The sequence below is a fragment of the Streptomyces sp. NBC_00659 genome (assembly GCF_036226925.1).
GTDB lineage: Bacteria > Actinomycetota > Actinomycetes > Streptomycetales > Streptomycetaceae > Streptomyces.
In genome coordinates, this window is sequence record NZ_CP109031.1 from 2640725 (window position 1) to 2756067 (window position 115343).

A 115343-nucleotide genomic window follows, 5' to 3' on the forward strand; every position below is an offset into this window, starting at 1 on the left:
ACCTTGATCGTGTGACCGTCGACGGTGATCGTGTCGGCGGTGTGCGACACCTCGGCCTTGAGGCGGCCCAGGATGGTGTCGTACTTGAGCAGGTGGGCGGTGGTCGCGGTGTCACCCAGGTCGTTGACAGCCACGATCTCGATGTCAGCACCCTGCTCCAGCAGCGCGCGGAAGTAGTTACGACCGATGCGGCCAAAGCCGTTGATGCCTACGCGGATCGTCACGAACCGATCTCCTCGTTAGGTACGCCGACTCAAGTGTCGGCGAGTTGTATGGGATGTCCCCGACCGCCTCCGACCCTACCTCTCTGAAGGCCCCGGAGTGACATCGAGTAGGGCCATACACGGCAGGGTGATCCGTACCCGTCAGTAGGGTACGGATCACCCGTGTCGATCATGCGATTGTCACGGGCGGTCAGTTCTCCAGTGCCGAGAGCGCCTTGCCGATGAGGGCAGCGCGGTCGGCCGCGGCGGCGACGTGCTCCAGGCCGAAGCCCAGCAGCACCGTGTCGTCCGTGGTGACCGCTCCGTACGTCCTGAAGAGTTCACCGGTACGCGCCCAGTCCCGCAGGACGGCCGGGCTGCCCGTGGGCGGACCTGCGACGCTCCAGGGACCGAGGGACACCTCGAAGCCCTCCGTGTCCACCGCGTTGCCGCCGACCACGAGAGAGGTGTTGTCGACGAGGAGGCCGTGGCCGCCCGTGCTCGGGTCGGTGATGTAGCTGACCGACACCTCGATCGACCTGCCCGCGTACGCGCTCAGGTCGAAGGCGACCGGCTGCCAGCCGCTGGACGCGCCGGTGAGGCTGTTCCACTGTCCGCTGGACCCCGTGGCGGTGCAGCCCGCCGCGCTCACGGTCAGGTAGTGCTTGATCCAGGGGTGTTCCCGGGCGAAGAAGCCGGCCTCGCACTCGGTCGGGACGGCGGCCGAGGTGGCACCGCCCGCCTCGGGGAGCGTGGTCCAGTCGTCGGCCCCGGTCGTGTGGACCTCGACGACCGCGTGGTCGTAGCCCGGCTCGGTGTCCCAGAGCATCTGGGAGCGCAGCGTCGGCTTGTCGGCGGCGGCGACCCCGGTGAGGTCGACGGTGCGGGTCAGACGCTTGTAGGCGTCGTCGGTGTGCACCGCAGCGGCCATGTAGGAGCCCTCGTACGGCCCGTACGGGTTGACGGTCCCGCTGAAGAGGCCCGCTCCCGCGGCGGAGGCGAACTGCGGGTACTGCGCCGCGGAGAGCGAGTCCGAGGTGACGCCGTAGGTGCCCGCCGCGTTCAGCGGGTTGCCGGGCGCGTCGCCGAGCGTTCCGGTGGTGCCGTCGAGCTCGCCGGAGCCGCTGAAGCCCTTGGCGCCGGGCGTGGACGTACGCGAGTAGGCGCCCAGGTAGTACTGGCTGAAGTCGTTCGAGAGGGTGCCGCCGCCGAGGTCGACGCTGCCGCCGGCAAGCTCGCCCGCCTCGACCAGCTTGCCGCCCTCGTTGACGTAGGCCCGCAGTTGGAGCTGGGTGGCGTTGCCGGGCCGCAGGGCGCCGGTGTAGTGGACGACGGTCCCGAAGTGGTCGAGGACGCCGAGCGCGTCCGGGGCGCCCTGGGTGGAGACGTCCCAGACCAGGGCCTTCTTTCCGGCGGCCTTCAGCGCGTCGATGTAGGTCTGCGCCTGCGTGGCGGCCGCGCCCTCCTCGGCGACCACGAGCACGTCGGCCCGCGGCCGCTCGGCCACGGTGTAGGTGAAGCGGGTGCTGGAGGTGGGCTTCCCGCTCCGGGTCTCGCCGGTGAACCAGACCTCGACCTTGTCGCCGGGGGCGCCGTCCTCGATCCTGGCGCGGTACTCGTCGAAGTAGAGGTTGTCCCGGCCGCCGTAGGTCTCGCCGCCCCGCCAGGGCCTGAGCGCGGCCTCGTGCGTACGGCCGCCGTCGACGCGGTACTTGAGCTCCTTGTCGCGTACGGACTTGCGGACGACGACGGAGACTTCCTGGTCGGCGCCGCGGGAGTACGACGTCGTGAAGGCGGCCGGGGTGAAGTCGGGCGCGTCGAGGCCCACCGAGGAGGACGGCCGGTCGGGGTGGGCCGCGGTCTCGGCGACGGAGAGCGCGAACGGGACGTTCTTCTCGAACTCCTGCTCGATCAGCTTCTCGTCGTCCGGGAAGGTGAAGACCGAGGCGCAGTCCGCCGCGTTCCAGGCGTCGTCCGGGTCGAGGTCCGAGGCGCTCTGACAGGTCGACATCTCGGGGGTGAACATCGCCGTGCCGTTGACGTTGCCCGCGTGGCCGTCGGCCTCGCCGTTGGTGGTGTAGAGCTCCGAGGAGACCTGCGGGTGATAGCCCGGGATCGCGGAGTTCTCGGGGGTTCCGGCGAGCGACTTGTAGAGCACGTCGTCCGGCGTCGGCGTCGCCACCTGCCAGCCCACTCCGTAGAGCAGCAGTTCGGCTGCGGAGTGGTAGTTGATCCCGTACGTGAAGCCGACGCGCTTCTCGAAGGTGTCGAGCGCCTTGGTCTCGGGCTCGGACGCGGGACTCGCGCCGCGGTAGGTCTCGCTGGTGGGGTTGGGTGACGAACCCTCGTCGTCGTAGCCCCACTTGTAGGCGAAGTTGCGGTTGAGGTCGACGCCGTCACCCGTGGCGATGACGCCGTCGCCGTTCACGTCCCGCAGGTTCTTGCGCCACTGACGGGTGTCGGCGTCCTTGAAGGTGTAGTCGTAGCCGTCGGGGTTGGCCGACAGGACGAACCACAGCTCGGTGGAGTCGACGATCTTCTTGACGCGCTGGTCCGTGGAGTAGTTGTCCAGGTAGTAGTGCATCAGCCGCCGCGTCATCTCGGGCGTGATCCACTCGCGCGCGTGCTGGTTGGACATGTAGAGCACCGACGGCTTGGAGCCGTCCTTGGTCTTCCGCGCGCCCTTGGTCAGTTTGACCGCGAGGATGTCCTGGCCGTTCAGGGTCTTGCCGATGGAGACGACCTTGGTCAGGCCGGGGTTGGCCTGACCCGTCCGGATGATCTCCTCCTGGAGGTTGCCCTTCCCGCTGTACGGGCGGAACACCCCCTGAGCGGCGTCCGCGACCCGGTTCTCCGCCTTGGCGGAGAGCGTGTGCTCGGTGAGGTCGACGCCCTGCTTCTCCAGCTTCCCGGCCTGCTCGTCGGTGACGTAGACCTCGACCGTGCTCCTGCCGTTCTTCCAGGTCGTGTCGCCGAGCTCGTGACTGTCCTGGCCGGCCGCGAGCAGCAGGGGTACCTGCTGCTTCGTGACCTCCGCGCGGAACACCTTCACGGCGTTCGCGTCGGGCTCGGGTGAGCTGCCGTCCTGCGCCCGGGCGACCGGCGCCACGGCCGCACCGCCCAGCAGGAGCGCGCCGGTGGCGAGGATCGCGCTCGCTCTTCGTCTCATGAGTCCCCCTTGCACGGGTCCGCCACAGCAGCGAACGGATGCCAGGCTCATGACACTTCATGGTCAAGTCAAGGGTGCCTCGCGGGACGACAGGGCCGGTGCCGATCTCCCAAGTGGGCGTCGGCACCGGCGCAGTGAGCTTCTGTCAGACGATCCGGCCGTTCTTTCACAGAGCCCCCGCGGGTCCGGGAATCGCGTGCACCTTTCACGCGGACCCCACGGGTCCAGGAACCGCGTGCTTCTCGCGCAGCCCCCGCCGGTCCGGGAATCGCATGCCACTTTCGCGCCACCCCCGCTGCTCCGGGGGCCCCGCACGCCCGTCACGTCCCCGGATCCGGGAATCGCGCGGTTTCGCGCCGCCCGCGCGTGTCGGGGCTCGCTCACGTCTCTCACGCCGCCCCGCGGATCCGGGTCAGCCCGCGAGGTTGTCCGCCATCTCCTCGGACAGACTCGACTCCGTCCCGGGGATCCCGAGGTCCTGCGCCCGCTTGTCGGCCATCGCCAGCAGCCGGCGGATACGGCCCGCGACGGCGTCCTTGGTCAGCGGCGGGTCGGCGAGCGCGCCCAGCTCCTCCAGGGAAGCCTGCTTGTGCTCCATGCGCAGCCGTCCGGCGGCGGCGAGATGCTCCGGCACCTCGTCCGCGAGGATCTCCAGGGCGCGCTGGACGCGGGCACCGGCGGCCACGGCGGCACGCGCCGAGCGGCGCAGGTTGGCGTCGTCGAAGTTGGCGAGCCGGTTCGCCGTGGCGCGGACCTCACGGCGCATCCGCCGCTCCTCCCACGCCAGCACCGACTCGTGCGCGCCGAGGCGGGTCAGCAGCGCGCCGATCGCGTCGCCGTCGCGGACGACCACCCGGTCCACACCGCGCACCTCGCGGGCCTTCGCCGCGATCGACAGCCTGCGGGCGGCGCCGACCAGCGCGAGCGCGGCCTCCGGCCCCGGGCAGGTCACCTCGAGGGACGAGGAACGGCCGGGCTCGGTGAGCGAGCCGTGGGCCAGGAAGGCCCCGCGCCAGGCCGCCTCGGCATCGCAGGTGGCCCCCGAGACCACCTGCGGCGGCAGTCCGCGGATCGGGCGTCCACGCCCGTCCACGAGCCCTGTCTGACGGGCCAGCTGGTCACCGCCCGCGACGACACGCACCACATAGCGCGAACCGCGGCGCAGTCCGCCGGGCGCCATCACGATCAGTTCGGAACTGTGGCCGAAGATCTCCAGAATGTCCCGCTTCAGCCGGCGCGCCGCCATCGCGGTGTCCAGCTCCGCCTCGATCACGATCCGGCCGCTCACCAGGTGAAGGCCGCCGGCGAACCGCAGGACGGCGGAGACCTCCGCCTTCCTGCAGCAGGTCCGGGTGACGGGAAGCCGGGAGATCTCATCCTTCACCGCTGCCGTCATCGCCATGGGCCGATCCTTCCATGCATCCGAAAAATACGGTCGTACGCGGCGGCCAACAGCTCCGGATCGTGCCGCGGAGATCCGTCGGTCCTGGCCACCGGCGCCAGCTCGACCGCGGCACCGAACCGCTGGGCGGCGTCGGCGAGAGATTCGCGGTCGGGCACGGCGGCCTCGTCGGCCAGCACCACGTCCAGGGCGAGTTTAGGGGCGTGTCGCCCCAAAACCTCCAAATGACGCTGCGGGGAGAAGCCTTCGGTTTCTCCGGGCTGCGGTGCGAGGTTCAGGGAGAGTACCCGGCGCGCCCGGGTCTGGCTCAGCGCGTCCAGAAGCTCGGGCACCAGAAGATGCGGTATGACCGACGAGAACCAGGAGCCGGGGCCGAGAACCACCCAGTCCGCGTCGAGGACCGCGGCCACGGCCTCGGGTACGGCCGGCGGATCGTGCGGTACGACGTGCACGGACTGGACCTCGCCGGGGGTGAGCGCCACGTTCGCCTGGCCCCGGATGGTGCCGATCTCGTCGGGCCGGTCGGGGTCGTGTCCCTTGACCAGGGCCTGGAGCTCCAGGGGCACGGCGGACATGGGCAGCACCCGGCCGTGCGCGCCGAGCAGCTTGCCGACCAGGTCGAGTGCCTGGACATGGTCGCCGAGCTGCTCCCACAGCGCGACGATCAGCAGATTGCCGACCGCGTGTTCGTGCAGTTCGCCCTTGGACTGGAAGCGGTGCTGGATGACGCGGGCCCAGGTCTGGCCCCAGTCGTCGTCGCCGCAGAGCGCTGCCAGCGCCTTGCGCAGGTCGCCGGGCGGCAGGACGCCCAGCTCGTCGCGCAGCCGTCCGCTGGAGCCGCCGTCGTCGGCCACGGTGACGACGGCGGTGAGGTCGCCGGTGATCCGGCGCAGCGCGGCGAGCGAGGCGGACAGCCCCATGCCGCCGCCGAGGGCGACGACCTTGGGCTGCGTACCGCGGCGGCGCGGCTTGGCACCGCGCGCCGTGGCCGGCTGGCCGGCTCGGTTCCCGGGAGTCTCCCGGCGCAGTCGGCTCAGCCGCAGGGAAGTACGTCCGGTCACTCGCGCCCCATGTCCCGGTGCACGAGCACGGTCTCCACGCCCTGGGAGGCGAGGCGGGCGACGAGCTTCTCCGCGGTCGCCACCGAGCGGTGCTTGCCGCCGGTGCAGCCGACCGCGATGGTCACATAGCGCTTGCCCTCGCGCCGGTAACCGGCGGCGATGAGCTGGAGCAGCTCGGAGTAGCGGTCGAGGAACTCCTTGGCGCCGGGCTGGTTGAAGACGTACGCCGAGACCTCTTCGTTCAGGCCGGTGAAGGGGCGCAGCTCGGGGACCCAGTGCGGGTTCGGCAGGAAGCGCATGTCCACGACCAGGTCGGCGTCGACCGGCAGGCCGTACTTGAAGCCGAAGGACATGACGGTGGCCCGCAGCTCGGGCTCCTCGTCGCCCGCGAACTGGGCGTCCATCTTGGCGCGCAGCTCGTGCACGTTCAGGCTGGAGGTGTCGATGACCAGGTCGGCGTCACCGCGCAGCTCGCGCAGCAGCTCGCGCTCGGCGTCGATCCCGTCCACGATCCGGCCGTCGCCCTGGAGGGGGTGCGGCCGGCGCACCGACTCGAAGCGGCGCACCAGGGCCTCGTCGGAGGACTCCAGGAAGACGATCCGCCGGGTGACGTTGCGGGACTCCAGGTCGGCGAGGGATTCGCGGAGGTTGTCGAAGAACCGCCGGCCGCGTACGTCGACGACGACGGCGATCCGTGCCACGTTGCCCTGGGAGCGGGCGCCGAGCTCCACCATGGTGGGGATCAGCGCGGGCGGCAGGTTGTCGACGACGAACCAGCCGAGGTCCTCCAGACACTTGGCGGCCGTGGACCGGCCTGCTCCGGACATGCCGGAGATGATCACCAGCTCGGGAATGACGGCGTCCGGGACTCCCGCCCCGGCTGTCTCGATGCCCGTACCCACCTGTGCTCCGTCTTCCTGTGGCGCATCACGCTCCGCGTGATCCTCGCCTGTTTCGCTGTGTGTTTCCCGGTCCTGCGCCGGACGTTCCTCTTCGCGCGCGTCGTTCTCGGTCATGTTTCCTGCCCCCGTCGCTCGTCCGAGGCGCCCGCGGTCACGGGCTCCTCCGCGGGGCCCGCCGTCGTCCCGGGCGCCGCGTCTTCGTCGTCTTCCATGATCTCTCCGGTGGCCGTGTTCACGGCCGGTGCCGCGGGAGTGGCCTGGGCGAGGGCCACGGCGATGGTCTCCGCCGTCTTGCGCCCCACGCCGGGAACCTCGCAGATCTGGTCGATCGTCGCGGACCGGAGCCTCTTCACGGAGCCGAAGTGCTTGATCAGTGCCTGCTTGCGGGACTCGCCCAGGCCCGGCACATCGTCCAGAGGGCCCGACCTGAAGCGTTTGGCCCGCTTGGCGCGCTGGTAGGTGATCGCGAAGCGGTGGGCCTCGTCCCGGATCCGCTGGAGCAGATACAGGCTCTCGCTGCTGCGCGGCAGGACCACGGGGTCGTCCTCGCCGGGCAGCCACACCTCCTCCAGTCGCTTGGCGAGCCCGCAGACGGCGATGTCGTCGATGCCGAGTTCGTCGAGGGCCCGCTGGGCGGCGGCGACCTGCGGCCGGCCACCGTCGACGACGACGAGCTGCGGGGGGTAGGCGAAGCGCTTGGGCCGGCCGTCGTCCTCCGGGAAGGTGCCTCCGGAGAGGGGCGCGTCGGCCGGCGGCTCCGAGGCTCCCGACGCGGCGTCCTCGCCGTCCGTCCACTCCCCCGTCTTCTCCTTCTCGACGAGGTAGCGCCTGAAGCGGCGGGTGATCACCTCGTGCATGGAGCGGACGTCGTCCTGGCCGGCGAAGCCCTTGATCTGGAAGCGCCGGTACTCGCTCTTGCGCTGGAGCCCGTCCTCGAAGACGACCATCGAGGCCACCACGTCGTCGCCCTGGAGGTGCGAGATGTCGTAGCACTCGACCCGCAGCGGCGCGCTGTCCAGGCCGAGCGCCCCGGCGATCTCCTCCAGGGCACGCGAGCGCGTGGTCAGGTCGGAGGCACGCCGGGTCTTGTGCAGGGCGAGCGCCTGGAGCGCGTTGCGCTGCACGGTCTCCATGAGCGCCTTCTTGTCTCCGCGCTGCGGTATGCGGAGCGACACGTTCGATCCACGGCGGGCGGTGAGCCATTCCTGAACGGGTTCCACCGGTTCGGGCAGCGCCGGGACGAGCACTTCCCTGGGAACGGAGTCGCCCGTCTCCTCGCCGTAGAGCTGCTGGAGCGCGTGCTCGACGAGGTCACCCGTGGTGACGGCCTCCACCTTGTCCGTGACCCAGCCGCGCTGTCCGCGCACGCGTCCGCCGCGCACATGGAAGATCTGGACCGCGGCTTCCAGCTCGTCCTCGGCGACGGCCATGAGGTCGGCGTCGGTGGCGTCCGCGAGGACGACCGCGCTCTTCTCCATGGCCTTCCTCAGGGCGTCGATGTCGTCGCGCAGCCGGGCCGCCCGCTCGTACTCCATCTCCTCGGCGGCCTGCAGCATCTGCTGTTCCTGTCGGCGGATGTACGTCCCCGTACGGCCCGCCATGAAGTCGCAGAACTCTTCGGCCAGCCCGCGGTGCTCCTCGGGCGAGACCCGGCCGACACAGGGGGCGGAGCACTTGCCGATGTACCCGAGGAGACAGGGCCGGCCGGTGCGGGAGGCGTTCTTGAAGACACCGGCGGAGCAGGTGCGGACCGGGAAGACGCGCAGCAGCAGGTCGACGGTGTCGCGGATGGCCCACGCGTGCCCGTAGGGACCGAAGTAGCGCACGCCCTTCTTCTTGTGGCCGCGCATCACCTGCACGCGCGGGAACTCCTCGTTCATCGTCACGGCGAGGTAGGGGTAGCTCTTGTCGTCTCGGTACTTGACGTTGAACCGGGGGTCGTACTCCTTGATCCAGGAGTACTCCAGCTGAAGGGCCTCGACCTCCGTGGACACGACCGTCCACTCCACCGACGTGGCCGTGGTGACCATCGTGCGGGTGCGCGGGTGGAGATTCGCCAGGTCCTGGAAATAGCTCGCCAGGCGCTGACGCAGGCTCTTCGCCTTTCCGACGTAGATCACCCGGCGGTGCTCGTCGCGGAATTTGTACACCCCGGGAGAGTCCGGGATCTGTCCCGGCTTGGGGCGGTAGCTGGAGGGGTCGGCCATGTCACACACCCTACTGGCGCGGGCCGACAGCGCGGCCGGCTCCCGGTACGCCTGTGGAAAACCTCGCGGAGCCGGCCGCGGCGTCGGCGCGGGCCCCGCGGGACGCTCAGGACGAGCGCGGCGAGGGCTCCCGCGACGATCGTCCCCGCGCTCTCCGCGCGGCACCCGGGATGCGTCGTTTCCGGCCATCGGGGTCGCGTCGTGCCGGGCTCCCAGGTGAGGGCCGGAAAGGGACGGAGCGCGTCCGGGGGGCTGCGGTGAGCCATGTTGAGCATCAGGTGTTGTCGGGACTTGGTCAACACGCTTCAATGCGGGGGAACTCGGGGCGTGAACGGCGAAACCTGCGCGTGTACGGCCCCCGCGCGCCCACCGGGCGGCGCCGATGAACCGCTCCCACGGTCTGACCAGCCGTGGTGAACATCCACAGAAAGGCCCCTGCATGCGGACCCGCACACAGCACGCGGACGTCGCCACGACGGAACTGGAAACGGCCCTGCGGGGAGGCCCCTTCCACGTCGCACTGCGCGCGGCGATCACCGCCCGCGGGCTGCCGCTGCAGCGCGTGCAGCACCATCTGTCGCGCTACGGCGTCAGAGTCGGGGTGACGAGCCTGAGTTACTGGCAGCAGGGCGCCCGCCGCCCCCAGCGCCCCGAGTCGCTGCGGGCGGTCCGCGCCCTGGAGGAGATACTCCAGCTTCCCGACGAGTCCCTGATCAGGCTGCTGGCCGAGGCCGAGGAGCGCTCGGATCCGGAACGTCCCACGGGGCGTTCCTACCGTTCCCTCGTGGAGGCCTCCGGTGTCCTGGAACGGCTGCTGGCCGAACTGGAGTCCCCGCTCGACGGCGGTCTGCACACGCTCGGCCATCACGAGCGGGTACGCATAGGCGCCCGTCGCGAACTGCTGGGTCGCGAGTCGCACCACATAGTGCGCGCACACAAGGACGGCGTGGACCGCTATGTGGCCATCCATCACGGCGACCCCGGATGCGCACCGGAGCGGACGACGGTCCGGGCCCTGGAGAACTGCCGCACGGGACGGGTGCGCTGGCATCGCGACACCGGCGTGCTCGTCGCCGAACTGCTCTTCGACACGCGGCTGCGGGCAGGCGAGACGTTCCTCTTCCGCTACGCCTTCGAGGACGGCACGGCCGGGACGTCCAGCGAGTACGTCCGGGGCTTCGGCTTCGCGGGCGGACAGTACGCGCTCCAGGTGCACTTCACCGAGAACGCGCTGCCGGTGCGCTGTCACCGCTTCACCCAGCACTCGGCCGCCGCGCCCCGCAGCGGCCGGCAGGAACTGCCGCTGAGCGGTCACCGCTCGGTGCACCTGGTCGAGCCGCGCGTGCGGTCCGGGATCGTCGGGATCGGCTGGGACTGGGAGTGACCGCCCACCCGGGTGCGGACCCGGCCGGGCCGGTGACCGCACCCGGGCTCAGGCGCCCGGCCCCGCGACGATGTTCCCGTTCTTCTCCTCGACGGACAGCTCGTGGAGCGGCACGGTGGCCGGTGCCCGCAGCACCTTGCCGGTCCCGGCGTCGAACTCGCTGCCGTGACACGGGCACACGAGGGTCCTGCCCTGCAGCTTGTTGATGGCGCACCCCGCGTGGGTGCAGATCGAGCTGAACGCCTTGAGCGAACCGTCCTCGGCGCGGCTGACCACGACGTTGTGGTCCTCGTAGAGCTGAGCACCCCCCTTGGAGACCTCGCTCCCCAAGCCGAGGACGACGGGAGCGGTCGGCGTGGCGGGGGCTCCACCGCCGCCGCCGGAGCACGCGGCGAGGCCGAGCCCGGCGACCGGGGTGAGCGCCGCTCCCCGCAGGACGGTACGACGGCTCGCGGACGGACGGCCGGACATGGCATCTCCACTGGTCAGGGCGCCGGCGGACACTCCGCCGACGGCGACGGGGCTGAACACGGCAAGGGGGCCGCGCACCGACCGTACCGGCACAGATCGTTCCGTTCGTCGCGGGGTCGGCCCTCGACACCTTGGACGTAAACGCTTGCGCAAACGTATGCGTAAGCGTTTACGCGAGGAAGCCGGATGATACGTTCACCCGCGAGCGACCGGGTCCGTCCGGGGAGCGGCATCGAGGTGTCCGGTTCGCGGACCGGCGTCCAGGTTCCGTCCGCCGGCCGGCACGGGTCTTCGCGGTCGGCGACCGAAACCCGAGAAGGAGCGGCATGGCGACGATGGCCGATGTGGCCCGGCGGGCGGGTGTGTCCGTCGCGACCGTCTCGCACGTCCTCAACCGCACCCGCCCGGTGCTGCCCGTGACACGCCAGGCCGTTCTCGACGCGATCGACGAGCTGGGCTACACGCCCAACACCCTCGCCCGTTCACTCGTCACCTCCCGTACGCAGTCCATCGGCCTCGCGGTGTCGGCGATCAGCAACCCCTACTTCACGGAGATCCTCCAGGGTGTCGAGGCCGGGGCCCTGGAGCACGGCTACGGCCTGCTGATCGCCGATCCGCACGACGACCCCGGGCACGAGCGCAAAGTCGTCCGGCTGCTGCACGAACGGCGCGTGGACGGAATGATCATCGCGCCGTCGGCGACTCCCGACGCGCTCCTGCGCTACCTCGAGCAGCACGACGTACCCACCGTGTTCCTGGACCGGCTCGTGGATACCCCCGCCGGAAGCGGCTTCCCCTACGACCAGGTCTGCTCCGAGAACACCGCGCCCATGGCGAGCCTGGTGACCCACCTCGCCGAGCGGGGGCACCGGCGTATCGGGCTGGTCGCGGGCCTGCCCGGACTCAGTACCACGGCGGAACGGATCACCGGCTACCGGCACGGCCTCGCGCGGGCCGGGCTCCCCTACGACGAACGGCTCGTGGCGCACGGCGACTCCGGGACGGAGGCGGCCGAGGAGGCCACCCACCGGCTGTTGTCGCTCGGGGCGCCGCCGGGCGCGCTCGTCACCGCCGACAACGCCATGACCGTCGGTGCGCTCCGGGCCCTGCGCGACCGGGGTCTGTCCGTGCCCGGGGACCTGGCACTGTGCTGCTTCGACGACTTCTCCTGGGCGGATCTGTTCACACCGCGGCTCACCGTGATCGCCCAGCCGAGCAAGGAGATCGGTGCCACGGCCGTCCGGCTGCTCCTGGAACGGCTGGCGTCCCCGCACCTGGAGTGCCGCACCGTCCGGCTTCCCTCCGCCTTCGTCCATCGCACCTCGTGCGGCTGCCCCGAAGGCGTCGCACACACCGAGAGTCCCGGGACCGGGATTCCGAGGAAAGGATCCGAGTCGTGATCGTCGTCGCCGGTGAGGCTCTGATCGATCTGGTGCCGCAGGACTCCGGCGCCCTGGCGGAACTGCTGCCCCGCCGGGGCGGCGGCCCTTACAACACGGCGGTGGCGCTCGGCCGCCTCGGCTCCCCCACGGCCTTCTGCTCCCGCGTCTCCCGCGACGCGTTCGGCGAGGCACTCCTCGACGGACTCGTGGACGCCGGCGTCGACGTGTCGTCCGTACAGCGCGGGGGTGAGCCCACGACGCTGGCCGTCGCCACGATCGGGGCGGACGGCTCGGCCGCCTACTCCTTCTACGTCGAGGGCACGGCGGACCGTCTGTTCACCGCCCCGGACCGACTCCCTGCCGGGGTAAGGGCGGTGTCCTTCGGAACCTGTTCACTCGCCCTGGAACCGGGTGCGAGCGCGTACGAGGAGCTGATGCGGACCGCCGCCGCGCAGGGCGTCTTCACTGCCCTCGACCCGAACATCCGCGCCGGTCTGATCCCCGACCCGGACGCCTACCGTGCCCGGTTCAAGAGCTGGCTGCCGTCGGTGTCACTGCTCAAGCTGTCCGAGGAGGACGCCCGGTGGCTCGGCGGCACCCCGCGCGAGTGGCTGGCCGCCGGTCCCTCGGCGGTGGTGATCACCCAGGGCGGCGACGGTCTGACCGCGTTCACCCGGGACGGCGCGGTGCATTCCGTGCCCGGCGAACCGGTGGACGTGGTGGACACCATCGGCGCCGGTGACACCGTGAACGCGGCACTGCTGCACGGCCTTTCCGTCCGGGACGCCCTGTCCCCGACCGCGCTGGCGGAGCTGGGCCCCCGGGGCTGGACCGGGCTTCTGCGCTTCGCGGCCCGCGCGGCGGCCGTCACCTGCTCCCGCGCCGGAGCCGAACCGCCGTACGCCCGCGAACTCGACGAGCTGTAGGGACACCGGACCGCCGTCCCTCGATCCTCGAACCCGCGTGCGGTCGTGTTCTCGACGGACGGCGCCCCGCGGGGAGTTCCCGCGGGGCGCCGTCCGTCGCGACACGGCCGACCGGTCCGGCGGAGCGGACAGGTCGGGTCAGGCCTTCCGGGCCCGCGTGGTCTTCTTCGCGGGGGTCACCGTCTTGGCGACCGCCTTCGTGGCGGTCTTCTTCGCAGTGGCCGTCTTCTTGACGGCCGTGCTGTTGACGGCCTTGGTGGCCGTCTTCCTCGCCGTGGTCCCGGCGGCGACCGTCTTCTTGGCGGCCGTCTTGCGCGGGGCCTTCACGGGAGCGGCGTCGCTGATCCTGTCGGCGCCGAGGATCTCGCGCAGGAACTTGCCGGTGTGGCTGGCCGGAACGCCGGCGACCTCCTCGGGGGTGCCCTCGGCGATCACGAGACCGCCGCCGTTGCCGCCCTCGGGTCCCATGTCGATGACCCAGTCCGCGGTCTTGATGACGTCGAGGTTGTGCTCGATGACGATGACCGTGTTGCCCTTGTCGACCAGACCGGACAGCACCGTGATGAGCTTGCTGATGTCCTCGAAGTGGAGTCCGGTGGTCGGCTCGTCGAGGACGTACACGGTGCGGCCGGTGGAGCGCTTCTGGAGCTCGCTGGCAAGCTTGACGCGCTGCGCCTCACCGCCGGACAGCGTCGGCGCGGACTGGCCGAGCCTGACGTAGCCGAGGCCGACGTCGTTGAGCGTCCTGAGGTGGCGGGCGATCGCCGGCACGGCCTCGAAGAAGCCGAGCGCCTCCTCGATCGGCATGTCCAGGACCTCGGAGATGGACTTGCCCTTGTAGTGGACCTCCAGCGTCTCCCGGTTGTAGCGCGCCCCGTGGCAGACCTCGCAGGGGACGTACACGTCCGGCAGGAAGTTCATCTCGATCTTGATGGTGCCGTCGCCGGAGCAGTTCTCGCAGCGGCCGCCCTTGACGTTGAAGGAGAAGCGGCCGGGCAGATAGCCCCGCACCTTCGCCTCGGTGGTCTCGGCGAACAGCTTGCGGACATGGTCGAAGACACCGGTGTACGTCGCCGGGTTGGAGCGGGGCGTGCGGCCGATGGGCGACTGGTCCACGTGCACGACCTTGTCGACGAGGTCGTCGCCGTCCACGCGCGTGTGGCGCCCCGGCACGTTCCTCGCGCCGTTCAGCTCACGGGCCAGGTGCGTGTACAGGATGTCGTTGACCAGTGTCGACTTGCCCGAACCCGAAACGCCGGTGACGGCGGTGAGGACGCCCAGCGGGAAGGACACGTCGATGTCCTGGAGGTTGTTCTCGCGGGCGCCGTGCACCGTGAGCCTGCGGCCCGGGTCGGCCGGGCGGCGGACGTCCGGGGTCGGGATCTCCTTCTTGCGCGACAGGTACTGGCCGGTCACCGACTCGGGGTTGGCGAGCAGCTCCTTCAAGGGGCCGCTGTGCACGACCTTGCCGCCGTGCTCGCCCGCGCCGGGGCCGATGTCGACGACCCAGTCGGCGACCTTGATGGTGTCCTCGTCGTGCTCGACGACGATGAGCGTGTTGCCCATGTCGCGGAGGCGGACGAGGGTCTCGATCAGCCGGTGGTTGTCACGCTGGTGCAGACCGATGGAGGGCTCGTCGAGGACGTACAGGACGCCGACGAGTCCGGAACCGATCTGGGTGGCCAGACGGATGCGCTGGGCCTCGCCGCCGGAGAGGGTGCCGGCCGCCCGGTTCAGCGACAGATAGTCGAGGCCCACGTCGACCAGGAAGCGCAGCCGTTCGTTGACCTCCTTCAGGACGCGTTCGGCGATCTTCTTGTCGCGCGCGTTGAGCTTCAGCTTTCCCAGGAAGTCCGCGCAGTCGCTGATGGACATGGCGGCGACCTCGGCGATGGACTTCTCCATGACCGTGACCGCGAGGACCAGCGGCTTCAGCCGCGTGCCCTGACAGGTGGGGCAGGGCACCTCGCGCATGTAGCCCTCGAAGCGCTCGCGGCTGGCGTCGCTCTCGGACTCGCTGTGGCGCCGCTTGACGAAGGGGACGGCCCCTTCGAAGGGCGTGGTGTACACGCGCTCGCGTCCGTACCGGTTGCGGTAGCGGACCTCGATCTGTGTCTTGTGGCCGTAGAGCAGGGCCTTCTTGGCGCGCTGCGGCAGCCCGGCGAAGGGGATGTCGGTCCGGAAGCCCAGCGCGTCCGCGAGGGCGCCGATCAGCCGGCCGAAGTAGTCCTTGGTGTGTCCGTGCGACCAGGCGTGGATGGCGCCCTCGTCGAGGGACTTGTCCTCGTCCGGGACGATCAGCTCGGGGTCGACCTCCATCCGCGTACCGATGCCGGTGCACTCGGGACAGGCGCCGAACGGCGAGTTGAAGGAGAAGGAGCGGGGCTCCAGCTCTTCGAAGGACAGATCGTCGTACGGGCAGTACAGGTGCTCCGAGTACATACGCTCGCGCTCGGGGTCGTCCTCGGGGAGGTCGACGAAGTCGAGCACGACCATGCCGCCGGCCAGGCCGAGGGCGGTCTCCACCGAGTCGGTGAGGCGGCGCTTGGCGGAGTCCTTCACCGTGAGACGGTCGATGACCACCTCGATGGTGTGCTTCTCCTGCTTCTTCAGGGTCGGCGGTTCGCTGAGCTGGATCGTCTCGCCGTCGACCCGGGCACGGCTGTATCCCTTGGTCTGGAGGTCGGCGAAGAGGTCGACGAACTCTCCCTTGCGCTCGCGCACCAGCGGCGACAGGACCTGGAAGCGGCTCCCCTCCGGGAGCTCCAGCACCTTGTCGACGATGGCCTGCGGCGACTGGCGTGTGATGGGACGGCGGCACTCGGGGCAGTGCGGCTTGCCGATGCGCGCGAACAGCAGCCGCAGGTAGTCGTAGACCTCGGTGATGGTGCCGACCGTCGAGCGCGGGTTGCGCGAGGTCGACTTCTGGTCGATGGAGACAGCCGGGGAGAGACCCTCGATGAAGTCCACGTCCGGCTTGTCCATCTGGCCGAGGAACTGCCGGGCGTACGAGGACAGGGACTCCACGTAGCGCCGCTGGCCCTCGGCGAAGATCGTGTCGAAGGCGAGGGAGGACTTGCCCGACCCCGACAAGCCCGTGAAGACGATGAGCGAGTCGCGCGGGAGGTCGAGCGAGACATTCTTCAGGTTGTGCTCGCGCGCTCCACGGACGATGAGACGGTCGGCCACGCCGGTCCGTACCTTTCTTGAGAGAAGTGACAGGGGCCGCAGGCCCCCGTCTTCTCAGACTAGGGCGAGCCACTGACAGCGCCGGTTGCTTTCGCTGGTTCACAACAATCCCGGGCCATCCAGCATGCCCGACGCCACCGACGAGCGTATAGCACGCGCATTCGATTTACGGGGGCGGTCGACCAGCTTCACCCGATCGTGTGGCGGGGCTAGGGTCGACCTCATGATGGATCATGTGCGCGACCTGGCGTCTGTACGTGACGCGACGGAACGACTGCTCACCGCGGTCACCAAACTGGACAACGCCGCCGTGGCCGAGCCGTCACGGCTTCCCGGCTGGAGCCGCGGGCATGTGCTCGCCCACCTGTCCCGCAACGCGGACGCCCTGGTGAACGTCCTGGAGGGACGTCCCATGTACGCCTCCGCGAGCACGCGGGACGCCGACATCGAACGGGACGCGCCGCGCCCCCTGGAGACACAGCTCGCCGACCTGCGGGAGAGCGCGGCCCGCTTCGACGGGACGGGAGCCGCCCCCGCGGACTGGTCCCGCACGGTGGCGCTGCGCAACGGGGTCACCGACTCCGCGGCCCGGGTGCCGTTCCGGCGCTGGGTCGAGGTCGACCTGCACCACGTGGATCTGGGCATCGGGTACGAGCTGGAGGATCTGCCGGAGGAGTTCGTGACCCGGGAGATCGACTTCCTCGCGGAGCGGTTCGCCGGCCACAAGGACGTGCCCTCCACGGCGCTGGCCTCCGCGGACGGCCGGGAGTGGACCACGGGCGGCGGCGCCGAGGGCGGACCGGTCGAGGTCCACGGACCGGCGGCCGATCTGCTCGGCTGGCTCTGCGGCCGCCGCGACGGCTCCGGGCTGACGGCACGCGGCGGCCCGCTTCCGGCGCTGCCTCCGCTATAGGCTGCCGTCATGACGTACAGCGGAGCGGTGACGGTCGGCGGCCCGGCCGACGTGCACGAGCTGCAGGACCTGATGATCTCCAAGGTCGCGGTCGGACCCATGGACAACAACGCGTATCTGCTGCGCTGCCGGGCCACCGACGAGCAGCTCCTGATCGACGCGGCGAACGACGCCTCGACACTGCTCACCCTGATCGGCGACGACGGCATCGCGTCCGTGGTGACCACCCATCAGCACGGCGACCACTGGCAGGCGCTGGCCGAGGTCGTGGCCGCCACGGGCGCGCGCACCTACGCGGGCAGGGACGACGCGGACGGTATCCCGGTGCCGACGGACGTCCCCCTCCAGGACGGCGACACGGTCAAGGTGGGCAACGTGGAACTCACCGCGCGCCACCTGGTCGGGCACACGCCGGGCTCGATCGCCCTCGTCTACGACGACCCGCACGGTCACCCTCACGTGTTCACGGGCGACTGTCTCTTCCCGGGGGGTCCTGGACGGACAACACGCCCCGAAGACTTCAAGTCGTTGATGTCGGGCCTGGAGGCGAAGGTCTTCGTGCTCCCGGACGAAACCTGGATCTACCCGGGCCACGGCAACGACACCACCCTCGGCACGGAGCGGCCCCACCTCGCGGAGTGGCACGCACGAGGCTGGTAACCGTCCGACGTCGACCGGTTCTGTACGGCCGGGCCGCACCCGTGCGTCAGCGATGACGAAGGCTGGTAGCGCCTCGCGGCGGAAGGAGCGGGGCTTACGGTCCGAAGGTGATCGTGACTGTTCGTGTCGCGGACGTCAGCGTGACGGAGGACGCCCCCAGCGAGATGCGCATGCACATGGCCCGCCGGTAAAAGGGCCCCGCAGGCCGGGCTTACCGCTGGTCAGCCGACGCCGTCCGGCAGCAGGCCCGGCCGGATGTCGAACCACGCGCGCTCCTGACGCCAGGCCTGGGCGGCGCCGACCAGCAGCCGGGCTCAGCCCGTCAATGGTGAGCGATCTCCACCGGTGGCCGTTCGGGATGTCCACCAGCGCCTCGACGCGCTCCTCCTGCGGCACGTGTCGGCGTCCCTCGTCCGGCCCGGTGCGACCACCGCTCGTTGAGCCGACCGGGCCGAGCTGAACGGGTTCGGAGCGGGGTTCCCCTGGGCCCGGCCGACAGCGCCATAGGGTCAGACTCCGCATCCCTGCGCGAGGCAGGACGGCATCCCTGGGAGACCCGGCACGCTGCCGCCCGCCCCCTGGCGCGGTCGCCCCGGCGACGACAGGTGCCTGGTGTGAGGAGTACGGATGAACGGCTGGGCCGTCATGGTCGCCGGGGCTGTGGTCGTCGGATACGGGGCGCTCTCCCGGCGCTTGTCAACCACGGTGCTCTCGGGACCGCTGGTGTTCATGCTGTGCGGGCTGGCGATCGGCCCGCTGGGCCTGGACCTGCTGGACCGGGCGAAGGATCCCGAGGTCACGCGGACACTGCTCGAAAGCGCACTGGTACTCCTGTTGTTCGCGGACGCGGCGGGGATCAGGTCCCGGGACCTGCGCCGGGAGGAGTTCCTGCCGCTGCGGCTGCTCGCGGTCGGCCTGCCGGCCACGATCGCTCTGGGATGGCTGGCGGCCTGGCCCCTGCTGCCCGGCCTGGGCGTGTGGGAGCTGGCCCTGGCCGCCGTCATCCTCGCGCCGACGGACGCCGCGCTCGGGCAGCAGGCCTTCTCCAACAAGCGGGTGCCCCCACTGATCCGCGGCGGCCTGACCATCGAATCCGGTCTGAACGACGGCCTGGCCCTGCCGTTCTTCGTCCTGGCACTCGCCGCGGCGGGCGAGGGCCACGGCCATCCGGGCGTCGCCGAGACGTTCCTGCGCGCGTTGCTGTTGAGCAGCGTGATCGGAGTCGCGGCCGGCTGGGGCGGGGCGAGCCTGTTGCGCTGGTCGCTCATGAGGGGATGGAGCAGCTCCGACTGGCGACAGTTCCTGGTACTCGTCGTCCCGGTCATCGCGTACGTCCTGTGCGCCGTGAGCGAGGGCAGTGGCTTCATCGGTGCCTGGGTCGCCGGTCTGGCCTTCGGCATCCACCTGCGCCGCACCCCCGCCGGTCTGGGCGTCCGTCCCGAGGACGCGGATCCCGCGCAGAGCACCAGCTTCACCGAACGCCTCGGCCTCCTGCTCGCCTCGCTCAGTTTCCTCGTCTTCGGCGCGGTCATCCTGGGACCGACCCTCGAGCACCTGACGTGGCGCGTGGTCGTCTACGCGCTGCTCAGCCTGACTGTCATCCGAATGGTGCCCGTCGCACTCGCCCTGGCCGGCACCGGCCTGCGCCCCGCCTCCGTCGCGTACATCGGCTGGTTCGGCCCGCGGGGGCTGGCTTCCCTGGTGTTCGGCCTGCTCGCCCTGGAAGAACGCCTGCCTGGGGAGACCTTGCTGAGCGAGGTCATCGCCGTGACCGTGGGCCTGAGCATCATGCTCCACGGAGCCTCGGCTCCCTTCCTGGGCGACCGCTACGGCGCATGGTTCACCAGGACCCTCCGCGTCACGCCGAACCTGCGGGAGAACGCACTCGCGGACCACGGGGCCCCACGCCGGGAAGGTGGAGCATGAGCACTTCCGACATCGACTTCGAGTCGGTCTTTCACGCCCTGCCGGGCGCCGTCGCCCTGCTCAGCCCGGACCTGGTGTTCGCCGACGCCGACAAGGCCTACCTGTCGCTGTCCGGCCGCACTCGTGAGGAGGTGATGGGCCACTACCGGCTCTGACCGGAGCTCCGTGATGGTCGATCTGCAAGGTTGACACGGCCTTCGACGATGCCTGAGCTCCAGTGGAGGGTGAGGCCTGCGGTGACGGAGTCGAGGTCCTGTCGGAGGAAGCCGGCGAAGCCGCTGATGCTCTGACCGCATAGGTTCCCCGGCGGCGTGGGCAACACGCGCAAGGACCCGGAAGCCTTCGCCCGTCTCATCCACGACGTCGAGACGAGGATCTTCGACGTACTGGCGGACGAGACGTGGGTGTACCCCGGCCACGGCAACGACACGACGCTGGGCGCCGAGCGCCCGCATCTGCCGGAGTGGCACGCGCGAGGTGGGTGACCGTGAGAACGACCGGCACTCGGGGCGCGGCGCCTCCGTCACGCCCCGAGTGAACCGGGCGGCTCACACGCGGGGCACCCCACCGCGCCCCGCGTGAACGGAGCACCACACCGCGCGTGACCAGAGTGCCGCGTACGCCCGCGCGAAACGGACGACCGCGTCGGGTGCGTCGGGTGCGTCGGGTGCGTCGGGTGCGTCGGGTGCGTCGGACGGTTGTGACGCATGTGTTCACGGGACTGCAACACACGTTCCCACCATGCGGACAATTACCGCTGTGACCTGGACAAACGACCTGGTTCGCTGCCACTCTCCCGCCATGCATCGACCCCAACGCGCCCTGCGCCGTGCCGCGTCCGCCGGAACCGTCGCCCTGCTCGCCCTCGCCGTGGGCTGTGCCCCGCAGCCCGAGGACAAGGCATCCGGCAAGGCTTCCGGGAGCACCGCCGAGACCTGCGCCAAGGGCTCGTTGAGCACCCAGGCAGCGGGCAAGCTCACCATCGCGACCGACGAGCCCGCGTACGAGCCGTGGTTCAAGGACGACAAGCCCGCCAACGGCAAGGGCTTCGAGTCGGCCGTGGCGTACGCCGTGGCCAAGCAGCTCGGCTACGCCGACGGCGATGTCGTCTGGCAGAGCGTGCCGTTCAACAAGGCCTTCGCGCCCGGTGCGAAGAGCTTCGACTTCGACATCAACCAGGTGTCGATCAGCGCCGAGCGCAAGAAGGCCGTGGACTTCTCGTCCGGCTACTACGACGTGCGCCAGGCCGTGATCGCGCTGAAGAGCTCCAAGGCGGCCAAGGCGACGAGCCTCGCGGACCTCAAGGATCTGAAGCTGGGCGCGCAGGTCGGCACCACCAGCCTGAACTACATCGACGACGTGGTGAAGCCGGACCAGAAGGCGGCCGCCTACGCGAAGAACGACCAGGCCAAGTCAGCGCTGAAGAACGGCCAGGTCGACGCCATCGTCACCGACCTGCCGACCGCCTTCTACATCACGGCCGCCGAGGTGACCGACGCCAGGATCGTCGGACAGTTCGAGAACCAGGGCGGTACGCCCGAGCAGTTCGGACTCGTCCTCGACAAGGGCAGTGCCCTGACCTCCTGCGTGACGAAGGCCGTGGACGCCCTGCGCGCGGACGGCACGCTCGCGAGGATCGAGAAGCAGTGGCTGTCCGAGGCCGTCGACGCCCCGGTGCTCAAGTGACCGCGACGAAGGAGGAGTCGGGAGGGGACGCAGCCGACGGAGAGATGCCCGGCGGCGACACCACCGACGGGCACGAGGCGTACGTCCCCTCGCCGCGCAGGATCGAGCGCGAGCGCCACCGTCGCCGCCGGGCCCGCCGGTCGGCGGCGGTGGCCGCGCTGTCCACGCTCGTCACGGCCGTGGTGCTGTACCTCGTCGTCGTCGACGCGCCGGGCTGGCCGCGCACGAAGGAGACGTTCTTCGACGCGTCGTTCGCGCGTGAGGCGTTCCCGAAGGTCCTCGAAGGCCTGTGGCTGAACCTCCGGCTCTTCGTGGTGTGCGGCGTCGTGGTGCTGGTGCTCGGCACGCTGATAGCCGTGGCGCGGACGCTGCGGGGACCGATGTACTGGCCGGTGCGCGCCCTCGCCACCGCGTACACCGACTTCTTCCGCGGTCTGCCGCTGATCATCTGTCTGTCGATCGTCGTGTTCGGCGTCCCGGCACTCCGGTTGCAGGGCGTCACCAACGACCCCGTCCTGCTCGGCGGTGCGGGACTGGTGCTGACGTACTCGGCGTACGTCGCCGAGGTCGTCCGCGCCGGCATCGAGTCCGTGCACCCCTCGCAACGGGCCGCGGCACGTTCACTGGGCCTCACCACACGGCAGACCCTGCGCCATGTGGTGCTGCCACAGGCTGTCCGCCGCCAGGTCCCGCCGCTCCTCAACGACATGGTGTCCCTGCAGAAGGACACCAGCCTCGTCTCGATCGGCGGCGCGGTGGAGGCGATGCGCTCCGCGGACATCATCGTGGGCCGCAGCCTCAACTACACGGCGTACATCGTCGCGGCGCTGCTGTTCGTGGCCCTGACCATCCCCATGACGCGCTTCACCGACTGGGTCACCGCCCGTATGGACCGGCGCCGCAGCCAGGGAGGCATCGTATGAGCAAGACCCCCGTCCCCGACGGCCCGATGCTGCGGATGGAGTCCGTCCGCAAGACCTTCGGCGAGTCGGTCGTCCTGCGGGACGTCGACCTGGAGGTCGCCCCGCACACCGTGACCACGCTGATCGGCGCCTCAGGCTCCGGCAAGTCCACGCTGCTGCGCTGCGCCAACCTCCTGGAGGAGATCGACGACGGCGCGATCTGGCTGGACGGCGAGGAGATCACCGACCCGCGGGCCGACCAGGACGCGGTGCGCCGGCGGATCGGCGTCGTCTTCCAGGCGTACAACCTCTTCCCGCACATGACCGTCCTGGAGAACATCACGCTCGCCCCGCGCCGGGTGCACGGCGTGAGCCGCGCGGACGCCGAGGCACACGCGCGGGAACTGCTCGAACGGCTCGGACTCGGCGCCAAGGCGGCCGAATACCCGGACAGGCTGAGCGGTGGCCAGCAGCAACGGGCCGCGATCGTCCGCGCCTTGGCGGTGCGCCCCAAACTGCTCCTTCTGGACGAGATCACCGCCGCCCTGGACCCCGAACTCGTGGGCGAGGTGCTGAACGTCGTCCGTGACATGAAGGAGGACGGCATGACCATGGTCCTGGCCACCCACGAGATGGGCTTCGCCCGTGAGGTCTCGGACCAGGTCTGCTTCCTGGAGGGGGGCGTGATCCTGGAGCGCGGCACGCCCGAACAGGTCTTCGGGGACCCGCGGCAGGAGCGCACCCGGCGCTTCCTCAGGCGGATCGTGGAGGCGGGACGCCTGTGATCCCCTGGGCGCCCGTGCCCCCCGGGCGCCCGCGGCCGGGCGGACTCGAAGCCGGGGACGGTTTCCGGCGGGCGCGAAGTCGGACGTCCGCGACCTCGGCTGTCCGCCCGGCGAGCCGCGGTCAGGTGTCCGCGCGCCCCGTTCCCGCGAGCGTCGCCACCCGCTCCACCCCGAACGCGTACCCCTGCACGCCGCAGCCCGCGATGACCCCGTCGGCACGCAGCGAGACGTACGAGTGGTGCCGGAACTCCTCACGCTGATGGATGTTGGAGATGTGGACCTCCACCACCGGAAGTCCGTCACAGGTGTTGAGCGCGTCGAGGATGGCGACGGAGGTGTGCGAGTAGGCGGCCGGGTTGATGACGATCCCCGCGTGATTCCGGCGGGCCTCGTGGATCCAGTCCACCAGCTCGCCCTCGTGGTTGGACTGCCGGAAGTCCACCGTGCCACCGTGTGCGGCCGCCGCCTTGGCGCACAGCGCCTCGACGTCCGCCAGCGTGTCGGAACCGTAGATCTCCGGCTGCCGCTGCCCGAGGAGGTTCAGGTTGGGGCCGTTGAGAACCATGATCGGGGCGTTGGCGAGGGTGCGGGGCACGTTTCCTCCGGTCCTTCGGGTCTGCCGGCCCGTCAAGGACCGCTGCTCGGAACCGGTTTATCACGATGCACCGAAAGGGTGACGGCTCGTACGCTCTCGCCATGACGACGCCCGCGTACCCTCCCAAGCCCGTACCCGGCGACCGGATAGCCGTGATCTCGCCGTCCAGCGGCCTGCCCGGCCTCCTGCCGCTCCCTTACGAACTGGGCCTGGAGCGGCTGCGCAAGGAGTTCGGCCTGGAACCGGTCGAATACCCGTCGACTCGGAGGATGGGGTCGACTCCGCGGGAACGGGCCGACGACATCCACGCCGCGTTCGCCGATCCGACGGTCAAGGCGGTCATCGCGTCCATCGGCGGCGACGACCAGATCACCGTACTGCCGCTGCTGGACCGCGCGTTGATCCGGGCGCATCCGAAGCCGTTCTTCGGATCCAGCGACAACACGAACCTCCTCGTCCACCTGTGGAACGCCGGGATCGTCGGCTATCACGGCGCGACGGTCATGTGCGAGCTCGGCCGGCCGGGTGCCATGGACCCGCTGACCGCGGAGTCGCTGCGGGCCGCCCTGTTCACGTCCGGGCCCTACGAGCTGCGTCCCGCCGACCGTTTCCGCGAGGTGGACGTGCCGTGGGAGGCGCCGGAGAGCTTCCTCGCCGAGCCGCGGACCGAGCCGGGCACGGGCTGGACCTGGATCCGCCCGGACAGGGTGGTCGAGGGCCGCTCCTGGGGCGGCAACATCGAGATCCTCTCGTGGCTGCTGATGGCCGACCGCGAGATCGCCCGTGATCCTTCCGTGTACGAGGGTCACGTGCTCTTCCTGGAGACCTCGGAGGACATGCCCGGGGCCGACGACGTCTTCTGGATCCTGCGCGCGATGGGCGAGCGCGGCCTGCTGCGGCACTTTCCGGCCCTCCTGATGGGCCGCCCGAAGGCGTGGTCGTTCAAGCGGCCCCTCGACCCGGAGGACAGGGCCCGTTACGCCCGCGACCAGCGCGAAGCGGTCCTCCGGGCCGTCGGCGTATACGCCCCGGACATGATGGTCGTCCTCGATGTGGATCTCGGTCACACCGATCCGCAGGTCGTCATCCCCTACGGAGGGACCGTCCGGGTCGACGGCCCGGCCCGGCGCATCACCGTCACCTACTGACGCACGCCGCGCTCCCGCACGCCCCCCGTAACCATCGGTCACTGTGGGTAGTTGATCCGGCATGCACGACGTACGCACCGTAAGGGCGCCTTCCATGCTGCGGCTCGCCGCCGCGTCACTGACCGGCACGGCCATCGAGTTCTACGACTTCTTCGTCTACGGGACGGCGGCGGCGCTGGTTCTCGGACCGCTGTTCTTCCCGACGTTCTCGCCGCTCGCGGGCACCCTGGCGGCCTTCGGGACGTTCGGCGTCGGGTTCGTCGCCCGTCCGCTGGGCTCGGTGCTGTTCGGGCACATCGGGGACCGGCGCGGGCGGCGGCCCGTGCTGCTGGCCTCACTGCTGCTGACCGGCGCGGCGACCGTCGCCGTCGGCTGTGTTCCGACGTACGACAGTATCGGTGCCGCGGCTCCCGTACTGCTGCTGGTGCTGCGTTTTCTCCAGGGGCTCGGACTCGGCGGCGAGTGGGGCGGGGCGGTGCTGCTGACGGCCGAGCACGCGCCCGCCGGGCGGCGCGGGCTGTGGTCGAGCTTCCCGCAGATCGGTCCGTCCCTCGGGTTCGTGCTGGCCAACGGCGTGATGCTGGCGCTGTCGTCGACGCTGTCCGACGCGCAGTTCGCGCAGTGGGGCTGGCGGGTGCCGTTCTGGGCTGCGGGGGTGCTCGCGGCTGCGGGACTGTGGCTGCGCCGTTCGCTCGAGGAGAGCCCGCGGTTCCTCGAAATGGGTGACCACGCGCGCGTGCCGCTCGCCGAGGTGGCGCGCGACCACTGGCGGCTCGTCCTGCTGACGGCCGGTGGACTCGCGGTCGGATACGCCGTCTTCTACGCGGTGACGACCTGGGCGCTCGCCTACGGTGTCGACCGGCTCGGCGTGAGCCGCACGGTCATGCTGGTCTGCATCATGGCCGCGGTGGTGGTGAAGGGGGCTCTGACGCCCCTCGTGGCCCTGCTGGGAGATCGCTACGGCCGACGGCCGCTGTGCATGGCGGGCTGCGCGGGCGCCGCGCTGTGGATGTTCCCGATGATCGGACTGCTGTCGACCGGCGAACCCCTGCTGATGTTCCTCGGCTTCCTGGTGGCGCTGATCGCCTTCGTCACCATGTTCGCGGTGATCGCCGCCTATCTGCCGGAGTTGTACGAGCCGCGGGTGCGCTGCACGGGCGCGGCTCTCGGGTACAACCTGGGCGGGGTCCTCGGAGGCGCGCTCACCCCGGTCGTGGCGACGGCGGTGGCGAGCGGGGAGCGCGTGCCGTGGGGCGTGGCCGCCTATCTGACGGGGATCGCGCTGCTGAGCCTCGGGTGCTTCGCGCTGCTGCCGGAGACCCGGCCCGTGCCCAGGCTGACGGCCGTACCGGTCACGGAGTGACTGCCGGTCACGGGTTGACGGCCAGTTCCAGATAGGCGGCGAACACGACCAGGTGGACGCCCCCCTGAAGCGGGGTGGCCCGCCCGGGAACGACCGTCAGGGAGCTCACCACCACGGTCAGCGCGAGCAGCACCATCTCGGTGGCGCCGAGTCCGAGAACGAGTGGTCCGGAGAGCCAGAGCGAGGCCAGGGCGACGGCGGGGATGGTCAGTCCGATGCTGGCCATCGCCGAGCCGAGGGCGAGGTTCAGGCTGGTCTGCACCCGGTCCCTGCGGGCGGAGCGCAGCGCGGCGATGGTCTCGGGGAGCAGCACGAGCAGCGCGATGATCACACCGACCACGGCGGCCGGCATGCCCGCCGCCTCGACCCCGGACTCGATGGTGGGCGACACACCCTTGGCGAGGCCGACCACGCCGACCAGGGCCAGGCCGAGGAGTCCCAGGCTGAACCGCGCCTGGCGGGCGGACGGCGCGTCGGCGTGCTCGTCCACGTCGATGACCTCGCCCTGCTGGGTGATCGGTAGGAAGTAGTCACGGTGCCGGACGGTCTGGGTCGCCACGAACAGGCCGTACAGCACCAGGGAGGCGACCGCGGCGAAGGTGAGTTGCGCGGCGGAGAACTCCGGGCCCGGCTTGCTCGTGGTGAAGGTCGGGAAGACGAGGCTGAGTGTGGCGAGTGTCGCGACGGTCGCCAGGGCGGCTCCGGTTCCTTCGGCGTTGAAGACGGCGAGCCCGTGGCGCAGTGACGCGACGAGCAGACACACGCCGACGATCCCGTTGCAGGTGATCATCACGGCCGCGAACACCGTGTCGCGGGCCAGTGTCGAACTCTTGGCGCCGCCGTCCGCCATCAGGGTGACGATGAGGGCGACTTCGATGACCGTGACCGCGACGGCGAGGACGAGGGATCCGAAGGGTTCCCCCACCCGGTGGGCGACCACCTCGGCGTGGTGCACCGCGGCGAGCACGGAACCCGCGAGGACCAGTGTCACCAGTGCGACGACCGCGCCCGGCAGGTCCCGCCCCCAGGTGAGAGCCAGCAGCACCACCGCGATCACGGGGACCACGGCGGTCCACCGTGTCACGAGTGACCTGAGCCGAACGATCATGCCGCGATCGTCGCAGTCGGCGGCGTGCCCCGCACTCCGGCGGTGCGGGGCACGGTCCGCAATCGCGGTGGTCGAGTCCGGAGGGCACCGGGAGCGGTGGCGGGCAATGCCCCGCGCGCCGTTCCCGGAGGTGGCCGTCGCCGCGTTCGACGCGGTCAGGCGTCGATGCTCTCCTTCGGAGCGCTCTTCGACTGCTCGCGTGCCGCCTGCTTCCTGGTGGCGGTCAGGCTGGTGATCGTGGTGACCACGAGGACCGCGCAGATCACGCCGAGCGAGACCGGAATGGATATCTCGGGAACGTGGACGCCGGACTCGTGCAGTGCGTGCAGGACGAGCTTGACGCCGATGAATCCGAGGATGACCGACAGTCCGTAGCTGAGGTGGACCAGCTTCTTGAGCAGGCCGCCGATGAGGAAGTACAGCTGTCGCAGACCCATCAGCGCGAAGGCGTTGGCCGTGAAGACGATGTAGGGGTCCTGGGTGAGGCCGAAGATCGCGGGGATCGAGTCGAGGGCGAAGAGCACGTCGGTGGTGCCGATCGCCAGCATCACGACCAGCATCGGCGTCATGACGCGCTTGCCGTTCCGGCGGATCCACAGCTTGGTGCCGTGATAGCGGTCGGCCACGCCGAACCGCCTCTCGGCGGCCTTGAGCAGCCTGTTCTCCTCGAACTCCTCCTCGTCCTCGTCGGCCCTTGCCTCCTGGATCAGCTTCCAGGCGGTGTAGATGAGGAACGCGCCGAAGATGTAGAAGACCCAGGCGAAGTTCGCGATGATCGCGGCGCCGGCGGCGATGAATATCGTGCGCAGGACAAGGGCGATCAGGACGCCCACGAGGAGTACGCGCTGCTGGTACTTCGAGGGCACCGCGAACTTAGCCATGATCAGGACGAAGACGAAGAGGTTGTCGACACTCAGCGACTTCTCGGTGATGAAGCCGGCGAAGAACTCCCCGGCCGGCTGTCCGCCGGCGAAGAGGAGCAGTCCGAGTCCGAACAGCCCGGCGAGGGCGATCCAGACGACGGTCCAGATTCCGGCTTCCTTGATCGATACGTCGTGCGGCTTGCGGCCGATGAAGAAGTCGACCGCGATCAGTGCGGCCAGCCCCACGATGGTCAGGACCCACAGGGTCAGGGAAACATCCACTGCGCCTCCGGCAGTTCGTAACGGCAGATTTCAGCGTCGTTGCGCTACCGGAGGTCTCTTCCGCCCGCGACTGCCGGGGCGCTGGGTGCGCCCGGGAGCCTGCGGGCCGACGCCCCGGGATCCGACTCGATCCGTATTGACGGGTACGTCGCAGCAGGTAGGGAGTACTCCCCTCCGTATGGAAAAAGAGTACCCGAATCACCAAGGAAAGGTAAAGGGATTGGTAAAAGAAAGACCAAGTCCCGTGCTCAGAGCACTTTACGATTGCTTGGTGAAGCCGTTCGGCCTTGCGGTCCGAAGGTTCACCGGGGTCCGGAGGCGCCCGGATCAGGTCAGCGGTTCCAGGACCGGCGGGCGGCCGCCACCGCCGCCAGGACCCGCTGGAGCACCTGGCTGTTCGCGGGGACGAGCGAGGGCTCGTACGTCCACGCGTGCCCGACCCACGGATCGGCGAGATGATCGTCGGGCACCGGTGTGACCCGCAGCAGCGACCGCCACAGAGGGTCGAGCAGGGGCCCGTACGCCGCCGCGTCCTCCCGGTCGGCCACCATCATCAGATGGACGCCGACGGCCGGCCCCTCGTCCGCGAGATAACGGAGCTGGGTGACGGCACGGTCGTCGAAACCGTGCGGAAAATCGTTGACGATCAGTAGTTGCTCGGCGGTGTCGAGATCCGGCGGCAACGAGTCGGCCGCTCCCCCGCGCAACGCCATCTGCACCAGGTCGACGCGCTGGGTGAGACGTCGCAGTACGTCGGCCACGCCCGTGGCACCCGCGGCCGGAGGGCTTCCGAGCACCCCGGACTGCGTCAGGGGCGCGAGGGACGAGGCACCGGCGCCGGCCGGGTCGATGACGTGCACGGTGAACTCGCCCGGGGGATACACGGCGAGCAGCCGGGCCGCGTGCGCCACGGCGGTGTCCACGGCGAGGCGGCGCACCTGGTCGGAGTCGGCGAGCGCGCCCTCCAGGGAGGTGCGACCGCTGTCGATCCACAGGCCCCTCTCCAGCGGCAGACGCACCAGCATGGGGATGCTCAGGTTCTCGGTCTCGGGCAGGCGGAGATCTCCGAGCCGCAGGGCCATGGGTACTTCCATGGGGGCACGGTAGGCGTGCCAGACCGGATTGTCCCAGCTCGCGTACGCCGTCGGCAGCGCGGGCTCCACGACCTCGGCCTCGGCGGTGAGCTGGGCGAGGTCCCGGTCGAGGGCGACTCGGGCCTGGTCGACCAGCAGGGCGTGTTTGGCGCGGGCGGCTTCGCGAGCGGCGTCGCCCTGCCCTCCGATCCGGCTGCGCGGGTCGGAGAGGACCTGGTCGAGCTCCTTCTCCATGCGGGAGTCGGCGAAGTCGACGGCGCTGCGGTACGCGGCGACGGTCCGGGCCAGGTCCTCGAACATCCCCCATACCTGGTTGTACAGCCGCTCCTCCATGGACCAGCCGGTCGCGTCTCCCGCGACGGGCTGCGCGGGCTGTCCGGGCTGGGCCGGCGGCGCGGTCGGCGGGGGCGGCGGCGGAGCGGCGGTCTGCCGTCCGGGGTGGCTGTAGTCGACCGGGCCACCGGCGCTGGGCGACGGCGGCTGGGCGACCGAGGAAGGGTCGGACTGCGCGGGGCTCCCCGGACGACCGGTCTGCGGAGCCGCGGCTCCCTGCGGGCCGGTCGTGTACGGGGTCTGCTGCGGTGGCACGGTTCCTGAGGTGCCCTGGGGTCCGGGTCCGGCGTAGGGCTGGTCCGGTCCCGAGGCGGCGGCCTGCCGTGACCGGTCCGCGTCCGGGGTGCGGGGCGGGGGTGCCGCCACCGACCGCGCCAGGCCCTGGGCCACGGCTTCGTTGATGCCGACCGCGAGCTGCCGGGCCTCCGGAAGCCCCTGGTCGGCGAGGAGTTCGGCGAGACCGCCCGCGTAGCCCTGGCCGACCGCGCGCACCTTCCAGGCGCCCTGCCGGCGGTAGAGCTCCAGGGCCACGACGGCGGACTCGGCGTCCAGTCCGGTGAGGGTGTAGCTGGCGACCTCGAGACCGTCGAGGCCGGTGACCGCGACGAAGGGGGCGGCGACGGCGCCGAACCGGACAGGTCCGCCGACACCGGTGGGCAGCGCGAGCAGCACGCTGACCCGGTGCACGGCCTGCGGCAGGGCGTCAAGGTCGAAGGCCAGCCGGTGATCGGCCGCCGCCTGCTTGGAGACCTCGAGCCCGGGAAGCGTGGGCGCGCCCGGATGGGCCACCCACTCGACGCCCCGGACCCTGCCCTGCTCGTCGCTGAGCGTGGCCCCGGCCACGATCGGCTTCCCGGCCGAGATACGGACCTCGAGACGGACCTGGGAGAGCGGGTGGTTCTGCCCCCTGACCAGCTCGGCCGTCATCGTCTTGTCCCCCTATGTCGCTGTGTACGTGTTCGCCGGCCGCTCAGAGGTGCGGCAGGATGGCGGGCATCAGGTCCTGGAACGTGCGGCCGTTGGCCGGCGTGCCGAGGGCCGTCATCTGCCAGCCGGTTCCGGACCGGTGCACCTTGGCCATGATCTGGGCGGTGTACTGGCCGCCGCCGGCCAGCGTGTAGCGGGCGAGTTCCTGGCCGTTGGTCTCGTCGACCAGACGGCAGAACGCGTTCTGCACTTCCTGGAAGGTCTGGCCCGTGAAGGAGTTCACGGTGAAGATGATCTGGTCGATGTGGACCGGGACGCGCTGCAGGTCGACGAGGACGGCCTCGTCGTCGCCGCCCTGGCCCACGCCACCGACGAGGTTGTCACCGGTGTGCCGCACCGAGCCGTCGTCGCTGACGAGGTGGCGGAAGAACACCACGTCGACGGGCTGCTTGTCCGCGAAGAGCACGGCGGACGCGTCGAGGTCGATCTCCCGGGTGCGCGAGCCGAACAGGCCGCGCCGGGGGGCCGCCTGCCAGCCGAGTCCCATTCGGACTGCGGTCAGCGTGCCCCCGTCGTTCTTCTGCAGATTGATGGCCTGACCCTTGGTCATGTTGACCGTCACGCGCTGTTCCCCTCTCGAACTGTCCCCTGTTGCCGCGGAGTCCGCGGATGAACAGAACCCTACGCAGCGGCACTGACAGCGCCGAACCCTGGGGCGGACTTTGTGTCGGTCTTGCAACACACCGCGCGTCTTTCGGGGTCCGACGCAGGCTGCGGGGCCGTCAGGCGATTCCCGCCTCCTTCATCTGCCGCAACTCCTTTTTCATCTCGGACACCTCGTCACGCAGACGGGCCGCGATCTCGAACTGGAGGTCCGCCGCCGCGGCGCGCATCCGTTCCGTCAGGTCCTCGATCTGCTGGGCGAGCTCGGCCGCAGGGCGGTCGGTCGGCACGGCGTCCTTGGCTTTGGCGGACTTGGCGGCGCGGGTCGCCTTGGCGCCCAGTGCGGGCACCGGGGCCTTGGCACCCTTGCCGTCCTTCGTCTTGCGGTAGCCGGAGCCGAGCAGTTGCTCGGTGTCGACGTCCTCGCGGGCGATCTGCGCGACGATGTCGTTGATCTTCTTTCGGAGAGGCTGCGGATCGATGCCCCGCTCCGTGTTGTAGGCGATCTGCTTCTCCCGGCGGCGATTGGTCTCCTCGATGGCCTTCTCCATCGCCGGGGTGATCCTGTCCGCGTACATGTGGACCTGGCCGGAGACATTGCGCGCCGCGCGGCCGATGGTCTGGATCAGGGAGGTCCCCGAGCGCAGGAAGCCCTCCTTGTCGGCGTCGAGGATCGCCACCAGGGAGACCTCGGGAAGGTCGAGGCCCTCGCGCAGCAGGTTGATGCCGACCAGGACGTCGAACTCGCCGGCACGCAGTTCGCGCAGCAGCTCGACGCGACGCAGGGTGTCGACGTCGCTGTGCAGATAGCGCACCTGGATGCCCAGTTCCAGGAAGTAGTCCGTGAGATCCTCGGCCATCTTCTTGGTGAGCGTGGTGACCAGGACGCGCTCGTCCTTCTCGGTGCGCTGCCGGATCTCGTGCACCAGGTCGTCGATCTGGCCCTCGGTGGACTTGACGACCACCTGGGGGTCGATCAGGCCGGTGGGACGGATGATCTGCTCGACGTGGCCGTCCGAGCGGGAGAGCTCGTAGTTGCCCGGGGTCGCGGAGAGGTAGACGGTCTGGCCGATGCGCTGCTGGAACTCCTCCCACTTCAGGGGGCGGTTGTCCAGGGCGGAGGGCAGCCGGAAGCCGTGGTCGACGAGGGTGCGCTTGCGGGAGGCGTCGCCCTCGTACATCGCGCCGATCTGCGGCACGGTGACGTGCGACTCGTCGATGACGAGCAGGAAGTCGTCCGGGAAGTAGTCGATCAGTGTGTTCGGCGGGGAGCCGGGTTCACGGCCGTCGAAATGCATCGAGTAGTTCTCGACCCCGGAGCAGGAGCCGATCTGGCGGAGCATCTCGATGTCGTACGTCGTCCGCATGCGCAGGCGCTGGGCCTCCAGGAGCTTGCTCTGCTTCTCCAGTTCGGCGAGGCGCTCCCCCAGCTCCTTCTCGATGTCGTTGACGGCGCGTTCCATGCGCTCGGGACCGGCGACGTAGTGGGACGCGGGGAAGACGTAGATCTGGTTGTCGTCGCTGATGACCTCGCCGGTGAGCGGGTGCAGCGTGGACAGGGCCTCGATCTCGTCGCCGAACATCTCGATGCGGACCGCGAGCTCCTCGTAGACCGGGAAGATCTCGATGGTGTCGCCGCGGACCCGGAAGGTGCCGCGGGCGAAGGCGACGTCGTTGCGGGTGTACTGGATGTCGACGAAGCGGCGCAGCAGGGCGTCTCGGTCGATCTCGTCGCCGACCTTGAGGTTGACCATCCGGTCCACGTACTCCTGCGGAGTACCGAGACCGTAGATGCAGGACACCGACGCGACCACGACGACATCGCGGCGGGTCAGCAGCGAGTTGGTCGCGGAGTGGCGCAGGCGCTCCACCTCCTCGTTGATCGAGGAGTCCTTCTCGATGTAGGTGTCCGACTGCGGGACGTAGGCCTCGGGCTGGTAGTAGTCGTAGTACGACACGAAGTATTCGACCGCGTTGTTCGGCAGCAGCTCACGGAACTCGTTGGCCAGCTGGGCGGCCAGCGTCTTGTTCGGCGCCATGACGAGCGTGGGGCGCTGGAGCTTCTCGATCATCCACGCGGTGGTGGCAGACTTGCCGGTGCCGGTCGCGCCCAGCAGGACGACATCCTTCTCACCTGCGCGGATGCGCTTCTCCAGGTCGGCGATGGCCGTGGGCTGGTCACCGCTCGGCTGAAAGTGGCTGATGACCTCGAAGGGCGCCACCGAACGTTCGATCTTGGATACTGGCCGCATGGATCCACCGTACGACCCCGCACTGACAACCGGGCCGGATCACCTGCTCTGCGGGGTCCTCGAGCGGCGGTAGGCGCGTTCCCGCACGGGGCGGACGGCCGGACGGCGGCCGGTGTGCACGGGGCCGGGGTGGGCCGGGACGCCCGGACGCCGGATCTCCGCCGGGCGCCGGTCGGGCTTGCCCACGATCATCTGCGGATCGAACATCACGACGACGCCCGCCAGACAGAGAAGGGCCAGAGGGCCGATCATCATGGGCGCGAGCAGCGAGGCCGCCGAGTCCCCGGCGGGGGTGCCGTCGGCGGGGCCGTGCAGATGCACGCTGAGCGCCGCCATACCCGTGTAGTGCATGCCGCTGACGGCCAGCCCCATGACGAGGCTCGCACCCACGCTCCAGAGGAATCCACGCACTTGCCCGGCGGCCCAGAGGGCGGCGATGGCGGCCACGACGGCGATGACGACCGAGGCGGAGACGGTGAGGGTGTTGTAGGCGAGCTTCCCGTTGAGCCGCATCCCGGCCATGCCCAGGTAGTGCATCGAGGCGATGCCCAGGCCGGTGACGGTCCCTCCGGTGAAGAGCGCGGTCCCGGTCGAACCCTGGTAGCCGACGATGAAGATCCCGGCGCCGACCATCAGGACCGCGACGCCCAGGCTCGCGAACGTCGTCGGCCGGTCGTAGTGGACGGGGCTCTCCTCGACCGTGAAACCCATCATCGCGATGAAGTGCATCGTCCAGATGCCGGAGGCGATCGCGACCGAGCCGAGCGCGAGCCAGCCGGCCCGCCAGGAGCCGCCGACGAGCACGGATCTGGCGGTGCAGCGCAGGCCCAGCGCCCCGCCCAGGCAGGCCATGAAATACGCCACCAGCGGTGTGACGAGTCCGTAGGTGAAGCCGTCGACCGTGCCTTGCATGCGCGGCTGCCTTTCCCGCCCTGTTACTCCTGGAACCGTCCGAAACACCCCCGCGGCCCCGACCGCCGGAGCGGACCGGGTTGAGGCAGAGAGTACGACCCCACCGGAATGGTCGAACGATAATCCTGCAAACAATCACGACCTCTCCCCAGTTGTGCGGTGACAGCGAGCGGACTTGGACAACTCCATTCAATCCGCGGCCATCTCCCTTCCCCCCTGTGTCGACTCTCTGCTGTCAATCTTGTGCTGTCCGTGATCGTCCGACGCGAGGAGAACGCATGCACGCGCGCGTTGCCGCCGCCACGACCGCCGCGCTTCTTGGGGGAGCCGTTCTGATACTGCCCAGCCCGCACGCCAAGGCCGGCGGCCGGACCACGGCACCGCTGGTCGTCGCCCACCGCGGCGCCTCGGCCTACGCTCCGGAGAACACGCTGGCAGCCGTCGACCGGGCGGCCGAGCTGGGGTTCGAATGGGTCGAGAACGACGTCCAGCGCACCCGCGACGGTCAGTTGGTCGTCCTCCACGACGCCTCGCTGGCGCGCACGACCGACGTCGAGGCGGTCCATCCCGGCCGGAGCCCTTGGAAGGTCAAGGACTTCACCGCGGCCGAGGTCGCCCGTCTGGATGCCGGGAGCTGGTTCGGCCCTCGGTTCGCGGGCGCGAAGGTTCCGACGCTGCGGGAGTACATGGATCGCGTCTCGCGCAACCATCAGAAACTCGTCCTGGAGATCAAGAACCCTGAGCTGTATCCGGGCATCGAGCGGCAGACGCTCAGGCTCCTGAGCAACCAGGGCTGGCTCGATCCCGTGCATCTGCGCGACAGGCTGATCGTCCAGAGCTTCAGCGCGGACAGTGTCCGGGCCGTGCACCGGCTGCGGCCCGGCATCACGACGGCCTTCCTGGGGACGCCTCCGGTCGCGCGGCTGCCCTGGTACGCGCGGTTCGCCGACCAGATCAACTCCGATCACCGCTCGCTCTCGTCCGACTACGTCTCGGCGGTCCACGCGCTCCACGGCCCGCACGGCCCGATGAAAGTCTTCGCCTGGACCGTGGACGACGCGGCCACCGCGCGGAGCCTGGCGGCCTTCGGCACGGACGGCGTCATCACGAACACTCCCGACGTGATCCGCGCGGCCCTGCGCTAGCGCGCCGTCGCCCGGGGCGCGGACGGGCTCCGGGCGCGCGCCCCGGGCGTTGTCAGTGGCGGGCCGTACCGTGGATCGCATGAACAGTCACGGGCGGTACGAGCAGCAGATCGTGTGGTCCGTCGTCGGCACGGACATCGGTCCGCTGCTCCTCGCCGCGACGCCCCACGGCCTGGTCAATGTCGTCTTTCACGCCTCGGACACGGTGCGCGACAAGGCGCTCGACCGGCTCGCGTCCCGACTCGGCTCCGAGCCGGTCGAGGCGCCCGGGTCCCCTCTGCTGGCCGAGGCGATACGCCAGGTCGAGGCGTACTTCGCGGGCGAGCGGCACGATTTCGACCTGCCGCTCGACTGGTCGCTGATCTCGGGGTTCAACCGCCAGGTGCTGCGTGAGCTGAACTCGGGCGTTCCGTTCGGTTCCGTCGTGGCCTACGGCGACCTGGCGGGGCGGGTGGGCGCGCCCGGAGCGGCCCAGGCCGTGGGGGTGGCCATGGGCTCGAATCCACTGCCGGTCGTGGTGCCCTGCCACCGGGTGGTCGAGAGCGACGGCGGCATCGGCGGCTTCGGGGGCGGTCTGGAGACCAAGCGGAAACTGCTGGCTCTCGAAGGCGTTCTCCCGGAACCGCTGTTCTGAGGTCGCCGCGGGGGCCGACGGCAAAGGGTGCGGTGGAGTGTCCGGTCCGCCGATCCTCAGAGACTGATGTGGTACGCCTTGCGCAGCGTCTCGTGGACGGTCCACGTCGTGCGGTCGCCCTCGCGCAGGAACGCCGCGTCGCCGGGACCCACCTCGATGACGTCGCCGCCCTCCACCTCGATGGTGGCACGGCCGCTGACTACCACGAAGAGTTCGTTGGCCTCGGTGTCGGTCACCACGCCGGGCGTGATCTGCCAGATGCCCCGCAGCTGCTTGCCGTCGGCGGACTCCCACAACACCTTGCCCGTCACGGCGGGATCGCCGGAGACGATCTGGGCCGGGTCCAGCGGCTCGGGTTCGATTTCGGCGTCGGGAATGTGCACAGCGAACGACGGCGTGGTGTGGGAGTACATGGTCATGAGCGGACACCCTAAGGGCTTGCCCTCCACTCGGTGCGCCGAGGGTCGCCCCGCCCGGCCGTGTCGAAGCCGGTTCGAAGGTCCCTCTCCCGCGCGTATGGAGTGCCCCTTTTTCTTTCCGAGGGCGGAGGAGGTACCCGACTTTTTCCAGGGGCGCAGGAGGTACCCGGGGCCGTTCGTGGAAGCCGGCCGAAGCGGCCGGATCGCCTGTCCGCACGACGACATGGCCGAGTCGTGGCGAGTTGTCCGTCGTACCGCCGGGGCGAGTGCCGTACGCCGCGGGTCGCAAGGGTTTGGCCGGGCGTGCCGCTCGCCAGAGATCAGGGAGGGAAACGTCGACCGACAACAGGAGGCAGGCGCGTGATCGTGACGTCCGAAGAGGTGCGGGAGGCGCTCGACGCGCGTCGGCCGGTGGTGGCCCTGGAGTCCACGATCATCGCCCACGGGCTGCCGCGCCCGCGCAATCTGCAGGTCGCCCTAGAACTGGAGGAGGTCGTCCGCGAGGAGGGCGCCGTACCCGCGACGATCGCCGTGCTCGACGGCCGGCCTCACGTAGGCCTGGACAAGGGCCAGCTGGAGCGGGTCGCGAACGAGGACGGCATCCGCAAGCTGGGCCACCGTGACCTGCCGCTCGCGGTGGCCGCGGGGGCGAGCGGGGCGACGACCGTGTCCGCGACCGCCCTTCTGGCGGCCCGCGCGGGGGTGCGGGTGTTCGCGACGGGAGGGCTCGGCGGTGTGCACCGCGAGTGGACGGTGACCCAGGACGAGTCCGCCGATCTGGGCCTGTTGGCACGTACCCGGATCACGGTGGTGTGCGCAGGGGTCAAGTCGATCCTGGACGTGCCCGCGACACTGCAGCGCCTGGAGACGCTGGGCGTGGCGGTGGCCGGGTACGCCACGGACCGGTTCCCCGGCTTCTATCTGTCCGACTCGGGGCACCCCGTGGACTGGACCCTCGACTCTCCCGAGCAGGTCGCGGAGGTGATGCGTGCCCAGGACGCACTGCACGCCCCCGACTCCTCACTCGTCGTCGCGAACCCCGTCCCCGAGGAGGAGCAGCTCGATCCCGTGCTGCACGCGCGCGTGCTCGCCGAGGCGCTGCGCGCGTGCGAGTCGGAGGGTGTGACAGGACAGGCGGTGACACCGTTCCTGCTCTCCTATCTGGTCCGGCACACGGACGGCGCGTCACTCGCCGCCAACCTGGCGGCGGTTCGTGGCAACGTACGCCTCGCGGGACGGATCGCGGCGGCCTGGGCGGGGGCGTGAGCGACACGGCCCGGGGCGTCCAGGCCGACGGTGGCGAGGCTGCCGACCGGGGCGGCCTCGCCGAAGGCGCTCTGCTCGTCGTCGGGGACGTGGTCACGGATGTCGTCGCCCGGCATCGCGGACCGCTGGCGGCCGGCACCGACACGGTCGCCGCCATCCGGACCGTGCCCGGCGGCGCGGGCGCCAACGTCGCGTGTTGGGCCGTGCACGAGGGCTGCGCCGACGTACGGCTGCTCGGCCGGGTGGGCGTCGACGCCGCCGGGTGGCACGAACGCGAACTCACGGCGAGCGGCGTGCGGCCGCTCCTGGTGACGGATCCGAAGGCGCCGACCGGGACGGTGATCTGTCTGGTGGACGGCGGTGCGTCGGCGGAGCGTACGTTCCTCACGGACAGCGGGGCGTCACTGCGGCTGGCACCGGGCGACTGGTCGCCCTCGCTGCTCGACGGGGTCGCGCGGCTGCATCTGTCGGGCTACCTGTTCTTCTCCGGGCCGAGCCGGGCTCTGGTGTCCGCGGTGCTGGAGTCGACGCGGGCGCGTGGTGTGCCGGTGAGCGTCGACCCGGCGTCGGCGGGATTCCTCACCGAGCTGGGCGTGGACCGCTTTCTCGAGCTCTGCGCGGGCGTGGACGTCCTGTTGCCCAGCCGGGACGAGGCGTGTCTGCTGACCGGGCTGCCCGATCCGGCCGACGCGGCCGCCAAACTGAGCCGCCATTTCCCCCTGGTCGTCGCCAAGCTGGGGAGTGACGGCGCCGTGGTCGCCCGTTCCGGATCCGTCCGGGCCCATGTCCCGGCGCTGCGGGCGACGCCGCGGGACACGACGGGCGCCGGTGACGCGTTCACCGGCGCGTTCCTCGCGGCACTGCTCATGGGCGCCGGCCCCGAAGAGGCGGCGGGGGCGGGGTGCGCGGCCGGGGCGAAGGCAGTGGAACGGGTCGGCGGACGACCGCCCACGGGAAGTGCCCGGCGAGACGAAGGGGAGACACGCGGCCGCTGAACGCCTCGGCCACGCGACGACGCGCACGTGCGACCGACCGGGCCCGCCGTCCTCGCCCCCGCTCAGTTCTTGCGCCCCCAGGCCGAGATCATCGGCGCGGTGGCCAGGTCCATGGACCCGGCGGCGACGTTCGCGAGGTGCTGGTCGATCTCCTCCTGGGTTGCCAGGCCCGCCGTGACGAGCTGGTCGCGGATCTGACGGACCGTGGCGGACTCCAGGGCCTCGCAGGCGGGTGAGGTGACGGGGAAGTACGCGTCGGCCTCCACACCCCGCAGCCCGGCGTCCCGGAGCAGCCTCGGGAGCTTGCGGCCGTAGGCGAGGTCGGCACCGCGATCGGCGAGCAGTGAGCGAAAGCCCTGGCGCAGCCTGTTCGCGAGCTGCTGCTCGGGGCCGTACTCCTCGGGGCAGAGCAGCGGCTGCAGGGCGGGATCCGCGTCCTCGACCAGGAGCCTGCCGCCGGGCCGCAGGGCTTTGACCATCGACTGCAACGCGCGCTCCCGGTCAGGCACATGGACCAGTACGAGCCGGGCGTGCACGAGGTCGAAACCCTCCCCCGGCGGTTCCTCGGCGCCCACGTCGTGGACGCGGACCTCGACGGGCGAGCGTGCCACGGAGGCCGCCCACGAGGTGTCGATGTCGGTGGCGACGACCTTCCCCGTCGGCCCCACCTTCTTGGCCAGCCAGGACACGACGGACGTGCCCCCCGCGCCGACCTCCCAGCAGCGCCAGCCGGACCCGACGCCGAAGCGCTCCAAGTGCCGGAACGTCGTGGGGTCGAAGAGGTTGGCGAGGGCCTCGAAACGCCGGCCTGCCTCCGTCTGCTGGTTGTCGAGGAGATACCCGTCGGCTCGCGTCATGAGGAGATCATCCCAGCCGACCTGCTCATCGCTGTTCGTCGACGCTCCCGTCGTCGGCACGGACATCGTGCGAGGGGTCCGTGCCGCCGCGTCGGGCCGAGCCCTCCGCGCAACGGAACGGAATGCTCCGTTCCCACAGGTTTTTCCGGTCTCCGACCAGGCCTGGCAGACTGGCGTGCCAGGCGCAAAGTGCGGCCCGGGGAGATCCACGCGAGGAGATCCAGATGTCCATGGCAGGGAATTTGCGGAGGGTGACGGCTCTCGGCGCGGTCGACGGTCTCCGCAGAGTGGCACGGCTGACACGGCGGAGCCGCCGTGTCGACCTGAGTCACCCCGCCCGGTCTCCGCTGGGCTCCTCGGTGGTGAACTGTGTGGCGTACCGGGACGGCGTGCGCATCCCCGAGGGCCGCGATCTGGTGGACACCGTGCAGCGGATCCGCAAGCGCGACGAGGGATTCGTCTGGCTCGGACTGCACGAACCGACCGACGTCGAGTTCGCGGGCATCGCGGAACTCTTCGACCTGCATCCCCTGGCCGTCGAGGACGCGGTGGAGGCGCATCAGCGTCCGAAACTGGAGTGGTACGGCGACACGCTGTTCGCGGTGTTCAAAACGGTCTGCTACGTGGAGCACAAGGAGTTGACGGCGACCAGTGAGGTGGTGAACACCGGTGAGATCATGGTGTTCGTCGGTCCGGACTTCGTCATCACCGTGCGCCACGGACGCCACGGATCCCTGGGCCCGCTGCGCGAGGAGCTGGAGTCCGACGCACAGCAGCTCTCCAAAGGGCCGGCCGCGGTCCTGCACGCGGTCGCGGACCATGTGGTCGACGAGTTCGTGAGCGTCGCGGACTCCGTCCAGGCGGACATCGACCAGGTCGAGGCCGACGTGTTCGCCCCGAACGGCGCACGCGCCGACGCGGGCCGCATCTACCAGCTCAAGCGTGAACTCCTCGAACTGAAGCGGTCCGTGGTCCCGCTCGCCCGGCCCGTCCAGGAGCTGGCGACCCGGCCGACCCGCGTGGTCGACCCGGAGATACAGGCGTACTTCCGTGACGTCTCCGACCATCTACTGCGGGTCACCGAGCAGATAGCCGCCTTCGACGAACTGCTCAACTCGATCCTGCAGGCGCATCTCGCGCAGGTGACGGTGGCGCAGAACGAGGACATGCGGAAGATCACGGCATGGGCGGCGGTCATCGCCGTCCCCACCATGGTCTGCGGCGTCTACGGCATGAACTTCGACAACATGCCCGAACTGCACTGGAGGTTCGGTTACCCCATCGTCATCAGCCTCATATCCGTCGGCTGCCTCGTCCTCTACCGAGGGTTCCGGCGCAACGGCTGGCTCTGACAGGCTCTGGCACCTGCCTCGCCGGCACGTCCGGCCGGTCGGTCGGGGTGGTGCGGGCCGGAGGACCGTCCGGTCAGCCCATCGCGCTGCCAGCGCCCCTCGCGTAGACACTCTCGACCCACGCGGCGAGTTGTTCGTCGTTGAGGTGCTGGGCGAGGTCGGCCTCGCTGATCATGCCGACCAGTCGTTTGTCCTCGATCACCGGAAGCCGGCGGATCTGGTGCCCCTTCATCTCCTGGAGGACTTCGCCGACATCGGCGCCCGCGTCGATCCAACGCGGTGTGCCCTTGGCCATCTCACCCGCGGTGATCTGCGCGGGGTCATGGCCCATGGCCACACAGCCGACGACGATGTCGCGGTCCGTGAGGATGCCGCAGAGGCGTTCGTCCTGGTCGCTGATGGGCAGCGCGCCCACGTTGAGCTCGCGCATCAGCTGGGCGGCGCGGTCCAGGGTCTCGTGGGCGGGGATCCACTGGGCACCACGGTGCATGATGTCTCCGGCGGTGGTCATGGAGTACCTCCCGGTGCCGGACGGCCGGCGCGGCGCGGAAAACACCGCTAGTCCCGGCGCCCTATATTCTCGCCGCGCCCCAGGAGCCACGCACCTGGAGATCCGTGGATCCGGCCCCCGGTCAGCCGTTCCAGGCCGGGTGGCGGGGGTCGTCCGCCCGTACCAGGACGTCGGCGGCGGCGTCCGGACCCACCTCCCTCTCGTAGAGGGCGAACGCGGGCAGGGTCCAGTGCTCCGCCTCGGGAGTACGGCGACGGAGGGCACCCGGAGAAAGGAGTATGTGGACGCTGAGGTCGAACGGGAACCAGTGACGCAGCAGGAGGGGGCCGTGGAGCAACAGGATTCCACCGGGCGGGAGTTGGACGTACGCACTGCGGGTGGCCCGGTCGGAGACGGGGTCCCGGAGGTCGGGCAGGACCCTGCCGTCGCCGCCCGGTTCGAGGGGACCGAAGACCTCGCGCCACAGGGCGCCGGTGTCGAACCAGCCGTCGTAATAGGCCTCGACGTCCTGGTGACCGTGTTCGAGCCGGAGCGACGCAGGACGCAGGAAGTCCTGCGTCCCGACGACCAGCGAGGGACGGCCGCGTACCCGCAGCGCCTCGAAGACGCGCTGGGCGAGCTCGCCGGTGCCGGCGGCCGGCGCTCCGTCGAAGGCGACGCGTGGCCAGGGGCTACCGTCCTGCGGTTTCAGGTCGAGCAGACGATCGGCGAGGTGGTCGCCGAGCCGTTCCCAGGTGATCGCTTCGAGTCGCACAGGCCCCATGATGCCGCGCGCGTGAGGGGACCCGGCCGGTGCGTCGGACCGCGAGCGGACGTGAAGGGCAGCGGGCCACCGGGGCGTGCGTCGTACACGGGTATCGCCCGACGACGTAGATGCGGCACCCGTCCGGGGAAGGAACCGCGTATGGCACCGATCGCTGAGCCCCCGCGCCGGAACGGACTTCTCGTCGTCCAGCCCCTCAGGAAGCGGCACTGTGTCGAGTGCCGGATCGGGCCGCTCCCGCTGCTGGTGCTGGAGGAGGGGGCGCCGCGGTGTCTGGACTGTGCAGATCTCGGACATCTGGTGTTCCTGCCGCGCGGCGACACGGCGCTGACCCGCCGATCGCGGGAGGGCAGCACGCTGTCGGCGGTGGTGGTGCGGTTCAACCGGCGGCGAGGGCGCTACGAGCGGCAGGGCGTCATGGTCGAGGAGGCGGCGCTCGCCCTGGCCGAGGAACGGTGCCTGGCGGACGCGGAGGCACGGCGGCGACGCCGGGCACGGGACGCGCGGCGCCGGGAGGCGGAGGACGTCCGCTTCACGGAGGCGTTCGCGCGGGAGATATCCCGGCTGTTCCCGGCCTGTCCGGCCGACCGGGCACGAGCGATCGCCGCACACGCCTCGGTACGCGGCAGCGGGCGGGTCGGGCGCAGCTCGGCGGGCCGCGCGCTGTCCGAGGCGGCGGTGACCGCGGCGGTCCGCGCGTCGGTACGGCACGTGGAGACCCCGTACGACCATCTGCTGATGAGCGGCGTCTCGCGTCACGAGGCACGCCGCCGGATCGCGGCGACGGTGGACACGAGGCTCTGGGAATGGCGCGACGACATCACCGCACAGGCGTGAGCGAAGGGGCACCCCGGTGCGGGCGCGGGTGTAGGAGCGAGGGCTCGCGGGGGGGGGGAACGCAGGAAGGCTCGAAGGCTCGCGCGGGGTAGGAGCCAGGTACGAGCGAAGGTTTCACGCGGGTGCGATCGGACGGTCGGCGGGCGTCGCGGGGCGTCGGCGGCGATGTGAGGAGACGGCTGGCGGCCATCGTGGGGTGGTCGGCCGGGGCGTGAGGGGACGGTGGGCGGGCCGGCCGAGACGGTCGCGCATGGGGGTGCGGCGCTCGGCCATGGCCGTTGTCGGCGTGGGGGATTTCGCTTGAGATGACAGCCGGCGCTGTGCAGGATCTTGGCTCCGGCCGGTTCGACACGGGAGTGGACATGATCGATGGACCGTATTTCGTGCTGACTCTGCTGGGGGTGCTCGGCTGTGGGCTGATGGCCGGGGTGTTCTGCGGCTTCTCGACCTTCGTGATGAGAGCCCTCGCCCAGCTGCCGCCGTCGCAGGGAGTCGCCGCGATGAACGCGATCAACGTCGCCGCGGTCCGTCCCCCGTTCATGGTGGTGTTCATCGGGTCGGCGGTACTGAGCTCGGTGCTGGCGGTGGTGACGTTCGTGCTGCTGCCGGACGACGGGACGGTGGAGTTGCTGCTCGGCAGCGCGCTGTATCTGTTCGGGGCGTTCGGGGTGACGATCGCGGCGAACGTCCCACGCAACGACGCGCTGCTGAAGCTGGACCCCGAGACACCGGAGGCCGCCGCCTACTGGCCCGTATTCGTGCGCCAGTGGACGATGTGGAACCACGTCCGCACCGCCGCCTCGGCCGCGGCGGCGGTGGCCTACACACTCGCCCTCGCCTGAGCCCTGCGTCCCTCCCCGCCCCGGTGCGTCGCGCCGCCCCGCCCGCGACCGCCCGGGTCCGAGTCCTCGGCTCGCTGTCGTCGGGATCCGAGCCCTCGGCCCGTTGTCGTCCGGGGCGGCGGCGGGTGCGCGGGCGACGTATCGTGGCTGGAAAGGACTGCTGCCCGGATTCCGTGGCCGAGGACGGCCCATGTCCGTGCGGCTGTACCCCCTCGTACGCGTCCATGAGGGAGACGGCCATGGCCGATCCCAAGGGTTTCATGACCACACCACGCCAGGAGTATCCGCGCCGGCCAGTCCCGGAGCGGGTACGGGACTGGGACGAGGTGTACGTTCCCGGAAGCCTGCTGCCGATCATCGAGAAACAGGCCGACCGCTGCATGGACTGCGGCATCCCCTTCTGTCACGACGCCTGTCCCCTGGGCAATCTGATCCCCGAGTGGAACGACCTCGTCTCGCGCGACGACTGGCGGGCGGCGAGCGACCGGTTGCACGCCACGAACAACTTCCCCGAGTTCACCGGGCGGTTGTGCCCCGCTCCGTGCGAGGCGGGCTGTGTGCTGGCGATCAACCAGCCGGCGGTCACCATCAAGAACGTCGAGGTCGCCATCGCCGACCGTGCCTGGGAGGACGGGTTCACACCGCCGAGTCCTCCGGACCGCCTCTCGGGGCGGACGGTCGCGGTCGTCGGGTCGGGGCCCACCGGGCTCGCCGCGGCACAGCAGTTGACCCGGGCCGGTCATACGGTGGCCGTGTACGAACGAGCGGACCGGATCGGCGGTCTGCTGCGGTACGGAATCCCCGCGTTCAAGATGGAGAAGCGGCATCTGGACCGCCGGCTGGCCCAGATGCGAGCGGAGGGAACCAAGTTCCGCACGTCGACGGCGATCGGAACCGACATCGGGGCGGCCGAACTCAAGGCCCGCTACGACGCCGTGATTCTGGCGCTCGGCGCCACCGCCTGGCGCGAACTGGACGTACCCGGCAGACAGTTGTCCGGCATCCATCAAGCGATGGAGTACCTTCCGCTGGCCGACCGGGTGTGCGAGGGGGATCTGGAGGTCTCCCCGTTGTCGGCGGCGGGCAGGCATGTGGTGATCGTCGGCGGTGGTGACACCGGCGCCGACTGTCTGGGGACGGCGGTGCGCGAGGGCGCCGCCTCCGTGACCCAGCTCGACATCTATCCGCAGCCGGAGGCCGAACGCGACGAGGACGCCGAGCCGTGGCCGACGTATCCGAAGATCTACCGGCTCTCCGCCGCACACGAGGAAGCCGGCGCGCTGGGCACGGCCCCCGCCGCCGACGCGGACGCCCGGCTCTTCGCAGCGTCCACCCTCCGGTTCGAGGGGGACGCGGACGGCCGGGTGCGCTCACTGCGTCTCGTCGAGGTCGACGAGGGGCGCCGCCCGATCCCCGACTCCGCGCGGACCCTGCCCGCCGACCTCGTCCTGCTCGCCCTCGGCTTCTCCGGCCCGGACCCGCACGACGGTGTGATCGACCAGTTGCGGCTGGAACTCGAGCCGCGCGGCACGATCGCCCGCGGCGCCGACTTCGGCACGAACGTTCCCGGGGTGTACGCGGCGGGGGACGCGGCGCGCGGGCAGTCGCTGGTGGTGTGGGCCATCGCCGAGGGCCGGGCGGTCGCCGCGGCGGTGGACCGGGCGCTCAGCGGGGCGGCCCGCTCGCGTCTGCCGGCACCGATCGGACCGTACGACCGCCCCATGACCGCGTAACACAGGCCGCGCACGCGGACCGTCGCACCCGTCGCACTCGTCGGGCCCGTCCCGCGCCATCGGACCGTCGCGCCATCGGACCGTCGCGCCTTGAGCGACCTACGGTTTGCGTGCCACCGCTCCGTATCCCGGGATGACCCCGTCGTCCTGACCCGGGACCGGTTCACCCAGTTCCGGGTGCCACTCGTGGACCACCGCGACGCCCGGCTCGACCAGGTCGAGGCCGTCGAAGAAGCGGGTGAACTCCGCGCGGGAGCGCAGGGCCAGGGTGACGCCCGCCGCCTTGAGCTTCTCGATCGCCGCGGCCGACTCCTCGGGAGTGAAGTCGGCGGTGGCGTGAGTGACCATCAGATAGCTGCCGGACGGCAGTTCGGACAGCAGACGGTCGACCAATGCGTGCGCGCCGTCCGCGTCGGAGACGAAGTGGAGCAGCGCCACGAGAGAGAGCGCCACGGGCCGCCCGAAGTCCAGGACCTTCCGCGCCCCGTCGAGGATGGCCTCCGGATCCCGCGCGTCGGCCTGGAGGTACTCGGTCGCTCCCGCGTCCGAACTGCGCAGCAGGGCTGCCGCGTGGGCCAGCACGATCGGGTCGTTGTCGCAGTACACGACCCGCGCGTCGGGCGCGACGGCCTGGGCGATCTGGTGCAGGTTCGGCTCGGTCGGGATGCCGGTGCCGATGTCGAGGAACTGCCGCACTCCGTTCTGGGCCAGCCAGCGTGTGGCACGGTGCATGAAGGCGCGGTTGACCCGGGCCATCACCGGCACCCTCGGGTCGAGGGCGAGCATCTGGCGGCCCATCTCCTCGTCGACGGGGTAGTTGTCCTTGCCGCCGAGATACCAGTCGTACATCCGCGCCGGATGCGGTTTGCCGGTGTCTGTTCCGGTCGGGGGCTGCCCGGTCATGACGGTCTCCGTAAGTCCGCGCCGTGGTAAGTGATCAACTCGGAACCAAATTCAGGGAAGTCGTGGAAAAGAGAAAGCAAGTCGTTCAGGAGAGAAGGAAGTCCGCCTCTCCTGCTTTCGCACCCTCGATGAAAGCGGTTATCTCGCCGGGCGTGTAGATCAGGGCGGGACCGTCCGGGTCCGCCGACTGGCGTACGGCGATACGGCCGTCGGCGAGTTTCATCGCCTCCAGGCAGTTGCCGCCGTTTCCTCCGCTCCACGGTTTGTGCCAGCCCTCGCTGCCCAGTTCACGGGCGGGCATTCCGTTGTAGATGCGCACGTTGCCTATTCGCGGGTTGATGCGTTCCGGCGTGACGCGTTCCATTCACAGCTCCTTGCGGAGATCCCGGAGGATCTCCTTCGTGCGATGTGCCGTAGCGGCTTGGGCCGCCATGCGGTCCATGACCTCCAGGTGGGTCGCCACCTCGGAACGCGCGTCCAGGTAGACAGCGCCGGTCAGGTACTCGCTGTAGACCATGTCCGGAAGTTCCGGCATGGCAAATCGGAACAGCACGAAGGGCCCGTACGTGCCGGGATGCGGACCCGAGGAGAACGGGATCACCTGCAACGTCACATGGGGCAGCTTCGTGGCCTGAAGCAACTTGTCGATCTGGGCGCGCATCACCTCGGGGCCGCCGATGGTGCGGCGCAGCACCGTCTCGTCCATCACCACCCAGATCCGGGGCGCGTCCTCACGCGTGAGCAGATTCTGGCGCTGCATGCGCAGCGCGACATGGCGCTCGATGTCCTCGGGCCTGGTCTGCCCGATGGCTCCCGCCTTCAGGACGCCGCGCGCGTAGTCCTCGGTCTGCAACAGGCCCGGAACGAAGTGCGGTTCGTAGGAGCGCAGCAGGGAGGCGGCGCCTTCCAGGCTGACGTGCATGGAGAACCAGTCGGGCAGGATGTCGTGGAACCGCTGCCACCAGCCGGGCTTGTTGGCGTCCTCCGCGAGCTGGACGAAGGCTTCGGCCTCCCGGTCGCCGACGCCGTAGGACTTCAACAGGAGCTGGAGGTACGGGATTTTGAGGGAGACCTCGGCCATCTCCATCCGGCGGACCGTCGCGGGGGCGACACGCAGGATCCGCGCGGCCTCCTCGCGCTTGAGACCCGCGCGTTCCCGCAGGTCCAGCAGTCGCCGTCCGAGAACGACCTGGCCGACCGTCGGCGCGGACCGCGGTTCGCTCACGTCCCACCTCCACTGAGTCCGGGCAGCCCGTTCGGCGCCGTCCGGGTTCTTCCTCGTCCGCCTCGACGATCCCAACTGGCGCCGCTTCGCTAGCTGTTGCCAGCAGTGTGCCACGCGCCCCCACAGCGTCACACGGCACTCTGCATTTTTCAGAGTGAGTCTTGCCAAGTGTTCGCGGCGACGCGATAGTGGCAAGCGTGATTCCGTCCGCGCCGTTAGGAACAGACGCCGCCGAAGACCGGTTCGGTCTCCGTGCCGCCATGGGGCAGCGCCCCCGTGCGGCCGCCGAGCGCCGGTTCCGCTTCGAGTTGGCCGCACACCCGGGCTCCGTGGCACAGGCGAGACGCCTGGCCCGGTCCCGCCTGGCCGGCTGGGCGGTGTGCGAGGACACCTGTGACGCGGCGACCCTCGTGGTCTCGGAACTGGTCACCAACGCGATCGTCCATGCCGCCGGACAACGCGTGATCTGCGAACTGCACGACGCCGACGACGTGGTGCGCATAGCCGTGTGTGACGAGGGGTGCGCTCCCGGCGAGCCGCATCCCTCCCCACAGCGGCCCGACGAGGAGCACGGGAGGGGATTGCTTCTCGTCGCGGCAGTGTCCAGGGCCTGGGGGGCCCAGGACACCGGGCCCGGTCTGCTGGTGTGGGCGGAGATCCCGCGCTCGGCAGACCGGGCCGAAAACACCCGGCGCGAACCGGGGGCGCCCGATCCAAGCTCGCCCGAAGCGGGCACCGGTCCGCGGGCGGACCTCGGCTGGAGCGCGAAGAAGCCCCCGAACGACGGTCGGGGCACCGGGGCGGAGGGATCCTGGGGGGCGGGAATCGTGGGGAACCCCCAGCCTCCCTCCGTCCGGAACGGGAACGGCGACGGGGATCGGCGGCGGGACGGGGACCCCTGTGGGGACGGGGATCCACGTCGGAACGGCGATCCCCGTCAGGCTGGGGAGGACCCGGGTCGGGAGCACAACCGGGAACAGGATCGGGATCGGGATCGGGAGAGCCTGTGAGTCGGACGTCTGCGGCGCGGGCCCTGAGCCTGGACACGCTGGTCCGCGTGAGCCGCGGACGGCGACAGCCCGGGCCGCCGAGGCGTCTCCCCGTTCCCGAGGACATGAACGTGCCGCTGGGCTGCGACGCGGTGTCGGTGCCCGCCCGCTTCGGCCCGTTGCTGCTGTCGCGGCTGCCTCGCGTGGGCTGCGTCTACGCCGACGGGGCTCACTGGTGGTGGATCGTTCCCTCCGACTCCGATGTCGCCCTGGAGTGGCCGACGCCCGCCCACTACGTCACGGGGGCGGTCGTGCTGGACGCACCTCGGATTCCCGGGCTCATCCACAAACCGGATAGTACGCTTCCGTATACCCCGCCGATCCCCTTGTATCTGGCGGTGTGCCAGGTCACGGGCACGACACCCGCCTGGTCACGCCCGATCAGCGCGTGAGGCTTCGGTACCGGCGGTCGCGGAGGCAGGTAGTCCCGTCTCCGGTGGAGACTGGTCCCGGCCTCTCAATCGACGCCGTCGGCACCGCCCACGACGACCAGGAACGCGTCGGAGGCGAGATCCATGACGACCTCCGCCGCCTGGCCCTCCTGGCGGCGCGCCTGCGCGAACTCCTCCGCGGGCCACGACCCGCGTGGTCCTCCTGCGGGAAAGCGCTCCAGCACCATTCGCCCGTTCACCGTCTACCTCCATGTCACGCCGCTGTGGAGAGTAAAACGCCTGCCATGGGGTGAACGGCTCTGGCAGTGACGGTACTGAGACGAAGTCCACACCGGGCGGCAGCAAAGCCGCGACGGACCCCGCGGGTCCTCTTTCTCGTCGTGTGAGCCAGTCACTCCGCCGGCCGACGCCTCAGTCGGTCCCTCTCGGGCGTCCCGTCCGTCCCGTCCCCGAGGCGTACGGCACCCGCGCCCCGAGCGTCACACCGCGACGGGCCGCGTGGGCACGGTCTGCAGTCCCGCGCGCTCGCGCCGCTCGGCCAGTTCGCCGAGGAGTTCGGCGATCCGCTCGGTGTGCCGGGGCGTGAGCCGGCCGGTGTCGTCGAGCTGCACGGCACACGCCGTGGTCGTGTCGACGAGCCGTTCCAGGGTGGCCGCGACCGCGTCGGTGCCCTCGGAGTGCCGTGCCAGGGCGGGGAGTTCGGCAGCGGCGAGATCGATCGCGGCACGGGCCTCGGCGAGCGCGCGATAGGCCTCACGGCGCAGCACCCAGCGGCCTGTACGGTCGCGGGCCGTACCGTCGCTCAGCACATGGGCGAGATAGACGTCCGCCGCCTCTCCGGCCCGGGTGAGCCTCGCCCGCACGGTCCCGCCACGCTGCCCGAGTGTCGGCAGATGTCCGACGAGCAGCACGATCGCGCAGGCCAGCAGGGTCTCCGCGATCCGGTTCCAGGAAGCCTGCGGCTCACCGCCGACCATCACCAGGGCGAGGACGAGGACCGTGACGACGGCGGTCTGCGCGGCGAAGTGCCGGGTGGCGACGGGGATGAGGGCGCCGCTGACCGCGACCAGCGCGACGAACCCCTCCGGCCGCGGCAGCAGAAGAGCGAGCCCCGCGAACACGACCGCGCCGAGGACGGTGCCGGCCGCACGGCACATCACGCGGGAGGCGAGCGGCCCCAGATCGGGCTTGACGAGGAAGACGGCAGTCGCGGGGAGCCAGTACCAGTGCGGGTGGTTGCCGTACCAGCGCGCGTGGTGCAGGGCCTGTGCCACGGCGACGCTCGCGCCGAAGCAGAGGGCGACCCGGAGGCCGTACTCGCGCCCTGCGGCACCGATCGCGGTGCGGACGAGGGAGGCAGCGGTACGCCGCCTGTTGTGCAGGGCGTTCCCGAAGCCCCGGTCGAAGGTCTCGGCGGCATGCAGCAGGGCTTCGTGGAGGGCGCGCAGCGCGGGCACGACGGGTGTGCCGCCGGGCGGTCCGGACCTGGCGCCGGGGACGGCGGGCGCCGGCAGCGGCCCGGTGGGGGCGCCGGTGCGGACCGCGACGGCGAGCCGCCGTGGGCCCTCCGCGGCCCGTGCGGGCACGGCCTCGCCCGCCCAGGCGAGCGCGGTCGCGGCCTCGGCGAGCGGCAGGGCGGCGGCGTACTGCGCGTGCAGCCGCCGCTCGGCAGCGGAACTGGCGTACCGCCGCAGCCGGGGCCCGTCGAGCGCGTCCTGCGCGTGGTCGAGGGCCGCGGTCAGCGCGACGCGCCGCCGGGTCGCGTCGGGTCCGCCCACGGCGAGCAGCAGCAGGGCGATGGCGTCGTACACACCGCCGACCGCGTCCCGCTCCCCGTCGAAGCGGTAGCCGCCGGTGTTCACCGCGGTCGTCGGCAGCGCCAGCCGCAGCGCGAGCAGCCAGCCGGCCCCGCCGAGGAAGAACAGCGCGCGCACCCAGCCCGGTTCGGGCAACGGCATCCCGGCCCCGATCGCCGAGGCGACCAGAAGCTGGGTACCGGCCCCGGAGGCCACGGGTCCGACGGCACTGACGGCTCCGGCGAGCAGTCCGAGCCCGGTGAGAACGAGGGTGAGCGCCACGGCGCCGGTGTGCTGTCCGGCGTACGAACCGATGAGCAGACCGGTGGCTCCGGCGAGGGCCGGTACCCCGAGCCGTTCGACGGCGACCCGTCGGCTGCCCGGCCGGTCGTTGATCCCCGTCAGCATGGCGCCGAGGGCGGCGATCACTCCGAGTGAGCTATGCCCGCTCAGGACGGCCGCGAGCAGTAGCGGCCCGGAGGCCAGCGCACCCCGCACGACCGCGTTCCAGGGGACCGGTCCGCGCTGGGCGCGCAGGGCATGGGCGAGCCAGGGCGGTACGGCGAGGGGAGTGATGCGCACGGGGCTCCTGTCGGGCGAGGGCGGGTGCCTTCGGGCGACGTCGGCCGGGCTCGTGTCGTTACCAGGGTAGTGCGCGTCGTCCCCGGACAGCGAACGCGCGGATTTCCACGACGTGACATTTCACGGGGGGGACGGACGTAGCGGGCTTCGGAAGCAGCTCAGGGGAGACGGACATGACGAGCTGCGGGAGCAATTCACGGGCGACTGGCGTGAACAGCTTCGGGAGCATTCACGGGAGACGGACGTGGTGAGTTTCGGGAGGGAGGAGGAGCGGGTCCGAGGGCGTAGCCGGCCCCCGGACCCTGAGATGCCGCCATGTCGCACGCCGGCACGCTTGAGAACCCAGGTCAGTCGTTATGTCGCCGCGTCCTGCCTTTGGACCACCACGCATCGAGCTGCGCGGACTGGACTTGAACCAGCATCTCGGCGTACTGGGGCCTGGGCCCGGTCGATCCGGCGATCGGCGGCGAATGCTGAGTCTGGAGCAATAGTCTGAGATTGATCACGGTCTGCCTCTGCCGAGTTGGGCTACCGCGGCGCGTGGACACTCCGTGGATCCGGAGTGCCGCTTGGTGCCGCGGGGAGGACTCGAACCTCCACTGGAACCGTGCATTCACGACAAGCCTCAGGTTCAGCTTGCGCTCCTCGCGCACCCCGGCCGCGGTGCGTTGTGGCCGGGGAGTTCAAAGGCTACCCCTGTGCGAACAGGTAGCCGAAGACAGCCTCGCCGACGCGCTGGTCGACGACATCCGCGCCGTTGGCCTCCTCGCGGGCGAACTTGACCGCCTGCTGCAACTTCTCGACACGGTCGAGGAGTTCGTTCACGCGCCGCGCGGGCAGGGCGCCGGAGAACTTGACGGTCGTCCAGTACCCGACGGGGATGTCCTCGTAGTACACCTCGACCTGGGCCGGGTGCTTCTCGGTGGCCTCGGCCTTGACGTGGTTCCGCGGGACCTTCTTCGTACGAAGGGTCCGCACCGGCTCGGTCTTCCAGGCGTCCGTGGAGGGATCCCTCACCCAGGACTCGGAGGCGTCGAGGACGGGCAGCTTCCTTACGAAGGTGTTGAGATCGGTGAGCTGCTTCTCGAGGAAGAGCAGATAGGACACCGGCACCTCGGCGACGAGTACGCGCCCGTCCACCACCACATCGGCCCTCGCCGCGCAGTTGGCCCAGTCCTTGGTGGCGGTCACGTCGAACAGCCGCGTCAGGGTCGCCGCGGTGGCCCGCAGCACGTCCTCGGCCTGCACCTGGACCCGGGTCGACTCGGGCGGCAGCTGCTCGCCCTCCTCGTCCTTCGGCTGGTACGTCCGCGAGATGCCCGCGAGCAACGCGGGCTTCTGCAGGCCATGATGAGCAGCCGTCAGGTCCTGATGGGACTTGGACTTGATGCCCTTCTCCACTGCGATGATCTGATTGAGTTTCGCCACGTCGGTGACCGTAGCAGCGACGACGGGGATCACTCGAGGGATTATTCGCCCGGGACGGGCCCAGCGTCTCCGCCCCGCGTCGGTTCGCCCCATGCCCGTCCGCCGCACGCCCGTCCGCCGCGCGTCGGTCGGCCGCGCGTCGGTCGGCCGCGCGTCGGTCGGCCGCGCGTCGGTCGGCCGCGCGTCGGTCGGCCGCGCGTCGGTCGGCCGCGCGTCGGTCGGCCGCGCGTCGGTCGGCCGCGCCCGGCGCGCCGTCGACGGTAATAGAGGTGCGCGGGCCCGTGCCGGACCCGCATCATCGGCAGGTTGTCCGCCACCCGTCGGCGGACCCCACCCACAGGAGCCCCCATGGTCCAGCGCGTCACCGTTCCCAGCCTCTTCGCGCCGCCCGTCTACGCGCACGCGTCCGTCGTCGAGGCGGGGACGAAGCTCGCCTTCCTCGCCGGGTCCGTGCCGCTCGACGCCGACGGGAAGCTGGTCGGCGCGGGCGATCCCGTACGCCAGGCCGAACAGGTACTGGCCAACCTCGACGAGCAGCTGCGCGCGGTGGGGAGCGACATGGCCCATGTCGTGTCGACCGACGTGTACGTCGTCAGCGGTGAGCCCGCGGTGCTGTCCGCGGTCTGGAATGTCGTCGAGGCCTCGGGGCTGAGCATCGGCCCGCACTCCTCGACCCTGCTCGGCGTGGCCTGTCTCGGGTACACCGGGCAGCTCGTGGAGATCACGGCGACCGCCGTCGTCCCCGAGGCCGAACCGACGGCCGGCAGTGGGCCCGGCCGCGCCTGACACCCGCGGAACGCTCACGGGGAGCGCGTCGTCAGCCCCGCGGACTCCGCCGCCGCGGTCAGGACCTGCCTCAGCATCGCCGGCGTGAGGCGCCCGGTGAAGGTGTTCCGCCGGCTGACGCACCCGAACAGCTCGACGGAGGCGGGGGCGGTATCGATGTCGGTGCCGATACCTGTGCCGATACCCGTGTCGTCCGGTTCCGGCCGCCGTACGAGCGTCACCCGCGCCCCGTGCGCGAACACCGGACGTGGCCGGGGCACCGTCCAGCCCGCCTCCGCGAGGGCCGGCAGGGCGGCCCCCCAGCCGAAGGCCCCGAGGACGACCACCGTGCGCAGCGTGGGCCGCAACAGCCCCAGCTCCCTGACGAGCCAGGGCCGGCAGGTGTCCCGCTCCTCGGGCGTCGGCCGGTTGGCCGGTGGCGCGCAGTGCACCGGAGAGGTGACACGCACCCCGTACAGCTCCAGTCCGTCGTCGGCGCTCACCGAGGTGCCCTGCGAGGCGAGCCCGATGTCGTGCAGCGCCGCGTACAGCACGTCACCCGACCGGTCCCCGGTGAACATCCGCCCGGTCCGGTTGCCGCCGTGCGCGGCGGGGGCGAGCCCGACGACGAGGAGGGACGCGTCCGGCGGCCCGAACCCGGGCACCGGACGCCCCCAGTACGTCTGGCCGGCGAAGGCGGCACGCTTGGTGGCGGCCACCTCTTCGCGCCACGCGACAAGCCGTGGACAGGCCCGGCAGCCGGCGATCCGCCCGTCGAGCACGGTGAGATCGGCGGAGCGGGCCGCGCCTTCCGCCGGAACGCCGTTGTCCACATCACCACGGTACGACCGCCCTACACGCCTACACCGCCATATACGACCGCCGTACGACCGGCCGGCCGCCCGTGCCCGATCCCACTGCTCGGCACTCCCCCGCTCCGTTTCCCGGCCCCTCACTCCCACCGGCGGCTAAGTCATCTCCGCTCCCAGCGCCAGGAACCCGCAGATCAGCAGGAAGAGGAGGGCGAGGAGGGGCCAGATGAAGCGCAGGTACTTGTCGTAGCCGACCTTGGCGAGGGCGACGCCTCCGATGGTGACCGCGGTGGTGGGGACCCAGAGGTTCATCCAGCCGCTGGCGGCCTGCCACGCGGTCACGACGACGGCCCGGGAGACGCCTGCGAAGTCGGCGAGCGGGGCGAGGATCGGCATGGCGAGGGTCGCGTGGCCGGAGGTGGAGGGGATGAGGAAGGCCAGCGGCAGGTTCACGATGAAGACGATGATCGCGAAGAGACTGGAGGAGGTGCCCTCCACGATGCCCTCGATGGAGTGCAGAACCGTGTCGGTGATCTTCGAGTTGTTCATGATCACGGTGACCCCGCGGGCCAGCACGATCACCAGCGCGGGCGAGATGAAGTCCGCGGCGCCCTGCACGATCGTCGCGCTCAGCTTCTGCTCGCCCATCCGCGCCACCACCCCGACCAGCACCGCCGCGCACAGGAACAGCGCCGCCAGCTCCGGGAAGGACCAGCCGAGCTCGAACCCGTACGGCCGCGCGTCCGCCTCGCCGGTGAGCGCGCTGGACCACGGCACGACGGAGAAGATCATGAAGGCGAAGACCAGCGCCGTGGTGCCGAGGACCGCCTTGTGCAGACCGGTCAGCTCGGGAACCTCTCCGGCCTCGTCCTGGGCGTGCTCGCGGTCACCCGGCAGGAACCCGGTGATCGAGCGGTCGGGGCTCCGCTGCACCCGGCGCGCGTACCGGATGACGTACCCGATCGTGACTGCCGTCAGCACGACCCACATCACGAACCGCAGCACGATGCCGTCGCCGAGCGAGATGCCGGCGGCGGACGAGGCGACGCCCGTCGCGAACGGGTTCACCGTCGAGCACAGCACCCCGATGCCGGCGCCGAGGATGATCGTGCCGACCGCCACCATCCGGTCGTAGCCGAGCGCCAGCATCAACGGCACGATCAGCCCGTAGAACCCCAGGGTCTCCTCGGCGAAGCCCTCCACCGTGCCGAGCACCGAGAACACCAGCATGATGCCCGCGATGAGCATCGCTCCGCGCGTGCGCAGCCGGTGGGCGAGGAGGCCGATTCCCCGGTCGAGGGCACCCGTCGCGAACACCACCGTGATGAACGCCCCGATGGCGAGGACGAAGAGGAACACACCCGCGCTGCCGTACAGTTCACCGGCGAAGTCCGGCCCGACCTGCGCGGTCTTCTCGTCCAGGATTCCGTAGAGGCCGTTGACGGGCGAGAGGAAGAGGTCGTTGAGGCGGTCGACGAAGCTCTGCCCCGAGTCGACGCGGTGATACGTGCCCTGGATCGGCCTGCCCTCGGGCGTGCGGTCGTACTGTCCTGCCGGGATCAGGAACGCCAGTGCCCACACGGCGATCGTGACGATCGCGAGGACGGTCAGCGCGCTCGGAAACGTGAACCTGTGCTGGTGCGGCGGCTCTTCTGTGCCGGCCGGCTCGGTGCCGGTCGGCGTGGTCACCGGACGGTCCCGTCCCGGGTCACGCGCTCTGCCCCGCTCCCGCGCGGAAGCCTGCCGCGTACTCCCTTACGAAGGCACACATCGCCACGACGGTGTTGCGCAGCTCCGAGAAGAGGACGCGCTCGTTGGGTGCGTGCAGGTTGCACATGCTGTCCTGCGCCCCGAAGAGCAGCACCTCGGCGTCGGGTGCGGCTCGTGCGAGCCCGTTGACCAGCGGAATCGATCCACCGGTCGCGATGTACGCCACTTCCTCGCCCCAGGCCTCGCGCAGCGCGGTCAGCGCGGCGCGATAGGCGGGGCCGCCGGTCGAGGCCTTGTAGCCGGGGCCCGTGTCGCCCGGTGTGACAGTGAGCGGGACGCCGAAGGGCCGCAGCGAGCGCAGGTGGTCGACCAGCTTGGCCCGCGCCTCCTTCGCGTCCTGGCGCGGGTGGAAGCGGAGATTGAGCTTGGCACGCGCGTACGGGACGACGGCGGAGGCCGCGTGTTCGACACTCGGCGCGTCCAGGCCGATCACCGTGATCGCGGGCCCGCTCCACAGCCGCTCGCCGAGGCTTCCGCTGCCGATGAGCGGGACTCCGTCGCAGACACCGGCGAGTTCACGGAATTCGTCCTCGGTGTACGTCGTTCCGCTCCACTCCTCACGCCGCAGCCCCGCGACGGCCACATCGCCCTGCACATCGTGCAGCGTGGACAGGGCGGTCAGCAGCACGAGCAGGGCGTCCGGCGCGGCACCGCCGAACTCCCCGCTGTGCCGGGGCTCCTCGAGGGTGCGCGCCTCGACCACGACCTCGGCCGCACCGCGCAGCGCGGTGGTCAGGGTGGGGCTGCCGGGGCGGAGATTACCCAGGTCGGCGATGACCATCGCGTCGCACGCGAACCGCTCGGGATCGCTGGGCGGATAGTCGTCGAAGGGACTGCCGTACTCCTCCTGCCCCTCGAAGACGATCTTCACCCCGACCGGCGGCCGCCCCTCGTACGCCCGGAGCATCCCCAGATGAGCGATCACGTTGGACTTGTCGTCGGCGATCCCGCGGGCCCGGAGACCGCCCTCGACGGGGGTCGGCTCGAAGGGCGGCGACAGCCACAGTTTCTCGTCCCCGGGCGGCTGCACGTCGTAGTGCGAGTAGAGCAGGACGGTCGGCGCGGCCGGGTCCGGCGGCGGGATCTCCCCGAAGATCACGGGGGCGGTGCCGGGAAGATCGATGCTCTCGACACGCTCCACTCCGGCGTCCCGCAGCATGCCCACGAGGAGATCGTGGGCCTCCCGCACCGGCTCGGCCGGGAAGCCGGGGAACGCGACGGAGGGGATGGCCGCGAGGCGTTCCAGATCGGCGCGGAGGCCGTCCATCAGCGCGTCGACCTTCGCTGCTGTCTCCACCCTCGGTCCCCTCTCCTGTTCCCCGGACGGCTTCACCGACAGCCTCCGCCCGCCCCGGAAGCGACGCATCCGGTGTGGTCCGTGCGATGGAAAAGGCATGCGGTGTCCCGAGCCGCGGGCACTAGAGTCGGGTCATGGCTTCTCAGGGTGCTGACGGGGAGATGAAGGGCGCGGGGCCCGAAGGCGGGCGCGGCGCGAACGCAGGGAGGACCGGCACGGCCGGTCGCGGCACGAACGCCGGGAAGACCTCCACAGCCGGCTCAAGGACCGACTCCGGGACCGAGGCCGAGTCCGGGGCCGAGTCCGGGACTGGCTGGACCGGCTCCAGGGCTTCTGCCACGGCGGCCTCCGGGACCGGCCCCAGGACCGCTTCCGGGATCGAGTCCGGTGGCGCCTCCGGGACCGAGTCCGTGACCGACTCCGATGCTGCTGTCACGGCGGCCTCCGCGACCGCTGGCGCCGTCAGGGCCGCCGTCGCCGCAGGGCCCGCCGGGGGCGAGAGTGTGCGGGTCGACGCCTGGATCTGGTCCGTCCGTCTCGTCAAGACCCGCTCGATCGGTGCCACGGCCTGCAAGGGCGGTCATGTTCGGGTCAACGGGGAGCGCGTCAAACCCGCGTACTCGGTCCGCGTCGGCGACGAGGTGCGCGTGTGGCACGAGGGCCGCGAACGGGTCGTCGTCGTGAAGCGCGTGATCCGCAAGCGGGTCGGCGCACCCGTCGCCGCCGAATGCTACGTCGACAACAGCCCGCCGCCTCCGCCGCGCGAGGCCGTGGCTCCGGCGGGTGTCCGGGACCGGGGCGCGGGACGCCCGACCAAGCGGGACCGTCGCGACATGGAACGCCTGCGGGGAATGCAGACGGGTTCGTCCGGCCCCGTCCGAACCTCGGGCCCCTCCACGGGACCGACCGGCTCGACCAAGTCCCCGGGCACGACCGGGTCCGGAGGCTCCTCCCGCCACTGAACCCTCCCCGCGCCCGTCACATCCCCCTCCCTGTCCCACCTCCGCCTCCGGTTCGTCGAGCCGCCCTGGTTCATCGAGCCGCTCTGGTTCGGCGAGCCCCGGTTCGGCGAGCCGCTCCGGCACCCGTCTCGGCTTCCCAGCCGTCCGGAACGCGGCCGCACCGAGGCACCGGCCGACTCACCGGTACACGGGCCCACTCACCGGTCGGCGCACCGGTGCACGGGCCGACTCCCCGGCGGGCGTACGGCATCGAGGGCTCCCCCGTCCCGGAGGAGCCCTGCGTCCTTGCTGTGCCGTCACGCCCGGCGTCCGGCCCGCCGGCGTACCAGGCGGAGCAGTTCGGTCGTGTGGCCGCGCCTGGCCCAGGCGATCAGGCCGAGCGGCAGCATCAGGATCAGCGGGGTCGCCACGTACGGGCCGTGGACGACGGTGACGTTGACGATGAACGCACCGACCATCAGAGCGCTCAGTGCCAGCGCGGCCACCGAGTCCAGCAGCGGGATCAACAGGGCCAGGCCTCCGGCGAGTTCGAGCGCGCCGATGATGTACATGCCGGCGTGGCCCCAGCCCAGCTTGTCGAACGACTCCGTCGCCGAAGGGTGGGCGATCAGCTTCGGAAGGGCACTCGCGAACGCGTAGAAGAGGCCGAGGACGACCTGGAGGGCGGTCAGGGAGATCCGGGCGGCACGGGAGCGGGGCCTGAGGGCGGCACGGGTGGTGGTGAGGGGGACGGCGGTCTCGGACACGGTGGTCTCCTGTGGGAAGCGGTGGCTGCTTTCACAGAGGTAGACCTGGGGCCTGCCGGGAACTCATCGGCGCTGAACGGGTTTTGTCGCGCCCGGCGGCCGCCGCTCACCCCTTCACGGCCCTCACCTTCACGGCCCTCACCCATATCCCGTCGTCCGTCAGATACCGGTCGACCTTGAGCCCCGCCTCCGCCAGCGCCTCCTCGAATGCCTCCTTCGTCAAAGGGCGGGACAGAAACGTCTGGGTCCAGGTGGCGTCCGGGAACGTGTACTCCGCGCGCACCGAGTCGACCCCGTCCCCCACCGGCTCGGTGGACAGGATGCGCACGACGAATCCGGACGGGTCGGCGCGCTCGCGCGGAACATCGGTGTGGTAGTTCTCGCCCTCGCGCTGGATCAGCACACAGCCGTCGTCCGCGACATGGCGGGCGCAGGTGTCCAGGAGTGCCCGTCGCACCCGGACGTCCCCGGCGTGCACGAGGAACGACGCCAGCAGCACGACGTCGAACGTCTCGCCGAGGTCGAGGTCCTCGATGCTGCTGCGTATGCGGCGCGCCCCTCGGACGTGCTCCAGCATCTCGGCGGACTCGTCCACCGCCGTGACCGCGAAACCGAGTTCCAGGAGCGGGTGGGTCATCCGGCCGACCCCGCTGCCCAGCTCCAGGATGTGGCAGGCGGCGGGTACGGCCGCGGTGATGATGTCCGGTTCGGTTCCGACGGGCAGACGGGTGTAGAGCTCGACCGCGCAGCCGTCCGGTGTGATGGCACCCGGTCCCGTGCCCTCGTATCCCTGACGCATTTCGATCCTCATACCCGTCCAACGGACGGCTTCCGCAAGCCCGTTCCTCTCCCCGGTCACTCGTTCGGGTGACATGTTCGAGGGGCATCCGTCCGAGTCCGGGGTCCGGCGGGAGGGACTACAGCGCGAACCAGCCCCGTCCTCCGTACCAATGCCCGCCCGCGCGCAGATGATCGACCACCGCGCGCTCCACACTGTTGCGCCGCGGCAGTTCGTCGAGCGGGAGCTCCGGATCACCGAAGACGAAGCCGACGGGCATCGTGTCGTCCGGGGTCCTCTCCTCGTGCACCAGGTGGAAGCGGTCCTGGAAGCGAATGATGTTGGAGTCGGCCGGCAGATAGCGCTTGAGCTGCGGGTCGAGCAGCCAGGAGTCGCAGACGGCTGTCCCGTGGCGCTCCTCGGGGTAGTGGCAGGCGAAGAACTCCCGCGCCAGGGCGAGCGAACGGTCGCACGCGGCCGGGGAGAGCGGGCCGCGGAAGTCGGCGATGTGCAGGCTCAGGCAGGGGGCGCCGGGGTCCAGGGCCTGCCCCGCCGCCTCGGCGGCACCTGCCGTGCGCCGCCCCAGCAGGACGCGCTGGAACTGGAGCCGGCCCAGCTGGAACAGTTCGCCGTGGAAGTGCAGGGCGATCCACCAGGGGAACAGCAGTCCGGGGCCGCCGGCCCGTCTGTGGTGCACGGACACATGACGGCCGAGGTCGGCGAGTGTGCGCCGCGAGACGTCCTCGGGCACCCCGCGCTCCCGGTGATGGGCGCGGACGTACGGAAGCGCCGCTATGAAGACGTACAGAGGGAAGCAGCGCCCGAGAAGTCCCGTCGTCGCGGGAAAGACGGGCGGCTCCCAGCCCTTCCCTATGTCCCCCATGTCCCGCACGAAGCGGGTGACGCAGCGCGCGAGGAGGGTCATGGCCTCCGGATCGGCGGCGAACCGGGCCCGCAGCGCGACGAGTTCGTTGATGTGTTCATGAGGCACGGACAGGTCGAGCAGGATGTCCGGCAACGCGTCGGCGTCCGGGAGCGCCGCTTCCCGAAGATCGGAACTCTCGCTCTCCAGGTCTCGCAGCCACTCGGCGGTCCTCGCGTCCGCCCGCAGCGTCCTCAGCAGCACCGTCGCCTCCCCCGGCGGCCGTCGCCCGACCGCTCTCCCTTGGTGAACGTGCACCACGAAGAGTACGTTTCCTCGTAGGAGTGGTGATCCTGATGCGTACGGGCAGTGAACCGGTGACAGCGCGCAGTGCTCTGCGCATGCGCTTCTGGCTGAGCGTCTGGGGCCTGATCTGGGCCGTCTTCGGGACGGTCGCGTTCATCCTGGTGGGGCGGCCGGGGTGGGCGGCCGCGTGTGCCGCGCTGTGGGTGATCGTCACGGTCGACATGACCATGATCCTTCGGCACATCAGGCAGGGCCCGCACTACCAGCCGGGCCGTGACGTCCCACCGTACGAGCCCGTGGACGACCGGCGCGTGTACCGGCCGCCGGAGCGCCGCCGGCCGTCGAGGCCGTCGCACCCCTGAAACCTCCGAGCGGCCGTGCCGATGCGCGTCGACCGTGCCGATGCGCGTGAAACGGCGGAGCGGCCGTGCCGCTCCGCGCGGACGCGCTACACGTCGAACCGCGCCGCCTGCAGATACTGCGGCTGCGGGTCGAGCGCGGCCGCCAGTCTGAAGTGCCGCTTCGCCTGCTCGGGGCGCCGCTGGCGCTCGTAGGTCCGGGCGAGCGCGAAGTGCGCGAACGCGTTGTCGGGCTCGCGCTCCAGGACGATCGTGAACTCCAGCTCTGCGGGCCGCAGTTGCGCGGCGGCGAAGAAGGCACGCGCGCGCAGCAGCCGGGCCGCGGTGTTCTCCGGGTGTGCGGCGATGACAGGGTCGAGCAGCTTCACCGCACCCCGCGGGTCACGCGCGGCGAGCAGCTGCTCGGCGGCGCGGAAGTCGATGACATGCGTCTCGGGAGTTCGTCCGATCGATCCGCTGGTCTCGGGCACGGCAGAGTCCTTCCCTCGCTGGAAGGGTTCAACGCCCCTCCGGAGGGACGCTATTCCGGGCGCCGCTCCTGGGGGTGGCGGGCTCTGCGCACGAGATCGACCCATACGTCCCGTACGCGCCGCTCCAGTGTCTCCAGGGGCACGTCGTTGTCGATGACGATGTCCGCGATCGCCAGACGCTTGTCGCGGGAGGCCTGTGCGGCCATGCGCGCGCGGGCGTCCTCCTCCGTCATGCCGCGCAGGCGGACGAGACGGTCGAGCTGGGTCTCGGGGCGGGCGTCGACGACGATCACGAGGTCGTACAGCGCGGCCAGGCCGTTCTCCGCGAGCAGGGGTACGTCGTGGACGACGACGGCGTCCTCGGGCGCGGCGTCCTCGAGGGCCCGCGAGCGGGCACCGACCAAGGGGTGCACGACCGAGTTCAGGACGGCGAGCTTCGCCGGGTCGGCGAAGACGATCGAGCCGAGCTTCGGCCGGTCCAGGCCGCCGTCCGCGGCGAGGATCTCCTCGCCGAAGGCGTCGACGACCGCCGCCAGCCCGGGAGTTCCGGGCGCGACGACCTCCCGCGCGATCCTGTCCGCGTCGATCAGCACCGCGCCGTGCGCGACGAGCAGCCGTGACACTTCGCTCTTGCCGGCGCCGATACCACCGGTCAGGCCCACCTTCAGCATGCCCCGCAGCTTAGGCCCTGCCACTGACAGGCTCTCCGCCCGGGAACCCGGAAGTCCCGGGAGCCCGAAAGGGGGTCAGGCGTCTCCTTCGCGTTCCGCCAGGAAGCGCTCGAACTCCTGGCCGATCTCGTCCGCCGAGGGGATGTCCACCGGTTCCGCGAGCATGTTGCCGCGGGTCTCGGCGCCCGCGGCGGCGTCGTACTGGTGCTCAAGGCCCTGGACGAGCGCGACGAGTTCCTCGTCGCCCTCCTGGATCTGGCGGTCGATCTCCGTCTGGGTGCGGTGCGCCTCGGTCCGCAGGCCGTGCGCTATCCCGGGGAGCACCAGGCCGGTCGCGGCCGTGATGGACTCCAGGACGGTCAGCGCCGCGTCCGGGTACGGGGAGCGCGCGATGTAGTGGGGCACATGCGCGGCGACACCGAGAACGTCGTGACCGGCCTCCATGAGGCGGTACTCGATCAGCGACTCGGCGCTTCCGGGGACCTGCGCCTCGTCGAAGGGGCTGCGGTGGCCGGGCACCAGGTCGGTGCGGTTGCCGTGCGGGGTGAGGCCCACCGGGCGCGTGTGCGGGACGCCCATGGGGATGCCGTGGAAGTTCACGCAGAGGCGGACTCCGAGCCGCTCCACGATCTGCTGGACAGCGGCGGCGAAGCGCTCCCACTCGGTGTCCGGCTCGGGGCCCGACAACAGCAGGAAGGGCGCGCCGGTGGCGTCCTGCACGAGCCTCACCTCGAGGGTCGGCTCCTCGTACTCGGCCCAGCGGTCGCGCTTGAACGTCAGCAGCGGACGGCGGGCGCGATAGTCCACGAGCCGGTCATGGTCGAAACGGGCCACGACCTGGTGGGGCAGCGAGTCGAGCACCCGGTCGACGATCTGCTCGCCGGTTTCGCCCGCGTCGATGTATCCGTCGAAGTGGTAGAGCATGACAAGACCGGCCGACTCCTGGGCGAGCGCCATGTCGACCACGGCCAGCCCCTTCGGCTCCCATGCGTACAAACCCTGCGGATCAAGCACTGTGACCGCTCCTCCTCGTGTTCGTACTGCACAACGTGGTGCGGAGCACGGACATTCCCGTCCGTGCTCCGCACCACTGCCTCATGCCGGTCCATCGGCCTCCCCGAGCGGCCGGAAGGCGTTCAGGGGACACTGGGGCACCATCGGCCGACCGCCACCAGCACAGCACACGGGTGTTACGAGGACAGCACGCGCGCGTGCAGCGCGGTGACGGCGTTGCGGGCGGACGTGAAGGCGCCGTGCTGCCAGGCGTCGGCGTAGCTGAGCCAGTCGCCCGCGAAGTAGACCCGCCCGGTGGGCCGGTTCAACGGCTTGTAGCGGACGTCATCGGGCCCGCCGGGGGTGTTGTGCCAGGCGCCTTCCAGGTGCGGGGTCTGGCGCCAGTGGTGGGAGAAGGACGAGTCGAGTTCGGTGCGGTACTTCTCGCCGTAGATCTTCACGCCGGCGGCCACCGCGCGCTTCTCGCGCTCCTTGGGGGTGAGCTTCGCGTACGAGTCGGCGTCGGAGCCGTAGTTGTAGTAGCCGATCATGACTCCGCGCCGGCCGTGGAAGCCGTACGAGGGGTGCCAGATGTGGGTGACGTCCATGTCGGTCTCGGTGATGCCGCCGTAGATCCGGTGGTCGAGCTCCCACCAGCGGGACCGGTATTCGAGACCGATCTTGCCCGCGGACTGCGGGGTGATGGCCTCCAGTGCGCTCTGGACTCCGGAGCCGAGGTTGTGCGGGATCCTGGCGAGGATGTTGGGCGGCAGGGCGCCGATGCAGAAGTCGGCGTCCAGGGTCCTGGTGCGCCCGCCCTGGGTGTACGTGACGGTGACGCCGTCCCCCTTGTCGGTGATCCGGGAGACCGCCGCTCCGGTACGGATGCGGTGGGCCCCGATCGCCCTGGTGAGCGCCTTGGGTATCTGGTCCATGCCGCCCACCGGCTGGAACATCAGCATCGCCTGATCGAATTCGAACTCGAAGGAGAAGTACCGGCCGACACCGGAGGCGAAGACCTCGGAGGCGCTCGGGACGTCACCGAGGAGCACGCCCGGGGTCCCGGCGGCGGCGGGGACGGTGGTGTAGCCGCGGCGCGGACCTCCCTCATAGGTGAGCTTGTCGCCGAGTTCGCCGAAGTCCTTGAGGAACTCGACGAGCCTCTCCTGGTCGGCGGCCGTCAGCTCCTTGTCCAGGGCACCCTTGTCGGTGGCCTTGGCCAGCAACTCGGAGACGTAGCCGTAGACGTCGGCCTTCGCGGTCCGGTGACGCATCGGCCTGGTCATGCCGGCCGACTCGTTGTACATGTACGCGTCCGCGTTCGTATTCGTGAACACTTCGACGGGGACGCCGAGTTCACGGCAGTAGTCGAGGGTGACCATCCACTGCGGGAGGCGGGCCGGACCCGCGTTCATGTACTGACCCTCACCGAACCGGGCCGTCTGCGTGTTGCCGTACAGGTCGGTGGTCGAATCACCGCCGCGCACGGTGAAGTTGCGGCCACCGGTGCGGTCTCTCGCCTCCAGGACCGTACAGTCGTAGCCCGCCTTGCCGAGCTCGTACGCGGAGGCGAGACCCGCGATGCCGCCGCCTACGATCACGACCTTCGCGGCCCCCCTCCCGGAGAGCGTGAAATCGCCCTGCTTCGGTGCACGGAAGGGCTGTTCGCGCTGGGCGGCCTGCGCGGCGGGCGCAAGGCCGAGGGCTCCCATGGTGGCGAACATCGCGCCCGCGCCGCCGGTCAGACCGACGTTGCGCAGGAACGCCCGCCGGCTCGCCGCTGTCGATCGCTCGTATGCTGCCATGCCTTCGACTCCCCTCACGATCTTGAATGACCCGGGGATCCTGGCAACGGCCTGTTACAGCCCTGCAGTTACTCGTGTATCCGACACGTTTCTCTCCTCGCACACCGGCCTGGTCCAGACCTTGACGCGGACCTGCAACCTCCCTACGTTCATATAGGCACCCCAAGTTCATGTACAAGAACAAGCTTCTTGCGAACCGACGGGAAGGTCACCCCCACATGCGCATCCGACGCACGCTTCTCATTCCCCTGCTCGGCGCGACAGCGGTCACGGCCGTGGCGCCGTCGACAGCGCTTTCGGCGAACGCGGCCCAGGTCATCGAGGTATCCACCGCCGCCCAGCTGAAGTCCGCCCTCACCTCGGCCGCCCCCGGCGGCACGATCCACCTCGCGGACGGCACGTACACCGGCAACTTCAAGGCGACGAAGGCCGCGGGCGCGGGCTCCCGCATCACCCTCAGCGGCTCCTCGAAGGCCGTCCTCACGGCGGGCGGCGGCTACGGACTGCACCTCAACGGCGCCTCGTACTGGACGGTCCAGGGCATCACCGTCACCGGCGGTCAGAAGGGCATCATGATCGACTCGGCGAAGGGTGTCGTCGTCGACAGGGTCACCGTCCACGGCCTCGACATGGAGGGCGTCCACTTCCGCAACTCCAGCACGGACGGTGTGATCAGCAACTCGAAGATCTACGACACCGGCAACGACGGCCGCGGCATGGGCGAGGGCGTGTACGTGGGCACGGCCGGCGGGACCTCGGACAAGAGCGACCGCATCCAGATCACCGGCAACACGATCGGACCGGACGTGGGCGGCGAGAACGTCGACATCAAGGAAGGCACGACGGGGGCGCGCGTCACCGGCAACACCTTCGACGGCAGCGGCCTGACCGGCGCCAACTACGACGACTCCTGGGTCGACGTGAAGGGCAACGATGTCCTCGTGGAGAACAACAAGGGCACGGCCACGACGAACGACGGCTACGAGACCCACACCCAGCAGTCCGGCTGGGGCTGCGGCACGGTGTTCCGGGGCAACACCTCGGACCTGCGGGGCGCCACGGGCGACAAGCAACTGGCGGTCAACGTCACCAACTACGGCACCGACTGCAGGACCACCGTGTACACCTCGAACACGGTGACGGGCGGCAAGGGGCTCACCAACATCACGGTGACGCCCTGACACCCTCCCGGAGAACGACCCCCATGGAAGTGGGCCCGCACCGAATCGGTGCGGGCCCACTTCTTTCAGCTACTTGCTAGCGGTGAGCTTTTCAGCTCTGGCCGCCGGCGAGCTTCTCGCGGAGGGCGGCAAGCGCCTCGTCCGACGCCAGGGCGCCGGAGTTGTCGTCCGACTCCGAGGAGTACGAACCGCCGCCGCCACCGGACGCGGCCGGAGCCGCGCTGGAGGTGCTGGCACCCTCGGCCTCGGCCTGCGCGTCGGCCTCGCGGGACTTGATGACCTGAGCCTGGTGCTGCTCGAAGCGCTGCTGCGCCTCGGCGTACTGCGTCTCCCACACCTCACGCTGGGACTCGAAGCCCTCGAGCCAGTCGTTGGTCTCGGGGTCGAAGCCCTCGGGGTAGATGTAGTTGCCCTGGTCGTCGTACGACGCGGCCATGCCGTACAGGGTCGGGTCGAACTCGACCGACGCCGGGTCGGCACCGAAGGCCTCGTTGGCCTGCTTCAGCGAGAGGCTGATGCGGCGGCGCTCGAGGTCGATGTCGATGACCTTGACGAAGATCTCGTCGTTGACCTGGACGACCTGCTCCGGGATCTCCACGTGGCGCTCGGCCAGCTCGGAGATGTGGACCAGACCCTCGATGCCCTCGTCCACGCGGACGAACGCACCGAACGGGACGAGCTTCGTGACCTTACCCGGGACGACCTGACCGATCTGGTGCGTCCGGGCGAACTGCTGCCACGGGTCTTCCTGCGTCGCCTTGAGCGACAGCGAGACACGCTCGCGGTCCATGTCGACGTCGAGGACCTCGACGGTGACTTCCTGGCCGACCTCGACAACCTCGGAGGGGTGGTCGATGTGCTTCCAGGAGAGCTCGGAGACGTGCACCAGACCGTCGACGCCACCCAGGTCCACGAAGGCACCGAAGTTGACGATCGAGGAGACGACGCCGGAGCGGACCTGACCCTTCTGGAGGGTGGTGAGGAACGTCTGGCGGACCTCGGACTGGGTCTGCTCCAGCCAGGCACGGCGGGACAGGACCACGTTGTTGCGGTTCTTGTCCAGCTCGATGATCTTGGCCTCGAGCTCCTTGCCCACGTAGGGCTGGAGGTCGCGGACACGGCGCATCTCGACGAGAGAAGCCGGCAGGAAGCCACGGAGGCCGATGTCGAGGATGAGTCCACCCTTGACGACCTCGATGACGGTGCCGGTGACGATGCCGTCCTCTTCCTTGATCTTCTCGATGGTGCCCCAGGCGCGCTCGTACTGGGCGCGCTTCTTCGAGAGGATCAGGCGGCCTTCCTTGTCCTCCTTCTGGAGAACAAGGGCTTCGATCTCGTCGCCGACCTTGACGACCTCGTTCGGGTCGACGTCGTGCTTGATCGAGAGCTCGCGGCTCGGGATGACACCTTCGGTCTTGTAACCGATGTCGAGCAGGACCTCGTCCCGGTCGACCTTCACGATGACGCCGTCGACGATGTCGCCGTCGTTGAAGTACTTGATCGTCTCGTCGATCGCGGCGAGGAATGCTTCCTCGTTACCGATGTCGTTGACCGCTACCTGCGGCGTGGTAGAGGTGGTCTCGGTGCTGCTCGTCATGTGGGAAAGGGCTCCGGTACGGACAGTGAGTCGTAGGTACTGCTTACGCCGGGAGCCCGTTTCGCTCTGTAGAAGCCGGACAGCCAAGGAAGCGCCCGGCCCGGCACAGCCGGAAGGCGCCTCGAGAACCGAGGGGACATACATACAGATGCGAGCACAGCCTGCTATGTCTGAGGAGCGCAGGCCCGCAGCGCAACTTGTAGCATACGGGGGCAGCCGGGCAGGGTCAATGCGCGAAGGCGCACACCCGGGGCGGATCGCCGCAATCCCGGCACAAGACCTGTCTCACAAGGCCACGCGGGCGGTAGGACGCCTCTGTCGTGACACGCCCGAGACGGGTTGGACGGAAGAGTACGACGAGGGAGCCGATCATCCAAGAGCCCGAACCGTTCGAACCGGAAGCCACCCGACGTGATGCGGACCTCATCGAGAGTTCGCGGGCGAATCGGGGCTGGTGGGACCGGAACGCGGACGACTACCAGATCGAACACGGCACGTTCCTCGGCGACGACCGGTTCGTGTGGTGTCCCGAGGGTCTCGACGAGGTGGAGGCCGAGCTGCTCGGCCCTCCGGAGGACCTCAAGGGCAAGGACATCCTGGAGATCGGCGCCGGAGCGGCCCAGTGCTCGCGCTGGCTGGCCGCGCAGGGCGCCCGCCCGGTGGCCCTGGACCTCTCCCACCGCCAGCTCCAGCACGCGCTGCGCATCGGAGGCGCCGTGCCCCTCGTGGAGGCGGACGCGAGCGCGCTGCCCTTCGCGGACGGCTCCTTCGACCTCGCGTGCTCGGCGTACGGCGCGCTGCCCTTCGTCGCCGACCCCGTACTGGTGCTGAGGGAGATCCACCGGGTGCTGCGCCCCGGCGGCCGCTTCGTCTTCTCGGTCACGCACCCGGTCCGCTGGGCGTTCCCCGACGAGCCGGGCCCCGAGGGCCTGTCGGTGTCCGCGTCCTACTTCGACCGAACCCCCTACGTGGAGCAGGACGAGGACGGCCGCGCGGTCTACGTCGAGCACCACAGGACGCTCGGCGACCGGGTGCGTGACGTGGTGGCCGGCGGCTTCCGCCTGGTCGACGTCGTCGAACCCGAGTGGCCCGCCTGGAACACCCAGGAGTGGGGCGGCTGGTCCCCGCTGCGCGGGAACCTCATTCCGGGCACGGCGATCTTCGTGTGCGAGCGGGACTGACCCGCACGGTCCACGAGCAACGGCCCGTGGCGAGGACGACGACGAAGGGGAGCCGATCGGCTCCCCTTCGTCGTGTCGCGCGCCCACCCATCGTCGCGGTGCCGGTTCGTCGCGTCGCGGCTCCGTTTCGTCGCGTGGCGCCCGCGCGCCTGGGGGCTGTCCCGGAAGTTCCTGCGCGGCCGGTTCGGCGCTCGTACGAGACTGGGGGCGTGATCCGTTACGAAGCCCTGGACGCGCTGCCCGTGCGCGGCGCCCTGCCCGCGGTGGACGATGCCCTGGAGGGGCACGGCGCCGCGGTGCTGGTGGCGCCGCCCGGCACCGGCAAGACGACGCTGGTGCCGCTGGCCCTGGCAGGCCTCCTGGACGACGGGCGCCCGGCGCGCCGGGTGGTCGTGGCCGAGCCGCGGCGGATCGCGGCGCGGGCCGCCGCCCGGCGGATGGCGTGGCTGCTGGGCGAGAAGGTCGGGCGGAGCGTCGGTTTCACGGTGCGCGGGGAACGGGTGGTCGGCCCTCACGCGCGCGTGGAGGTCGTCACGACCGGGGTCCTGCTCCAGCGGCTTCAGCGGGACCAGGAACTCGCGGGCGTCGACGTGGTCGTGCTCGACGAGTGTCACGAGCGGCATCTGGACGCCGACACGGTGGCCGCGTTCCTGCTGGACGTGCGGGCCGCGCTCCGTCCTGAACTGCGGCTGGTCGCCGCGTCCGCGACGACGGACGCCGGAGGCTGGGCCCGGCTGCTGGGCGACGCGCCGGTCGTCGAGGCGCAGGGTGTCGCGTATCCGGTCGAGACAGTGTGGGCGCCGCCCGCGCGCCCCGTGCGGCCCCCGCACGGGATGCGGGTGGACCCGGCGCTGCTGACGCACGTGGCCTCCACGGTGCGGCGGGCGCTGGCCGAGCGCTCGGGTGACGTCCTGTGCTTCCTTCCCGGGGTCGGGGAGATCGCGCGGGTGGCCGGGCAGCTGGGCGGTATCGGGGATGTCGACGTCCTTCAGGTGCACGGGCGGGCTCCGGCGGCCGTGCAGGACGCGGTGCTCACGGCCGGTGCGCGGCGCCGCGTGGTCCTTTCGACCTCGGTGGCCGAGTCGTCGCTGACGGTTCCGGGGGTGCGGGTGGTCGTGGACTCGGGGCTCGCGCGCGAGCCGCGGGTGGACCACGCGCGCGGGCTGAGCGCCCTGGCGACCGTACGGGCCTCGCAGGCGGCCGGGCGGCAGCGGGCGGGGCGGGCCGGGCGTGAGGCGCCGGGCACGGTCTACCGTTGCTGGGCGGAGGCGGAGGACGCCCGTCTGACGCGGTTCCCGGCCCCCGAGATCAAGGTGGCCGACCTGACGGCGTTCGCGCTCCAGGCGGCCTGCTGGGGCGATCCCGGGGCGACGGGGCTGGCCCTGCTGGATCCGCCGCCGGGCGGGGCGATGGCGGCGGCGCGGGCCGTCCTGTCGGCCGTGGGCGCGGTCGACGCCACGGGGCGGGCCACGGACCGCGGTGTCCGCATGTCCCGCCTGGGACTGCACCCCCGGCTGGCGCGCGCCCTGCTGGACGCGACCCCGCTGGTGGGCGCGGCGCGGGCCGCCGACGTGGTCGCCCTGCTGAGCGAGGAACCCCCGCGCGAGTACGGCGACGACCTGGCCTCGGCCTGGCGCACCGCCCGGCGCGGCGGCGACGCCTACGCGGCCCGCTGGCGCGCCGAGTCCCGCCGCCTCCGCTCGTCGGCGGCCGGCCTCGCACCCGCCTCCACCTCGGCTTCCGCACCCACACCCGCACCCGCACCCAGCCAGGCCTCGCCCTCCGGCTCTCGCGGCCCGGCATCGCCCTCGGGCTCCCCCGCCGTCACCTCCGGCTCCCCTTCCTCAGAAGCCTCCCCCGACCCCTCCGCCTCCCCTTCCTCTCCGGGCCTGCGCGCCGGTGAGGCGGAGCCCGGGGACGACCGGGTCGTCGGGCTCGTCGCCGCACTGGCGTTCCCCGAACGCGTCGCGCACCTGAAGGGCGGCTCCCACCTCATGGTCAACGGGACCCGAGCCGACACCGGCGAGGGATCCGTCCTGCGCGGTGCTCCCTGGCTCGCCGTCGCCGTCGCCGACCGCCCCGTCGGCAGGGGGCACGCGCGCGTGCGGCTCGCGGCGGTGATCGACGAGCCGACGGCACGGCGGGCCGCCGCCGGCCTGTACGCCGAGGGCGACGAGGTCCACTGGGCCGGGGGCGATGTCGTCGCCCGGCGGGTGGAGCGGCTGGGGGCGGTGGAGCTGGCCGTGCGGCCGCTGCGCGAGGCGGACCCCGGGCTCGTACGGGAGGCGCTGCTCGAAGGGCTGCGGGAGGAGGGCTTCGGCCTGCTGCGGTGGTCGCCGGACGCCGAGGTGCTGCGACTGCGGCTCGCGTTCCTGCGCCGGCGGCTGGGCGACCCGTGGCCGGACGTCTCCGGAGAGGCTCTTCACGCGCGCGTGGAGGAGTGGCTGGAGCCCGAGCTGAGCCGTGCCCGGCGGCGGGCGGACCTGGCGCGGATCGACGCCGGGCAGGCACTGAACCGGCTGCTTCCCTGGGCCACCGGCGAGGCGGCCCGGCTCGACGAGCTCGCGCCCGAGCGGATCGAGGTGCCGAGCGGTTCGAGAATCCGCGTCGACTACACCGACCCGGCACAGCCGGTGCTCGCCGTGAAGCTCCAGGAGATGTTCGGGCTCCACGCCTCGCCCACCGTCGCCGGCGTGCCCGTGCTCGTGCATCTCCTGTCCCCCGCCGGCCGGCCGGCCGCGGTGACCGCCGATCTCGCGTCCTTCTGGAAGGACGGCTACAACGGCGTACGGGCCGAACTGCGCGGCCGCTACCCCAAGCACCCGTGGCCCGAGGACCCGGCGACCGCCGAGCCGACGCGGTACACCAACGCCCGGCTCAGGCGCTGACGGGCTCGGGGTCGGCGGCCTGCGTCGGCGCGGGTTCGCCCGGCCTGCGGCCGCGGGCCTCCAGATACAGGGAGAGGGCCAGCAGGGCCGCGCCCAGGAGCAGGAAGCCCCAGGGGAGGTAGGAGGTCATCATCAGGACGAGGGTGCGGTTGGACTTGACGAGGTCGACGGTGTGCCGGATGTAGTCCTCGCGCATCTTCACGTCCCCGGAGAAGGCGGTCACCTTGTCCCGCCCTCCCAGGAGGGTGCCGCCGCGGAGTTCCTCCTTGTGGCTCTCCTCGCCGTAGACGGGTGCTCCGGTGACCGGCTCGACCCAGAACCTGCGGACGGTGGTGTACCAGCGGGTGGTGCCGGTCTTGGCGAGGGACTGCGGGGTGACGCCCTGGACGGGCATGATCCTGGGGAACTTCACCTTGGTCCAGGGGATGGTCTGCTCGAAGTAGTAGACCTTGACGCCCCGGAAGGTCCGGGTGCCCTTGTAGTGGATGGGCGCCGAGGTGCGGGTCTGCGCGTCGAAGTACTCGTAGTCCCGTTTCTCGGTCCTGAAGGGCCATTTGAACTCGATGCCCTGGCGGGTGACGGGGTCGCCGTCGACGGACTCGCCGGTGGCGTGGACGGGTTCCTGGCTGTGCGCGTCGAAGATGTAGCGCTCGGGGAGCTTGGAGACCATCTTCCCGTCGGGTCCCTGGACGTAGGACAGGGAGTCCCAGACGACGACGTCACGGCCCGCGGTCCGCTCGATCCGCTCGGAGGCCTCGACGTTGCCCTTGAGGGTCTGCACGACGGTGACCTTGGAGACCTTCCTGGCCTTCATGGTGCCGTAGTCGAGGAGGGTCGCGCCCTTCGCCTCCAGGACCATGTCCTGATACTGGCCGGCGGGGATCTTGGCCAGGCGCGGGAAGGCGTACCAGCGCAGCAGCGGGGACAGCGCCGCGAAGAACACGGCGAGCGCGAGCAGGATCAGGCTTGCCTTGCGGCGCATCTCGACGGCCCTCCCGGTGCGTGCGTCAGGGGTGCTTGGGGACGGTGGTGAGCAACGGCTTCGGCGAGGTGTGTCCGGCGGGCGAGCCCATGGCCGTGATGGTCAGGACCAGCGCGAGTGCCGCGGCGAGACCGGTCGCGGCGGCGATGAGGGCACGCATGCGGGCCTCCCGGGGCCAGGAGCTGATACATCGTCAGGTCCGGCACCGTAGCAACGGCGGGGCGAGATGAGAACACGTCGCGCGCACAACGGATCAGGGCGCCCCCGCGGCATGAGCCGGGAGGGCGCCCTGGAGGCGAGCTGGTGCCGCGCGGTGGCGGGGCGGTTCTAGGAGGCGGTGGGAGAGGCCGTGGGAGTGGCGGTGGCAGGAGCGGCGGCCACCGTCAGTTCGACGGTCAGCGTGGCCCCGCCCGTGGTGGTGATGCGGAGCAGGAAGGTGCCGGTGGTGTCGTCGGCGTACAGCTTCGGCAGCTTCAGCAGGCCGTCCGCGTCCGTGGTCAGGGCGGTGAGGGTGCGTACGGTCCTGCCGTCCGCGTCCTTGAAGTAGGGGCCCTTGTCGTTCTCGGTGGCGTCGTCGGCGGACTTGACCAGGGTCGCGGTCGCGGCGACCTTGCCCGCCACGGCGCCCTTGTAGGTGGCCTTCACCTCGACCTGGTCGGCGAACTCGCCGCCCGGGACGCAGGTCGGCGCGGTGTCGCCGATGCGGGCCAGGGCGTCGGCCTGGCGCGCGCTGACACCCGCCGTGTAGTCGAGGCCGGCCATGACGCGGCCCACCACGGTGACGCGGACCGTGAAGTCGCCCGTCTTCTCGCCCGCCACGAGCGCGGGCGCGCCGGCGATGCCGAGCCCGTTGGTGACCAGTGTGGCGACGCTCTCGCCGCCGGTGAAGGTGGCGTCGGTGTCACCGACGATCGTGAACCGCACCCGGACCTTCGCCACCGGCTTGCCGGCCTTGTCCTCGGTCCGCACGGCGATCTTCTGCGCGAACGTGTCCCCGGCGGTCGCCGTGAGCTTCCCGGCGCCCATGTTCGTCAGGTGGTCCACCGTCTCGGTGGGCGTCGGCGTGGGCGTGGGCGGGGTCGTCGGAGGCGGGGTGGAGGGCGGCGGGGTCGGCTTCGGGGCGGGGTTCGCCGGGTCGCCGCCCGGCGGAGGGGTCACCGGCGGCGTGGGTGTGGGGCTCGGCGTGGTCGTGTCGTCGCTGTTGTGCGAGGGCAGCGTGCCGGTGCCGTCCGGTACCTCGTGCGTGCCCTTGCGGTAGTACTCCAGCCACGACAGGACGGTGTTGAGGTACTCCGTCGAGTTGTTGTAGCTGAGGATCGCCGCGTTCATGTGCGCCTGGACCGCCATGTCGTGGTCGAATCGGCACAGGTAGTGCCCCGCGGCCAGCGCCGCGTCGTAGATGTTGTTGGGGTCCTTCTTGCCGTCGCCGTTGCCGTCGCGGCCCGCCCACTCCCAGGTGGAGGGGATGAACTGCATGGGCCCGACGGCGCGGTCGTAGGTGCTGTCGCCGTCGTACGCGCCGTTGTCGGTGTCCTTGATGTTGGCGAAACCGTAGCCGTTCAGGACCGGGCCGAGAATGGGCGACAGGGTCGTGCCGTTCGCGTCGACGCGGCCGCCGCGGGCCTGGCCCGACTCGACCTTGCCGATGGCGGCGAGAAGCTGCCAGGGCAGGTTGCAGGTCGGCTTGGACTCGCGCAGCGACGCCTCGGCCTGCTTGTAGGCGGCCAGCACGGTGGCCGGGATGCCCGCCTCGGCGACGCCCGTGGCGGCGGGCGTGCCGCTTCCCGTGGTCGGCGCGGGGTTGGGGCTCTGCAGCGGCGGAAGGTCCGTGTAGTAGCGCCCGTTGCCGGTCGCGGTGCCGTCACCGCCCGTGTCGCCGGTGCCCAGGCCGAGGTCGGCGCCCGCCGACTGTCTGCCGTGGTCGTCGGTGATCACTCCCGGGGCCTGGGAGGCGGACAGAGCCGCGACCGCGGCCGCGGCCACTGCGGTGGTTGCCGCGCCCTTGCGCAGCCTCCTGCCGAATTGCGCCGCCATCGAGTGAACCCCTCCTACGGACGACCGGTGTGACCCGTCGCCTCTCAGTCCTGCGCTGCCACTGCCTCCGGCCGTGCTCCCCGCACGGCAACCCAGGCGACCCTATGACAACTTCCGTCGCCCAGGGACCTGTTCGCGCCCGATATTCACCAGTTGGCCATGTACCGCCGTCCCGCATACTGGCCTCCGGTGATCAACCGGCCGACCATAACCAGCCAACAAAAGACGCAGGGGGACGATTTGCCCTTCACCCTCAGCCACGCGGCCGCCGTACTGCCCGCGATCCGCGGGAACGGAAGCGGCCGCGGCCGATTGATTCCCGCCGTTCTCGTGGCGGGCTCCTTCGCGCCCGACCTGACCTACTACGCCGCGAGCGTAGTGCCCGGGGCGATGGAGTTCGGCACGTTCACCCACGCCTTCACCGGCGTGTTCACGGTCGATGTGCTGATCGCATGGACGCTGGCGGGTGCCTGGCTGGTGCTGCGCGAACCCCTGGTGGCGTTGATGCCGGGGGCACGACAGGGGCGCACGGCACAACTCCTGCGCTGCGGAGCCGCGCGTGAGCCGGTGCGCGCGCCGACCGTTCTGCGGTGGTACGCCTCCGCGGTGCTCGGCGCGCTGACGCATGTCGTGTGGGACGCGTTCACCCATCACGACCGGTGGGGGGTACGACTGTTCCCCGTCCTCGGGCACAACCTCGCGGGCTCGCCGCTCTACTGGTACGTCCAGTACGGCAGTTCGGCCCTCGCGGCCGTCGTGATCGTGACCTTCGTGGTGCTCGCGCTGCGCCGCGCACCGGACGGCCCCGCCGTCGCGGTGCCCGTGCTGTCCACCGCCGACCGGTGGCTGGCCGCGACGGTGATCGGCGGCCTCGCGCTGGCCTCCGCGGTACAGCGGGCGATCCGCTGGTGGACGTACTGGAAATCCGTCGCGAAGCCGTGGGAACTCATCCCGGCACTGTGCTTCGGCGGGGGCGCCGGCCTGGTCCTCGGCCTCGGTCTGTACGTCATCGCCGTCAGGATGTGGCGTCCCGCTCCGGCTCGTCCCGGTCCCGCGGCGGCGCGTACCGAGCCGAGCCGTCCCGCCGCTCGCTGACCGCCCTGCCGGCGGTGAGACCGCGGAACAGACCACCGCCCCGGAAGAAGCCCCGGTGCACGGCTCGGGCGACCCGCTCGACGACGCGGGCACCGTAGGGCGTCGTCGGATGGTCGTACGACAGGACGATGACGCGGTAGCTGCGGGCCGGGCCGGTGAAGGAACCGATGCCGTGGACGCGCCCGCCGTTCGCGGCCCGGGGCAGCCTGCCGGTCGAGATGTGCGCCCCCCGTCCGCGCGAGGGACCGAAGAACACCCTCCGGGGCCGGCCCTCACGCAGCCGCATGAACCCCCGCAGGCGGCCCGCGCCGGCCCTCAGGAACGCGCGGACGCCGGCGACCACCGCCGGCCACCGCAACCGGTCACCGGCCGTCGTGCGGGCCCGGTCGCCGCTCGTGTCGTCGGGCACCGACACCAGGACCGTACCCGGGCGCGCGGACAGGGCCGCCTGGAGATCCCGGGACAACCGGGCTCCGAAATCCTCCTCGCGATCCTCGCCACGGGAGGAACCGACGAGCCCCGGCAGCCGGGCAGAACCCGCTTCGGCCGCGACCGCGGGTACCGGCGCGAACAGGACCGGGACGACGGCCGCGGCCACCGTCGCGGTCGCGACCACCACGGTCGTGACCATGACTGTACGGCGGTGGAGCGTGCGCATACCCGTGGCCGTACGGCGGTGGAGCGTGCGTATACCCATGCCCGCATCCTTACGTCACCCTCCGGCCCGGGGCTCCTTGTACGGGCCACGCGGGTGACGCCCCACGGGCCCGCCCCGAACCGCCCCGAACCGCCCGGCATACGGCCGGGAACGCCCGAGGGCCGTGTCCCCGGCACCACGTGGTGCCGGGGACACGGCCCTCGGCCGAAGGCGTCGTCCGCTGCCTAGTGCGCCGCCGACTCCCAGTCCCGGCCCGCGCCTACGGAGACGTCCAGCGGGACATCGAGCCGGACCGCGGACGCCATCTCGTGACGCAGCAGTTCCTCGGTCCGCTCACGCTCACCGGGAGCGATCTCCAGGACGATTTCGTCATGGACCTGAAGCAGCATGCGGGAGTCGAGCTTCGCCTCGCGCAGCGCCCGGTCCACGTTCAGCATCGCGATCTTCACGATGTCGGCCGCCGTGCCCTGGATGGGCGCGTTCAGGGCCATCCGCTCGGCCGCCTCACGGCGCTGGCGGTTGTCGCTGTTGAGATCGGGCAGATAGCGGCGGCGCCCGAAGAGCGTCGCGGTGTAACCCGTGGCCCGGGCCTCGTCGACCGCCCGGCGCAGATAGTCCCGCACCCCGCCGAAGCGCTCGAAGTACGTGTCCATCAGCGCACGGGCCTCGCCCGCCTCGATGTTCAGCTGCTGCGACAGACCGAAGGCCGACAGCCCGTACGCGAGGCCGTACGACATCGCCTTGATCTTGCGGCGCATCTCGGCGTCGACCGCGGACCGCTCCACCGAGAACACCTGGGAGGCGACGGTGGTGTGCAGGTCCTCACCGGAGGTGAACGCCTCCAGCAGCCCCTCGTCCTCGGACAGATGGGCCATCACCCGCAGTTCGATCTGGCTGTAGTCCGCGGTCATGAGGCACTCGAAGCCCTCACCGACCACGAAGCCGCGGCGGATCGCACGGCCCTCGTCCGTGCGCACCGGGATGTTCTGCAGGTTCGGATCGGTCGACGACAGCCGGCCGGTCGCCGCGACCGTCTGGTTGTACGTGGTGTGGATACGGCCGTCCGCGGCGATCGACTTGATCAGGCCCTCGACGGTGACACGCAGCTTGGCCTGCTCACGGTGACGGAGCATGATCACGGGCAGTTCGTTCTCGGTCTGCGTCGCCAGCCAGGCCAACGCGTCCGCGTCCGTCGTGTAACCCGTCTTCGTCTTCTTCGTCTTCGGCAGGGCCAGTTCACCGAAGAGGACTTCCTGGAGCTGCTTGGGCGAACCGAGGTTGAACTCGTGCCCGGCGGCCGCGTGCGCCTCCTTCACCGCCTGCTGCACCGCGCCGGCGAACATCTGCTCCATGGCCTCCAGATGCGCCCGGTCCGCCGTGATGCCGTGCCGCTCCAGCCGCGCCAGCAGGCTGGACGTGGGCAGCTCCATGTCCCGCAGCAGATCCGCCGCGCCGACCTCCTGGAGCTTCTCCCCGAACGCCTCCCCCAGATCGAGGATCGTCCGGGCCTGTGCCATCAGTGCGTCGGCCTCGGCCTGCTCGTCCGCACCGAACGCGAGCTGTCCGTCGGCCGCGGCGGCGGGCCCGAGCTCCCGGCCCAGATACTCCAGGGAGAGCGCGTCCAGCGCGAAGGAACGACGGCCCGGCTTGACCAGATAGGCCGCGAGCGCCGTGTCCATGGTCACACCCTCGATGCTCCAGCCGTGCTCGGCGAAGACCCGCATCGCACCCTTGGCGTTGTGCATCACCTTGTGCCGGCCGGAGTCGGCGAGCCACGCGGCGAACGCGTTCTCGTCGGCCTCGTCCAGCCGGGACGGGTCGAACCAGACCGCCGGCCCCGCACCCGCCGCGAGCGCCACCTCGGCGACCGACCCCGAGCCCAGCGCCCACGAGTCGACCGTCGACACACCCAGCACCCCGGTGCCGTGCTCGGCGAGCCACGGCACCAGCTCGCCCGCCCCCAGCACCGCCCCGTCGATCTCGACACCCTCGGCGGCCGGCCGCGCCTCCTCGGCCTCCGCGCCCCCCGGGTCCACGGCGAACAGCCGCTCACGTAGCGAGGGGTTACGGATCTCCAGCGTGTCCAGGACCATCGCCACAGCCGTACGGTCGTACGGGGCCCGCTCCAGGTCCGCCACCGTCCGCGGCAGCTCGACGTCCTTGACCATCTCCGTGAGACGGCGGTTGAGCTTCACCGCCTCCAGGTGGTCACGCAGGTTCTGCCCGACCTTGCCCTTGACCTCGTCGACCCGCTCGACCAGCTCCGCGAACGAACCGAACTGGTTGATCCACTTCGCGGCCGTCTTCTCGCCGACCCCGGGAATGCCCGGCAGGTTGTCCGACGGGTCACCGCGCAGCGCCGCGAAATCCGGGTACTGCGCCGGCGTCAGCCCGTACTTCTCGACGACCTTCTCCGGAGTGAACCGGGTCAGCTCGGAGACACCCTTCGTCGGATACAGCACCGTCGTGTGCTCCGAGACCAGCTGGAAGGAGTCCCGGTCACCCGTGACGATCAGCACCTCGAAGCCCTCGGCCTCGGCCTGGGTGGCGAGCGTCGCGATGATGTCGTCGGCCTCGAAGCCGTCCACCGCGAACCGCTGCGCGTGCATCGCGTCCAGCACCTCGCCGATCAGCTCGACCTGGCCCTTGAACTCGTCCGGGGTCTTCGACCTGTTCGCCTTGTACTCGGTGAACTCCTCGGAACGCCACGTCTTGCGCGAGACGTCGAACGCCACCGCGAAGTGCGTGGGCGACTCGTCGCGCAGCGTGTTCGCCAGCATCGACGCGAAACCATAGATGGCGTTCGTCGGCTGGCCCGTCGCGGTGGTGAAGTTCTCCGCGGGCAGCGCGAAGAACGCGCGGTAGGCCAGCGAGTGCCCATCCATGAGCATCAGGCGCGGGCGGCCCGTACCTGCGGTTTTCTCGGTCTGCTTCGATGCTGTCTCTGCCACACCCCCGATCCTGCCACGGCCCGCTGACAACGAGAGCCCTCCCGGCCCGGCACACCCCCTCCCCGCCCCGCCTTCCCACAACCCACGGCCTTCGCTGTCGGCCACGCGTGCGAGGATCGAAGAGGTACGAACACACGCACACCGACGTGCGCACGCGAAGGGGTTCAGCGATGGCCAGCAAGCCGCCGAAAAGCGATCCGGTCCAGGACGCGCCGCAGGTAGCCGGACCGAAGCACGCCGCGGCCGGACTCCCCGCCATCGGACACACCCTGCGCATCGCCCAGCAGCAGATGGGCGTGCGCCGCACCGCCCTCACCCTCCTGCGCGTCAACCAGAAGGACGGCTTCGACTGCCCGGGCTGTGCCTGGCCCGAACCCGAGCACCGGCACACCGCGGAGTTCTGCGAGAACGGCGCCAAAGCCGTCGCCGAGGAAGCCACCCTGCGCCGGGTCACCCCCGACTTCTTCGCCGCGCACCCCGTCTCCGACCTCGCCGGCCGCAGCGGCTACTGGCTCGGCCAGCAGGGCCGCCTCACCCACCCCATGTACCTGCCCGAGGGCGCCGACCACTACGAGCCCATCGCCTGGGAACGCGCCTTCGACATCGTCGCCGAGGAACTGGCCGCGCTCGGCTCCCCCGACGAAGCCCTCTTCTACACCTCGGGCCGCACCAGCAACGAGGCCGCCTTCCTGTACCAGCTCTTCGCCCGCCAGCTCGGCACGAACAACCTGCCGGACTGCTCGAACATGTGCCACGAGTCGTCCGGCTCGGCCCTCAACGAGACCATAGGCATCGGCAAGGGCAGCGTCCTGCTCGACGACCTCTACCGAGCCGACCTGATCATCGTCGCCGGCCAGAACCCCGGCACGAACCACCCGCGCATGCTCTCCGCCCTGGAGAAGGCCAAGGCCAACGGCGCGAAGATCATCACCGTCAACCCGCTGCCCGAAGCGGGCATGGAACGCTTCAAGAACCCGCAGACCCCCCAGGGCATGGTCAAGGGCGCAGCGCTCACCGACCTCTTCCTCCAGATCCGCCTCGGCGGCGACCAGGCCCTCTTCCGCCTGCTGAACAAGCTGATCCTCGACACCGAGGGCGCCCTCGACGACACCTTCATCGCCGAACACACCCACGGATTCGAGGAATTCGCCCAGGCCGCCCGCGCCGCCGACTGGGACCGGACCCTCACCGCCACCGGCCTCACCCGCGAGAGCATCGACGAGGCTCTGAAGATGGTCCTCGCCTCACAGCGCACCATCGTGTGCTGGGCGATGGGCCTCACCCAGCACAAGCACTCCGTCCCCACCATCCGCGAAGTCGTCAACTTCCTGCTCCTGCGCGGCAACATCGGCCGCCCCGGCGCCGGCGTCTGCCCCGTCCGCGGACACTCCAACGTCCAGGGCGACCGCACCATGGGCATCTTCGAACGCCCCGCCCCCGCCTTCCTCGACGCCCTGGAGAAGGAGTTCGGCTTCAAGCCGCCCCGCGAACACGGCTACGACGTCGTACGCGCCATCCGCGCCCTGCGCGACGGCGACGCGAAGGTCTTCTTCGCCATGGGCGGCAACTTCGTCTCCGCCTCCCCCGACACCGACGTCACCGAGGCGGCCATGCGCCGCGCCCGGCTCACCGTCCACGTCTCCACCAAGCTGAACCGCTCGCACGTGGTCACCGGAGCGCGCGCCCTCATCCTGCCCACCCTCGGACGCACCGAACGCGACCTCCAGGGCAGCGGAGAACAGTTCGTGACCGTCGAGGACTCCATGGGCATGGTGCACGCCTCACGCGGCCGCCTGGAGCCCGCGAGCCCCCACCTGCTGTCCGAGCCCGCCATCGTCGCCCGCCTCGCCCGCAGGGTCCTCGGCGAGGCCGGCACCACCCCCTGGGAAGAGTTCGAGAAGGACTACGCGACCATCCGCGACCGCATCGCCCGCGTGATCCCCGGCTTCCAGGACTTCAACGCGCGCGTGGCCGACCCCGCCGGCTTCGCCCTCCCGCACGCCCCGCGCGACGAACGCCGCTTCCCGACGGCCACCGGCAAGGCCAACTTCACCGCCGCACCCGTCGAACACCCCGAACTCCCCGAAGGCCGCCTGCTCCTGCAGACCCTGCGCTCGCACGACCAGTACAACACCACCATCTACGGACTCGACGACCGATACCGGGGCATCAAGAACGGCCGCCGGGTCGTCCTCGTCAACCCCGACGACGCCCGCGAACTGAAGATCACGGACGGCTCGTACGTCGACCTCGTCGGCGAATGGAAGGACGGCGTCGAACGACGCGCCCCCGGCTTCCGCGTCGTGCACTACCCCACCGCCCGCGGCTGCGCCGCCGCCTACTACCCCGAGACCAACGTCCTGGTCCCCCTCGACTCGACCGCCGACACCAGCAACACCCCCGCCAGCAAATCCGTGGTCGTCCGTCTGGAACAATCGACAGCCGACTGAGCGTTCGCTCAGCAGGGACATCCACGACGAAGTGGTCCACGACGAACGGAGCCGGGCGCCATGGGCGAACAGCACACCCCGAAGTTCCCGCAAGGGGTCATCGACGAGTACGCCGCACTCGGTGTCGATCTGCCGGCGCTCTTCTCCGCGGGCCACCTCGGCAACCGCATGGGCGTCCAGATCACCGAGGCCTCCGCGGACCGCGTCGTGGGCACCATGCCCGTCGAGGGAAACACCCAGCCCTACGGCCTCCTCCACGGAGGAGCCTCCGCCGTCCTCGCCGAGACCATCGGCTCCGTCGGCGCCATGCTCCACGGCGGCATCACCAAGATCGCCGTCGGCGTCGACCTGAACTGCACCCACCACCGCGGCGTCCGCTCCGGCCTCGTCACCGGCGTGGCCACACCCGTCCACCGCGGACGCACCTCGGCGACGTACGAGATCGTCATCACCGGCGAGGACGGCAAGCGCGTCTGCAGCGCCCGCCTCACCTGCATCCTCAAGGACGCACCCCAGAGCTGACACCCGGACGGCCCCGGGGCGGCCCGAAGCCCTCCGGGGCCGCACTGATCCCCTGGGCACTCCCATGCCCTCCGGGGCACGCGGATCCCCGGGGCGCCCTCAAGCCCTCCGGGGCGCGAACCCTCCAGGACGGCCCGGGTGCCTCCAGGGCGCTGCGGGGGCCTCCAGGACGCCCCCAGGGCCTTCCGAGACACGCGGGCTCCCCGGAGCCGCTCCGAGGCCCCCTGGGTGGCACAGGGCCCCTCCGAGTCGCCCCGAGACCCCCCGGGACACACGAACCCTCGGAGCCGAGGTTCTCCAGGGCACGCGGCTCCCCGAGCACCGTGAGCCGCGCGAACTCCGCCGGCCCCATCGAGGGTCTCCTGCCGCCCGGCCCTCCCGAGCCCTCCGGTTCCCCCGGCCCGTCCCCGGCCCGCCCTGCGCTCCAGGGCCACGAAAGCGTTCGCCGAGCGCCACTGGTTCACGGACCATCCAGAGGCTCGCACCCCCTCCAGAGGCTCGCAGCCCCTCCAGGAGTTCGTCGCATCCTCCGGATCCGCGGATCCGCCGAAGCCCGAAGTCCGACCCTCCACCCCTCGGCGCCCGTTGGGACGCGGCCCACCCAGGGCCCGGACCGTCATCGCTATCGCAACCGGCACCCCGTCGCCCCGCCTCGGCCACCGACCGTGACCACCGAGCGCACAACTCACCGCCGCAACCGCCCCGGCGGCACGCGCGTCTCCTTCCGCTTCGAGGCCGGCACCGCCCGCCGGACAGCCGTCAGCGCCCGCCAAGTAGACATCGGACCCGCCGAGTTGAGCGCGAAAGCCCACCCCCGCTGCCACTGACAGTGAAGGCCGGAAACGCCCGCCTCATCGTCTTGCGCCGCGCCGTATACAACCGCGCCGGGCCGCCGCACGCCGCCGAGGCCCCCCACCCCGACCTGCCCGTCCACGACGACAACGCACAGCAACAGCAAAGCCTCACTTCGGCGGCACACTGCCGCTCGGCCCGCGGGCCGTACCACCCGGCCCCAGCCACCCCAACAGGCTCTTCCCCGCACCCACTTCACCCGGCCAGGACGCCGACGACCACATCACACGGCGGTAACAGTCGGTTACCTCTGCCGCAATAAAGCAATCCCCGCGCCGCGAGCCGCACCGCACCCCGCTCCGAGCGGCTCCCCGAACCGCCACCACACGTACCGCTTCCGGTATCCGCCATCAACCCGGAACAGCACGTTCTCACCATGCGAACACACAACCGCCCCGGGTCGACGCGCCGAAATGCTCCGATCGTCCGCCCCACGCCCCGCGAGGCACCCCCCGGATAACAAGAGCGTCACAGCCTTCCCCACGCTCCTCCCCACCCCCCCAACCTGCGCTTATAGTCACGGCCAGTCACCGCGCCGCCGGGCGCGTCACTGCATGGCCCTGCTTCACCCAGTACGGCCCGGCGAGAAACACGGCCCCCACCCTGGGGTGCCGCGCCAGGGAGAGGATTCAACGTGCGACAGCGTTCTATGGTCATACTCACCGCCGTGCTCACGACAGGAGCACTCACGCTGACCGCCTGCGGCTCGCGCGACGACAGCGGCGACAGCAAGGGCGACAAGAAGACCGAGATCATCATCGGCGTGGACGCGCCGCTGACTGGTCAGAACTCCGCCACCGGCCTCGGCATCCAGGGCGGCGTCCAGATCGCCGTCGACGACGCCAACAAGAACAACACCGTTCCCGGCGTGACCTTCAAGGTCAAGGCGCTCGACGACAAGGCCATCCCGGCCTCCGGCCAGGCCAACGCCACCCAGCTCGTCCAGGACGACAAGGTCCTCGGCGTGGTCGGCCCGCTGAACTCCGGCGTCGCCACCCAGATGCAGCAGGTCTTCGACACCGCAGGTCTCGTCGAGATCTCGCCGTCCAACACCGCGCCCGAGCTGACCCAGGGCAAGAACTGGCAGACCGCCAAGTCCCGCCCGTTCAAGACCTACTTCCGCACCGCCACCACCGACGCCCTCCAGGGCGGCTTCGCGGCCGACTACGCCTACAACACGCTGAAGAAGCGCAAGGTGTACGTGGTCGACGACAAGCAGACCTACGGCGCCGGCCTCGCCAAGCTCTTCAAGGCCGGCTTCACCAAGTCCGGCGGCAAGCTCGCGGGCGAGGACCACGTCAACACCGGCGACACGGACTTCTCCGCCCTCGTCACCAAGATCAAGAACTCCAAGGCCGACCTCGTCTACTACGGCGGCCAGTACGACGAGTCCGAGAAGCTCACCAAGCAGCTCAAGGACGGCGGAGTCAAGGTCCCGCTGTTCGGTGGCGACGGCATGTTCTCCGACACCTACATCCAGACCGCCGGCGACGCCTCCAAGGGCGACCTCGTCACCTCGGTCGGCCAGCCCGTCGACTCCCTGGCCTCCGCCGCCGACTTCATCAAGAAGTACAAGGCGTCCGGCCTCAAGGGCGACTACGGCACCTACGGCGGCTACTCCTACGACGCCGCCACGGCCATCATCAAGGCCATCGGCGCTGTCGTGAAGGACGGCAAGATCCCGGACGGCGCCCGCGCCAAGATCGTCGCCGAGGTCCAGAAGACCAAGTTCGACGGCATCGCCGGCCCCGTCTCCTTCGACGAGTACGGCGACACCACCAACAAGCAGCTCACCGTCTACCAGGTCGTCGACGGCAAGTGGAAGGCCGTCAAGAGCGGCACGTTCAACGGCTGATCAGCACCACCCGGGCCACTCCGATGGATCGGTCCACCACCAGGCAACGGCGCCCCGAGCGGCACCACACGCCCGGTCCGATCCATCGGACAGGCCCTCAGCACAACCACAGGGCCGCGCGGCCACGACCACACGTCACCGCGCGGCCCGCTTCATACGCCCTGATCAACTCTCCCCACCACATGGAGGCCACGCGGTGAACACCCTGCCGCAGCAGCTGGCCAACGGGCTGTTCCTCGGCTCGATGTACGGGCTGATCGCCATCGGCTACACGATGGTGTACGGCATCGTCCAGCTCATCAACTTCGCCCACGGCGAGATCTTCATGACCGGCGGCTTCGGCGCACTCTCGGTCTACCTGTACGTTCTGCCAAACGGCACATCCATGTGGATAGCCCTCCCAGCGATGCTGATAGGCGGCGGAATCGTCTCCGTCCTCATCGCCGTCGGGGCCGAACGCTTCGCCTACCGGCCACTGCGCGGAGCGCCACGCCTCGCACCGCTCATCACCGCCATCGGTCTGTCCCTGGCCCTCCAGCAGATCGTCTTCAACACCTACCCCGATGCCAAGACCGACCTGAAGTTCCCCCAACTTCCCTTCGGCACTGTGCACATCGGCTCGGTCAGCATCCAGAGCGGTTCGGTCTTCGTCATCGTCGCCGCCCCCCTGTGCATGGCGGCCCTCGCCCTGTTCGTCAGCCTCTCCCGCACCGGCCGCGCCATGCAGGCCACCGCGCAGGACCCTGACACCGCACAGCTCATGGGCATCGACACCAACCGCATCATCGTCATCGCCTTCGCCATCGGCGGCTTCTTCGCCGCCGTCGCGGCCGTCGCCTACGGCCTGCGCTACGGCACCGTCAAGTACGACATGGGCTTCCAGATGGGCCTCAAGGCCTTCACCGCGGCCGTCCTCGGCGGCATCGGCAACATCTACGGCGCCATGATCGGCGGCCTCGTCCTCGGCCTCGCCGAGACCATGGCCACCAGCTACATCGACGGCATCCCGGGCATGCAGCAGCTCGGCGGCGGCGGCTGGTCCTCCGTCTGGGCCTTCGTACTCCTCATCCTCGTACTGCTGTTCAGGCCACAAGGCCTCGTCGGCGAACGCGTCGCGGACAGGGCGTGAGCACCATGGCAACCACCGAGACCACCATCTCCGAGCGCGGCCTGATCGCACTCCCCGAGAGCGCCGCCCGCGCCCTCATCGCCTTCGGCGCCATCGCCACCATCGCCAGCACGTTCATGTCCTGGACCTACACGGCCGACTTCCCCGGGGACCTCACCTACTACGGCTCCCCGGCCGGACTCCAGATCCTCGACATCGTCGCCGGCGCGCTCACCCTCCTCTTCGCCCTGACCCTCTGGAACGTCCGCGGCCTCGGCTGGCTCAACCCGGCGGGCGCCACCCAGCCCGTCGTCCTCGCCGCCGCCTCCGCGTTCGCCGTCAGCTGGTTCAGCGCCATCGCCATCGCCGTCGACCTCAAGGGCCTCGTCGCACTCGACCCCGGCGCCTACGTCGCCACCGTCGGCTCCCTGATCGCCCTCCTCGGCACCCTGGCACTCCCCAAGCCCGGTGACACCTTCAAGGACTACGTCACCAAGCCCGACCTCATCCCGCCGGCCGCCAAGCTGCCCGCCTGGGTCGAGCGCCTCGTCATCACCGCCGCCACCGCCGTCGCACTCATCGCGTTCACGTACGGCATCGGCGTCGACCCCGACGCGAGCGAAACGTTCCTGGGCTACCTGCTCCTCGTCGTCCTCGGCACCTGGGCCCTCCAGACCGCCGGACTCTTCGACCGCTTCGCCCAGCTCAACGCCCGCCACAAGGGATTCGCCACCACCATGGCGTTCCTCGCCGCGGCGGTCTTCCCCTACGTCGCGGACAACGAGCACAACGCCAACGTCGGCGTGAGCATCCTCGTCGTCGGCACCGTCGCCCTCGGCCTCAACATCGTCGTCGGCCTCACCGGACTCCTCGACCTCGGATACGTCGCCTTCCTCGGCGTCGGCGCCTACGCCGCGGCCCTCGTCTCCGGCTCCGAGTTCTCCCGCTTCTCCGGCGTCCAGTTCCCCTTCTGGGCCGCCATGCTCACCGGCATGGCCGCGTCGCTCGTCTTCGGCGTCCTCATCGGCGCCCCCACCCTGCGACTGCGCGGCGACTACCTCGCCATCGTGACCCTGGGCTTCGGAGAGATCTTCCGCATCGCCGTCAACAACCTGGACGGCGCCTCCGGACCCAACATCACCAACGGCCCCAACGGCATCTCCATGATCCCGGACCTCAACATCTTCGGGTTCGACTTCGGTTCCACCCACGACGTCGCCGGCCACGCCCTCGGCCGCTTCGCCAACTACTTCCTGCTGATGCTGCTCATCACCGGACTCGTGGTCGTCGTCTTCTCCCGCGCCGCCGACTCCCGGATCGGCCGCTCCTGGATCGCCATCCGCGAGGACGAGACCGCCGCCACCGCCATGGGCATCAACGGCTTCCGCGTCAAGCTCGTCGCCTTCGCCCTCGGCGCCTCCCTCGCCGGCCTCGCCGGAACGGTCAGCGCCCACGTCGGCTACAGCGTCAACCCGGCCCCGTACCAGTTCGCCGGCTCCGTACCCCCGAACTCCGCCTTCCTCCTCGCGGCGGTCGTTCTCGGCGGCATGGGCACCGTCAGCGGACCCATCCTCGGCGCCACCCTGCTCTACCTCCTCCCTGAGAAGCTCCAGTTCCTCAAGGAGTACCAACTCCTCGCCTTCGGCGTCGCGCTCGTCGTCCTCATGCGCTTCCGCCCCGAAGGCATCATCGCCAACCGCCGCAACCAGCTCGAGTTCCACGAGAGCGACGACAGCGACGACAGCGACGAGACCGTCCACATCCCCGAACAAGGCCTGCCCGACTCCACCGTCGGCGTCACCAAGGCAGGGGCGTAACCAACATGACCACCACCACAGCCCCCAGCCCCGTCCTCGAAGCCACCGGCGTCACCATGCGGTTCGGCGGCCTCACCGCCGTCCGCAACGTCGACCTCACGGTCAACGCCGGAGAGATCGTCGGCCTCATCGGCCCCAACGGCGCGGGCAAGACCACCTTCTTCAACTGCCTCACCGGCCTCTACGTCCCCACCGAGGGCAAAGTCGCCTACAAGGGCACGGTGCTGCCCCCCAAGCCGCACCTCGTCACCAGCGCAGGCATCGCCCGCACCTTCCAGAACATCCGGCTCTTCGCCAACATGACCGTCCTGGAAAACGTGCTCGTCGGACGCCACACCCGCACCAAGGAAGGCCTCTGGTCCGCCCTCCTGCGCGGCCCCGGCTTCCGCAAGGCCGAAGCCACCTCCCGCGAACGCGCCATGGAACTGCTGGAGTTCATCGGCCTCGCCCACAAGGCCGACCACCTCTCCCGCAACCTCCCCTACGGCGAACAGCGCAAGCTGGAGATCGCACGCGCGATGGCGAGCGAGCCGGGCCTGCTCCTCCTGGACGAGCCCACCGCCGGCATGAACCCCCAGGAAACCCGCGCGACCGAAGAACTCGTCTTCGCCATCCGCGACCGGGGCATCGCCGTCCTCGTCATCGAGCACGACATGCGCTTCATCTTCAACCTGTCCGACCGCGTGGCCTGCCTCGTCCAGGGCGAAAAGCTCGTCGAAGGCACCTCCGAGGTCGTCCAGGGCGACGAGCGCGTAGTCGCCGCCTACCTCGGGACCCCCTTCGAGGGCGCCCCCGGCGCGGAGGAACTCGCCGAGGTCGAGGCCGCGGAAGCGGCGGGAGCCGCCGAAGCCGTGACCACGACGGACACCGCCCCGGCCGACGACACGGCGGACGCCCCCGAGGCCGAGGAAGCCGAAGAGACTCCGGCCGCCGAGGACAGCACGGACACCGACGAAGCCCCCGAGGCCGAGGAAACGTCCGACGCCCCCGAGGCCACCGAGGAGCCCGAGGACGCCACCCCGGCCGACGACTCCGACGCCCCCACCGCGTCCGACGACTCCGACGCACAGGGCAGCAGCACCAGCAAGGAAGGAACCGCCCCGTGACCGCACTGCTCGAGGTCGAAGACCTCAAGGTCGCCTACGGCAAGATCGAAGCCGTCAAGGGCATCTCCTTCAGCGTCGAAGCCGGCCAGATCGTCACCCTCATCGGCACCAACGGCGCCGGCAAGACGACGACCCTGCGCACCCTCTCCGGGCTCCTCAAGCCCAGCGGAGGCCGCATCCTCTTCGACGGCCAGCCCCTCGCCAACATCCCCGCCCACAAGATCGTCGCCCTCGGACTCGCGCACTCCCCCGAGGGACGCCACATCTTCCCCCGCCTCTCCATCGCGGAGAACCTCCAGCTCGGAGCCTTCCTCCGCAGCGACAAGGCGGGCATCGAGAAGGACATCCAGCGCGCCTACGACCTCTTCCCCATCCTGGGAGAACGCCGTAAGCAGGCCGCCGGAACCCTCTCGGGCGGCGAGCAGCAGATGCTCGCCATGGGACGCGCCCTCATGTCCCAGCCCAAGCTGCTCATGCTCGACGAACCCTCCATGGGCCTCTCGCCGATCATGATGCAGAAGATCCTCGCGACCATCGCCGAACTCAAGGCGGCCGGCACGACGATCCTCCTCGTCGAGCAGAACGCCCAGGCGGCGCTCTCCCTCGCCGACCAGGCCCACGTCATGGAGGTCGGCAGCATCGTCCTCTCCGGCACCGGCCAGGACCTGCTCCACGACGAGTCCGTCCGCAAGGCGTACCTCGGCGAGGACTGATCCACCGCGGCCCGGCCGCACACACGAAGAGGCCCGCACCTCCGTCAGGGGTGCGGGCCTCTTCCGTCCGCCACGACCAGGCGGACCAAGCTCTACGACAGGGGGGCGCGGGACTAGCCCTTCGCCGCCTTCTTCTCCGCGGCGTCCTCGATGACCGCCTCGGCCACCTGCTGCATCGACATACGGCGGTCCATCGACGTCTTCTGGATCCACCGGAACGCCGCCGGCTCCGTCAGCCCGTACTCCGTCTGCAGAACCGACTTCGCGCGGTCCACCAGCTTGCGCGTCTCCAGACGCTGCGTGAGATCCGCGATCTCACCCTCCAGCGCCTTCAGCTCCGCGAACCGGGACACCGCCATCTCGATCGCCGGCACCACGTCGCTCTTGCTGAACGGCTTCACCAGGTACGCCATCGCGCCCGCGTCACGGGCCCGCTCGACCAGGTCGCGCTGCGAGAACGCGGTCAGCATCAGCACCGGGGCGATCGACTCCTCGGCGATCTTCTCCGCCGCCGAGATGCCGTCCAGCTTCGGCATCTTCACGTCGAGGATCACCAGGTCGGGCTTGTGCTCCCGGGCCAGCTCGACGGCCTGCTCACCGTCACCGGCCTCACCTACGACGGTGTAGCCCTCTTCTTCGAGCATCTCTTTGAGATCGAGGCGGATCAGCGCCTCGTCCTCGGCGATGACGACACGGGTCGTCAGCGGAGGCACGTGCGACTTGTTGTCGTCGGGCGCGTCTACGGGCTGGGGCGACTCGGGGGCGGTCACGGGGGCTCCTCATTGCGGGCCGGGCAGGTAGTGCTGCTTAAGAAGACTACCTAGCGGCGGCGCGCTGCGATGACCCGGTATGCTTCCGCAGAGCCACTCACGCCGGGTTGGTGGAAGGGTATACACGGAGGTCTCAAACACCTCTGCCTGAGAGGGCTTGCGGGTTCGAATCCCGCACCCGGCACAGATCATCGCAAAGCGGAGGTCCACGTTCTCGTGGACCTCCGCTTTTTGCTGCACACGGTGACGATCAGCAACGCACAGCGTTCACATGAACGCGCATGGAACTGAAGTACGGCAAAAGGCTCTCACCCTGCTCCGCGACGGGGCCAAGAACACCGACGTGGCACGACGGTTCGGCGTTCCGCCGGGAACGGTCAGCTACTGGAAGCACGTGGACCGAGTCAAACGCGGCGAGCCGGTCACCGTTCGCCCGTCACTCCTCTGCCCGAGGTGCGACGGCCGTGACCTCGACAAGGCCTCGTACAGCTATCTCCTCGGCCTGTATCTGGGCGACGGGCACATCAGTCACTACGCGAAGCACAAGGTGCCCAGCCTCATGATCACCCTCGACGACACCTGGCCAGGTATTCAGGACAGCACGGAACGCGCCCTGCGGACCGTGTTCCCCCACAACGCCACGTGCCGCGTGCGAAGCAAGGGCGCACACAACATCAAGGTGTACTTCAAACACCTCGGCTGCCTCTTCCCCCAGCACGGCCCCGGCAAGAAGCACGAGCGCCCGATCGTGCTCGAACCCTGGCAGCAGGAGATCATCGACGCCCACCCCTGGGAGTTCGTCCGGGGGCTCATCCACTCCGACGGGTGTCGCATCACCAACTGGACCACCCGCGTCGTCGGCGGGGAGCGCAAGCGTTACGAGTACCCCCGGTACTTCTTCACCAATGTCTCGGACGACATCCGGCAGCTCTTCACGGACATCCTGGACAAGCTCGGGGTCGGCTGGACGCACTGCACCCGCCACGGGAACCCGTACAACATCTCCGTCGCCAAGAAGGCCTCCGTAGCCCTCATGGACGCCCACGTGGGCCCCAAGTACTGACCGGCGACGGAGAAGCACCTCCGCCTGCTACTTGGGGCTGTCGTCCTCGCCGATGTGGTGGACGCGGACCAGGTTCGTGGAGCCGGTGACTCCGGGCGGGGAGCCGGCGGTGATCACGACGACGTCGCCCTTGGCGCAGCGGCCGTACTTGAGGAGGAGTTCGTCGACCTGGTCGACCATGGCGTCGGTGGAGTCGACGTGGGGGCCGAGGAAGGTTTCGACGCCCCAGGTGAGGTTGAGCTGGGAGCGGGTGGCGGGGGTGGGGGTGAAGGCGAGGAGGGGGATGGGTGAGCGGTAGCGGGAGAGGCGGCGGACGGTGTCGCCGGACTGGGTGAAGGCGACGAGGAACTTGGCGCCGAGGAAGTCGCCCATCTCGGCGGCGGCTCGGGCGACGGCACCGCCCTGGGTGCGGGGTTTGTTGCGTTCGGTGAGAGGCGGAAGGCCCTTGGCGAGGATGTCTTCTTCCGCCGCTTCGACGATGCGGGACATCGTCCTGACGGTCTCGATGGGGTATTTGCCGACGCTGGTCTCGCCGGAGAGCATGACGGCGTCGGTGCCGTCGATGACGGCGTTGGCGACGTCGGAGGCTTCGGCGCGGGTGGGGCGGGAGTTCTCGATCATCGAGTCGAGCATCTGGGTGGCGACGATGACCGGCTTGGCGTTGCGCTTCGCGAGCTTGATGGCGCGCTTCTGGACGATGGGGACCTGTTCCAGAGGCATTTCGACGCCGAGGTCGCCGCGGGCGACCATGATGCCGTCGAAGGCGGCGACGATGTCGTCGATGTTGTCGACGGCCTGGGGCTTTTCGACTTTGGCGATGACGGGGAGGCGGCGGCCTTCTTCGTCCATGATGCGGTGGACGTCGTGGATGTCCTTGCCGCTGCGGACGAAGGAGAGGGCGATGACGTCGAAGCCGGTGCGCAGGGCCCAGCGGAGGTCGGCCTCGTCCTTGTCGGAGAGGGCCGGGACGGAGACGGCGACGCCGGGGAGGTTGAGGCCTTTGTGGTCGGAGACCATGCCGCCTTCGATGACGGTGGTGCGGACGCGGGGGCCGTCGACGGAGGTGACTTCGAGGGAGACCTTGCCGTCGTCGACGAGGATGCGTTCACCGGGAGTGACGTCCGTTGCCAGTCCGTCGTAGGTGGTTCCGCAGTGGTCGCGGTCGCCTTCGGCGCCTTCTTCGACGGTGATGGTGAAGGTGTCTCCGCGTTCAAGGAGTACGGGGCCTTCGGTGAAGCGGCCGAGGCGGATCTTCGGGCCTTGAAGGTCGCCGAGGATTCCGACGCTGCGGCCGGTTTCGTCGGATGCCTTTCGGACGTGTCGGTAGCGTTCCTCGTGGTCGGCGTGGGTGCCGTGGCTGAGGTTGAAGCGGGCTACGTCCATTCCGGCTTCGACCAGGGCTTTGATCTGGTCGTACGAGTCGGTGGCGGGGCCCAAGGTGCAGACGATTTTCGCTCGGCGCATGATTCGAGCCTAGGCCTTACCGGTCGGTAGAGAATTGGTCGCGCATGACTACTCAACAACCTTTGCGTGAAGGGTTATTGACAACTGTTGAATTGTGCGCCGCGCCGCTCCGATGAGCGGAGCATGGTGCTTGGTGTGGCGGGCGCGTTCTTCGACCTGTGCCCGTCCAGTGTGCGCCGGGCCCTGGGATGGGTGCGAGGAAGAGCCTCGCGGTGACTTTCCGTGATGCTTCCAGGTGTGGCTAGAGCCGTGGAGGTGCCATGGTGAAGCGGGCGTTGACCTGGGCGTGGACGTGCTGGCGTTGGGGTTCGAGGTCGAGGGGGGCGGGTTCGTCCTCGGTGGGGCCGGCGCCGTAGGCGGCCCGGCTGAGCGCGCGGGCGCTCTGGGGGACTCGGGGGTGGGTGTCCTCGGCGCCGGTGTCGGCGAGTTCGACGAGTGCGGTGAGGGTGGTGCCGAGGGCTTCGGCGTATTCGCGGGCGCGTTGGACGGCTTCACGGACGGCCTGTTGGCGTGCTGTGCGGTGGGCGGGTGAGTCGGGGCGCAGGGTCCACCAGGGGCCGTCGACGCGGGTGAGGTCGAGGTCGGCGAGGGCGGTGGTGAGTTCGCCCAGCGCGGTGAAGTCGTTGAGTTCGGCGGTGATGTGGACGAGGCCGTGGTGGGTGCGGACGCGTTCTCCGCGGCCGTGGCGGCCGAGTTCGGGGGTGATGGTGAGGGCACTGGTCTCGAGGTGTTCGACGGCGTCGCCGTAGGTTTTGACGAGGTCGAGGGCGAGGGTGTTGCGGCGGGTGAGGTCGGCGAGGGTTTCGCGTCGGTCTTTGCCGCGGGCGGTGACGGTGATGGTGATGCGGGCGATCTCGGGGTCGACTTCGAGACGGGCTTCGCCTCGGACGGCGATGCGGGGTGTGTCGGGGGTGCCGTAGGGGACGGGGGGTGGGGTCGGGTGGGTGGCGGGGGCGGTGTCGGGGGTCATACGTCCCACTCTGTCAGGAGGTGGGGGGTCAGTGGCGCTGTACGGCCACGAGATGGAAACCTCCAGGGTCTTTTGCGGGGGCGTGTGTTGGGCCAGAATCTACGCGCGTCGTTGACCAATTTCCCGAGGAGTTCGAGCCATGCCGTTGAACCGCCGGAAGTTTCTGAAAGAGTCCGCCGTGACGGGTGCGGGGGTGGCGCTCGCGGGTGTGGGCGCGGCTCCGGTGGCCCAGGCCGCGGAGAGGGCGAAGGGGGGCCGGCCGGTGAAGCGGTACGAGCTGACGGTGATGGGGACCACCGATCTGCACGGTCATGTCTTCAACTGGGACTACTTCAAGGACGCGGAGTACGCGGACAAGGCGGGTAACGCTCAGGGTCTGGCACGGATCTCGACGCTGGTGAACGAGATCCGTGCGGAGAAGGGGCGTTGCAACACGCTGCTGCTGGACGCCGGTGACACGATCCAGGGCACTCCGTTGACGTACTACTACGCGAAGGTGGATCCGATCACCGCCAAGGGTGGTCCGGTGCACCCGATGGCGCAGGCGATGAACGCGATCGGCTATGACGCGGTGGCTCTCGGGAACCACGAGTTCAACTACGGCATCGAGACACTGCGGAAGTTCGAGTCGCAGTGCCGTTTCCCGCTGCTGGGCGCGAACGCGCTGGACGCGAAGACGCTGAAGCCGGCGTTCCCTCCGTACTTCATGAAGGAGTTCCACGTCCACGGCGCGCCGCCGGTGAAGGTGGCGGTGCTGGGTCTGACGAACCCGGGTATCGCGATCTGGGACAAGGCTTATGTGCAGGGGAAGTTGACGTTCCCGGGCCTTGAGGAGCAGGCGGCGAAGTGGGTGCCGAAGCTGCGGTCGATGGGTGCGGATGTGGTGGTCGTGTCGGCGCATTCGGGTGCGTCGGGTACGTCGTCGTACGGTGACCAGTTGCCGTACGTGGAGAATTCGGCGGCGTTGGTGGCGCAGCAGGTGCCGGGGATCGACGCGATCCTGGTGGGTCACGCGCACCTGGAGATCCCGGAGTTGAAGGTCACGAACACGGCGACGGGGAAGACCGTCGTGCTGTCGGAGCCGCTGGCGTACGCGGAGCGGATGTCGGTGTTCGACTTCGCGCTGGTCTTCGAGAAGGGGCGCTGGACGGTCGAGTCGGTGGCCGCGTCGGTGCGCAACACGAACTCGGTGGCGGACGACCCGAAGATCACGCGGCTGCTGAAGGACGAGCACGACGTGGTCGTGGCGTACGTCAACCAGGTGGTCGGCACGGCGACGGAGACGTTGACGACGGTGGAGGCGCGTTACAAGGACGCTCCGATCATCGATCTGATCACCAAGGTGCAGGAGGACGTGGTCAGGGCGGCGCTGGTGGGGACGCAGTACGCGTCGTTGCCGGTGATCGCGCAGGCGTCGCCGTTCTCGCGGACGTCGGAGATCCCGGCCGGGAATGTGACGATCCGGGATCTGTCGAGTCTGTATGTGTACGACAACACGCTGGTGGCGAAGGTGTTGACGGGTGCGCAGGTGCGGGCGTACCTGGAGTACTCGGCGAACTATTTCGTGCAGACGCCCGTGGGTGCGGTGGTCGACACGGAGAAGCTGACGAACGCGAACAGTCGTCCGGACTACAACTACGACTATGTGTCGGGGCTCGCGTACGACATCGACATCGCGCAGGCGGAGGGTTCGCGGATCAAGAACCTGACGTTCGGCGGTGCGCCGTTGGACGACGCTCAGCAGTTCGTGTTCGCGGTGAACAACTACCGTGCCAATGGTGGCGGCGCGTTTCCGCATGTCGCTTCGGCGACCGAGGTGTGGTCGGAGTCGACGGAGATCCGGACGCGTATCGCGGAGTGGGTCACGGCGAAGGGTGTGCTGGACCCGAAGGAGTTCGCGTCGGTGGACTGGAAGCTGACGCGTGAGGGTGTGCCCGTGTTCTAGGGCGTTTTTGGTTCAGGTCGGCGGCGTCGGCGCGGTTTCTCGCGTCGGCGCCGTTTGTCTTGGGCGGTTGTGCAAGGCGATCGGAGGATCCCGGCCTCTGTGTGAACCGATCGGCGGGGCTCGTCCGATGAGGGGATGTGGGGGTGGTCATCGTCCTTCGACGAGGGGGATGAGGGGGACGAGGCGAGTGAGGGTTCGGGTTTCCTGACGGGCGGCGGGGACGCGGGGGGTGTGTTCGAGGCCGAAGGTCGTGAAGGCGGTGCGGCCGGGGAGGGGGTAGGGGTCTTTGCCGGTGAGGGAGTTGAGGATGGTGGCGCTGCGCCAGGCGGCGAGGCCGAGGTCGGGGGTGCCGACGCCATGGGTGTGGAGTTCGGCGTTCTGGACGTAGACGCGGCCGGTGACGGTGGGGTCGAGGACGAGGCGGAACTCGTTGTCGATGTCGGGGCGTTCGGCGTTGTCGCGGCGGAGGTAGGGGTCGAGTCCGGCGAGGAGGGGGGCGATGGGGCGTTCGCGGTAGCCGGTGGCGAGGACGACGGCGTTGGTGGTGTGGCGGGATCGGGTGCCCTGCTGCGTGTGTTCGAGGTGGAGTTCGATCTTGGTGGTGGCGATGCGGCCGGCGGTGCGGACGGTGACGGCGGGGGTGAGGACGGCGTCGGGCCAGCCGCCGTGGAGGGTGCGGCGGTAGAGCTCGTCGTGGATGGCGGCGATGGTGTCGGCGTCGATGCCTTTGTGGAGTTGCCATTGGGCGGCGAGGAGCCTGTCGCGGACGGGTTCGGTGAGGGCGTGGAAGTAGCGGGTGTAGTCGGGGGTGAAGTGTTCGAGGCCGAGTTTGGAGTACTCCATGGGTGCGAAGGCCTCGGTGCGGGCGAGCCAGTGGATCTTTTCTTTTCCGGTGGGGCGGTTGCGGAGGAGGTCGAGGAAGACTTCGGCTCCTGACTGGCCGGCGCCGATGACGGTGATGTGGTCGGCGGCGAGGAACCGGTCGCGGTGTTTGAGGTAGTCGGCGGCGTGGATGACGGGTGCGTCGGGAGCCTCGACGAGTGGTTTCAGGGGTTCGGGGATGTGGGGGGCGGTGCCGACGCCGAGGACGATGTTGCGGGCGTGGGTGCGGCCGAGGGCCTGGGCTCGGCCGTGGATGTCGAGCTGGGTGAAGTCGACTTCGAAGAGCTCGTGTTCGGGGTTCCAGCGGACGGTGTCGACCTGGTGGGCGAAGCGGAGTCCGGGGAGGTTGTCGGCGACCCAGCGGCAGTAGGCGTCGTATTCGGCGCGTTGGATGTGGAAGCGCTCGGCGAAGTAGAAGGGGAAGAGGCGGTCGCGGTCCTTGAGGTAGTTGAGGAAGGACCAGGGGCTTGTGGGGTGGGCGAGGGTGACCAGGTCGGCGAGGAAGGGGACTTGGAGGGTGGCGCCGTCGATGAGGAGGCCGGGGTGCCAGTCGAAGCCGGGGCGTTGTTCGTAGAAGACGGTGTCGAGTTCGGTGAGGGGGTGGGCGAGGGCGGCGAGGGAGAGGTTGAAGGGGCCGATGCCGATGCCGACCAGGTCGCGGGGGGTTTCGGCGTCGGGGCGCTGGGGGTGGGGGTGGGGTGTCGGTCTCATCGGGGGGTGTGTCCTTCCACCAGTTTCAGGAGCGTGGCCAGGTCGCCCGGCCGGGTGTGGGGGTTGAGGAGGGTGGCTTTGAGCCAGCGGCGGCCGTCGAGGGTGGCGCGGCCGAGGACGGCGCGGCCTTGGTCGAGGAGGGTGCGGCGTACGGCGGCGACGGTGTCGTCGGTGGCGCCTCGGGGCCGGAAGAGGACGGTGCTGATGACGGGGTGGTCGTAGAGCTCGAAGCCGGGGTGTGCGGCGGTGAGGTCGGCGAGTTCGTGGGCGTGGGCGCAGACCTGGTCGACGAGGTGGCCGATGCCGTGGCGTCCGAGGGTCTTGAGGGTGACGGCGATCTTGAGGATGTCGGGGCGGCGGGTGGTGCGCAGGGAGCGGCCGAGGAGGTCGGGGTGGCCTGCTTCGGTGTCGTCGTCGGCGTTGAGGTAGTCGGCCCGGTGGGTGAGCGGGGTGAGGTCGGTGGGGTCGCGTACGGCGAGGAGTCCGGCGGCGACGGGCTGCCAGCCGAGTTTGTGCAGGTCGAGGGTGACGGTGTCGGCGTGGGCGAGTCCGTCGAGTTTGGTGCGGTGCCGGTCGCTGAAGAGGAGGCCTCCGCCGTAGGCGGCGTCGATGTGGAGGCGTGCGCCGTGGGTGGCGCAGAGGTCGGCGATGTCGGGCAGCGGGTCGATGAGTCCGGCGTCGGTGGTGCCGGCGGTGGCGGCGACGAGGAGGGGGCCGCGCAGGTCGCTGAGGGCGCTGTCGAGGGCGGCGGGGTCGAGGGTGCCGGCGGGTGCGGGGAGGACGACGGGTTCGGGCAGGCCGAGGAGCCAGGTGGCGCGGTGGAGGGAGTGGTGGGCGTTCGCTCCGCAGACGAGTTGGATGCCGTGGTGTTTCTCGCGGGCGAGGAGGAGGGCGAGTTGGTTGGATTCGGTGCCGCCGGTGGTGACGAGGGCGTCGCCCTGCGCGCCTCGCGTTCCCTCCGCGCCTCGCGTGCCCTCCGCGATCTCCGTGACCTTCGTACCCTCCGTGCCTGAGGTGTGCGAGGTGTCGTCCGGGTTGCCGTAGACCAGGTCGGCGAGGGCCCGGGTGAGGAGTGCCTCGAGTTCGGAGGCGGCGGGCGCCTGGTCCCAGGAGTCGAGGGAGGGGTTCAGGGCGGAGACGGCGAGGTCGGCGGCGGTGGCGACGGCCAGGGGCGGGCAGTGCAGGTGCGCCGCGCACAGGGGGTCGGCGGGGTCGGCGGCGCCTTCGGCGAGGGCGCGGACGAGGGTGTGCAGGGCATCGGGGCTGCCGTGGTGGGGCAGGGGGTCGCCGAGGGCTGTGCGCAGGCGCCCGGCGACGTGTGCGGGTCCTCCGGCGGGGAGGGGGCCTCCGCGGGCGGCGGTTCCTTCGGCGAGTGCGTGCAGGACGGTGTGGAGCAACGGCCGCAGTGCGTCGGGGCCTTCGGGGCCTGAGGCGAGGGGCGGCGTGCTCATGGGTGTCCTCCGGTGGACGTGCGGCGGGGTCCTTCCCGGCGTGTGCGTGTTTTGGGCAGGTGCGCCCGCCAAGGACAACGATTCGGCCCCGGCGGGGGTACTGCCGTACGGAGGATTTGTGTGACGGGGGTGGACACGCGGGACGCCGGACGGCTGCGGGGGCAGCTGTCCGGCGTCCGGGTTCGCGTCTGGTGTCTGGACTCCGGGGTCCGGAGCCGGGTCTTGTGCCCGGTCTCCGGTGTCCGGTCTTCGTCGGGTTGGCGGCTAGGCCTGCCTCACCCGCAACGCGCGTGCGAGGTCGTCCAGTTGGTCGGCGAGTTTGCGGCGCAGGGCCGGGATGAGGTCGGCGTCGCGCAGGCAGCTCTCGCCGAGGGCGAGGGTCTCGGGCGTGACGGCGCAGGCGGGGAAGGCCCAGCGTCCTGCGGCTTCGGCGATGGCGGGGCCGCGTCGTTCGGCGAGGGCCACGGCGTCGGGCCAGTAGCGCTCGACGTAGGCGTGGACGAGGCCGGCCTGTTCGGGCTGCCAGAAGCCCTGGGCGGTGGCGGTGAACAGGTAGTTGGAGAGGTCGTCGGTGGCGAACATCGCGTCCCAGGCGGCGCGTTTGGCCTGGGGGTCGGGCAGTGCGGCGCGGCAGCGGGCGGCGCCTTCCTGGCCGGTGGCGCTGGGGTCCTGGACGAGTTCGGCTTCGATCACGGCGTCGTCGACGGCGCCGAGGACGCTGAGCCGGCAGAGGATGCGCCAGCGCAGCTCGGGGTCGAGTTCGGGGCCGCCGGGGACGGTGCTCTCGGAGAACCAGGCGCTGATGGTGTCGGGGTGGACGGCGACGTCGATGAGGTGGCGTACGGCGGTCAGGCGCAGTCCGGGCTGGGAGCCGTCCTCGGTGCGGCGGATGAGGTCGCGGCACAGGTCGGTGAGGGTGGCGAGGGCGGTGGCCCGCTGTTCGGGGCTCAGGTACCGGTCGGCGACGTGGGCGGTGGCGAAGGTGAGGACGCCCTGGACGACGGCGAGGTCGGTCTCGTGCGGCAGGTGGGTGCGGGCGGTCTCGATGTAGGCCGTGGCGGGCAGTTCGCCGTCGCGTACGGCGTCGCGCAGGGCGTTCCAGACGACGGCCCGGGTGAGGGGGTCGGGGAGGCCGGCGAGGGCGCCTCGTACGGTCTGGAAGGACTTGGTGTCGAAGCGGACCTTGGCGTAGGTGAGGTCGCCGTCGTTGAGGAGGAGCAGGTCGGGGCGGCGGCCGGGCCGGGGGTCGGTGGAGCCGCCCTGGGGGACGTCGAGTTCGAAGCGGTCGCGCAGGGTGAGCCGGTTGCCCTCGCCGGGGACGATGTCGTAGGCGCCGACGGCGATGCGATGGGGGCGGCTGCCCTGGTGGTCGACGGTGAGGTGCCACTGGCCGTCGGCTTCGGTGATCTCGGGTGTGAGGGTGTCGACGCCGGTGGTGCGCAGCCAGGCGTCGGCCCAGGCGTGGACGTCGCGTTCGGTGGCGGAGGCGAGGTTGTCGATGAAGTCGGCGAGGGTGGCGTTGGCGAACTTGTGGCGGGCGAAGTGGGTGTTGATGCCGGCCAGGAAGTCCTTCTCGCCGAGCCAGGCGACGAGTTGGCGCAGTGCGGAGGCGCCCTTGGCGTAGGAGATGCCGTCGAAGTTGAGCATGGCGGACGCGGTGTCGGGGACGGCGTCCGGGTCGGGGGCGACGGGGTGGGTGGAGGGGCGCTGGTCGGCGTCGTAGCCCCAGGACTTGCGGGCGACGCCGAAGTCGACCCAGGTGTCGGTGAAGCGGGTGGCTTCGGTGAGGGTCTGGTAGCCCATGTACTCGGCGAAGGACTCGTTGAGCCAGATGTCGTCCCACCAGCGCAGGGTGACGAGGTCACCGAACCACATGTGGGCCATTTCGTGGGCGATGACCATGGCGCGGGTCTGGCGCTCGGTGTCGGTGACGGCGGAGCGGTAGATGAACTCGTCGCGGAAGGTGACGAGGCCGGGGTTCTCCATGGCGCCGGCGTTGAATTCGGGGACGAACGCCTGGTCGTAGGAGTCGAAGGGGTAGGGCTCCTCGAACTTCTCGTGGTAGCGGTCGAAGCAGGCGCGGGTGACGTCGAGGATCTCGTCGGCGTCGGCGTCGAGGTACGGGGCGAGGGAGCGGCGGCAGTGGAGGCCGAAGGGCAGGCCGCCGTGTTCGGTGCGTACGGAGTGCCAGGGGCCTGCGGCGACGGCGACGAGGTAGGTGGAGATCAGCGGGGTGGGGGCGGCTTTCCAGTGGCCGTCGCCGAGGTGTTCGGTGACGCCGTTGGCGAGGACGGTCCAGCCTTCGGGGGCGGTGACGGAGAGCTCGAAGACGGACTTGAGGTCGGGCTGGTCGAAGGCGGCGAAGACGCGCTGGACGTCTTCCATGAAGAGCTGGGTGTAGACGTAGGTCTCGCCGTCGGTGGGGTCGGTGAAGCGGTGCATGCCCTCCCCGGTGCGGGAGTAGCGCATGGAGGCGTCGACGCGCAGTTCGTGCTCGCCGGCGGTGAGTCCCTTGAGGGCGAGCCGGTTCTCGTCGAGGGCCGCGGGGTCGAGGGGCCGGCCGTCCAGGGTGACGGAGCGCAGTTCGGCGGGCTTCATCTCGACGAAGGTGTCCGCGCCGGCGCGGGCGGTGAACCGGATGACGGTCAGGGAGTCGAAGGTCTCGTCCCCTCCGGTCAGGTCGAGTTCGATCCCGTAGTGGTGGACGTCGAGGAGCTTGGCACGGGTCTGCGCTTCGTCGCGCGTCAGTACGGACATAAGGCCATGCTGCCCGATGGCGAGGGTCGGGACACAGGGGCGGTCCGGTATATGCGCGTTGACGCCACCTGGTCACGGACTGCGGTCGGGGGCGCGGGAGGGGCGGCCGGGCCGGCGGAGCGGTGGCCCGCCGCCGTCACTCCCGCGTATCGGCCGTGCCGGTCGGGTCGGCCATGGCGGCCGTGGCGGCCGTGGCGGCCGTGGCGGCCGTGGCGGCCGTGCCGGTTGTGGCGGCCGTGCCGGTTGTGGTGGTTGTGGTGGCCGTAGTGGTCTCGGCGGCCGGGTCGGTCGTACCGCCGCCCGCGTCGTCCGCGATGCGCTCGTGGTGCCGGATGACCTCGGCGATGATGAAGTTCAGCAGCTTCTCGGCGAAGGCCGGGTCGAGCTTCGCGCTCTCGGCCAGGCGGCGCAGCCGGGCGATCTGGTGGGCCTCGCGGGAGGGGTCGGCGGGCGGAAGCTGGTGGGCGGCCTTGAGGTGGCCGACCTGCTGGGTGCATTTGAAGCGTTCGGCGAGCATGTGGACGACGGCGGCGTCGATGTTGTCGATGCTGTCGCGCAGCCGGGCGAGCTCCGCTCTGACGTCGGGGCCGGCTTCCTGGGGTGTGCTGGTGGTCATGACAGCCAACCCTACGTGGCCCGCGGGGGCTCGATCATCGGCGCCGGGCCCGGTCGAGGTGGGGCTAGGGACGTGGGGCGAGCACCTTGTGGAAGTGCACGTCCTGGTGTCCGCCCGGGATGCCGTCGGTGCGGCCGGTCTCCCGGTAGCCGTGGCCACGGTAGAAGTCGGGGGCCTGGAAGGTGAAGGAGGAGACGATGATCTCGGTGCAGCCGCGCCGGGCGCTCTCCTCCTCGGCTGCGCGGAGCAGCTTGCCGCCCCAGCCTGCGTGGCGCTGGTCGGCTCGTACCCAGAGCATGTCGACCGCGCAGCAGCTGCCCCACACCCAGGCGGTGAGCCCGCCGACGAGTTCCCCGTCGGTGTCGGTCACCTTGACGGAGATCGGTTCGGGGTCGCCGGCGCCGGTCGCCTTCGCGTTGAAGGCGGTGAGTTCGTCGTCGAGGCGCTGTTGCAGTGCGGCGTCCTTGGCGCCGATCAGCAGGGACGCGGTGACGGGCGGCTGGTGTGGGCTGGTCATGGCAGCGAGTATGCCGGTCCGAGGACGGGAATCGGATCCGGTTCTACCGCCGCACACGCACCGTTCGTCACTCCCCTGTGCGCCGTACGCGCCCCTTGGCGGGACTCCGTACGCGCCCCTTGGCGGGACTCCGTACGCGCGGCGCCCGCGACCGGGTGGCGGGCGCCGCGCGTACGGGTCGTACGGTCGTACAGGTCACACGAGTGGTGCGGGTGGAACGAACCGTGCGGCGGGCGGGGTCAGAGGCCGGCGGCGGCTCTGGCTATGTCGGCGGCGAAGGTCGAGACCTCGCTGTACACGCCGGGGTATCCGGGCTCGGCGCAGCCCTCGCCCCAGCTCACGATGCCGACCTGGATGTAGGCGCCCGTGTCGTCCTTGCGGAACATGGGTCCGCCGGAGTCGCCCTGGCAGGTGTCGACGCCGCCCTGGGCGACGAATCCGGCGCAGATCTCGTCGCCGGGGACGAGGTCGCTGCCGTACGCCTGCTTGCAGGTGGCGTCGTCGACGAAGGGGACGGTGGCCTTGAGCAGGTAGCGCTGCTGTGCGCCGCCTTCGCGGGTGGCGCCCCAGCCGGCGACGGTGAAGTTGCCGTTGTTGTAGGTGGTGTTGGTGGCGATCTTCAGGGTGGGCAGGGCGATGGGTGTGGCGAGTTTGATGAGGGCCCAGTCCTTGCCCTTGCCGGTGTAGCCGGGGGCCTGGAGCACCTTGGTGGACTTGACCTTGACGGCGCTGCTGCTCTGGAGGTCCACGACGCCGGCGGTGGCGGTGATGGAGGTGTTGGTGCCGGAGCCGTTCACGCAGTGCGCGGCGGTCAGGACGATGCTCTGGGTGTAGAGGGCGCCGCCGCAGCCCATGGAGAGGCGGACCATGAAGGGGAATTCGCCCTGGGCGGCGCGGGTGCCGCCGACGACGGGTGCGGGTGCGGCGTGTGCGGCCGTCGGCTGGAGGGAGACGGTGGCGAGGGCGACCGCGGCGACGGTGAGCAGTCTTCTGACGACGCCGTACTTCCTGAGAGACTTCAACGTGCTTCCTTTCGTGGGGGGGTTGTCGGCAGGGCGGATGCACGGGGAACGCTCGATGGCATGCACCTGCCAAGCTGGTGGGGATTATGAGGACCGGCCGCCGCAGCGGGCAAGAGCCTCATTCCGGCCAGCCGCCGCCCGGCCCCGCGGCGCACCACCTCCGGCCGGCCGCCGCCCGGCCCCCGCGGTGCCCCGCCTCCGGACAGAACGCCACTCGCCCCGCGCCCCCGCCACCGGGCGGAACCCCGCTTACAGTGGAGAGGAGTTCCGGCGTCTTCTGGGGGTGCGGGCGTGGCGAACGGCGGACCCGTGGAGCACGGCTACCCGCATCTGGACACGGTGCGGGCATCGGTCACCGCGCTCTACAAGCGGCTCTCGTACGACACCATCCACACCTTCGCGACCAGCGTGGCGCCCGCCGACGTGGCCTTCGCGGACGTCGACGACCTGCATCTGGGCGCGCAGCGCGTCGCCCGTGAGATGGTGCGGCACTACCGGCTGCCGGACGCCCGGATGATCGTCGGCTTCCGCGAGATGACCCACGCGGCGCATGTCGAACTCGCCGCGGGGCCCGAGTACTTCATCGAGCTCAACGACCGCTTCCGCACCCACCGCAGGGACATCGGCGCCGCCCTCGCCCACGAGGTGATGCACGTCTATCTGCACCGCCTGGACCTCTCGTTCCCCGGCACCCGCGACACCGAGATCCTCACCGACACGGCCGCGGCCTACCTCGGCACGGGCTGGCTCCTTCTCGACGCCTACCGCGAGGACGCCGCGTCCTCGCAGAAACTCGGCTATCTGACACCCGAGGAGTTCGGTTACGTCCTCGCCAAGCGCGCTCTGGTCTTCGGCGAGGACCCCTCGGTGTGGTTCACCAGCCCGCAGGCGTACACCGCGTACACCAAGGGCATGGAGCTGGCCCTGCGTGACGGGCGGCAGCCCCCGCTGACCGCGGCCGGCTGGGCGGGGCGGCGCCGTTACGCCAGGGACCGCCGCCACGCCCAGGAGCACCACACCCCCGAGCACTCCGGCGTGCCCTACGCCTTCGCGCCCGACGACCGCGGACCGCTGCGCGTCTCCTTCCCGTGCCCCACCTGCCACCAGCGCATCAGGGTGCCGGTCCGGGGCCGGGTACGGGCGCGTTGCGCGCTGTGCCGGACGGTGCTGGAGTGCGACACCTGAGGGCCGGCCCCGTGCGCCGCCCCGCGCGTGCGCCGTTCGTGGCGCCGGGGGGCGGGCCGGGTGAGGCAGAACACCCCGAAAGCCTTTGCCTCGCGTGTCCGTGGCGAGCGAGGGTCGAAGGATGAGCACGAACGACCCCACCGCACTCCTCTTCCCCGCCCTGTACGAGGGCGACGAGGACGCGGTCGTACGGCTGCTGCGTGCCGGGGTGAGCCCGGAGGCGGTCGACGAGGACGGCCAGAGCGCCCTGTATCTGGCGGCGGTGAGCGACCGGCCCGGTGTCGTGCGGCTGCTGCTGGCCGCCGGCGCCGAGCCCGACCGGCTGAGTCTGGGCACGGACGCTCCGCTGTGCGGGGCGGCCTGCGGCGGTCACACGGAGGTGGTGCGCGCCCTGCTGTCGGCGGGAGCGTACCCGGACACCGTGGAGGCGTTCGGTTTCACCGCGCTGACCTGGGCCCTGCGGCGGGGTCACACCGCCGTCGCGGAGGCGCTCCTGGGGGCGGGCGCGGACCCGGGCCGGCCCGGACCGGCGGGCGAGCCCCCGCTGGTGACGGCGGCGCACCGGGGTTCGGCCGGCTGTGTACGGGCGCTGCTCGCGTACGGGGCGGGCGCGCGGGGCGAGGCGCTGGCGGAGGCCCGCCGGCTGCTCGGCGTCGGCGTCGGCGTCGAGGCGGAGCTGCGGGAGGGTCTGGCCCGCGCGCACGGCTCCGGCCACGCTTTCGTCACCCACCGGCATCCTTCGCCCGAGGGCGTCACCGTCGAGGTCCAGCTCCTGGACGCCCGGGGCCGGCCGTTCGCGGGTGACGACCTCCAGACCGGGCACGCGGAGATCGTCGCCCTGCTGAAGGCGAGCACGACCCGCTCCGGGCGCTGAGGCTCACCGCGCCCCGTACACCGCCCCCGGAGTCCCGGCCCGCGTCAGGAGTTCGCGGGCCGTCTCGCCGGCCTCCGCCGGGGTCCACCGGGCGCCCTTGTCGGCGCCGGGGCCCGGCCGCCAGCCCTCCATCACCGTGATCCTGCCGCCCTCGGTCTCGAAGACGCGGCCGGTGACCCCGGCGCTGGCGGCCGATCCGAGCCAGACGACCAGCGGGGAGACGTTGCCGGGGTCCATGGTGTCGAATCCGCTGCCGGGGACCGCCATGGTGTCGGCGAAGGCGCGCTCGGTCATCCGCGTGCGGGCGGCCGGGGCGATGGCGTTGACCTGGACGCCGTGGTGTTCCATCTCGGCCGCCGCGACCAGTGTCAGGGCGACGATGCCGGCCTTGGCGGCGCTGTAGTTGCCCTGCCCGACCGACCCGAGCAGGCCCGCGCCGCTGCTGGTGTTGACGACCCTGGCGTCGGGCGCGCGGCCCGCCTTCGCCTCCGCGCGCCAGTGTGCCGCCGCCTGCCTGAGCGGCAGGAAGTGGCCCTTCAGGTGGACCCGCATGACGGCGTCCCAGTCGTCCTCGTCGAGGTTGACCAGCATGCGGTCGCGCAGGAATCCGGCGTTGTTGACGAGGGTGTCGAGCCTCCCGTACGTCTCCAGAGCGGTGCGGACGAGGGACGCGGCGCCCTCGGCCGTCGCGATGTCGCCGCCGTGGGCGACCGCCTCGCCGCCCGCCGCGCAGATCTCGTCGGCCACCTGCCGGGCCGGGCTGTCCGCCGCGGGGGTGCCGTCGAGGCCGACGCCGAGGTCGTTGACGACGAGCCGGGCTCCCTCCGCGGCGTACGCCAGGGCGTGTGCCCTGCCGAGCCCGCGGCCCGCGCCCGTGACGATCACGACCCGCTCCTCGCACAGCCGTCGTGCGCTCATCGTGTTTCTCCCCGCTGGTCCTTGTTGGCGGTGGCGGCGTCGAGGAAGGCGGGCCGCTCCCCGCCTCCGTGGACGAGGACGGAGGCCCCGCTGATGTAGGCGGCGGCGTCGGAGGCGAGGAAGACGGCGGCGGCGCCGACGTCGGAGGGCTGGGCGAGGCGGCCCAGCGGGACGGTGCGGGCGACGGCGGCGAGGCCGTCCTCGCCGCCGTAGTGCAGATGGGCGAGTTCGGTGCGGACCATGCCGACGACCAGGGTGTTGACCCGGATCTCCGGTGCCCACTCGACGGCCATCGAGCGGGCCAGGTGCTCCAGTCCGGCCTTGGCGGCGCCGTAGGCCGCGGAGCCGGGCGAGGGGCGCGATCCGCTCACGCTGCCGATCATCACGATCGAGCCCCGGTTCCGCCTGAGGTGGTCGCGGGCCGCGATCGACGCGGTGAGCGGGGCGGTGAGGTTGAGCTCGATCACCCGGGCGTGCCGCTCGGCGTCGGCCTCGGCCAGCGGCCGGTAGGGGGCGCCGCCCGCGTTGTTGACCAGGACGTCGAGCCGGGGCAGGGCGTCGAAGAAGGCGTGTACCGCGGCCGGGTCGCGCAGGTCGAGGGGGACGAAGTCGGCCTTGCCCAGGGGGGCTTCGGGCGGCCGTCGGGCGCAGACCACGACGTGGGCGCCGGCTCGCTGGAAGGCGCGGGTGATGCCCGCGCCGACGCCTCGGGTGCCGCCGGTGACGACGACGGTCCGGCCGCCGAGGTCCACGGCGGATCCGGGCCGGTCCATGGTGTCCGGGTTGTCCACAGGGCCTCCCGCGCGACCGCGATCGCTGCTAGCTTCGCATCACACCTAACAAACGTTTGGTGGAAAGGTAGCTGATGTGCCCATGGGTGTCTCCACCTCGTCCCCGGAAAAGGGGATTTCCGTCGTCACGGTCGACTTCCCGCCGGTGAACGCGCTGCCGGTGCGGGGCTGGTTCGACCTCGCCGACGCCGTGCGCGCGGCGGGCGGCGACCCGGGGGTCCGCTGTGTCGTCCTGAGAGCGGAGGGGCGCGGGTTCAACGCGGGCGTCGACATCAAGGAGCTTCAGCGCGACCCGACCGGCCGGGGGGCGCTGATCGGCGCGAACCGCGGCTGCGCCGAGGCCTTCGCCGCGGTGTACGAGTGCGAGGTGCCCGTCGTGGCCGCGGTGCACGGTTTCTGCCTGGGCGGCGGCATCGGGCTGGTGGGGAACGCGGACGCGATCGTGGCGAGCGAGGACGCCGTCTTCGGCCTGCCCGAGCTGGATCGCGGCGCGCTCGGGGCGGCCACGCATCTGGCGCGTCTCGTCCCGCAGCATCTGATGCGGGTCCTGTACTACACCTCGCGCACGGTGACGGCGGCCGAGCTGCACGCGCACGGCTCGGTGTGGCGGGTCGTGCCGGGCGGGGAGCTGCGGGCGGCGGCGCTGGAGCTGGCGCGCGAGATCGCGGCCAAGGACGGGCAGCTCGTCCGGCTCGCCAAGGCCGCCATCAACGGCATCGATCCCGTCGACGTGCGCCGCAGCTACCGCTTCGAGCAGGGCTTCACCTTCGAGGCCGCTCTGGCCGGTGTGGCCGCCCGCGTCCGTGACACCTTCGGCAAGGAGGCACCCCGGTGAGCGACAAGACCATGTCGGCGCAGGACGTCGTCGGCCGGCTGGAGAGCGGGATGACGCTCGGCATCGGCGGCTGGGGCTCGCGCCGCAAGCCGATGGCCCTGGTGAGAGCGCTGCTCCGCAGCGAGATCACCGATCTGACCGTCGTGTCGTACGGCGGCCCGGACGTCGGGCTGCTCGCCGCCGCCGGCCGGATCCGCACCCTGGTCACCGCCTTCGTGACGCTCGATTCCGTCCCGCTGGAACCGCACTACCGCGCGGCCCGCGAGCGCGGCGCGTTCGAGCTGAGGGAGGTGGACGAGGCGATGTTCATGTGGGGGCTGCACGCGGCGGCGAACCGGCTGCCGTTCCTCCCGGTGCGCGCGGGGCTCGGTTCGGACGTGATGCGGGTCGATCCAGGTCTGCGGACGGTCACTTCGCCGTATCCGGACCCGGTCTCGGGGATACGGGAGGAGTTCGTCGCGATGCCCGCGCTGCGTCTGGACGCGGCCCTGGTCCACATGAACCGGGCGGACCGCGCGGGCAACGGCCAGTATCTGGGACCCGATCCATACTTCGACGACCTGTTCTGCGAGGCGGCGGACGCGGCGTACGTCTCCTGCGAGCGGATCGTGGACACGGCGGAGCTGACGAAGGAGGCGGCGCCGCAGACCCTGCTGCTCCAGCGTTCCTTCGTGACCGGTGTGGTGGAGACGCCGAACGGGGCGCACTTCACCTCGTGCGTTCCGGACTACGGACGGGACGAGGCCTTCCAGAAGCTGTACGCGACCACGCCGTACGCCGGGTTCGCCGAGCGGTTCCTCGGCGGCGGCGAGGAGGCCTATCAGAGCGCCGTGCGCACCTGGCGGAAGGAGCGGGACCAGTGAGCGTCAGCCGAGCCGAGTACTGCGTGATCGCGTGCGCCGAGGCGTGGCGGGACAACGGCGAGGTACTCGCCAGTCCGATGGGTCTGATCCCGTCGATCGGCGCCCGGCTGGCCCGGCACACCTTCTCGCCGGATCTGCTGCTGACCGACGGTGAGGCGCTGCTCGTCGGTCTCGACGGCAGCCCGGAGGGCTGGCTGCCGTACCGAAGGCATCTGACGGCGGTGACCGGCGGGCGGCGGCACGTGATGATGGGCGCGAGCCAGATCGACCGGTTCGGCAACCAGAACATCGCGTGCGTCGGCGACTGGTCCCGGCCCCGGCGGCAGTTGCTGGGCGTGCGCGGAGCCCCGGTCAACACCCTGAACAATCCGACCAGTTACTGGATCCCCAGACACTCGACGCGGGTGTTCGTGGAGCGGGTCGACCTGGTGTGCGGGGTGGGGTACGACCGGGCCGGTGCCGCTGGGCCGAGCGCCACCCGCTTCCATCGTCTCCCTCGTGTGGTGACCGACCTGGCCGTCCTGGACTTCGCGACGTCCGATCACTCGATGCGGCTGGTGTCCGTCCACCCGGGCGTGAGCGTCGAACAGGTCGGGGAGGCGACGGGGTTCGGGCTGACGGTCCCGGACGAAGTGCCGTTCACCCGCGAACCGACCGCGGAGGAGCTGGAGTTGATCCGCACGGTGCTCGACCCGGCCGGTCGGCGTGAACGCGAGGTACCCGATCCACGGGGCACCTCGACCGGTGGTCCGGGCGGGGGCGGGAGCTGATGGAGACCGCGCTGACCCGGCTCGTCGGTGTCCGGCATCCCGTCGTGCAGACCGGCATGGGCTGGGTGGCGGGGCCCCGTCTGGTCTCGGCGACGGCGAACGCGGGGGCGCTGGGCATCCTGGCCTCCGCGACGATGACGCTCGACCAGCTCCGTGACGCCGTACGGGAGGTCAAGTCGCGTACGGACCGGCCCTTCGGCGTGAATCTGCGCGCCGACGCCGGGGACGCGGGCGACCGGGTGCGGATCATCGTCGACGAGGGTGTGCGGGTCGCGTCGTTCGCGCTCGCCCCGTCCCGCGAGCTGATCGCCGGGCTGAAGGAGGCGGGGGTGGTCGTCGTGCCGTCCGTCGGCGCCCGGCGGCACGCCGAGAAGGTGGCCGCCTGGGGTGCCGACGCGGTGATCGTGCAGGGCGGTGAGGGCGGCGGCCACACCGGGGAGGTGGCGACGAGCGTGCTGCTGCCCCAGGTGGTGGACGCCGTGGACATCCCGGTGGTGGCGGCGGGCGGCTTCCACGACGGGCGGGGGCTGGTGGCGGCGCTGGCCTACGGGGCGGCGGGCATCGCGATGGGCACGCGGTTCCTGCTGACCTCCGACTCGACCGTCCCGGACGCGGTGAAGGCGCGGTATCTGGCGGCGACGGTCAAGGACGTGACGCTGACGACGGCCGTGGACGGGCTGCCGCACCGCATGCTGCGCAGTGAGCTCGTCGACGCGCTGGAGAGGGCGGGCCGCACGAGGGCGTTCGTCCGGGCCGTGCGCCACGCGGCCGGGTTCCGGCGGGTCTCCGGCCTCTCCTGGTCCCGCATGATCCGCGACGGCCTCACCATGAAGCACGGCAGGGACCTGTCCTGGAGTCAGGTCCTGCTCGCCGCCAACACCCCGATGCTCCTGAAGTCGTCGATGGTGGACGGCCGGACGGATCTGGGGGTGATGGCGTCGGGGCAGGTCGCCGGAGTGATCGAGGACCTGCCGTCCTGCGCGGAACTGGTCGAGCGGGTGATGACGGAAGCGGAGGTGGCTCTCAGCGGCCTTCCCACAGATCGCTTGTGTACACAACCCGGTGTACACTTGTGCTATGACCGAGACGCTGAGCATCCGCGAGGCCCGTGCGCGACTGGCCGAGATCCTGAGTAACGCCGAGGTCGGCGAGGTCACGGTGATCACGCGCAAGGGCGAGCGAGTCGGCGCCGTCGTGCCCATAGCGATTCTGGACGCGGTCGAGGAGGCGGCGGACCAATTGCTCGCCCGGGAAGCAGCCGCGCATCTCGATGAGCCCACGATCTCGATGGCGGAGCTTCTGGCCGACCTGTTCAGTGATGACCAGGGCGCCGCGTGAAGTACGCCTTCCGGTTCACCGCCACCGCCCAGCGACAGCTTCGCGATCTCGACCGGACCAGCGCCATGCGCATCCTCACCGCCCTGACGCGGCTGGGCGACGACCCTTACCGTGAGGATGCGGACGTCAAGAAGCTCGCGGGGCAAGAGGGCTTGTACCGGCTGCGCGTCGGGGACTTCCGTGTCGCCTACCAGATCGACAACGGTCAACTGATCGTCCTTGTGGTCAAGGTGGGTAACCGCCGCGACGTGTACCGCTCCCTCTGAACGCCGGTTACCGGCCGGGCAGGAGTGCGAGCGGCGCCCGGCGGGACAGTCGTCAGATCCGTTCGATGATCGTCACGTTCGCCTGGCCGCCGCCCTCGCACATCGTCTGGAGTCCGAACCGGCCTCCGGTGCGCTCCAGTTCGTGCAGCAGGGTGGTCATCAGCCGTACGCCCGTGGCGCCGAGCGGGTGGCCGAGAGCGATCGCGCCGCCGTTGACGTTGACCTTCGCGGGGTCGGCGCCGGTCTCCTTGAGCCAGGCGAGGACGACCGGGGCGAACGCCTCGTTGATCTCGACGAGGTCGATGTCGCCGATGGACATGCCGGTCTTCTTCAGGGCGTGGGCGGTGGCCGGGATGGGGGCCGAGAGCATCCGGATGGGGTCCTCGCCGCGTGCGGAGAGATGGTGGACGCGGGCGCGGGGGGTGAGCCCGTGTTCACGGACCGCCCGTTCGGAGGCGAGCAGCATCGCGGCGGCGCCGTCGGAGACCTGGGAGGAGCAGGCGGCGGTGATGGTGCCGCCCTCGACGACCGGCTTCAGGGCCGCCATCTTCTCCAGGGTGGTGTCGCGGCGGGGTCCCTCGTCCGCGGTGACGCCGGCGAGGGGGACGGTCTCGCGGGCGAAGCGGCCCTCGTCGGCGGCGCGGATCGCGCGCCGGTGGGAGCGGAGGGCGAACTCCTCCTGGTCGCGGCGGCTGATGCCCCATTTGGCGGCGATGAGTTCGGCGCCGTGGAACTGGTTGACGGGGCGGTCGCCGTAGCGGGCCCGCCAGCCCTCGCTGCCCGCGAAGGGGCCTTCGGTGAGACCGAGGGGTTCGGCGGCCTGGCGGGAGGCGAAGGCGATGGGTATCTGGGTCATGTTCTGTACGCCGCCGGCGACGACGAGGTCCTGGGTGCCGGAGAGGACGGCCTGGGCGGCGAAGTGCACGGCCTGCTGGGAGGAGCCGCACTGCCGGTCGACGGTGACTCCGGGGACCTCCTCGGGCAGTCCGGCGGCCAGCCAGCTCGTGCGGGCGATGTCCCCGGCCTGCGGCCCGACGGTGTCCAGGCAGCCGAGGACGACGTCCTCGACGGCGGCCGGGTCCACACCGGAGCGTTCGACCAGGGCTTTGAGCACGTGCGCGCCGAGGTCGGCCGGGTGGACCGCGCCGAGTCCTCCCCTTCGGCGCCCGACGGGCGTACGGACCGCTTCGACGATGTAGGCCTCGGCCATGACGACTCCCTTGGGGGTGTGAGTGGTTCGCTTACGTCTCCTCGCGGACGGAGATGCCGTCGAGCACCATCGACAGGTACTGCCGGGCGATCTCCTCGGGGCTGTGCTGACCGCCGGGCCGGTACCAGGAGGCGGCGACCCACACGGTGTCGCGCACGAAGCGGTACGTGAGCCGGATGTCGAGGTCGGCGCGGAAGATCCCGGCGTCGACGCCGCGTTCCAGGGTGCTCAGCCACGCCTTCTCGAAGTTGCGCTGGGACTCGGCGAGGAAGGCGAAGCGCTGCTGTGCCACGAGGTGGCGGGACTCCTTCTGGTAGATCGCGACGGCGGCGCGGTGCCGGTCGATCTCCCGGAAGGACTCGGTGACCAGGGCTTCCAGGGTTTCCCGGGGTCCGAGTCCGGCGTCGAGGACGGTGTCGTAGCCGTCCCAGAGCTCGTCGAGGAAGGTCCGCAGGATCTCCTCCAGCATCGATTCCTTGGAGTCGAAGTGGTAGTAGAGGCTGCCCGCGAGCATCCCGGCCTCGTCCGCGATCTTGCGGACGGTCGTGGCGTTGTAGCCCTGTTCGGCGAACACCTCGGCGGCGGTGCCGAGGAGTTCGCGGCGGCGCTCGGGGGTGGCGGTCACCTGGGGCTTCTTCTTGGTAGGCACGCGGTCATCGGGCTTCCTCGGTGGGTACCCCGGCCTCCGGGCCGGATGGGATTGCCCCTGGCGCAGCCAACGGGAGAACCGGGCTCCCGCGGAGCAGGGCAGGAAAGACGGCTTGCCGCCAGGGCGGATCGCCGTTCACCACCCGCAGTCAGCATACAGTCACAATCTGTCGTGCTACTTTGTGAGTTATGACCTCTCACGTGAAGCGGGCGTTCAAGTTCCGCTTCTATCCGACGGATGCGCAGGCGGCGGAGCTGTCGCGCACTTTCGGATGTGTGCGCAAGGTCTACAACCTGGCACTCGAAGCACGTACCGCCGCGTGGTACCAGCGACGGGAGAGGGTCAACTACAACGCGACCTCGGCGATGCTCACCGCGTGGAAGAAGACCGAGGAACTCACCTACCTGTCCGAGGTGTCCTCGGTGCCCCTGCAGCAGTGCCTGCGGCACCTTC

At 70.6% G+C, this 115343-nt stretch carries 100 protein-coding genes, 1 tRNA gene and 2 pseudogenes (2 of these 103 running past the window's edge); 49 read left to right on the forward strand and 54 right to left on the reverse strand.

Annotated features, from left to right (window positions below; genetic code table 11):
• The 6 genes from gap to uvrC all read right to left on the reverse strand — a co-directional run.
• Positions 1-224 carry the 5' portion of a type I glyceraldehyde-3-phosphate dehydrogenase gene (gene gap, locus OG410_RS11505; RefSeq protein WP_328668454.1) on the reverse strand. 787 nt of this gene lie to the left of the window's left edge, so only the first 224 of its 1011 coding nucleotides appear in the window; its start codon is at positions 222-224; the stop codon falls past the left edge of the window.
• A 190-nt stretch (positions 225-414) separates the two neighbouring features.
• Complete coding sequence (locus OG410_RS11510; RefSeq protein ID WP_329299032.1) at positions 415-3372, reverse strand: M14 family metallopeptidase; 2958 nt, start codon at positions 3370-3372, stop codon at positions 415-417.
• A 412-nt stretch (positions 3373-3784) separates the two neighbouring features.
• Positions 3785-4774: a DNA-binding protein WhiA gene (gene whiA / locus OG410_RS11515; protein WP_328453718.1), complete on the reverse strand. Its 990-nt coding sequence runs from the start codon at positions 4772-4774 to the stop codon at positions 3785-3787.
• Positions 4765-5835: a gluconeogenesis factor YvcK family protein gene (locus tag OG410_RS11520; protein WP_329299033.1), complete on the reverse strand. Its 1071-nt coding sequence runs from the start codon at positions 5833-5835 to the stop codon at positions 4765-4767. The genes whiA and OG410_RS11520 overlap by 10 nt, the downstream gene beginning before the upstream one ends.
• Positions 5832-6851: an RNase adapter RapZ gene (rapZ, locus tag OG410_RS11525; protein WP_329299034.1), complete on the reverse strand. Its 1020-nt coding sequence runs from the start codon at positions 6849-6851 to the stop codon at positions 5832-5834. Before rapZ ends, OG410_RS11520 begins: the two co-directional genes overlap by 4 nt.
• Positions 6848-8944 (reverse strand): excinuclease ABC subunit UvrC, encoded by a 2097-nt coding sequence (gene uvrC, locus OG410_RS11530; RefSeq protein ID WP_329299035.1) that lies wholly within the window; start codon positions 8942-8944, stop codon positions 6848-6850. Before uvrC ends, rapZ begins: the two co-directional genes overlap by 4 nt.
• A 439-nt stretch (positions 8945-9383) precedes the next feature.
• Here uvrC and OG410_RS11535 point away from each other — a divergent pair, with 439 nt between their 5' ends.
• Positions 9384-10328 carry a hypothetical protein gene (locus tag OG410_RS11535; protein WP_326788449.1) on the forward strand — a complete coding sequence of 315 codons (945 nt, stop codon included), beginning with the start codon at positions 9384-9386 and terminating at the stop codon, positions 10326-10328.
• 48 nt (positions 10329-10376) lie between these two features.
• On the opposite strand, the gene OG410_RS11540 is transcribed toward OG410_RS11535, so the two are convergent.
• The gene (locus OG410_RS11540; protein WP_329299036.1) at positions 10377-10799 is read right to left on the reverse strand and encodes a Rieske (2Fe-2S) protein; all 423 of its coding nucleotides are present in this window, start codon (positions 10797-10799) and stop codon (positions 10377-10379) included.
• 326 nt (positions 10800-11125) lie between these two features.
• On the opposite strand from OG410_RS11540, the gene OG410_RS11545 reads away from it, so the two are divergent.
• Together OG410_RS11545 and OG410_RS11550 are read left to right on the forward strand one after the other, a co-directional pair.
• Positions 11126-12199 (forward strand): LacI family DNA-binding transcriptional regulator, encoded by a 1074-nt coding sequence (locus OG410_RS11545; protein ID WP_329299037.1) that lies wholly within the window; start codon positions 11126-11128, stop codon positions 12197-12199.
• Complete coding sequence (locus OG410_RS11550) at positions 12196-13107, forward strand: carbohydrate kinase family protein (protein WP_329299038.1); 912 nt, start codon at positions 12196-12198, stop codon at positions 13105-13107. Before OG410_RS11545 ends, OG410_RS11550 begins: the two co-directional genes overlap by 4 nt.
• A gap of 138 nt (positions 13108-13245) precedes the next feature.
• On the opposite strand, the gene uvrA is transcribed toward OG410_RS11550, so the two are convergent.
• Positions 13246-16296, reverse strand: coding sequence for an excinuclease ABC subunit UvrA (gene uvrA / locus OG410_RS11555; protein ID WP_329299039.1), 3051 nt, complete (start codon positions 16294-16296; stop codon positions 13246-13248).
• 223 nt (positions 16297-16519) lie between these two features.
• Here uvrA and OG410_RS11560 point away from each other — a divergent pair, with 223 nt between their 5' ends.
• The 8 genes and pseudogenes from OG410_RS11560 to OG410_RS11595 all read left to right on the forward strand — a co-directional run bounded on the left by OG410_RS11560 (position 16520) and on the right by OG410_RS11595 (position 23168).
• The gene (locus OG410_RS11560) at positions 16520-17209 is read left to right on the forward strand and encodes a maleylpyruvate isomerase family mycothiol-dependent enzyme (RefSeq protein WP_329299040.1); all 690 of its coding nucleotides are present in this window, start codon (positions 16520-16522) and stop codon (positions 17207-17209) included.
• Between the two features lie 9 nt (positions 17210-17218).
• On the forward strand, positions 17219-17869 hold the full coding sequence (locus OG410_RS11565; protein ID WP_326788443.1) for an MBL fold metallo-hydrolase: 651 nt from the start codon (positions 17219-17221) through the stop codon (positions 17867-17869).
• Between the two features lie 627 nt (positions 17870-18496).
• A complete protein-coding gene (locus OG410_RS11570; protein WP_329299041.1) occupies positions 18497-19795 on the forward strand; it encodes a cation:proton antiporter in 1299 nt (432 codons plus the stop codon).
• A complete protein-coding gene (locus OG410_RS11575; RefSeq protein WP_329299042.1) occupies positions 19792-19950 on the forward strand; it encodes a PAS domain-containing protein in 159 nt (52 codons plus the stop codon). Before OG410_RS11570 ends, OG410_RS11575 begins: the two co-directional genes overlap by 4 nt.
• A gap of 144 nt (positions 19951-20094) precedes the next feature.
• A pseudogene (locus tag OG410_RS11580) lies at positions 20095-20280 on the forward strand (MBL fold metallo-hydrolase); the annotation flags it as partial.
• A 316-nt stretch (positions 20281-20596) separates the two neighbouring features.
• Positions 20597-21481 carry an ABC transporter substrate-binding protein gene (locus OG410_RS11585; protein ID WP_329299043.1) on the forward strand — a complete coding sequence of 295 codons (885 nt, stop codon included), beginning with the start codon at positions 20597-20599 and terminating at the stop codon, positions 21479-21481.
• Positions 21478-22404 (forward strand): amino acid ABC transporter permease, encoded by a 927-nt coding sequence (locus OG410_RS11590; RefSeq protein WP_329299044.1) that lies wholly within the window; start codon positions 21478-21480, stop codon positions 22402-22404. The genes OG410_RS11585 and OG410_RS11590 overlap by 4 nt, the downstream gene beginning before the upstream one ends.
• Positions 22401-23168, forward strand: coding sequence for an amino acid ABC transporter ATP-binding protein (locus OG410_RS11595; RefSeq protein ID WP_329299045.1), 768 nt, complete (start codon positions 22401-22403; stop codon positions 23166-23168). The genes OG410_RS11590 and OG410_RS11595 overlap by 4 nt, the downstream gene beginning before the upstream one ends.
• Positions 23169-23289: 121 nt before the next feature.
• Here the strand turns inward: OG410_RS11595 and aroQ are convergent, their stop codons facing one another.
• Positions 23290-23763, reverse strand: a complete 474-nt coding sequence (gene aroQ / locus OG410_RS11600; RefSeq protein WP_329299046.1) for a type II 3-dehydroquinate dehydratase — start codon at positions 23761-23763, stop codon at positions 23290-23292.
• A 101-nt stretch (positions 23764-23864) separates the two neighbouring features.
• Here aroQ and OG410_RS11605 point away from each other — a divergent pair, with 101 nt between their 5' ends.
• Positions 23865-24911 (forward strand): S66 family peptidase, encoded by a 1047-nt coding sequence (locus tag OG410_RS11605; RefSeq protein ID WP_329299047.1) that lies wholly within the window; start codon positions 23865-23867, stop codon positions 24909-24911.
• A gap of 61 nt (positions 24912-24972) precedes the next feature.
• Entirely contained in the window at positions 24973-26274 is a 1302-nt protein-coding gene (locus OG410_RS11610; protein ID WP_329299048.1) for an MFS transporter, read from the forward strand.
• Between the two features lie 7 nt (positions 26275-26281).
• Here OG410_RS11610 and OG410_RS11615 read toward each other — a convergent pair whose 3' ends face one another.
• From OG410_RS11615 to OG410_RS11640, 6 genes are all read right to left on the reverse strand, one after another.
• On the reverse strand, positions 26282-27382 hold the full coding sequence (locus tag OG410_RS11615) for a calcium:proton antiporter (protein WP_329299049.1): 1101 nt from the start codon (positions 27380-27382) through the stop codon (positions 26282-26284).
• Positions 27383-27537: 155 nt separating this feature from the next.
• On the reverse strand, positions 27538-28527 hold the full coding sequence (locus tag OG410_RS11620) for a TerC/Alx family metal homeostasis membrane protein (RefSeq protein WP_329299050.1): 990 nt from the start codon (positions 28525-28527) through the stop codon (positions 27538-27540).
• Between the two features lie 332 nt (positions 28528-28859).
• A complete protein-coding gene (locus OG410_RS11625; protein WP_329299051.1) occupies positions 28860-30881 on the reverse strand; it encodes a TerD family protein in 2022 nt (673 codons plus the stop codon).
• 43 nt (positions 30882-30924) lie between these two features.
• Complete coding sequence (locus OG410_RS11630) at positions 30925-31503, reverse strand: TerD family protein (RefSeq protein ID WP_329299052.1); 579 nt, start codon at positions 31501-31503, stop codon at positions 30925-30927.
• Positions 31504-31663: 160 nt separating this feature from the next.
• Positions 31664-33796, reverse strand: a complete 2133-nt coding sequence (gene uvrB, locus OG410_RS11635) for an excinuclease ABC subunit UvrB (protein ID WP_329299053.1) — start codon at positions 33794-33796, stop codon at positions 31664-31666.
• Between the two features lie 39 nt (positions 33797-33835).
• Positions 33836-34708 (reverse strand): MHYT domain-containing protein, encoded by an 873-nt coding sequence (locus OG410_RS11640; RefSeq protein ID WP_329299054.1) that lies wholly within the window; start codon positions 34706-34708, stop codon positions 33836-33838.
• A 278-nt stretch (positions 34709-34986) separates the two neighbouring features.
• Between OG410_RS11640 and OG410_RS11645 the strand changes: the two genes are divergently transcribed.
• Both OG410_RS11645 and OG410_RS11650 read left to right on the forward strand, forming a co-directional pair.
• Complete coding sequence (locus OG410_RS11645) at positions 34987-35853, forward strand: glycerophosphodiester phosphodiesterase (protein ID WP_329299055.1); 867 nt, start codon at positions 34987-34989, stop codon at positions 35851-35853.
• 79 nt (positions 35854-35932) lie between these two features.
• The gene (locus tag OG410_RS11650; protein WP_326788428.1) at positions 35933-36487 is read left to right on the forward strand and encodes a methylated-DNA--[protein]-cysteine S-methyltransferase; all 555 of its coding nucleotides are present in this window, start codon (positions 35933-35935) and stop codon (positions 36485-36487) included.
• A 56-nt stretch (positions 36488-36543) separates the two neighbouring features.
• Here the strand turns inward: OG410_RS11650 and OG410_RS11655 are convergent, their stop codons facing one another.
• Complete coding sequence (locus OG410_RS11655) at positions 36544-36900, reverse strand: cupin domain-containing protein (protein WP_329304090.1); 357 nt, start codon at positions 36898-36900, stop codon at positions 36544-36546.
• Positions 36901-37266: 366 nt separating this feature from the next.
• Between OG410_RS11655 and OG410_RS11660 the strand changes: the two genes are divergently transcribed.
• The gene (locus OG410_RS11660; protein ID WP_329299056.1) at positions 37267-38172 is read left to right on the forward strand and encodes a pseudouridine-5'-phosphate glycosidase; all 906 of its coding nucleotides are present in this window, start codon (positions 37267-37269) and stop codon (positions 38170-38172) included.
• Between the two features lie 71 nt (positions 38173-38243).
• Positions 38244-39167, forward strand: a complete 924-nt coding sequence (locus OG410_RS11665; protein WP_329304091.1) for a carbohydrate kinase family protein — start codon at positions 38244-38246, stop codon at positions 39165-39167.
• Positions 39168-39229: 62 nt separating this feature from the next.
• Here OG410_RS11665 and OG410_RS11670 read toward each other — a convergent pair whose 3' ends face one another.
• Positions 39230-40024, reverse strand: coding sequence for a methyltransferase domain-containing protein (locus OG410_RS11670; protein ID WP_329299057.1), 795 nt, complete (start codon positions 40022-40024; stop codon positions 39230-39232).
• A 224-nt stretch (positions 40025-40248) separates the two neighbouring features.
• Between OG410_RS11670 and OG410_RS11675 the strand changes: the two genes are divergently transcribed.
• Positions 40249-41376, forward strand: a complete 1128-nt coding sequence (locus tag OG410_RS11675) for a magnesium and cobalt transport protein CorA (RefSeq protein ID WP_329299058.1) — start codon at positions 40249-40251, stop codon at positions 41374-41376.
• 73 nt (positions 41377-41449) lie between these two features.
• Here OG410_RS11675 and OG410_RS11680 read toward each other — a convergent pair whose 3' ends face one another.
• Together OG410_RS11680 and OG410_RS11685 are read right to left on the reverse strand one after the other, a co-directional pair.
• Entirely contained in the window at positions 41450-41887 is a 438-nt protein-coding gene (locus OG410_RS11680) for a CBS domain-containing protein (protein WP_329299059.1), read from the reverse strand.
• A 121-nt stretch (positions 41888-42008) separates the two neighbouring features.
• Positions 42009-42650, reverse strand: a complete 642-nt coding sequence (locus tag OG410_RS11685) for a uridine kinase (RefSeq protein ID WP_329299060.1) — start codon at positions 42648-42650, stop codon at positions 42009-42011.
• A 141-nt stretch (positions 42651-42791) separates the two neighbouring features.
• Between OG410_RS11685 and OG410_RS11690 the strand changes: the two genes are divergently transcribed.
• The 3 genes from OG410_RS11690 to OG410_RS11700 all read left to right on the forward strand — a co-directional run bounded on the left by OG410_RS11690 (position 42792) and on the right by OG410_RS11700 (position 46062).
• Entirely contained in the window at positions 42792-43487 is a 696-nt protein-coding gene (locus OG410_RS11690) for a DUF2293 domain-containing protein (protein WP_329299061.1), read from the forward strand.
• Positions 43488-43849: 362 nt separating this feature from the next.
• Complete coding sequence (locus tag OG410_RS11695; protein ID WP_329299062.1) at positions 43850-44329, forward strand: anthrone oxygenase family protein; 480 nt, start codon at positions 43850-43852, stop codon at positions 44327-44329.
• Positions 44330-44568: 239 nt separating this feature from the next.
• Positions 44569-46062, forward strand: a complete 1494-nt coding sequence (locus OG410_RS11700; RefSeq protein WP_329299063.1) for a glutamate synthase subunit beta — start codon at positions 44569-44571, stop codon at positions 46060-46062.
• A gap of 99 nt (positions 46063-46161) precedes the next feature.
• Here the strand turns inward: OG410_RS11700 and OG410_RS11705 are convergent, their stop codons facing one another.
• The 3 genes from OG410_RS11705 to OG410_RS11715 form a co-directional block, all read right to left on the reverse strand.
• Positions 46162-46965, reverse strand: coding sequence for an SAM-dependent methyltransferase (locus tag OG410_RS11705; RefSeq protein WP_329299064.1), 804 nt, complete (start codon positions 46963-46965; stop codon positions 46162-46164).
• Between the two features lie 85 nt (positions 46966-47050).
• Complete coding sequence (locus OG410_RS11710; protein ID WP_329299065.1) at positions 47051-47329, reverse strand: DUF397 domain-containing protein; 279 nt, start codon at positions 47327-47329, stop codon at positions 47051-47053.
• Entirely contained in the window at positions 47330-48190 is an 861-nt protein-coding gene (locus OG410_RS11715; RefSeq protein ID WP_329299066.1) for a helix-turn-helix domain-containing protein, read from the reverse strand.
• A gap of 188 nt (positions 48191-48378) precedes the next feature.
• On the opposite strand from OG410_RS11715, the gene OG410_RS42565 reads away from it, so the two are divergent.
• Entirely contained in the window at positions 48379-49200 is an 822-nt protein-coding gene (locus OG410_RS42565; RefSeq protein ID WP_443063737.1) for an ATP-binding protein, read from the forward strand.
• Positions 49197-49631 (forward strand): hypothetical protein, encoded by a 435-nt coding sequence (locus OG410_RS11725; RefSeq protein WP_329299067.1) that lies wholly within the window; start codon positions 49197-49199, stop codon positions 49629-49631. The genes OG410_RS42565 and OG410_RS11725 overlap by 4 nt, the downstream gene beginning before the upstream one ends.
• 65 nt (positions 49632-49696) lie before the next feature.
• Here the strand turns inward: OG410_RS11725 and OG410_RS11730 are convergent, their stop codons facing one another.
• From OG410_RS11730 to OG410_RS11740, 3 genes are all read right to left on the reverse strand, one after another.
• Entirely contained in the window at positions 49697-49870 is a 174-nt protein-coding gene (locus OG410_RS11730) for a hypothetical protein (protein WP_329299068.1), read from the reverse strand.
• A 240-nt stretch (positions 49871-50110) separates the two neighbouring features.
• A complete protein-coding gene (locus OG410_RS11735) occupies positions 50111-52009 on the reverse strand; it encodes an FUSC family protein (RefSeq protein WP_443063738.1) in 1899 nt (632 codons plus the stop codon).
• A gap of 690 nt (positions 52010-52699) precedes the next feature.
• Positions 52700-53437: a DUF7873 family protein gene (locus OG410_RS11740; RefSeq protein ID WP_329299069.1), complete on the reverse strand. Its 738-nt coding sequence runs from the start codon at positions 53435-53437 to the stop codon at positions 52700-52702.
• Between the two features lie 348 nt (positions 53438-53785).
• Here OG410_RS11740 and OG410_RS11745 point away from each other — a divergent pair, with 348 nt between their 5' ends.
• Entirely contained in the window at positions 53786-54223 is a 438-nt protein-coding gene (locus tag OG410_RS11745; RefSeq protein WP_329299070.1) for a RidA family protein, read from the forward strand.
• Between the two features lie 14 nt (positions 54224-54237).
• Here the strand turns inward: OG410_RS11745 and OG410_RS11750 are convergent, their stop codons facing one another.
• From OG410_RS11750 to OG410_RS11760, 3 genes are all read right to left on the reverse strand, one after another.
• Positions 54238-55035 carry a uracil-DNA glycosylase gene (locus OG410_RS11750; RefSeq protein ID WP_329299071.1) on the reverse strand — a complete coding sequence of 266 codons (798 nt, stop codon included), beginning with the start codon at positions 55033-55035 and terminating at the stop codon, positions 54238-54240.
• Between the two features lie 135 nt (positions 55036-55170).
• The gene (locus tag OG410_RS11755; RefSeq protein WP_329299072.1) at positions 55171-56703 is read right to left on the reverse strand and encodes a YfcC family protein; all 1533 of its coding nucleotides are present in this window, start codon (positions 56701-56703) and stop codon (positions 55171-55173) included.
• A 19-nt stretch (positions 56704-56722) separates the two neighbouring features.
• A complete protein-coding gene (locus tag OG410_RS11760) occupies positions 56723-58051 on the reverse strand; it encodes a M20/M25/M40 family metallo-hydrolase (RefSeq protein WP_443063882.1) in 1329 nt (442 codons plus the stop codon).
• Between the two features lie 440 nt (positions 58052-58491).
• Between OG410_RS11760 and OG410_RS11765 the strand changes: the two genes are divergently transcribed.
• Entirely contained in the window at positions 58492-59043 is a 552-nt protein-coding gene (locus OG410_RS11765) for an RNA-binding S4 domain-containing protein (RefSeq protein WP_329299074.1), read from the forward strand.
• 296 nt (positions 59044-59339) lie between these two features.
• On the opposite strand, the gene OG410_RS11770 is transcribed toward OG410_RS11765, so the two are convergent.
• The 3 genes from OG410_RS11770 to OG410_RS11780 form a co-directional block, all read right to left on the reverse strand.
• Complete coding sequence (locus OG410_RS11770; RefSeq protein ID WP_329299075.1) at positions 59340-59789, reverse strand: DoxX family protein; 450 nt, start codon at positions 59787-59789, stop codon at positions 59340-59342.
• Between the two features lie 106 nt (positions 59790-59895).
• Entirely contained in the window at positions 59896-60588 is a 693-nt protein-coding gene (locus tag OG410_RS11775; protein ID WP_329299076.1) for a class I SAM-dependent methyltransferase, read from the reverse strand.
• A gap of 118 nt (positions 60589-60706) precedes the next feature.
• Entirely contained in the window at positions 60707-61693 is a 987-nt protein-coding gene (locus tag OG410_RS11780; protein WP_329299077.1) for an acyltransferase domain-containing protein, read from the reverse strand.
• A 92-nt stretch (positions 61694-61785) separates the two neighbouring features.
• Here OG410_RS11780 and OG410_RS11785 point away from each other — a divergent pair, with 92 nt between their 5' ends.
• Positions 61786-62097: a DUF6343 family protein gene (locus tag OG410_RS11785; protein WP_329299078.1), complete on the forward strand. Its 312-nt coding sequence runs from the start codon at positions 61786-61788 to the stop codon at positions 62095-62097.
• Between the two features lie 86 nt (positions 62098-62183).
• On the opposite strand, the gene OG410_RS11790 is transcribed toward OG410_RS11785, so the two are convergent.
• The 4 genes from OG410_RS11790 to OG410_RS11805 all read right to left on the reverse strand — a co-directional run bounded on the left by OG410_RS11790 (position 62184) and on the right by OG410_RS11805 (position 65952).
• On the reverse strand, positions 62184-62564 hold the full coding sequence (locus OG410_RS11790) for a tetratricopeptide repeat protein (RefSeq protein ID WP_329299079.1): 381 nt from the start codon (positions 62562-62564) through the stop codon (positions 62184-62186).
• A 50-nt stretch (positions 62565-62614) separates the two neighbouring features.
• Positions 62615-63235: a dephospho-CoA kinase gene (coaE, locus tag OG410_RS11795; protein ID WP_329299080.1), complete on the reverse strand. Its 621-nt coding sequence runs from the start codon at positions 63233-63235 to the stop codon at positions 62615-62617.
• A 75-nt stretch (positions 63236-63310) separates the two neighbouring features.
• On the reverse strand, positions 63311-64249 hold the full coding sequence (locus OG410_RS11800; RefSeq protein ID WP_328668504.1) for a PAC2 family protein: 939 nt from the start codon (positions 64247-64249) through the stop codon (positions 63311-63313).
• A 176-nt stretch (positions 64250-64425) separates the two neighbouring features.
• The gene (locus tag OG410_RS11805) at positions 64426-65952 is read right to left on the reverse strand and encodes a flavin monoamine oxidase family protein (RefSeq protein ID WP_329304093.1); all 1527 of its coding nucleotides are present in this window, start codon (positions 65950-65952) and stop codon (positions 64426-64428) included.
• Positions 65953-66251: 299 nt separating this feature from the next.
• Between OG410_RS11805 and OG410_RS11810 the strand changes: the two genes are divergently transcribed.
• Positions 66252-67214, forward strand: a complete 963-nt coding sequence (locus OG410_RS11810) for a right-handed parallel beta-helix repeat-containing protein (protein WP_329299081.1) — start codon at positions 66252-66254, stop codon at positions 67212-67214.
• A gap of 91 nt (positions 67215-67305) precedes the next feature.
• Here OG410_RS11810 and rpsA read toward each other — a convergent pair whose 3' ends face one another.
• Positions 67306-68811 (reverse strand): 30S ribosomal protein S1, encoded by a 1506-nt coding sequence (gene rpsA, locus OG410_RS11815; protein ID WP_329299082.1) that lies wholly within the window; start codon positions 68809-68811, stop codon positions 67306-67308.
• 320 nt (positions 68812-69131) lie between these two features.
• On the opposite strand from rpsA, the gene OG410_RS11820 reads away from it, so the two are divergent.
• On the forward strand, positions 69132-69992 hold the full coding sequence (locus tag OG410_RS11820) for a class I SAM-dependent methyltransferase (protein ID WP_329299083.1): 861 nt from the start codon (positions 69132-69134) through the stop codon (positions 69990-69992).
• 209 nt (positions 69993-70201) lie between these two features.
• Entirely contained in the window at positions 70202-72880 is a 2679-nt protein-coding gene (locus tag OG410_RS11825) for an ATP-dependent RNA helicase (RefSeq protein WP_329299084.1), read from the forward strand.
• Here OG410_RS11825 and OG410_RS11830 read toward each other — a convergent pair.
• From OG410_RS11830 to OG410_RS11840, 3 genes are all read right to left on the reverse strand, one after another.
• Complete coding sequence (locus OG410_RS11830; RefSeq protein WP_329299085.1) at positions 72870-73862, reverse strand: DUF3068 domain-containing protein; 993 nt, start codon at positions 73860-73862, stop codon at positions 72870-72872. The two genes, OG410_RS11825 and OG410_RS11830, sit on opposite strands and share 11 nt — an antisense overlap.
• 25 nt (positions 73863-73887) lie before the next feature.
• Complete coding sequence (locus OG410_RS11835; protein ID WP_326788397.1) at positions 73888-74022, reverse strand: SPW_0924 family protein; 135 nt, start codon at positions 74020-74022, stop codon at positions 73888-73890.
• 167 nt (positions 74023-74189) lie between these two features.
• The gene (locus OG410_RS11840) at positions 74190-75896 is read right to left on the reverse strand and encodes a lytic transglycosylase domain-containing protein (RefSeq protein WP_329299086.1); all 1707 of its coding nucleotides are present in this window, start codon (positions 75894-75896) and stop codon (positions 74190-74192) included.
• A 240-nt stretch (positions 75897-76136) separates the two neighbouring features.
• Between OG410_RS11840 and OG410_RS11845 the strand changes: the two genes are divergently transcribed.
• Entirely contained in the window at positions 76137-76991 is an 855-nt protein-coding gene (locus tag OG410_RS11845) for a DUF4184 family protein (RefSeq protein WP_329299087.1), read from the forward strand.
• On the opposite strand, the gene OG410_RS11850 is transcribed toward OG410_RS11845, so the two are convergent.
• Positions 76912-77688, reverse strand: a complete 777-nt coding sequence (locus OG410_RS11850) for a hypothetical protein (RefSeq protein ID WP_329299088.1) — start codon at positions 77686-77688, stop codon at positions 76912-76914. The two genes, OG410_RS11845 and OG410_RS11850, sit on opposite strands and share 80 nt — an antisense overlap.
• 185 nt (positions 77689-77873) lie before the next feature.
• Entirely contained in the window at positions 77874-80600 is a 2727-nt protein-coding gene (polA, locus tag OG410_RS11855) for a DNA polymerase I (protein WP_329299089.1), read from the reverse strand.
• A 170-nt stretch (positions 80601-80770) separates the two neighbouring features.
• Between polA and OG410_RS11860 the strand changes: the two genes are divergently transcribed.
• The 7 genes from OG410_RS11860 to OG410_RS11890 all read left to right on the forward strand — a co-directional run bounded on the left by OG410_RS11860 (position 80771) and on the right by OG410_RS11890 (position 91023).
• Entirely contained in the window at positions 80771-83050 is a 2280-nt protein-coding gene (locus OG410_RS11860; RefSeq protein WP_329299090.1) for an FdhF/YdeP family oxidoreductase, read from the forward strand.
• A 60-nt stretch (positions 83051-83110) separates the two neighbouring features.
• A complete protein-coding gene (locus OG410_RS11865; protein ID WP_329299091.1) occupies positions 83111-83572 on the forward strand; it encodes a PaaI family thioesterase in 462 nt (153 codons plus the stop codon).
• A gap of 1501 nt (positions 83573-85073) precedes the next feature.
• Entirely contained in the window at positions 85074-86279 is a 1206-nt protein-coding gene (locus tag OG410_RS11870; RefSeq protein WP_329304094.1) for a branched-chain amino acid ABC transporter substrate-binding protein, read from the forward strand.
• Positions 86280-86475: 196 nt separating this feature from the next.
• On the forward strand, positions 86476-87408 hold the full coding sequence (locus tag OG410_RS11875; protein ID WP_326788391.1) for a branched-chain amino acid ABC transporter permease: 933 nt from the start codon (positions 86476-86478) through the stop codon (positions 87406-87408).
• A 5-nt stretch (positions 87409-87413) separates the two neighbouring features.
• Positions 87414-89204 (forward strand): branched-chain amino acid ABC transporter permease, encoded by a 1791-nt coding sequence (locus OG410_RS11880; protein ID WP_329304095.1) that lies wholly within the window; start codon positions 87414-87416, stop codon positions 89202-89204.
• A gap of 5 nt (positions 89205-89209) precedes the next feature.
• Positions 89210-90310, forward strand: a complete 1101-nt coding sequence (locus tag OG410_RS11885) for an ABC transporter ATP-binding protein (RefSeq protein WP_329299092.1) — start codon at positions 89210-89212, stop codon at positions 90308-90310.
• The gene (locus OG410_RS11890; protein WP_329299093.1) at positions 90307-91023 is read left to right on the forward strand and encodes an ABC transporter ATP-binding protein; all 717 of its coding nucleotides are present in this window, start codon (positions 90307-90309) and stop codon (positions 91021-91023) included. Before OG410_RS11885 ends, OG410_RS11890 begins: the two co-directional genes overlap by 4 nt.
• A 113-nt stretch (positions 91024-91136) precedes the next feature.
• Here OG410_RS11890 and OG410_RS11895 read toward each other — a convergent pair whose 3' ends face one another.
• Positions 91137-91793: an ANTAR domain-containing response regulator gene (locus OG410_RS11895; RefSeq protein WP_329299094.1), complete on the reverse strand. Its 657-nt coding sequence runs from the start codon at positions 91791-91793 to the stop codon at positions 91137-91139.
• Between the two features lie 101 nt (positions 91794-91894).
• Here OG410_RS11895 and OG410_RS11900 point away from each other — a divergent pair.
• Positions 91895-91977 (forward strand) — tRNA-Leu (locus OG410_RS11900).
• 87 nt (positions 91978-92064) lie between these two features.
• Complete coding sequence (locus tag OG410_RS11905) at positions 92065-92856, forward strand: helix-turn-helix domain-containing protein (RefSeq protein WP_329299095.1); 792 nt, start codon at positions 92065-92067, stop codon at positions 92854-92856.
• A gap of 27 nt (positions 92857-92883) precedes the next feature.
• Here the strand turns inward: OG410_RS11905 and pyk are convergent, their stop codons facing one another.
• Positions 92884-94320, reverse strand: coding sequence for a pyruvate kinase (pyk, locus tag OG410_RS11910; protein WP_329299096.1), 1437 nt, complete (start codon positions 94318-94320; stop codon positions 92884-92886).
• Positions 94321-94561: 241 nt separating this feature from the next.
• Positions 94562-95290 (reverse strand): SIMPL domain-containing protein, encoded by a 729-nt coding sequence (locus OG410_RS11915; RefSeq protein ID WP_329299097.1) that lies wholly within the window; start codon positions 95288-95290, stop codon positions 94562-94564.
• A gap of 139 nt (positions 95291-95429) precedes the next feature.
• On the opposite strand from OG410_RS11915, the gene OG410_RS11920 reads away from it, so the two are divergent.
• Positions 95430-97235, forward strand: coding sequence for a 5'-nucleotidase C-terminal domain-containing protein (locus OG410_RS11920; protein ID WP_329299098.1), 1806 nt, complete (start codon positions 95430-95432; stop codon positions 97233-97235).
• A 147-nt stretch (positions 97236-97382) separates the two neighbouring features.
• On the opposite strand, the gene OG410_RS11925 is transcribed toward OG410_RS11920, so the two are convergent.
• From OG410_RS11925 to OG410_RS11950, 6 genes and pseudogenes are all read right to left on the reverse strand, one after another.
• Complete coding sequence (locus tag OG410_RS11925; RefSeq protein WP_329299099.1) at positions 97383-98828, reverse strand: lysine N(6)-hydroxylase/L-ornithine N(5)-oxygenase family protein; 1446 nt, start codon at positions 98826-98828, stop codon at positions 97383-97385.
• The gene (locus tag OG410_RS11930; RefSeq protein WP_329299100.1) at positions 98825-100279 is read right to left on the reverse strand and encodes a pyridoxal phosphate-dependent decarboxylase family protein; all 1455 of its coding nucleotides are present in this window, start codon (positions 100277-100279) and stop codon (positions 98825-98827) included. Before OG410_RS11930 ends, OG410_RS11925 begins: the two co-directional genes overlap by 4 nt.
• Before the next feature lie 264 nt (positions 100280-100543).
• Positions 100544-103036, reverse strand: a complete 2493-nt coding sequence (pepN, locus tag OG410_RS11935; RefSeq protein ID WP_329299101.1) for an aminopeptidase N — start codon at positions 103034-103036, stop codon at positions 100544-100546.
• A gap of 286 nt (positions 103037-103322) precedes the next feature.
• Positions 103323-103652, reverse strand: a pseudogene (locus OG410_RS11940) (chorismate mutase); the annotation flags it as partial.
• A gap of 64 nt (positions 103653-103716) precedes the next feature.
• Positions 103717-104169, reverse strand: a complete 453-nt coding sequence (locus tag OG410_RS11945; protein WP_329299102.1) for a GNAT family N-acetyltransferase — start codon at positions 104167-104169, stop codon at positions 103717-103719.
• Between the two features lie 239 nt (positions 104170-104408).
• The gene (locus OG410_RS11950) at positions 104409-105191 is read right to left on the reverse strand and encodes a S1 family peptidase (RefSeq protein ID WP_326788379.1); all 783 of its coding nucleotides are present in this window, start codon (positions 105189-105191) and stop codon (positions 104409-104411) included.
• Between the two features lie 291 nt (positions 105192-105482).
• On the opposite strand from OG410_RS11950, the gene OG410_RS11955 reads away from it, so the two are divergent.
• Together OG410_RS11955 and OG410_RS11960 are read left to right on the forward strand one after the other, a co-directional pair.
• Complete coding sequence (locus OG410_RS11955; RefSeq protein ID WP_329299103.1) at positions 105483-106376, forward strand: hypothetical protein; 894 nt, start codon at positions 105483-105485, stop codon at positions 106374-106376.
• Positions 106377-106497: 121 nt separating this feature from the next.
• On the forward strand, positions 106498-107250 hold the full coding sequence (locus OG410_RS11960; protein WP_329299104.1) for an ankyrin repeat domain-containing protein: 753 nt from the start codon (positions 106498-106500) through the stop codon (positions 107248-107250).
• Between the two features lie 3 nt (positions 107251-107253).
• Here OG410_RS11960 and OG410_RS11965 read toward each other — a convergent pair whose 3' ends face one another.
• Together OG410_RS11965 and OG410_RS11970 are read right to left on the reverse strand one after the other, a co-directional pair.
• Complete coding sequence (locus OG410_RS11965; protein WP_329299105.1) at positions 107254-108168, reverse strand: SDR family oxidoreductase; 915 nt, start codon at positions 108166-108168, stop codon at positions 107254-107256.
• Entirely contained in the window at positions 108165-108941 is a 777-nt protein-coding gene (locus OG410_RS11970) for an SDR family oxidoreductase (protein WP_443063883.1), read from the reverse strand. Before OG410_RS11970 ends, OG410_RS11965 begins: the two co-directional genes overlap by 4 nt.
• Positions 108942-109041: 100 nt before the next feature.
• Between OG410_RS11970 and OG410_RS11975 the strand changes: the two genes are divergently transcribed.
• Genes OG410_RS11975 through OG410_RS12000 form a run of 6 tightly spaced genes read left to right on the forward strand, consistent with a single transcriptional unit; the run spans position 109042 to position 113031 of the window.
• The gene (locus OG410_RS11975; protein WP_328453560.1) at positions 109042-109794 is read left to right on the forward strand and encodes an enoyl-CoA hydratase family protein; all 753 of its coding nucleotides are present in this window, start codon (positions 109042-109044) and stop codon (positions 109792-109794) included.
• Positions 109791-110657 (forward strand): CoA transferase subunit A, encoded by an 867-nt coding sequence (locus tag OG410_RS11980; protein WP_329299106.1) that lies wholly within the window; start codon positions 109791-109793, stop codon positions 110655-110657. The genes OG410_RS11975 and OG410_RS11980 overlap by 4 nt, the downstream gene beginning before the upstream one ends.
• Positions 110654-111427 carry a CoA-transferase subunit beta gene (locus OG410_RS11985; RefSeq protein WP_329299107.1) on the forward strand — a complete coding sequence of 258 codons (774 nt, stop codon included), beginning with the start codon at positions 110654-110656 and terminating at the stop codon, positions 111425-111427. Before OG410_RS11980 ends, OG410_RS11985 begins: the two co-directional genes overlap by 4 nt.
• Positions 111427-112563, forward strand: a complete 1137-nt coding sequence (locus OG410_RS11990; RefSeq protein ID WP_329299108.1) for an NAD(P)H-dependent flavin oxidoreductase — start codon at positions 111427-111429, stop codon at positions 112561-112563. The genes OG410_RS11985 and OG410_RS11990 overlap by 1 nt, the downstream gene beginning before the upstream one ends.
• Positions 112505-112765 (forward strand): type II toxin-antitoxin system Phd/YefM family antitoxin, encoded by a 261-nt coding sequence (locus OG410_RS11995; protein ID WP_329299109.1) that lies wholly within the window; start codon positions 112505-112507, stop codon positions 112763-112765. The genes OG410_RS11990 and OG410_RS11995 overlap by 59 nt, the downstream gene beginning before the upstream one ends.
• Positions 112762-113031, forward strand: coding sequence for a type II toxin-antitoxin system RelE family toxin (locus OG410_RS12000; RefSeq protein WP_329299110.1), 270 nt, complete (start codon positions 112762-112764; stop codon positions 113029-113031). Before OG410_RS11995 ends, OG410_RS12000 begins: the two co-directional genes overlap by 4 nt.
• A 52-nt stretch (positions 113032-113083) precedes the next feature.
• Here OG410_RS12000 and OG410_RS12005 read toward each other — a convergent pair whose 3' ends face one another.
• Together OG410_RS12005 and OG410_RS12010 are read right to left on the reverse strand one after the other, a co-directional pair.
• Complete coding sequence (locus OG410_RS12005; RefSeq protein WP_329299111.1) at positions 113084-114241, reverse strand: acetyl-CoA C-acetyltransferase; 1158 nt, start codon at positions 114239-114241, stop codon at positions 113084-113086.
• A gap of 31 nt (positions 114242-114272) precedes the next feature.
• On the reverse strand, positions 114273-114890 hold the full coding sequence (locus OG410_RS12010) for a TetR/AcrR family transcriptional regulator (RefSeq protein WP_329299112.1): 618 nt from the start codon (positions 114888-114890) through the stop codon (positions 114273-114275).
• Between the two features lie 188 nt (positions 114891-115078).
• On the opposite strand from OG410_RS12010, the gene OG410_RS12015 reads away from it, so the two are divergent.
• A protein-coding gene (locus tag OG410_RS12015) for an RNA-guided endonuclease InsQ/TnpB family protein (RefSeq protein ID WP_329299113.1) crosses the window boundary here: on the forward strand, positions 115079-115343 show its 5' end (the start). 944 nt of this gene lie beyond the right edge of the window; the window shows 265 of its 1209 coding nt (coding positions 1-265); the start codon lies at positions 115079-115081; its stop codon lies off the right edge, out of view.

Bases quoted from the DNA above. Each gene is read 5' to 3' on its own strand.
- OG410_RS11510 (WP_329299032.1), bottom strand. From the start codon at position 3,372: ATGAGACGAAGAGCGAGCGCGATCCTCGCCACCGGCGCGCTCCTGCTG.
- whiA (WP_328453718.1), bottom strand. From the start codon at position 4,774: ATGGCGATGACGGCAGCGGTGAAGGATGAGATCTCCCGGCTTCCCGTC.
- rapZ (WP_329299034.1), bottom strand. From the start codon at position 6,851: ATGACCGAGAACGACGCGCGCGAAGAGGAACGTCCGGCGCAGGACCGG.
- uvrC (WP_329299035.1), bottom strand. From the start codon at position 8,944: ATGGCCGACCCCTCCAGCTACCGCCCCAAGCCGGGACAGATCCCGGAC.
- OG410_RS11535 (WP_326788449.1), top strand. From the start codon at position 9,384: ATGCGGACCCGCACACAGCACGCGGACGTCGCCACGACGGAACTGGAA.
- OG410_RS11540 (WP_329299036.1), bottom strand. From the start codon at position 10,799: ATGTCCGGCCGTCCGTCCGCGAGCCGTCGTACCGTCCTGCGGGGAGCG.
- OG410_RS11545 (WP_329299037.1), top strand. From the start codon at position 11,126: ATGGCGACGATGGCCGATGTGGCCCGGCGGGCGGGTGTGTCCGTCGCG.
- OG410_RS11560 (WP_329299040.1), top strand. From the start codon at position 16,520: ATGATGGATCATGTGCGCGACCTGGCGTCTGTACGTGACGCGACGGAA.
- OG410_RS11565 (WP_326788443.1), top strand. From the start codon at position 17,219: ATGACGTACAGCGGAGCGGTGACGGTCGGCGGCCCGGCCGACGTGCAC.
- OG410_RS11570 (WP_329299041.1), top strand. From the start codon at position 18,497: ATGAACGGCTGGGCCGTCATGGTCGCCGGGGCTGTGGTCGTCGGATAC.
- OG410_RS11575 (WP_329299042.1), top strand. From the start codon at position 19,792: ATGAGCACTTCCGACATCGACTTCGAGTCGGTCTTTCACGCCCTGCCG.
- OG410_RS11585 (WP_329299043.1), top strand. From the start codon at position 20,597: ATGCATCGACCCCAACGCGCCCTGCGCCGTGCCGCGTCCGCCGGAACC.
- OG410_RS11595 (WP_329299045.1), top strand. From the start codon at position 22,401: ATGAGCAAGACCCCCGTCCCCGACGGCCCGATGCTGCGGATGGAGTCC.
- OG410_RS11605 (WP_329299047.1), top strand. From the start codon at position 23,865: ATGACGACGCCCGCGTACCCTCCCAAGCCCGTACCCGGCGACCGGATA.
- OG410_RS11610 (WP_329299048.1), top strand. From the start codon at position 24,973: ATGCACGACGTACGCACCGTAAGGGCGCCTTCCATGCTGCGGCTCGCC.
- OG410_RS11615 (WP_329299049.1), bottom strand. From the start codon at position 27,382: ATGATCGTTCGGCTCAGGTCACTCGTGACACGGTGGACCGCCGTGGTC.
- OG410_RS11625 (WP_329299051.1), bottom strand. From the start codon at position 30,881: ATGACGGCCGAGCTGGTCAGGGGGCAGAACCACCCGCTCTCCCAGGTC.
- uvrB (WP_329299053.1), bottom strand. From the start codon at position 33,796: ATGCGGCCAGTATCCAAGATCGAACGTTCGGTGGCGCCCTTCGAGGTC.
- OG410_RS11640 (WP_329299054.1), bottom strand. From the start codon at position 34,708: ATGCAAGGCACGGTCGACGGCTTCACCTACGGACTCGTCACACCGCTG.
- OG410_RS11645 (WP_329299055.1), top strand. From the start codon at position 34,987: ATGCACGCGCGCGTTGCCGCCGCCACGACCGCCGCGCTTCTTGGGGGA.
- OG410_RS11650 (WP_326788428.1), top strand. From the start codon at position 35,933: ATGAACAGTCACGGGCGGTACGAGCAGCAGATCGTGTGGTCCGTCGTC.
- OG410_RS11655 (WP_329304090.1), bottom strand. From the start codon at position 36,900: ATGTACTCCCACACCACGCCGTCGTTCGCTGTGCACATTCCCGACGCC.
- OG410_RS11670 (WP_329299057.1), bottom strand. From the start codon at position 40,024: ATGACGCGAGCCGACGGGTATCTCCTCGACAACCAGCAGACGGAGGCA.
- OG410_RS11675 (WP_329299058.1), top strand. From the start codon at position 40,249: ATGTCCATGGCAGGGAATTTGCGGAGGGTGACGGCTCTCGGCGCGGTC.
- OG410_RS11680 (WP_329299059.1), bottom strand. From the start codon at position 41,887: ATGACCACCGCCGGAGACATCATGCACCGTGGTGCCCAGTGGATCCCC.
- OG410_RS11685 (WP_329299060.1), bottom strand. From the start codon at position 42,650: ATGGGGCCTGTGCGACTCGAAGCGATCACCTGGGAACGGCTCGGCGAC.
- OG410_RS11690 (WP_329299061.1), top strand. From the start codon at position 42,792: ATGGCACCGATCGCTGAGCCCCCGCGCCGGAACGGACTTCTCGTCGTC.
- OG410_RS11695 (WP_329299062.1), top strand. From the start codon at position 43,850: ATGATCGATGGACCGTATTTCGTGCTGACTCTGCTGGGGGTGCTCGGC.
- OG410_RS11700 (WP_329299063.1), top strand. From the start codon at position 44,569: ATGGCCGATCCCAAGGGTTTCATGACCACACCACGCCAGGAGTATCCG.
- OG410_RS11705 (WP_329299064.1), bottom strand. From the start codon at position 46,965: ATGACCGGGCAGCCCCCGACCGGAACAGACACCGGCAAACCGCATCCG.
- OG410_RS11710 (WP_329299065.1), bottom strand. From the start codon at position 47,329: ATGGAACGCGTCACGCCGGAACGCATCAACCCGCGAATAGGCAACGTG.
- OG410_RS11745 (WP_329299070.1), top strand. From the start codon at position 53,786: ATGGTCCAGCGCGTCACCGTTCCCAGCCTCTTCGCGCCGCCCGTCTAC.
- OG410_RS11760 (WP_443063882.1), bottom strand. From the start codon at position 58,051: ATGGACGGCCTCCGCGCCGATCTGGAACGCCTCGCGGCCATCCCCTCC.
- OG410_RS11775 (WP_329299076.1), bottom strand. From the start codon at position 60,588: ATGCGTCAGGGATACGAGGGCACGGGACCGGGTGCCATCACACCGGAC.
- OG410_RS11785 (WP_329299078.1), top strand. From the start codon at position 61,786: ATGCGTACGGGCAGTGAACCGGTGACAGCGCGCAGTGCTCTGCGCATG.
- coaE (WP_329299080.1), bottom strand. From the start codon at position 63,235: ATGCTGAAGGTGGGCCTGACCGGTGGTATCGGCGCCGGCAAGAGCGAA.
- OG410_RS11805 (WP_329304093.1), bottom strand. From the start codon at position 65,952: ATGTTCGCCACCATGGGAGCCCTCGGCCTTGCGCCCGCCGCGCAGGCC.
- OG410_RS11810 (WP_329299081.1), top strand. From the start codon at position 66,252: ATGCGCATCCGACGCACGCTTCTCATTCCCCTGCTCGGCGCGACAGCG.
- rpsA (WP_329299082.1), bottom strand. From the start codon at position 68,811: ATGACGAGCAGCACCGAGACCACCTCTACCACGCCGCAGGTAGCGGTC.
- OG410_RS11830 (WP_329299085.1), bottom strand. From the start codon at position 73,862: ATGCGCCGCAAGGCAAGCCTGATCCTGCTCGCGCTCGCCGTGTTCTTC.
- OG410_RS11835 (WP_326788397.1), bottom strand. From the start codon at position 74,022: ATGCGTGCCCTCATCGCCGCCGCGACCGGTCTCGCCGCGGCACTCGCG.
- OG410_RS11840 (WP_329299086.1), bottom strand. From the start codon at position 75,896: ATGGCGGCGCAATTCGGCAGGAGGCTGCGCAAGGGCGCGGCAACCACC.
- OG410_RS11850 (WP_329299088.1), bottom strand. From the start codon at position 77,688: ATGGGTATACGCACGCTCCACCGCCGTACGGCCACGGGTATGCGCACG.
- OG410_RS11860 (WP_329299090.1), top strand. From the start codon at position 80,771: ATGGCCAGCAAGCCGCCGAAAAGCGATCCGGTCCAGGACGCGCCGCAG.
- OG410_RS11865 (WP_329299091.1), top strand. From the start codon at position 83,111: ATGGGCGAACAGCACACCCCGAAGTTCCCGCAAGGGGTCATCGACGAG.
- OG410_RS11870 (WP_329304094.1), top strand. From the start codon at position 85,074: ATGGTCATACTCACCGCCGTGCTCACGACAGGAGCACTCACGCTGACC.
- OG410_RS11880 (WP_329304095.1), top strand. From the start codon at position 87,414: ATGGCAACCACCGAGACCACCATCTCCGAGCGCGGCCTGATCGCACTC.
- OG410_RS11885 (WP_329299092.1), top strand. From the start codon at position 89,210: ATGACCACCACCACAGCCCCCAGCCCCGTCCTCGAAGCCACCGGCGTC.
- OG410_RS11905 (WP_329299095.1), top strand. From the start codon at position 92,065: ATGAACGCGCATGGAACTGAAGTACGGCAAAAGGCTCTCACCCTGCTC.
- pyk (WP_329299096.1), bottom strand. From the start codon at position 94,320: ATGCGCCGAGCGAAAATCGTCTGCACCTTGGGCCCCGCCACCGACTCG.
- OG410_RS11915 (WP_329299097.1), bottom strand. From the start codon at position 95,290: ATGACCCCCGACACCGCCCCCGCCACCCACCCGACCCCACCCCCCGTC.
- OG410_RS11920 (WP_329299098.1), top strand. From the start codon at position 95,430: ATGCCGTTGAACCGCCGGAAGTTTCTGAAAGAGTCCGCCGTGACGGGT.
- OG410_RS11925 (WP_329299099.1), bottom strand. From the start codon at position 98,828: ATGAGACCGACACCCCACCCCCACCCCCAGCGCCCCGACGCCGAAACC.
- OG410_RS11930 (WP_329299100.1), bottom strand. From the start codon at position 100,279: ATGAGCACGCCGCCCCTCGCCTCAGGCCCCGAAGGCCCCGACGCACTG.
- pepN (WP_329299101.1), bottom strand. From the start codon at position 103,036: ATGTCCGTACTGACGCGCGACGAAGCGCAGACCCGTGCCAAGCTCCTC.
- OG410_RS11945 (WP_329299102.1), bottom strand. From the start codon at position 104,169: ATGACCAGCCCACACCAGCCGCCCGTCACCGCGTCCCTGCTGATCGGC.
- OG410_RS11960 (WP_329299104.1), top strand. From the start codon at position 106,498: ATGAGCACGAACGACCCCACCGCACTCCTCTTCCCCGCCCTGTACGAG.
- OG410_RS11965 (WP_329299105.1), bottom strand. From the start codon at position 108,168: ATGAGCGCACGACGGCTGTGCGAGGAGCGGGTCGTGATCGTCACGGGC.
- OG410_RS11970 (WP_443063883.1), bottom strand. From the start codon at position 108,941: ATGGACCGGCCCGGATCCGCCGTGGACCTCGGCGGCCGGACCGTCGTC.
- OG410_RS11975 (WP_328453560.1), top strand. From the start codon at position 109,042: ATGGGTGTCTCCACCTCGTCCCCGGAAAAGGGGATTTCCGTCGTCACG.
- OG410_RS11990 (WP_329299108.1), top strand. From the start codon at position 111,427: ATGGAGACCGCGCTGACCCGGCTCGTCGGTGTCCGGCATCCCGTCGTG.
- OG410_RS11995 (WP_329299109.1), top strand. From the start codon at position 112,505: ATGACCGAGACGCTGAGCATCCGCGAGGCCCGTGCGCGACTGGCCGAG.
- OG410_RS12005 (WP_329299111.1), bottom strand. From the start codon at position 114,241: ATGGCCGAGGCCTACATCGTCGAAGCGGTCCGTACGCCCGTCGGGCGC.